Annotated in this window: 116 protein-coding genes and 1 pseudogene; 53 read left to right on the top strand and 64 right to left on the bottom strand. The window is 63.1% G+C overall.

The features are described 5' to 3' along the window. Positions 1–72 precede the first annotated feature (72 nt). Positions 73–699: pseudogene (locus ACWGS9_RS17580) on the top strand (ABC transporter ATP-binding protein); the annotation flags it as partial. Positions 700–839: 140 nt separating this feature from the next. On the opposite strand, the gene ACWGS9_RS17585 reads toward ACWGS9_RS17580, so the two are convergent. Further along, positions 840–1,280 carry a MarR family winged helix-turn-helix transcriptional regulator gene (locus tag ACWGS9_RS17585; protein WP_454506446.1) on the bottom strand — a complete coding sequence of 147 codons (441 nt, stop codon included), beginning with the start codon at positions 1,278–1,280 and terminating at the stop codon, positions 840–842. Between the two features lie 149 nt (positions 1,281–1,429). On the opposite strand from ACWGS9_RS17585, the gene ACWGS9_RS17590 reads away from it, so the two are divergent. Further along, entirely contained in the window at positions 1,430–2,287 is an 858-nt protein-coding gene (locus tag ACWGS9_RS17590; RefSeq protein ID WP_454506447.1) for an alpha/beta fold hydrolase, read from the top strand. An 81-nt stretch (positions 2,288–2,368) separates the two neighbouring features. Here ACWGS9_RS17590 and ACWGS9_RS17595 read toward each other — a convergent pair whose 3' ends face one another. Then, a complete protein-coding gene (locus ACWGS9_RS17595) occupies positions 2,369–3,283 on the bottom strand; it encodes an alpha/beta fold hydrolase (protein ID WP_454506601.1) in 915 nt (304 codons plus the stop codon). Between the two features lie 252 nt (positions 3,284–3,535). Beyond that, entirely contained in the window at positions 3,536–4,777 is a 1,242-nt protein-coding gene (locus ACWGS9_RS17600; RefSeq protein ID WP_454506448.1) for an MFS transporter, read from the bottom strand. Positions 4,778–4,888: 111 nt separating this feature from the next. Here ACWGS9_RS17600 and ACWGS9_RS17605 point away from each other — a divergent pair, with 111 nt between their 5' ends. After that, the gene (locus tag ACWGS9_RS17605) at positions 4,889–5,758 is read left to right on the top strand and encodes an AraC family transcriptional regulator (RefSeq protein ID WP_454506449.1); all 870 of its coding nucleotides are present in this window, start codon (positions 4,889–4,891) and stop codon (positions 5,756–5,758) included. A 122-nt stretch (positions 5,759–5,880) separates the two neighbouring features. Beyond that, positions 5,881–6,441, top strand: a complete 561-nt coding sequence (locus ACWGS9_RS17610; protein WP_454506450.1) for a dihydrofolate reductase family protein — start codon at positions 5,881–5,883, stop codon at positions 6,439–6,441. Here ACWGS9_RS17610 and ACWGS9_RS17615 read toward each other — a convergent pair. The 7 genes from ACWGS9_RS17615 to ACWGS9_RS17645 form a co-directional block, all read right to left on the bottom strand. After that, a complete protein-coding gene (locus tag ACWGS9_RS17615) occupies positions 6,438–7,373 on the bottom strand; it encodes a ribose-phosphate pyrophosphokinase (protein WP_112098911.1) in 936 nt (311 codons plus the stop codon). The two genes, ACWGS9_RS17610 and ACWGS9_RS17615, sit on opposite strands and share 4 nt — an antisense overlap. 188 nt (positions 7,374–7,561) lie before the next feature. Further along, entirely contained in the window at positions 7,562–8,188 is a 627-nt protein-coding gene (locus tag ACWGS9_RS17620) for a hypothetical protein (RefSeq protein ID WP_454506451.1), read from the bottom strand. A 53-nt stretch (positions 8,189–8,241) separates the two neighbouring features. After that, positions 8,242–9,393, bottom strand: coding sequence for a M24 family metallopeptidase (locus ACWGS9_RS17625; RefSeq protein WP_454506452.1), 1,152 nt, complete (start codon positions 9,391–9,393; stop codon positions 8,242–8,244). After that, the gene (pgeF, locus tag ACWGS9_RS17630; protein ID WP_454506453.1) at positions 9,393–10,181 is read right to left on the bottom strand and encodes a peptidoglycan editing factor PgeF; all 789 of its coding nucleotides are present in this window, start codon (positions 10,179–10,181) and stop codon (positions 9,393–9,395) included. The genes ACWGS9_RS17625 and pgeF overlap by 1 nt, the downstream gene beginning before the upstream one ends. Positions 10,182–10,270: 89 nt before the next feature. Next, positions 10,271–11,338, bottom strand: a complete 1,068-nt coding sequence (locus tag ACWGS9_RS17635; protein WP_454506454.1) for a class I SAM-dependent methyltransferase — start codon at positions 11,336–11,338, stop codon at positions 10,271–10,273. Further along, positions 11,335–12,189, bottom strand: a complete 855-nt coding sequence (gene lgt, locus ACWGS9_RS17640) for a prolipoprotein diacylglyceryl transferase (protein WP_454506455.1) — start codon at positions 12,187–12,189, stop codon at positions 11,335–11,337. Before lgt ends, ACWGS9_RS17635 begins: the two co-directional genes overlap by 4 nt. A gap of 105 nt (positions 12,190–12,294) precedes the next feature. After that, the gene (locus ACWGS9_RS17645; RefSeq protein WP_454506602.1) at positions 12,295–12,534 is read right to left on the bottom strand and encodes a BrnA antitoxin family protein; all 240 of its coding nucleotides are present in this window, start codon (positions 12,532–12,534) and stop codon (positions 12,295–12,297) included. 208 nt (positions 12,535–12,742) lie between these two features. Here ACWGS9_RS17645 and ACWGS9_RS17650 point away from each other — a divergent pair, with 208 nt between their 5' ends. The 3 genes from ACWGS9_RS17650 to ACWGS9_RS17660 all read left to right on the top strand — a co-directional run bounded on the left by ACWGS9_RS17650 (position 12,743) and on the right by ACWGS9_RS17660 (position 14,237). After that, on the top strand, positions 12,743–13,045 hold the full coding sequence (locus tag ACWGS9_RS17650) for an accessory factor UbiK family protein (RefSeq protein WP_454506456.1): 303 nt from the start codon (positions 12,743–12,745) through the stop codon (positions 13,043–13,045). Between the two features lie 313 nt (positions 13,046–13,358). Beyond that, positions 13,359–13,859 carry a type III secretion system chaperone family protein gene (locus tag ACWGS9_RS17655; RefSeq protein WP_040989643.1) on the top strand — a complete coding sequence of 167 codons (501 nt, stop codon included), beginning with the start codon at positions 13,359–13,361 and terminating at the stop codon, positions 13,857–13,859. Positions 13,860–13,877: 18 nt separating this feature from the next. Beyond that, positions 13,878–14,237 carry a tRNA-binding protein gene (locus ACWGS9_RS17660; RefSeq protein WP_454506457.1) on the top strand — a complete coding sequence of 120 codons (360 nt, stop codon included), beginning with the start codon at positions 13,878–13,880 and terminating at the stop codon, positions 14,235–14,237. Here ACWGS9_RS17660 and ACWGS9_RS17665 read toward each other — a convergent pair. From ACWGS9_RS17665 to ACWGS9_RS17680, 4 genes are all read right to left on the bottom strand, one after another. Beyond that, positions 14,229–15,293, bottom strand: coding sequence for a glycosyltransferase family 4 protein (locus tag ACWGS9_RS17665; RefSeq protein ID WP_454506603.1), 1,065 nt, complete (start codon positions 15,291–15,293; stop codon positions 14,229–14,231). The genes ACWGS9_RS17660 and ACWGS9_RS17665 overlap by 9 nt on opposite strands. A 224-nt stretch (positions 15,294–15,517) precedes the next feature. Beyond that, on the bottom strand, positions 15,518–16,930 hold the full coding sequence (locus tag ACWGS9_RS17670; RefSeq protein ID WP_454506458.1) for an ATP-binding protein: 1,413 nt from the start codon (positions 16,928–16,930) through the stop codon (positions 15,518–15,520). A 52-nt stretch (positions 16,931–16,982) separates the two neighbouring features. Next, complete coding sequence (locus ACWGS9_RS17675) at positions 16,983–17,702, bottom strand: response regulator (RefSeq protein ID WP_040989639.1); 720 nt, start codon at positions 17,700–17,702, stop codon at positions 16,983–16,985. Next, entirely contained in the window at positions 17,689–18,219 is a 531-nt protein-coding gene (locus tag ACWGS9_RS17680; protein WP_454506459.1) for a MarR family winged helix-turn-helix transcriptional regulator, read from the bottom strand. The genes ACWGS9_RS17675 and ACWGS9_RS17680 overlap by 14 nt, the downstream gene beginning before the upstream one ends. A gap of 258 nt (positions 18,220–18,477) precedes the next feature. Here ACWGS9_RS17680 and ACWGS9_RS17685 point away from each other — a divergent pair, with 258 nt between their 5' ends. From ACWGS9_RS17685 to ACWGS9_RS17695, 3 genes are all read left to right on the top strand, one after another. Further along, a complete protein-coding gene (locus tag ACWGS9_RS17685; RefSeq protein WP_454506460.1) occupies positions 18,478–19,371 on the top strand; it encodes a branched-chain amino acid aminotransferase in 894 nt (297 codons plus the stop codon). Between the two features lie 146 nt (positions 19,372–19,517). Beyond that, positions 19,518–19,820 (top strand): hypothetical protein, encoded by a 303-nt coding sequence (locus tag ACWGS9_RS17690; RefSeq protein ID WP_320293400.1) that lies wholly within the window; start codon positions 19,518–19,520, stop codon positions 19,818–19,820. A 132-nt stretch (positions 19,821–19,952) separates the two neighbouring features. Then, the gene (locus ACWGS9_RS17695; protein ID WP_454506461.1) at positions 19,953–20,591 is read left to right on the top strand and encodes an MBL fold metallo-hydrolase; all 639 of its coding nucleotides are present in this window, start codon (positions 19,953–19,955) and stop codon (positions 20,589–20,591) included. Between the two features lie 300 nt (positions 20,592–20,891). Here ACWGS9_RS17695 and ACWGS9_RS17700 read toward each other — a convergent pair whose 3' ends face one another. From ACWGS9_RS17700 to ACWGS9_RS17710, 3 genes are all read right to left on the bottom strand, one after another. Next, positions 20,892–21,305, bottom strand: coding sequence for a BA14K family protein (locus ACWGS9_RS17700; RefSeq protein ID WP_454506462.1), 414 nt, complete (start codon positions 21,303–21,305; stop codon positions 20,892–20,894). A 217-nt stretch (positions 21,306–21,522) separates the two neighbouring features. Further along, positions 21,523–21,735, bottom strand: coding sequence for a cold-shock protein (locus tag ACWGS9_RS17705; RefSeq protein WP_006202521.1), 213 nt, complete (start codon positions 21,733–21,735; stop codon positions 21,523–21,525). A gap of 238 nt (positions 21,736–21,973) precedes the next feature. Beyond that, entirely contained in the window at positions 21,974–22,186 is a 213-nt protein-coding gene (locus tag ACWGS9_RS17710) for a cold-shock protein (RefSeq protein WP_006202520.1), read from the bottom strand. A gap of 431 nt (positions 22,187–22,617) precedes the next feature. Between ACWGS9_RS17710 and ACWGS9_RS17715 the strand changes: the two genes are divergently transcribed. Further along, a complete protein-coding gene (locus ACWGS9_RS17715) occupies positions 22,618–23,007 on the top strand; it encodes a Kazal-type serine protease inhibitor domain-containing protein (RefSeq protein WP_454506463.1) in 390 nt (129 codons plus the stop codon). A gap of 197 nt (positions 23,008–23,204) precedes the next feature. Next, on the top strand, positions 23,205–24,839 hold the full coding sequence (locus ACWGS9_RS17720; RefSeq protein WP_454506464.1) for a tetratricopeptide repeat-containing sulfotransferase family protein: 1,635 nt from the start codon (positions 23,205–23,207) through the stop codon (positions 24,837–24,839). A gap of 145 nt (positions 24,840–24,984) precedes the next feature. Here ACWGS9_RS17720 and ACWGS9_RS17725 read toward each other — a convergent pair whose 3' ends face one another. The 7 genes from ACWGS9_RS17725 to ACWGS9_RS17755 form a co-directional block, all read right to left on the bottom strand. Beyond that, positions 24,985–25,338, bottom strand: a complete 354-nt coding sequence (locus ACWGS9_RS17725; protein ID WP_320212628.1) for a DUF1428 domain-containing protein — start codon at positions 25,336–25,338, stop codon at positions 24,985–24,987. A 185-nt stretch (positions 25,339–25,523) separates the two neighbouring features. Then, positions 25,524–25,943, bottom strand: coding sequence for a VOC family protein (locus ACWGS9_RS17730; RefSeq protein ID WP_320311421.1), 420 nt, complete (start codon positions 25,941–25,943; stop codon positions 25,524–25,526). Positions 25,944–26,101: 158 nt separating this feature from the next. After that, positions 26,102–26,284, bottom strand: coding sequence for a hypothetical protein (locus tag ACWGS9_RS17735; protein WP_454506465.1), 183 nt, complete (start codon positions 26,282–26,284; stop codon positions 26,102–26,104). A gap of 93 nt (positions 26,285–26,377) precedes the next feature. After that, positions 26,378–26,767: a nuclear transport factor 2 family protein gene (locus tag ACWGS9_RS17740; protein ID WP_454506466.1), complete on the bottom strand. Its 390-nt coding sequence runs from the start codon at positions 26,765–26,767 to the stop codon at positions 26,378–26,380. Between the two features lie 103 nt (positions 26,768–26,870). Then, positions 26,871–28,397: an ABC-F family ATP-binding cassette domain-containing protein gene (locus tag ACWGS9_RS17745; RefSeq protein ID WP_454506604.1), complete on the bottom strand. Its 1,527-nt coding sequence runs from the start codon at positions 28,395–28,397 to the stop codon at positions 26,871–26,873. Between the two features lie 451 nt (positions 28,398–28,848). Further along, positions 28,849–31,989, bottom strand: a complete 3,141-nt coding sequence (gene uvrB, locus ACWGS9_RS17750; RefSeq protein WP_454506467.1) for an excinuclease ABC subunit UvrB — start codon at positions 31,987–31,989, stop codon at positions 28,849–28,851. Between the two features lie 225 nt (positions 31,990–32,214). Continuing rightward, positions 32,215–33,468: a hypothetical protein gene (locus ACWGS9_RS17755; RefSeq protein WP_454506605.1), complete on the bottom strand. Its 1,254-nt coding sequence runs from the start codon at positions 33,466–33,468 to the stop codon at positions 32,215–32,217. A 137-nt stretch (positions 33,469–33,605) separates the two neighbouring features. On the opposite strand from ACWGS9_RS17755, the gene ACWGS9_RS17760 reads away from it, so the two are divergent. Further along, on the top strand, positions 33,606–34,655 hold the full coding sequence (locus ACWGS9_RS17760) for a CapA family protein (protein ID WP_454506468.1): 1,050 nt from the start codon (positions 33,606–33,608) through the stop codon (positions 34,653–34,655). A 298-nt stretch (positions 34,656–34,953) separates the two neighbouring features. Beyond that, the gene (locus ACWGS9_RS17765) at positions 34,954–35,808 is read left to right on the top strand and encodes a DUF3137 domain-containing protein (RefSeq protein WP_454506469.1); all 855 of its coding nucleotides are present in this window, start codon (positions 34,954–34,956) and stop codon (positions 35,806–35,808) included. 104 nt (positions 35,809–35,912) lie between these two features. On the opposite strand, the gene ACWGS9_RS17770 is transcribed toward ACWGS9_RS17765, so the two are convergent. Continuing rightward, on the bottom strand, positions 35,913–36,395 hold the full coding sequence (locus ACWGS9_RS17770; RefSeq protein ID WP_454506470.1) for a YegJ family protein: 483 nt from the start codon (positions 36,393–36,395) through the stop codon (positions 35,913–35,915). Positions 36,396–36,653: 258 nt separating this feature from the next. Between ACWGS9_RS17770 and ACWGS9_RS17775 the strand changes: the two genes are divergently transcribed. Continuing rightward, entirely contained in the window at positions 36,654–37,280 is a 627-nt protein-coding gene (locus ACWGS9_RS17775; RefSeq protein WP_454506471.1) for a hypothetical protein, read from the top strand. 206 nt (positions 37,281–37,486) lie between these two features. Here the strand turns inward: ACWGS9_RS17775 and ACWGS9_RS17780 are convergent, their stop codons facing one another. Then, positions 37,487–38,002 carry a hypothetical protein gene (locus tag ACWGS9_RS17780; protein ID WP_454506472.1) on the bottom strand — a complete coding sequence of 172 codons (516 nt, stop codon included), beginning with the start codon at positions 38,000–38,002 and terminating at the stop codon, positions 37,487–37,489. A 905-nt stretch (positions 38,003–38,907) separates the two neighbouring features. Here ACWGS9_RS17780 and ACWGS9_RS17785 point away from each other — a divergent pair. Continuing rightward, complete coding sequence (locus tag ACWGS9_RS17785; protein ID WP_454506473.1) at positions 38,908–39,846, top strand: diacylglycerol/lipid kinase family protein; 939 nt, start codon at positions 38,908–38,910, stop codon at positions 39,844–39,846. 71 nt (positions 39,847–39,917) lie between these two features. On the opposite strand, the gene ACWGS9_RS17790 is transcribed toward ACWGS9_RS17785, so the two are convergent. From ACWGS9_RS17790 to ACWGS9_RS17800, 3 genes are read right to left on the bottom strand one after another with little or no spacing between them, the layout of a single operon-like run. Next, entirely contained in the window at positions 39,918–40,835 is a 918-nt protein-coding gene (locus tag ACWGS9_RS17790; protein ID WP_454506474.1) for an NAD(P)-dependent oxidoreductase, read from the bottom strand. After that, complete coding sequence (locus ACWGS9_RS17795) at positions 40,832–42,043, bottom strand: mandelate racemase/muconate lactonizing enzyme family protein (protein WP_454506475.1); 1,212 nt, start codon at positions 42,041–42,043, stop codon at positions 40,832–40,834. Before ACWGS9_RS17795 ends, ACWGS9_RS17790 begins: the two co-directional genes overlap by 4 nt. Next, complete coding sequence (locus tag ACWGS9_RS17800) at positions 42,040–43,656, bottom strand: GMC family oxidoreductase (protein ID WP_454506476.1); 1,617 nt, start codon at positions 43,654–43,656, stop codon at positions 42,040–42,042. Before ACWGS9_RS17800 ends, ACWGS9_RS17795 begins: the two co-directional genes overlap by 4 nt. Before the next feature lie 191 nt (positions 43,657–43,847). Here ACWGS9_RS17800 and ACWGS9_RS17805 point away from each other — a divergent pair, with 191 nt between their 5' ends. Together ACWGS9_RS17805 and ACWGS9_RS17810 are read left to right on the top strand one after the other, a co-directional pair. Further along, entirely contained in the window at positions 43,848–44,243 is a 396-nt protein-coding gene (locus ACWGS9_RS17805) for an acyl-CoA thioesterase (RefSeq protein ID WP_454506477.1), read from the top strand. Positions 44,244–44,358: 115 nt separating this feature from the next. Then, on the top strand, positions 44,359–44,562 hold the full coding sequence (locus tag ACWGS9_RS17810; RefSeq protein ID WP_454506478.1) for a hypothetical protein: 204 nt from the start codon (positions 44,359–44,361) through the stop codon (positions 44,560–44,562). 170 nt (positions 44,563–44,732) lie between these two features. Here the strand turns inward: ACWGS9_RS17810 and ACWGS9_RS17815 are convergent, their stop codons facing one another. Then, a complete protein-coding gene (locus ACWGS9_RS17815; RefSeq protein ID WP_454506479.1) occupies positions 44,733–45,101 on the bottom strand; it encodes a winged helix-turn-helix transcriptional regulator in 369 nt (122 codons plus the stop codon). Between the two features lie 89 nt (positions 45,102–45,190). On the opposite strand from ACWGS9_RS17815, the gene ACWGS9_RS17820 reads away from it, so the two are divergent. Next, positions 45,191–45,796, top strand: coding sequence for an NADPH-dependent FMN reductase (locus ACWGS9_RS17820; protein WP_454506480.1), 606 nt, complete (start codon positions 45,191–45,193; stop codon positions 45,794–45,796). A gap of 369 nt (positions 45,797–46,165) precedes the next feature. Here ACWGS9_RS17820 and ACWGS9_RS17825 read toward each other — a convergent pair whose 3' ends face one another. Next, positions 46,166–47,059, bottom strand: a complete 894-nt coding sequence (locus tag ACWGS9_RS17825; RefSeq protein WP_454506481.1) for a LysR family transcriptional regulator — start codon at positions 47,057–47,059, stop codon at positions 46,166–46,168. Between the two features lie 112 nt (positions 47,060–47,171). On the opposite strand from ACWGS9_RS17825, the gene ACWGS9_RS17830 reads away from it, so the two are divergent. The 4 genes from ACWGS9_RS17830 (at position 47,172) to ACWGS9_RS17845 (ending at position 51,573) form a co-directional block, all read left to right on the top strand. Next, entirely contained in the window at positions 47,172–48,209 is a 1,038-nt protein-coding gene (locus ACWGS9_RS17830) for a DUF1254 domain-containing protein (RefSeq protein ID WP_454506482.1), read from the top strand. Between the two features lie 153 nt (positions 48,210–48,362). Further along, on the top strand, positions 48,363–48,911 hold the full coding sequence (locus ACWGS9_RS17835) for a winged helix-turn-helix transcriptional regulator (protein ID WP_454506483.1): 549 nt from the start codon (positions 48,363–48,365) through the stop codon (positions 48,909–48,911). Next, entirely contained in the window at positions 48,908–50,002 is a 1,095-nt protein-coding gene (locus ACWGS9_RS17840; RefSeq protein WP_454506484.1) for an HlyD family secretion protein, read from the top strand. Before ACWGS9_RS17835 ends, ACWGS9_RS17840 begins: the two co-directional genes overlap by 4 nt. Before the next feature lie 8 nt (positions 50,003–50,010). After that, complete coding sequence (locus ACWGS9_RS17845; protein ID WP_454506485.1) at positions 50,011–51,573, top strand: DHA2 family efflux MFS transporter permease subunit; 1,563 nt, start codon at positions 50,011–50,013, stop codon at positions 51,571–51,573. 26 nt (positions 51,574–51,599) lie between these two features. Here ACWGS9_RS17845 and ACWGS9_RS17850 read toward each other — a convergent pair whose 3' ends face one another. The 9 genes from ACWGS9_RS17850 to ACWGS9_RS17890 form a co-directional block, all read right to left on the bottom strand. Continuing rightward, complete coding sequence (locus tag ACWGS9_RS17850) at positions 51,600–51,770, bottom strand: hypothetical protein (RefSeq protein WP_454506486.1); 171 nt, start codon at positions 51,768–51,770, stop codon at positions 51,600–51,602. A gap of 71 nt (positions 51,771–51,841) precedes the next feature. Next, positions 51,842–52,036 carry a hypothetical protein gene (locus tag ACWGS9_RS17855; protein WP_320311443.1) on the bottom strand — a complete coding sequence of 65 codons (195 nt, stop codon included), beginning with the start codon at positions 52,034–52,036 and terminating at the stop codon, positions 51,842–51,844. Between the two features lie 113 nt (positions 52,037–52,149). Continuing rightward, positions 52,150–52,347 carry a hypothetical protein gene (locus tag ACWGS9_RS17860; protein ID WP_454506487.1) on the bottom strand — a complete coding sequence of 66 codons (198 nt, stop codon included), beginning with the start codon at positions 52,345–52,347 and terminating at the stop codon, positions 52,150–52,152. A 73-nt stretch (positions 52,348–52,420) separates the two neighbouring features. Continuing rightward, positions 52,421–53,731 carry a hemolysin family protein gene (locus tag ACWGS9_RS17865; protein WP_454506488.1) on the bottom strand — a complete coding sequence of 437 codons (1,311 nt, stop codon included), beginning with the start codon at positions 53,729–53,731 and terminating at the stop codon, positions 52,421–52,423. 124 nt (positions 53,732–53,855) lie between these two features. Beyond that, the gene (locus tag ACWGS9_RS17870) at positions 53,856–54,023 is read right to left on the bottom strand and encodes a hypothetical protein (RefSeq protein WP_454506489.1); all 168 of its coding nucleotides are present in this window, start codon (positions 54,021–54,023) and stop codon (positions 53,856–53,858) included. After that, on the bottom strand, positions 54,020–54,727 hold the full coding sequence (locus ACWGS9_RS17875; protein WP_454506490.1) for an LssY C-terminal domain-containing protein: 708 nt from the start codon (positions 54,725–54,727) through the stop codon (positions 54,020–54,022). The genes ACWGS9_RS17870 and ACWGS9_RS17875 overlap by 4 nt, the downstream gene beginning before the upstream one ends. 68 nt (positions 54,728–54,795) lie before the next feature. Beyond that, positions 54,796–55,617, bottom strand: a complete 822-nt coding sequence (locus ACWGS9_RS17880) for an extensin-like domain-containing protein (RefSeq protein WP_454506491.1) — start codon at positions 55,615–55,617, stop codon at positions 54,796–54,798. A gap of 135 nt (positions 55,618–55,752) precedes the next feature. After that, positions 55,753–56,760 (bottom strand): extensin-like domain-containing protein, encoded by a 1,008-nt coding sequence (locus ACWGS9_RS17885; RefSeq protein ID WP_454506606.1) that lies wholly within the window; start codon positions 56,758–56,760, stop codon positions 55,753–55,755. A gap of 114 nt (positions 56,761–56,874) precedes the next feature. Beyond that, on the bottom strand, positions 56,875–57,300 hold the full coding sequence (locus ACWGS9_RS17890) for a DUF3775 domain-containing protein (protein WP_454506492.1): 426 nt from the start codon (positions 57,298–57,300) through the stop codon (positions 56,875–56,877). A 178-nt stretch (positions 57,301–57,478) separates the two neighbouring features. Here ACWGS9_RS17890 and ACWGS9_RS17895 point away from each other — a divergent pair, with 178 nt between their 5' ends. Further along, a complete protein-coding gene (locus tag ACWGS9_RS17895) occupies positions 57,479–58,015 on the top strand; it encodes a tetratricopeptide repeat protein (protein WP_454506493.1) in 537 nt (178 codons plus the stop codon). Between the two features lie 272 nt (positions 58,016–58,287). Next, positions 58,288–58,761, top strand: a complete 474-nt coding sequence (gene greA / locus ACWGS9_RS17900) for a transcription elongation factor GreA (RefSeq protein ID WP_027168132.1) — start codon at positions 58,288–58,290, stop codon at positions 58,759–58,761. 248 nt (positions 58,762–59,009) lie between these two features. On the opposite strand, the gene waaC is transcribed toward greA, so the two are convergent. From waaC to rfaD, 3 genes are read right to left on the bottom strand one after another with little or no spacing between them, the layout of a single operon-like run. Then, positions 59,010–59,978, bottom strand: a complete 969-nt coding sequence (waaC, locus tag ACWGS9_RS17905; RefSeq protein WP_454506494.1) for a lipopolysaccharide heptosyltransferase I — start codon at positions 59,976–59,978, stop codon at positions 59,010–59,012. Continuing rightward, positions 59,975–60,982, bottom strand: a complete 1,008-nt coding sequence (gene waaF / locus ACWGS9_RS17910; RefSeq protein WP_454506495.1) for a lipopolysaccharide heptosyltransferase II — start codon at positions 60,980–60,982, stop codon at positions 59,975–59,977. Before waaF ends, waaC begins: the two co-directional genes overlap by 4 nt. After that, the gene (rfaD, locus tag ACWGS9_RS17915) at positions 60,955–61,905 is read right to left on the bottom strand and encodes an ADP-glyceromanno-heptose 6-epimerase (RefSeq protein WP_454506496.1); all 951 of its coding nucleotides are present in this window, start codon (positions 61,903–61,905) and stop codon (positions 60,955–60,957) included. The genes waaF and rfaD overlap by 28 nt, the downstream gene beginning before the upstream one ends. A 142-nt stretch (positions 61,906–62,047) precedes the next feature. On the opposite strand from rfaD, the gene ACWGS9_RS17920 reads away from it, so the two are divergent. The 5 genes from ACWGS9_RS17920 to ACWGS9_RS17940 all read left to right on the top strand — a co-directional run bounded on the left by ACWGS9_RS17920 (position 62,048) and on the right by ACWGS9_RS17940 (position 66,168). Next, positions 62,048–62,284, top strand: coding sequence for a type II toxin-antitoxin system Phd/YefM family antitoxin (locus ACWGS9_RS17920; protein WP_454506497.1), 237 nt, complete (start codon positions 62,048–62,050; stop codon positions 62,282–62,284). 436 nt (positions 62,285–62,720) lie between these two features. Beyond that, the gene (locus tag ACWGS9_RS17925; RefSeq protein WP_454506498.1) at positions 62,721–63,353 is read left to right on the top strand and encodes a LysE family translocator; all 633 of its coding nucleotides are present in this window, start codon (positions 62,721–62,723) and stop codon (positions 63,351–63,353) included. A 128-nt stretch (positions 63,354–63,481) separates the two neighbouring features. Next, a complete protein-coding gene (rfaE1, locus tag ACWGS9_RS17930; protein ID WP_454506499.1) occupies positions 63,482–64,966 on the top strand; it encodes a D-glycero-beta-D-manno-heptose-7-phosphate kinase in 1,485 nt (494 codons plus the stop codon). A gap of 7 nt (positions 64,967–64,973) precedes the next feature. Next, the gene (locus ACWGS9_RS17935; RefSeq protein WP_454506500.1) at positions 64,974–65,546 is read left to right on the top strand and encodes a D-sedoheptulose-7-phosphate isomerase; all 573 of its coding nucleotides are present in this window, start codon (positions 64,974–64,976) and stop codon (positions 65,544–65,546) included. Further along, complete coding sequence (locus ACWGS9_RS17940) at positions 65,539–66,168, top strand: D-glycero-alpha-D-manno-heptose-1,7-bisphosphate 7-phosphatase (RefSeq protein WP_454506501.1); 630 nt, start codon at positions 65,539–65,541, stop codon at positions 66,166–66,168. Before ACWGS9_RS17935 ends, ACWGS9_RS17940 begins: the two co-directional genes overlap by 8 nt. A gap of 68 nt (positions 66,169–66,236) precedes the next feature. Here the strand turns inward: ACWGS9_RS17940 and ACWGS9_RS17945 are convergent, their stop codons facing one another. Continuing rightward, positions 66,237–66,713 carry an Lrp/AsnC family transcriptional regulator gene (locus ACWGS9_RS17945; RefSeq protein WP_454506502.1) on the bottom strand — a complete coding sequence of 159 codons (477 nt, stop codon included), beginning with the start codon at positions 66,711–66,713 and terminating at the stop codon, positions 66,237–66,239. A gap of 234 nt (positions 66,714–66,947) precedes the next feature. Here ACWGS9_RS17945 and trxB point away from each other — a divergent pair, with 234 nt between their 5' ends. Next, positions 66,948–67,922 (top strand): thioredoxin-disulfide reductase, encoded by a 975-nt coding sequence (gene trxB, locus ACWGS9_RS17950; protein ID WP_454506503.1) that lies wholly within the window; start codon positions 66,948–66,950, stop codon positions 67,920–67,922. A gap of 72 nt (positions 67,923–67,994) precedes the next feature. Continuing rightward, entirely contained in the window at positions 67,995–68,891 is an 897-nt protein-coding gene (locus tag ACWGS9_RS17955; RefSeq protein ID WP_140754530.1) for a LysR family transcriptional regulator, read from the top strand. A gap of 12 nt (positions 68,892–68,903) precedes the next feature. Here the strand turns inward: ACWGS9_RS17955 and ACWGS9_RS17960 are convergent, their stop codons facing one another. The 3 genes from ACWGS9_RS17960 to ACWGS9_RS17970 form a co-directional block, all read right to left on the bottom strand. Then, positions 68,904–69,401: a methyltransferase family protein gene (locus ACWGS9_RS17960; protein ID WP_454506504.1), complete on the bottom strand. Its 498-nt coding sequence runs from the start codon at positions 69,399–69,401 to the stop codon at positions 68,904–68,906. A gap of 673 nt (positions 69,402–70,074) precedes the next feature. Further along, positions 70,075–72,123: an elongation factor G gene (locus ACWGS9_RS17965; protein WP_454506505.1), complete on the bottom strand. Its 2,049-nt coding sequence runs from the start codon at positions 72,121–72,123 to the stop codon at positions 70,075–70,077. A gap of 219 nt (positions 72,124–72,342) precedes the next feature. Beyond that, positions 72,343–73,872 carry a putative bifunctional diguanylate cyclase/phosphodiesterase gene (locus tag ACWGS9_RS17970; protein ID WP_454506506.1) on the bottom strand — a complete coding sequence of 510 codons (1,530 nt, stop codon included), beginning with the start codon at positions 73,870–73,872 and terminating at the stop codon, positions 72,343–72,345. Between the two features lie 308 nt (positions 73,873–74,180). On the opposite strand from ACWGS9_RS17970, the gene ACWGS9_RS17975 reads away from it, so the two are divergent. Beyond that, positions 74,181–74,576 (top strand): (R)-mandelonitrile lyase, encoded by a 396-nt coding sequence (locus ACWGS9_RS17975; RefSeq protein WP_454506507.1) that lies wholly within the window; start codon positions 74,181–74,183, stop codon positions 74,574–74,576. 111 nt (positions 74,577–74,687) lie between these two features. On the opposite strand, the gene ACWGS9_RS17980 is transcribed toward ACWGS9_RS17975, so the two are convergent. Continuing rightward, positions 74,688–75,890, bottom strand: coding sequence for a pyridoxal phosphate-dependent aminotransferase (locus ACWGS9_RS17980; protein WP_454506508.1), 1,203 nt, complete (start codon positions 75,888–75,890; stop codon positions 74,688–74,690). A gap of 202 nt (positions 75,891–76,092) precedes the next feature. Between ACWGS9_RS17980 and ACWGS9_RS17985 the strand changes: the two genes are divergently transcribed. From ACWGS9_RS17985 to ACWGS9_RS17995, 3 genes are all read left to right on the top strand, one after another. Beyond that, positions 76,093–76,995, top strand: coding sequence for an EAL domain-containing protein (locus tag ACWGS9_RS17985; RefSeq protein ID WP_454506509.1), 903 nt, complete (start codon positions 76,093–76,095; stop codon positions 76,993–76,995). Beyond that, positions 76,992–77,852 (top strand): EAL domain-containing protein, encoded by an 861-nt coding sequence (locus tag ACWGS9_RS17990; RefSeq protein ID WP_454506510.1) that lies wholly within the window; start codon positions 76,992–76,994, stop codon positions 77,850–77,852. The genes ACWGS9_RS17985 and ACWGS9_RS17990 overlap by 4 nt, the downstream gene beginning before the upstream one ends. 186 nt (positions 77,853–78,038) lie before the next feature. Further along, on the top strand, positions 78,039–78,647 hold the full coding sequence (locus ACWGS9_RS17995; RefSeq protein WP_454506511.1) for a glutathione S-transferase family protein: 609 nt from the start codon (positions 78,039–78,041) through the stop codon (positions 78,645–78,647). Between the two features lie 80 nt (positions 78,648–78,727). On the opposite strand, the gene ACWGS9_RS18000 is transcribed toward ACWGS9_RS17995, so the two are convergent. The 3 genes from ACWGS9_RS18000 to ACWGS9_RS18010 all read right to left on the bottom strand — a co-directional run bounded on the left by ACWGS9_RS18000 (position 78,728) and on the right by ACWGS9_RS18010 (position 79,718). Then, positions 78,728–78,982, bottom strand: coding sequence for a type II toxin-antitoxin system RelE family toxin (locus ACWGS9_RS18000; protein WP_454506512.1), 255 nt, complete (start codon positions 78,980–78,982; stop codon positions 78,728–78,730). Continuing rightward, positions 78,979–79,179, bottom strand: coding sequence for a hypothetical protein (locus tag ACWGS9_RS18005; RefSeq protein ID WP_127306009.1), 201 nt, complete (start codon positions 79,177–79,179; stop codon positions 78,979–78,981). Before ACWGS9_RS18005 ends, ACWGS9_RS18000 begins: the two co-directional genes overlap by 4 nt. A 326-nt stretch (positions 79,180–79,505) precedes the next feature. Next, positions 79,506–79,718 (bottom strand): cold-shock protein, encoded by a 213-nt coding sequence (locus ACWGS9_RS18010; protein WP_027168154.1) that lies wholly within the window; start codon positions 79,716–79,718, stop codon positions 79,506–79,508. Positions 79,719–80,002: 284 nt separating this feature from the next. On the opposite strand from ACWGS9_RS18010, the gene ACWGS9_RS18015 reads away from it, so the two are divergent. Beyond that, positions 80,003–80,329 carry a hypothetical protein gene (locus tag ACWGS9_RS18015; RefSeq protein WP_454506513.1) on the top strand — a complete coding sequence of 109 codons (327 nt, stop codon included), beginning with the start codon at positions 80,003–80,005 and terminating at the stop codon, positions 80,327–80,329. Between the two features lie 118 nt (positions 80,330–80,447). On the opposite strand, the gene ACWGS9_RS18020 is transcribed toward ACWGS9_RS18015, so the two are convergent. Beyond that, on the bottom strand, positions 80,448–81,017 hold the full coding sequence (locus ACWGS9_RS18020) for a methylated-DNA--[protein]-cysteine S-methyltransferase (RefSeq protein ID WP_454506514.1): 570 nt from the start codon (positions 81,015–81,017) through the stop codon (positions 80,448–80,450). Positions 81,018–81,183: 166 nt separating this feature from the next. On the opposite strand from ACWGS9_RS18020, the gene ACWGS9_RS18025 reads away from it, so the two are divergent. The 9 genes from ACWGS9_RS18025 (at position 81,184) to ACWGS9_RS18065 (ending at position 89,126) form a co-directional block, all read left to right on the top strand. Then, positions 81,184–82,179, top strand: a complete 996-nt coding sequence (locus tag ACWGS9_RS18025; RefSeq protein WP_454506515.1) for a transglycosylase SLT domain-containing protein — start codon at positions 81,184–81,186, stop codon at positions 82,177–82,179. 40 nt (positions 82,180–82,219) lie between these two features. After that, the gene (locus ACWGS9_RS18030; RefSeq protein ID WP_454506516.1) at positions 82,220–82,717 is read left to right on the top strand and encodes a GNAT family N-acetyltransferase; all 498 of its coding nucleotides are present in this window, start codon (positions 82,220–82,222) and stop codon (positions 82,715–82,717) included. Positions 82,718–83,106: 389 nt separating this feature from the next. Further along, positions 83,107–84,369 carry an ABC transporter substrate-binding protein gene (locus ACWGS9_RS18035; protein ID WP_454506517.1) on the top strand — a complete coding sequence of 421 codons (1,263 nt, stop codon included), beginning with the start codon at positions 83,107–83,109 and terminating at the stop codon, positions 84,367–84,369. Between the two features lie 23 nt (positions 84,370–84,392). Beyond that, positions 84,393–85,307: a carbohydrate ABC transporter permease gene (locus tag ACWGS9_RS18040; protein ID WP_454506607.1), complete on the top strand. Its 915-nt coding sequence runs from the start codon at positions 84,393–84,395 to the stop codon at positions 85,305–85,307. Position 85,308: 1 nt separating this feature from the next. Next, on the top strand, positions 85,309–86,133 hold the full coding sequence (locus ACWGS9_RS18045) for a carbohydrate ABC transporter permease (protein WP_454506518.1): 825 nt from the start codon (positions 85,309–85,311) through the stop codon (positions 86,131–86,133). Between the two features lie 106 nt (positions 86,134–86,239). Then, the gene (locus ACWGS9_RS18050; RefSeq protein WP_454506519.1) at positions 86,240–86,995 is read left to right on the top strand and encodes a DUF899 family protein; all 756 of its coding nucleotides are present in this window, start codon (positions 86,240–86,242) and stop codon (positions 86,993–86,995) included. Between the two features lie 99 nt (positions 86,996–87,094). Beyond that, entirely contained in the window at positions 87,095–87,658 is a 564-nt protein-coding gene (locus ACWGS9_RS18055) for a DUF4142 domain-containing protein (RefSeq protein ID WP_454506520.1), read from the top strand. Between the two features lie 368 nt (positions 87,659–88,026). Next, positions 88,027–88,491, top strand: coding sequence for a cupin domain-containing protein (locus tag ACWGS9_RS18060; protein WP_454506521.1), 465 nt, complete (start codon positions 88,027–88,029; stop codon positions 88,489–88,491). Positions 88,492–88,739: 248 nt separating this feature from the next. Next, entirely contained in the window at positions 88,740–89,126 is a 387-nt protein-coding gene (locus ACWGS9_RS18065; RefSeq protein ID WP_454506522.1) for a Rid family hydrolase, read from the top strand. A 62-nt stretch (positions 89,127–89,188) separates the two neighbouring features. Here the strand turns inward: ACWGS9_RS18065 and ACWGS9_RS18070 are convergent, their stop codons facing one another. The 4 genes from ACWGS9_RS18070 to ACWGS9_RS18085 form a co-directional block, all read right to left on the bottom strand. Next, a complete protein-coding gene (locus ACWGS9_RS18070) occupies positions 89,189–91,168 on the bottom strand; it encodes a hypothetical protein (protein ID WP_454506523.1) in 1,980 nt (659 codons plus the stop codon). A 239-nt stretch (positions 91,169–91,407) separates the two neighbouring features. Continuing rightward, positions 91,408–94,911: a carbamoyl-phosphate synthase large subunit gene (gene carB, locus ACWGS9_RS18075; RefSeq protein ID WP_454506524.1), complete on the bottom strand. Its 3,504-nt coding sequence runs from the start codon at positions 94,909–94,911 to the stop codon at positions 91,408–91,410. A gap of 237 nt (positions 94,912–95,148) precedes the next feature. Then, positions 95,149–95,982, bottom strand: coding sequence for an SH3 domain-containing protein (locus ACWGS9_RS18080; RefSeq protein ID WP_454506525.1), 834 nt, complete (start codon positions 95,980–95,982; stop codon positions 95,149–95,151). A gap of 142 nt (positions 95,983–96,124) precedes the next feature. After that, entirely contained in the window at positions 96,125–96,481 is a 357-nt protein-coding gene (locus ACWGS9_RS18085) for an ArsR/SmtB family transcription factor (protein ID WP_454506526.1), read from the bottom strand. 194 nt (positions 96,482–96,675) lie between these two features. On the opposite strand from ACWGS9_RS18085, the gene ACWGS9_RS18090 reads away from it, so the two are divergent. After that, complete coding sequence (locus ACWGS9_RS18090) at positions 96,676–97,854, top strand: MFS transporter (protein WP_454506527.1); 1,179 nt, start codon at positions 96,676–96,678, stop codon at positions 97,852–97,854. A gap of 32 nt (positions 97,855–97,886) precedes the next feature. Here ACWGS9_RS18090 and ACWGS9_RS18095 read toward each other — a convergent pair whose 3' ends face one another. Continuing rightward, positions 97,887–98,351 carry a MarR family winged helix-turn-helix transcriptional regulator gene (locus ACWGS9_RS18095; protein ID WP_454506528.1) on the bottom strand — a complete coding sequence of 155 codons (465 nt, stop codon included), beginning with the start codon at positions 98,349–98,351 and terminating at the stop codon, positions 97,887–97,889. 190 nt (positions 98,352–98,541) lie between these two features. Here ACWGS9_RS18095 and ACWGS9_RS18100 point away from each other — a divergent pair, with 190 nt between their 5' ends. Further along, entirely contained in the window at positions 98,542–99,336 is a 795-nt protein-coding gene (locus ACWGS9_RS18100) for an SDR family NAD(P)-dependent oxidoreductase (protein ID WP_454506529.1), read from the top strand. Positions 99,337–99,445: 109 nt separating this feature from the next. On the opposite strand, the gene ACWGS9_RS18105 is transcribed toward ACWGS9_RS18100, so the two are convergent. Next, complete coding sequence (locus ACWGS9_RS18105; RefSeq protein ID WP_454506530.1) at positions 99,446–100,045, bottom strand: LysE family translocator; 600 nt, start codon at positions 100,043–100,045, stop codon at positions 99,446–99,448. Between the two features lie 100 nt (positions 100,046–100,145). On the opposite strand from ACWGS9_RS18105, the gene ACWGS9_RS18110 reads away from it, so the two are divergent. Next, positions 100,146–101,012 (top strand): LysR family transcriptional regulator, encoded by an 867-nt coding sequence (locus ACWGS9_RS18110; RefSeq protein WP_454506608.1) that lies wholly within the window; start codon positions 100,146–100,148, stop codon positions 101,010–101,012. 121 nt (positions 101,013–101,133) lie between these two features. Here the strand turns inward: ACWGS9_RS18110 and ACWGS9_RS18115 are convergent, their stop codons facing one another. The 4 genes from ACWGS9_RS18115 to ACWGS9_RS18130 all read right to left on the bottom strand — a co-directional run bounded on the left by ACWGS9_RS18115 (position 101,134) and on the right by ACWGS9_RS18130 (position 104,924). Next, entirely contained in the window at positions 101,134–101,784 is a 651-nt protein-coding gene (locus tag ACWGS9_RS18115; protein WP_454506531.1) for a glutathione S-transferase family protein, read from the bottom strand. Positions 101,785–101,870: 86 nt separating this feature from the next. Continuing rightward, the gene (locus ACWGS9_RS18120) at positions 101,871–102,521 is read right to left on the bottom strand and encodes a dihydrofolate reductase family protein (RefSeq protein WP_454506532.1); all 651 of its coding nucleotides are present in this window, start codon (positions 102,519–102,521) and stop codon (positions 101,871–101,873) included. Positions 102,522–102,677: 156 nt separating this feature from the next. Continuing rightward, entirely contained in the window at positions 102,678–103,520 is an 843-nt protein-coding gene (locus ACWGS9_RS18125) for a protein-L-isoaspartate O-methyltransferase family protein (protein ID WP_454506533.1), read from the bottom strand. A gap of 45 nt (positions 103,521–103,565) precedes the next feature. Continuing rightward, positions 103,566–104,924 (bottom strand): Nramp family divalent metal transporter, encoded by a 1,359-nt coding sequence (locus tag ACWGS9_RS18130; protein WP_454506534.1) that lies wholly within the window; start codon positions 104,922–104,924, stop codon positions 103,566–103,568. Between the two features lie 297 nt (positions 104,925–105,221). Here ACWGS9_RS18130 and mntR point away from each other — a divergent pair, with 297 nt between their 5' ends. From mntR to ACWGS9_RS18150, 4 genes are all read left to right on the top strand, one after another. Next, positions 105,222–105,674 carry a manganese-binding transcriptional regulator MntR gene (mntR, locus tag ACWGS9_RS18135; protein WP_320311731.1) on the top strand — a complete coding sequence of 151 codons (453 nt, stop codon included), beginning with the start codon at positions 105,222–105,224 and terminating at the stop codon, positions 105,672–105,674. 76 nt (positions 105,675–105,750) lie between these two features. Further along, a complete protein-coding gene (locus ACWGS9_RS18140) occupies positions 105,751–105,939 on the top strand; it encodes a hypothetical protein (RefSeq protein WP_454506535.1) in 189 nt (62 codons plus the stop codon). A gap of 175 nt (positions 105,940–106,114) precedes the next feature. After that, the gene (gene ypfJ / locus ACWGS9_RS18145; RefSeq protein WP_454506536.1) at positions 106,115–107,038 is read left to right on the top strand and encodes a KPN_02809 family neutral zinc metallopeptidase; all 924 of its coding nucleotides are present in this window, start codon (positions 106,115–106,117) and stop codon (positions 107,036–107,038) included. A 165-nt stretch (positions 107,039–107,203) separates the two neighbouring features. Next, positions 107,204–108,472 (top strand): TCR/Tet family MFS transporter, encoded by a 1,269-nt coding sequence (locus ACWGS9_RS18150; protein WP_454506537.1) that lies wholly within the window; start codon positions 107,204–107,206, stop codon positions 108,470–108,472. A gap of 6 nt (positions 108,473–108,478) precedes the next feature. On the opposite strand, the gene ACWGS9_RS18155 is transcribed toward ACWGS9_RS18150, so the two are convergent. Beyond that, positions 108,479–108,862 carry a helix-turn-helix domain-containing protein gene (locus tag ACWGS9_RS18155; RefSeq protein ID WP_454506538.1) on the bottom strand — a complete coding sequence of 128 codons (384 nt, stop codon included), beginning with the start codon at positions 108,860–108,862 and terminating at the stop codon, positions 108,479–108,481. A gap of 148 nt (positions 108,863–109,010) precedes the next feature. Continuing rightward, the gene (gene carA, locus ACWGS9_RS18160) at positions 109,011–110,213 is read right to left on the bottom strand and encodes a glutamine-hydrolyzing carbamoyl-phosphate synthase small subunit (RefSeq protein WP_454506539.1); all 1,203 of its coding nucleotides are present in this window, start codon (positions 110,211–110,213) and stop codon (positions 109,011–109,013) included. Positions 110,214–110,460: the final 247 nt, after the last annotated feature.

Below are 110,460 nucleotides of genomic sequence, written 5' to 3' on the forward strand. Positions count from 1 at the left end.
CTCCCAGCATGAATGTTGAATCAGAACTGCGATGATTTGGGAATCCTACGACTCATATAAATCTCATCCCGCTCTAGCGGCTCAGGCAAGACAACGCTGCTGCGTATCCTTGCCGGGCTGGAGAGTGCCGACGGCGGCGCTGTCGTGATCGACGGCAGAGATGTCGAGGGCGTCGGCGAGGAGCGGGCGGTGATCTTCCAGGAGCCGCGGCTGCTGCCTTGGCTCACCGTGCTCGGCAATGTTGCCTTCGGTCTCGAAGTGCGCGGCGTGGCGAAGGCACAAGCCGAGAAGCGCGCGCGTTTCTATATCGCGCTGGTCGGCCTTGCCGAGTTCGCCGATGCCTATCCCAGGCAGCTCTCGGGCGGCATGGCGCAGCGCGTCGGCATGGCACGGGCGCTGACGGTGCAGCCTGGGATCCTGTTGCTCGACGAGCCGCTCTGCGCGCTCGACGCCATGACCAAGATTTCCATGCAGGAGGAGCTGGCGCGCATCTGGAGCGAGGAAAACGTCACCATGGTCATGGTCACCCATGACCTGGAGGAGGCGATCTATCTTGCCGACCGGGTGCTGATCCTGCCGAAAGAGAAAGGCGGCGCGGCAAGGCTGATCGACATCGACCTGCCGCGCCCGCGCGAGCGCAGCGAAAGCCGCTTCGTGCGCTATCGAGAGGAGTTGCTGCGCGAGTTCGGCCTGCACTAGGTGTGTTGATATTCAAGTCAGGCCGAGCCGAGAACGGTGAGTTCCGAGAACCTGAACGAAGCGTACTTTCGGGTACGTGAGTACCGGAAGCGCAGGAAATCGCCGTTCGCATGCCGGCCTCACCTGAATCTCAACACACCTCAGGCGTCGCCTGCCGGATTACCGCCCAGCGCATCGCGCAATTTTTGGATTTGCCGGTTCAAGGCATCGAGTTCAGCCAGTTTCATGCCTGAGCGCTCGATCAGGCTCTCGTTCAGGCAATTGCACTGGACGAGCAGGGCTCGTCCGGCGGAGGTCAGGTCGACCTGCACCTGGCGCTCGTCGGTCTGGCTGCGCTGTCGGGTGACCAGGCCAGCCTGTTCCATTCGCTTCACCAGGGGTGTGATGGTGCTCGATTCCAGGGCGAGCCGGTGCGCGATGCTGCCCACCGACATGCCGTCCGCCTCTCCCAGCGCATTGAGCACGAGATATTGCGGATAGGTGATCCCCATCTCGTCCAGCATTGGCTTGTAAGTGCGGTTGATCGCCATGCTGGTGGCATAGAGCGTGAAGCAGAGCTGATTGTCCAACGGGAGAGGCACGGCGCATTCCTTTTGCCGACTGAGCATCTATTGTGTACCACGAAAAATGATATCGCGATACATATTTTCGTGGACAAGGGCTTCCACCTCCGTTACGAAAGTTATTATCGCGACAGTGTTTATCGCGGTATCAACAAAAGGAGATTGAGATGACCTCGCAGACCAAGTCAGGCTCGGGCAGCGGCACGATCACCACCAAGGACGGAACGCAGATCTTCTACAAGGATTGGGGGACGGGCCAGCCGGTCGTCTTCCATCATGGCTGGCCGCTGAGCAGCGACGACTGGGACGCCCAGATGCTGTTCTTCCTGTCCAAGGGTTACCGCGTCATCGCGCATGACCGCCGCGGCCACGGCCGTTCGACCCAGACCGACACCGGCAACGAGATGGACACCTATGCCGCCGATGTGGCGGCGCTCGTCGCGCATCTCGACCTTAAGAACGCAATCCATGTCGGGCATTCGACCGGCGGCGGCGAGGTGGCGCGCTATGTCGCGCAGTACGGGTCGGGCGGTCGCGTCGCCAAGGCCGTGCTGATCGGCGCCGTGCCGCCGATCATGCTCAAGACCGATGCCAATCCCGGCGGCTTGCCGATCGAGGTGTTCGATGGCTTCCGTTCCGCCCAAGCAGCCAACCGCGCCCAGTTCTTCCGCGACGTTCCGGCCGGTCCGTTCTACGGCTTCAATCGTCCGGGCGCGGTGGTATCGCAGGGGGTCGTCGACAACTGGTGGCGCCAGGGCATGATGGGGGGCACCAAGGCGCATTACGACTGCATCAAGGCCTTCTCGGAAACCGACTTCACCGATGACCTGAAGAAGATCGACGTGCCGGTGCTGGTCATGCATGGCGACGACGATCAGATCGTGCCGATCGCTGACTCCGCGCTGCTGTCGATCAAGCTGCTCAAGAAGGGCGAACTGAAGATCTACAAAGGCTTCCCGCACGGCATGGCGACGACCCATGCGGATGTCATCAACGCCGACCTCCTGGCCTTCTTCAAGGCCTAGAATCGTCCAATTGGATAGAGAAGGCACCCGCCGTCAGGCGGGTGCTTTTGTAATTTCATCGACATGTCCGCGGGACAGTGCCTATCTGCCGAGAAAACCAGAGATCAGCTTGACGGTGGCGTCGGGGTTTTCCTCCATGATCCAATGACCGGAGTTGGGCACGATGCCGGCTGTGACATCGGTCGCAACAAGCCGCAAGATATCGGCCTGCGTGGTGCCGGCGGATTTTTCCCCGCCAACAGCCAGCACCGGCATGGTCAGTTTGCCGCCAGCGGCGAGCATCGCCTGGTTGTCGATCGCGTCCTGGTCAAAGGCCTTGAACTGCTCGAAAGCGTCATGCATCGCATGCGGGCGTGCATAGAGTTTGGCATAGTGCTTGCGCGTGGCCCCATCGATCTTCTTCGGGTCGGCCGACAGTTCGTTGTAGAAGCGGTCGAGATAGATGCGCTCGCGCCCTGCGACCAGCCGCTCCATATCCGGGCCACGGAAGTTGAAGTGCCAAAGCAGCGGGCTTTGCTTGATCTTTTCCCAGTCACCGATTCCGGGCAGCGGCGCGTCGATGATGACCCATTTGGTGATGCGCTTGGGATATTGCGCAGCAAGCGCATAGCCGACCATGTTGCCGATGTCGTGCGTGACCAGATCTGCCTTGTCGATCTTCAGGGCATCCAACACGCCGGCGATGTCGACGGCCTGGTTCTTCTTGGTGTAGCCCGCTTCAGGGTGAGCGGACAGACCCATGCCGCGAAGGTCCGGCACGATGACAGTATGGTCCTTTGCGAGCGCCGCCGCCGCTGCGCCCCACATGTCTCCGGTATCGGCAAAGCCGTGCAGCAGCACGACCGCGGGACCTTTGCCGCCGACGCGCACATAGAGGCTCGTGCCGTTGGTTTCGACGGACCGCGTCTTGAAACCCGGCGGAAAAGGAATGATGCGTGCCGTAGCCGGCAAGGTTACAAGAAGCACGCCCAACACGGCCAACACGATCTTGCGCATATCATTCTCCAGAGACATTGAGTTATCTGCGGCACCGTCGCCCGCGCACGCGTTTCGAACACTAGAGCGATTCCAGGAAAAGTATGAGCGGTTTTCCAGCCCGGATTTGCGTAAAAACAAAGAGTTAGAGCGGTTCGCCGTTTCCGTGAAACGGTGAACCGCTCTATCAGGCTTTTCATCCGGCGTATGGAGAGGAATCGATAAGGGCGCGGCAGCTGCCACGCCCTTATCGAGTCCTGACGATCGGCGGTTTTATCTGGCCGCCGCCTGCTTCCTTGCTTCCTTCATGTTGGGCAGGAACACCGTCAGCAGGCCGAGGAAGGGCAGGTAGGAGCAGATCTGGTAGACGAAGTCGATGCCCTTGATGTCGGCGACGACGCCGAGTACGGCAGCGGCGATGCCGCCCATGCCGAAGGCGAAGCCGAAGAAGATGCCGGCGATCATGCCGACGCGGCCCGGAACCAGTTCCTGCGCGAAGACGACGATGTTGGAGAAGGCCGACGACAGGATCAGGCCGATCAGCACGGTCAGCACCATCGTCCACCCCAGGTTGGCGTAGGGCAGCGCCAGCGTGAAGGGCAGCACGCCGACGATCGAGAACCAGATCATCGCCTTCTGGCCGTAGCGGTCGCCGAACGGGCCGCCGAGCAGGATGCCCAGCGCCGAGGCGCCAAGGAACAGGAACAGCATCACCTGGCTCATCTGCACCGAAACGCCGAACTTATGCATGGCGTAGAAGGTGTAGTAGCTGGAGAGCGAGGCGATATAGGCGTTCTTGGTCAGCACCAGCAGCGTCAGCACGGCCAGTGCCCACATGACCTTCTTGCGGGCGAAGGGCGACACATGGGCGACCTGCTTGCGGGTGGCCATCGAGGCGCGCAGCCGGCTGTACCAGCCGCCGACCTGCCACAGGACGATGATGCCGATCAGCGAGCCGACGGCGAACCAGGAAATGCTGGTCTGGCCGAACGGCACGACGATGAAGGCGGCGAGCAACGGCCCCATCGACTGGCCGAAATTGCCGCCCACCTGGAACAGCGACTGCGCCAGGCCAAAGCGACCGCCCGAGGCAAAGCGGGCGATGCGCGAGGATTCCGGATGGAAGATCGCCGAGCCTATGCCGATCAGCGAGGCGCCGATCAGGAGCAGCCAGTAGTGGCCGGCGTGAGCGAGCACCACCAGGCCGACCAGCGACGAGGCCATGCCCCAGGGCAAGGAGTAGGGCATCGGCCGCTTGTCGGTGATCATGCCGATCACCGGCTGCAGCAGCGAGGCCGTTACCTGGAAGGTGAAGGTCAGAAGGCCGATCTGCCAGAAATCGAGGCCGTAATTGTCCTTGAGCAGCGGATAGATCGCCGAGAGCAGCGACTGCATGATGTCGTTGACGCAGTGGCAGAAGCTCACCGCAAGAATGACGGTGAAGGCCGTCGCTTGCGCCGAGATATTGCTTGCCGGCGCCGGTGCGGCGACGGAGGTGGCGGTCGTATCAGTCAAGGCAATGCTCCGAAGTCTTCTCGCGGCGAACCGCAGGCGGCCTTATAGGCCTGTTGCCAAGCGATTTCTTTCGTGGTTTGGTCCAATAGTTTCGCAAGTGGGCCACATCCGATGCCAAATAACCTGGAAATCTTCAGGGGCGATCCCGCCGAGCTGGGCCGGCTGCATGAAAGCCGCTGGCAGTGGCTGGAACAGGCCGTCGGGCCGGCAGTGGCGCTGCCGACGGAATATCCGGACGGCTATCACGTGCCGCAGCACCGCCACAGCCGCAGCCAGCTTTTGCATGCCCTTGTGGGCGTGGTCCTGGTGACGACGAAGCACGGGCGCTGGATGGTGCCGCCCGACCATGCGATGTGGATACCGGCCGGCACCGAGCATTCCGTCGAGATGCTGGGCGACGTTTCGATGCGCTCGGTCTATGTCATGCCGGATGCCATTGCCGGCCTGCCGGAAGGTTTGCGCGTGGTCGGCATCACCGAGCTGATGCACAGCCTGATTGTTGAATCGGAGAAACTGCCGCAGGGCGGCGAGCTCGAAGGGCGCGCAGCACTCGTCATGGGACTTTTGCTGCACGAGATCCCGAACCTGCCGGAACGGCCGCTCGGCCTGCCTTTCCCGTCCGATCCGAAGCTCGCGGCGCTCTGCCGGCGTTTCGTGGCGGCCCCTTCACCGCATGCGACGATCGATGAATGGGCGGATGCCGCCGGCATGAGCCGGCGCTCCTTCACCCGCGCCTTCCATCGCCAGACGGGGCTGTCGCTCTCGACCTGGCGCCAGCAGGCATGCTTGTTCGCGGCGCTGCCAAGGCTCGCCGACGGCGAGCCGATCACAAGGGTGGCGCTCGATCTCGGCTATGACAGCGTGCCGGCCTTCATCACCATGTTCAAGCGCATGCTCGGGACCTCGCCGCGCGGCTATATGCGCGGCGCGCGCGATGTCGGTGAGAACCCGCGGCGCACAGGCGGTCCGATCGCCGCGTGAAACCGCGCCGGCGGCATTGAGCCGATGCGTCGACTCTCAGTCTGGCTCCAGTTTCCGAATACTGATTGCAAATTGCAATCAGTTGTGCTCTTTTTCGGAAAGATAAGATCGGAGGAACCCTGGTGGCGACGATCGTCTATGCCATGCTGACATCGCTGGATGGCTACATTGCCGGGCCGAGCGGAGACATTGACCTGCCGGTTCCGGAAGAAGAATTGCATCAGCATTTCAACGACGAGATGAGGCGGACATCGATCGCGCTCTGCGGGCGCAGGATGTATGAAACCATGCGCTTCTGGGACAGTCCCGAACGGGAGATTGCAGCCGAAGAAGTCGAGCGGGATTTTGCCCGCGCCTGGCGGGAAACGCCGAAGATCGTGTTTTCAACCACGCTTCGAGAGGTTGGGCCGAATGCCCGTCTGGTGAAAGGCGGCGCGGAGGCGGTGGCAAGGTCGCTCAAGGCGGAAACGGATGGCGAGATTTCGGTCTCCGGTGCCGATCTTGCCGGGCATCTTGCGCGCGCACGGCTGATCGACGAGTACCGGCTCTATATGCATCCGGTCGTGTTGGGCGGCGGCAAACCGTATTTCCAGTCCGGCCTGTCGCTGGCGTTGACGCCGCGTGGCACGGAGCGGCTTGCGCAAGGTGTCACGCTGCTGCGCTATGCCGGGACCGATAGTTAATCGAACAGGCTCGACACCGACTCTTCGGTCGCGGTGCGCGAGATCGCTTCACCCATCAGATCGGCGATCGAAATGACGCGAATGTTCGGCGCGTCGAGCACGGCCTGGCTTGGCTGGATGGAATCGGTGATCACCAGCTCCTGAAGCTTCGAGCCGGCGATGCGCGCCACCGCGCCGCCCGACAGCACGCCATGAGTGATATAGGCGGTGACGCTTGTGGCGCCGTTGGCGAGCAGCGCGTCGGCCGCGTTGCACAGCGTGCCGCCGGAATCGACGATGTCGTCGATCAAGAGGCAGTCCTTGCCGGCGACGGCGCCGATGATGTTCATGACTTCGGATTCGCCTGGGCGCTCGCGGCGCTTGTCGACAATGGCGAGTTGCGCGTCGAAGCGCTTGGCCAGCGCACGCGCCCGCACTACGCCGCCGATATCGGGCGACACGACGACGACATTGCCGAGCTGCTTGTACTTAGCCTTCACGTCGCGGGCCATCACCGGTACCGAGAACAGATTATCGGTCGGGATGTCGAAGAAACCCTGGATCTGGCCGGCATGGAGATCAAGCGTCAGCACGCGGTCGGCGCCGGCGCGGGTGATCATGTTGGCGACCAGCTTGGCCGAGATCGGCGTGCGGCCGGAGGCGCGGCGGTCCTGCCTTGCATAGCCGAAATAGGGGATGACCGCCGTGATGCGCCGGGCCGAGGAGCGCATGAAGGCGTCCATCATGATGAGCAGTTCCATCAGATGGTCGTTGGTCGGATAAGAGGTCGACTGCAGGATGAAGACATCCTCGCCGCGCACGTTTTCCTGGATCTCGACGAAGATTTCCTGATCGGCGAAGCGCCGGACGCTGGCCTTACCCAGCGGGATGTTGAGATAGCGAGCGACCGCTTCGGCCAGCACCCGGTTGGAATTGCCCGCGAAAAGCTTCATGCACCGTTCCTGGCGAAGGATGGAGAGGCCGGAGAGACTCTCATGAGCCTTTTATGCGGGCTTTTAGCGGCCCGCGCCGGTATTGCAAGCCTCGTTGTGGGGAATCCTTGCGGCGATCGCAACAAACGTTGAAAACATCGCAAGCCGGCAACAGTTCGGCCGGCAACAGTTCGGCGGCAATCGTTGGGTCAACCGGCGCCGCCGCTGCCGAGCCAGGCGGCGAACTGGTCGATCGTCTGGTCGGCAATGGCCTGCATGGTCGCGGGTCCCACCGTGGGCCAGCCCTCGCCGGAGCCGACCGCAGCCGCCTTCTGCTGGCCATTGATGCGGTGCAGGCGATTTCCGGAGGGGTCGTAAATATCCCAGACGTAAATGACAGTGGTGTCCTTGCCTTCGGACATTGTCGAAAAATAGCCTTTCAGCACATGCGTCGCCGTCTTGTCCGTGCTGCCGACAAGCGTCAGGCCGCGCTGCTTGGCACGGGCTTGCAGCTCCGCCGTCAAGGGCGCCGCTGCGTCCACGGATGCGCCAACGATCGGCGCCACCTGCAGCCGCGTCCTGGCCAGGACGGCGGTCTGGGTGGGCGTGGCGGGTGTCGCGGACGCCGCCGCCGTCGCAGGGGCGGTCGAAGGAGCCGGCGCGGTCGTGGTCGGAGATGCGGCAGCCGTCGATGTGCCCTGCGTGGCGGGCAAAGACTGGGCCGAACTTGCCGGCGGAGTAATGGCCGAAGGTTCCAGAACGTCCTTGGCGTTGGTGCAGGCGCCAAGCGCCAGCACCGCAAGCAATGACACGGTCGTCACCTGCGATCGTCTCATTGCCTGAAACTCCCTACTGGCGAACGCCCCCGCGTGAACCAACCATTATGGATTCACTGTACGATCAAGTCGAGATCATGGCGCGACAGCGGCCTCGGCGCCGATTCCGTGGTGAGGTAGGTGCGGCCAAGCGTCATTGCGGTCTCGGTCTCGGAATCCATGATGATCATATGCGCGAACAGGGTCATATTGGGTGCGATCGGTTCCGGGTTGGCCTGATAGAACATCGGCATGTCCATCCAGGACGGCGTGAAGCGGGCGCCGACCGAGTAGCCGCAGGCGTTCAGCCGGTGCTTGGTGAGATTGTGCGCCTCAAGCGTGCGGGCATGCGCGTCGAAGACGTCGCCGAAGGTGTTGCCCGGCGTCATCGCCTTTTCGACCGCGAGCAGGGCGGCGCGGGAAGCGTCGAACAGCTCCTGATGGCGTTTCGACACTTTGCCGGTCAAAACGGTGCGCATCATCGGGGCATGGTAGTGATGGAAAACGCCCGCCCATTCGAGCGTCAGCTGGTCGTTCTTGGTGAGCTTGCGCCGGCCGGCCTTGTAGCGGCAGAGCAGGGCATCGGCGCCGGAGCCGATGATATACTCGTTGGCGGGATAGTCGCCGCCGCCGGCAAAGACAGCACCCTGCATGGCGGCGAGGATGAGCCCTTCGTCACCGCCCTGCTTGATCAGCGGCAAAGCGGCATCCAGCGCGTCGTCGGAAAGATTGGCGGCCTTTTCCGCCTTGGCGACCTCGGCCGGGCTTTTGAACAGGCGCAGCCGGCCGACGATGCCGGAAGCATCGGCGATCTGGCCGAAGGTCTGCAACTGCTCATCCAGGCGGCGGCCGTTGTAGGCGGTGAGGCCATGGGTGTCATATTCGACGCCGATGCGGGCGCCGAGCAGATCGAGGTCGTTGAGCAGGTTGCGCAGGTCGATCGCGGGATTGGCGCCCTGACGATCGGTCCATAGCATGATGTTGTCGATGGTCGAGGTGTGACGCGCCTGCCTCAGATCGGCGGAACGGGTGAGCAGCACCATCGAGCCGTCGGCCTTCACCACAAGGCACTGGAAGAAGCAGAAGCCGAACGTGTCGTAGCCGGTCAGCCAGTACATGCTCTCCTGCGCGAACAGGAGCACGGCGTCGAGCTTCTTTTCGGCCATTTCGATCAGCAGCCGGTCGCGCCGCGCGTCGAATTCTGAACGTTCGAAATGCAGCGCCATTACTCTTTCTCCAGAACGATTGCTGAAACCTGGCGCCCGTAATCCGCTTCCTTGCGGTGTGTGGTGCGCCGGTAGGAATAGAAGAGATCTTCTTCCGCGTAGGTGCAGCGGCCAAGGCCCTCGGCGGTCACGCCGGCCTTGCGCAGCCGGTCGACCGTATATTGGTTGAGGTCGAACATCGAGTGGCCGGGGGTCTTCGATGGCCTGAAATAGCGGGCATTGCCGGCGTCGGCCTCGACGAAGCGGGCGACGAATTCCGGCCCGACCTCGTAATTGTCGGGGCCGATGGAGGGGCCGAGCACCGCGACGATGCGTTCGCGGCTGGCGCCGAGACCTTCCATCGCGGTGACGGTGTTTTCGAGCACGCCGGTGAAGGCGCCCTTCCAGCCGGCATGGGCGGCGCCGATGATGCGGGCCTCGGCATCGGCGAAGAGAACCGGTCCGCAATCGGCGGTCGAGGCGCCGATGGCGATGCCCGGACGGTCGGTGACGATGGCATCGGCCTTCGGGCGAGGGCCCGCGAAGGCTTGCCTTGCGACGACGACATCGGGCGAGTGGATCTGGTGCGCGGTCAGCAGACAATCCGGCGGCACGCCCATCCAGTCGGCAACGCGTCGCCGGTTCTCGGCGACCAGCATTTGATCGTCACTGGAGCCCGTGCCGATATTGAGTCCCCGATAGATACCGTCGGAGACGCCGCCGATGCGGGTGAAATAGCCGTGGCGTATGCCTTGCGCCTCTTCAAGGAGCGGCGAGCGTACTGGATCGGGTCTGGTCTGACTCAGCATGGTTGGGTTTGTCGTCCGTGCGGGGCGGTTTCGTCAAGGCGAAGTTCGGACGACGAAGGGGGCCAGGCGGCGGAACCCGCCCGCCAGGCTCATGCGGCTCTCGCCGCCGGCAGGACCTTCATCACCTTGAACAGCTCACCCATCGCGTCGGGACCGGCCAGGCGTTCGACCGCGTCCGAAATGGCTTGACGTGTCTTGGCATCGGCATCGGCGCCCAGCGTGCCGGCACGCTCGATCAGGCCCATGCCAAGCAGGAATTCGCCCTGCGTCGACAATTGCGCATCGAGCCCGTGAGCGCGCGCCATATCGGCAAGAGGAGCGAAATCGACATGGGCGGTGAGATCGGCTTCACCTGGATTGGCCAGCACGTCTTCATGCCGATGCCGGCGCAAGGCCTGCAAGGTGTCGCCGATGCCGGGCCGCAAATGGCCGTAGTCGATGAAGAGGCCCGCGCCGCCCTGGGCAGCGATGTGCCCTGCGATCACCGACATCAATGCCACACGGGCTGGTGCCACTTCGGCGATCGCGCCTTCGGGCGCGTCGGAGGCATCCTCGGGCAGCAGCGTGGGGTCGAGCGAACCCGCCCCGGCAAAGAAGCGCAGGTCGTCATTGTCGTCGAGGCCGACCATGCGCTCGCGCCAGCTTTCGCCGACATGCACGAACTGCCGGATCGGCACGGCGTCGAAGAGTTCGTTGCCGACGATGAACAGCGGTTGCCGCGGCAGCGTGTCGATGGTCTGATGCCAGTCCAACTTCGGGTCCCGGCCGGCAAGCGTCTCTCTCTGGATTTCGACCAGACGGCGGCTGGTTTCGATCATGGCAAAGGATGCGTCGGCGACGAGCGCGGGGTCGAGCCGCGACCATGTCCGCAGCATGTCCTTCATCAGCGTGCCGCGGCCCGGTCCGATCTCGGCAAAGGTTACGGGCAACGGCCGGCCGGCACCTTGCCATGCCTGGTAAAGCCAGACAGCGACGAGCTCGCCGAACATCTGGCTGATCTCCGGCGCGGTGATGAAGTCGCCGGCGGCGCCGAAGGGCTCGCGCGTTGTGTAATAGCCGGCGTCGGGATCGAACAGGCAAAGCGCCATATACTCGCTGACCGGGATCGGCCCCGTCGCGCCGATCAGGCCAACGATGCGCTCCTTGAACTGGGTCATGCCGACTGCGGCTGCGTCACCGGCTTTGCGGTGACCATGGCCCAGACGCCCGCCAGTACCATCGGCGTAGACAGGATCATGCCCATGGTCAGCCAGCCGGTGCCGAGCAGGTAGCCGAGCTGCTGGTCGGGTTCGCGGAAGAACTCGACGAAGATGCGCGACAGGCCGTAGCCGCAGATGAAAGCGCCGCCGACGAAGCGCGGCGTCTTCAGCTTGAGGCGCGAATGGGTGAGGAAGCGCAGCACCAGAAATAGCACGAGGCCTTCGAGCAGTGCCTCGTAGAGCTGGCTTGGGTGGCGGGTGAACGGGCCGCCATTGGGGAATTCGATCGCCCAGGGCACGTTCGAGGGCCGGCCCCACAGTTCCGAGTTGATGAAGTTGGCGACGCGCACCAGGCCGAGCCCGACGGGTACGCCGGCCGACACCACGTCGAACAGCGTCCAGGTAGGGATGCGGCGTTTGATCGAAAACAAGGTCATGGCGAGGATGACGCCGAGCAGGCCGCCGTGAAACGACATGCCGCCCTGCCAGACAGCAAAAATGTCGAGCGGATGCGCGATGTAACGCGGCAGGTCGTAAAACAGCACGTAGCCGGTGCGCCCGCCGAGGACGACGCCGATCGCTGCCCAGACGATGAAATCGTCGAGGTCCTCGGGCTTCATCGGCAGATTGCCGTTCGGCCAGAGATGCGGGTTCGTAACCAGGCGCTTGGCGTACCACCAGGCAAAGAGGATGCCGACGATATAGCCGACGCCATACCAATGCACCGCGAGCGGGCCGATATGGACGATGACCGGATCGATGTTGGGGAAGGGCAGGGAGGCCAGCGGCAGCAGGAAATATTCGCTCAAAACGGGGTCCCCGGTGACGGTCACGATTGGGCGCGGACCATGCGGCAGGGCTTTGGCGCGGTCAAGGCAAGGCGATTGTCGTTCTGATCGCCACGGCGAGCGGTCTCAAACCTGAGGCTTGCCGGCGACAATTCGCCTTAGAGCGTCGTTGATCCTGTCCTCCCAGCCGGGACCATCTTCCTGGAAATGGTCCAGCACAGCTCGATCGATCCTTATCGAAACAAGCTCTCTGGCGTTCGGCGCCGCCGCGACCTCGCGAATTGGGGCCGCTGGTTTTTTGACTGGCTTGAAGGCGGCTTCCGCGGCAGCCATCGGGTTTGTCGGTCGGCGCGGGGGCGTTGCCATCGGTTGATCCTGACTGAAGAGTACGGAAACAATACACACCACAGTAGGCGATTTGGCGTCCTGAAGTACAGGTCGGGGCGATGTGATAGCTTCGTTCAGGCACGGCGCCGCCATGCGCCATAGCAACGCAGACGAGGCATCGAACCTCAACGTTCTTGCATTCCGCGCCGCGCGCCACTACGTCAAATCAAGCAAGCGAGGATCTGCCATGTCGACCGGACCGAACCGCATTCTCGATGAATTCGCAAAGATCATGACCGATGCGGCGGGTGCCGCGCAGGGCGTGCGGCGCGAGGTGGAGACGGCGTTCCGGGCGCAGGCCGAGCGCATGCTGAATTCCATGGATGTGGTGCAGCGCGAAGAATTCGAGGCCGTGCGCGAGATGGCGATCAAGGCGCGGGAGGACAACATCCAGTTGGCGACGCGCATCGAGGCGCTCGAAGCCAGGCTCGCCGAACTGACCGGCCAGGCCGCACCTGCGGGTGCCGCGAAGCCCCGCGCAAAAAAATAATCATTAAACTTTTCCACATAGCGCGATCCGAAAAATCGCTTTGCCGTGAATCGCTTATCGGCATTGCATGAATCTTTGTGACAGCAGCTTTCCACATGCGGATGACGCAGTGCGAAAAATTGGGCTGTTCACGCGACTCCCGATCAATAGACTGAATTCGTTGCATGATTCGAAGCAGGGTCATGCGCCGGGCGGTGGGGTCCGGTTGGGGTCTTTGCGTTGGAAAGTCCTGACCGTCCGAGTTCTAGACAAGATTGTTCGTCGTGTGTGCCCCGCGGAGCGTGTGGCGCTCCCCTGAACACAGGAAGCATTCATGGAACTCCTCGAACTCGAATTCTCCCGCGAAATCCACCCGGTGGATGTCATCGAGCAGGTGGCCCACAACAACGACTGGTCCTTCGAGCGCGCCGGTGACGACGAGATTTCGATTTCGGTGGCCGGCAGCTGGACCGACTATCACGTCTCCTTTTCCTGGATGGAGGATTTCGAGGCGCTGCATCTGGCCTGTGCCTTCGACATCAAGGTGCCGGAGACGCGGGCGCTCGAAGTGATGCGGCTCTTGTCGCTGATCAACGAGCAGATGCTGTTCGGGCATTTCGATCTCTGGGAGCAGGAAGGCGCCATCATGTTCAGGCAATCGCTGCTGCTTGCCGGCGGGGTCGAGCCGTCGAGCCAGCAGGTCGAGGTGCTTTTGTCATCGGCGCTCGAAGCCTGCGAATGCTATTTCCAGGCCTTCCAGTTTGTCGTCTGGTCGGGTACATCGGCCAAGGACGCGCTATCCAGCGTGCTCTTTGAGACCCATGGAAACGCCTGAACCAAGCCGATATTGCCGATGAGTTCCAGCAGCGAGCGCAAGCCCGAGATCAGCTTTGCCGATTTCGACCGTGTCGACATCCGTGCCGGTACGATCGTCGAAGCCGAGCCGTTCCTCGAGGCGCGCAAGCCGGCAATCAAGCTGAAGATCGATTTCGGCCCGGCGATCGGGATCAAGAAGTCGTCGGCGCAGATCACCAAATACTACGCGCCGGAAACGCTGATCGGCCGCCAGGTCTTTGCGGTGGTCAATTTCCCGCCGCGCCAGATCGGCCCGTTCATGTCGGAAGTGCTGACGCTCGGCTTTCCGGATGAAGAGGGCGCGGTGGTGCTTGGCGCCATCGAGCGCAAGGTGCCGGATGGCGGGCGCTTATTCTAGGACCAGCCTCGGTCGGCCGGTAGCTGCCACATCCTGATCGGCGCGCTTGCGCGGCATTCCCAGCGCTTCCTCGACGACGTCGAGGAACATTTCTGCGCAGGCCTGCCAGCTGTAGCGCATCGCACGCTGGCGCGCTTCGGCGCGATCGACGTGAAGCGCCTTGAGCGCGGCTTCGCCCAGATTCTCCGACACGGCCCCGCCCACACCATCACCGACGATGTCGATCGGTCCGGTCACCGGATAGGCGGCGACGGGCGTTCCGCTGGCCAACGCCTCGATGATGACGTTGCCGAAAGTGTCGGTGCGGCTCGGAAACACGAAGACATCGGCCGATGCGTAGATCTCGGCCAGTTCGTCGTTCGGGCGATGGCCGAGGAAATACGCCTTCGGATAGCGCGCCTTGAGCTTCGCCAGTTCCGGCCCTTCGCCGACAAGGATCTTGCTGCCGGGCAGGTCGAGGTCGAGGAAGGCGGTCAGGTTCTTTTCGATCGCGATGCGGCCGACGCACAGGAAAACCGGGCGGGGAAATTCGGTTTCCTTGCGCTTGTCCGGCCGGAAATGATCTGTATCGACGCCGCGTGTCCAGGGCCTCAGCTTGTTGAAGCCACGCGCCGCGAGATCGTCCGCCAGCGATTGCGTCGCCACCAGCGTGCCCTGTCCGGAATTGTGGAAGTCGCGCAGCCAGTTATAGGCCCAGCTCTCCGGCACCGGCAGGCGGGCGCTGAGATATTCGGGAAAGCGCGTGTGGTAGCTGGTGGTGAAGGGGCGGCCTGCCCTGCGGCAATAGCGGCGCGCCATGATGCCGAGCGGACCCTCGGTGACGATGTGGATATGGTCGGCCTTGGCTGCCTCGATCAGGCGCGCGACATGGCCTGGCGTCGTCAGCGCGAGCCGGATGTCGGGATAGGTCGGCATCGGCAAGGTGCGAAAGAGGCTGGGCGTCAGGAAATCGAGCTCGACGGCGAAGGGTTTCAGCGCCTCGGTGAGGCGTTCCAGCGTATGCACCACGCCATTGACCTGCGGCCGCCACGCGTCGGTGACCATCAGGATGCGCATGGCGATCCCGATGCGCATGACAGCCCTTTGCCGCAATAGTTCCTGGGCGCGCCGGCGCGGTGCCGGAACGGCAACCAGGCAGCAGCTCGCGCCTCGCTCCAGCGCACCCGGGCAGGCGCGGGATCGAAGCGGGGCGGCAGGGCCGAATCAACAAAGGTCGCGCGCTTCATGCGCGCTCTTGACCATGATTTCATGACGGCCGGATGAAGCCTGCCTTGCTGGGCTTACGCCGGGACCTTGATCACGGCGCGCAAGCCGCCGAACGGGCTGTCCTCGAGGCTGATGTCGCCGCCGTGGCTGCGGGCGATGTCGCGGGCGATCGACAGGCCGAGCCCGGTGCCGCTGGCATCGAGGTTGCGCGCCTCGTCGAGCCGCAGGAAAGGCTTGAACACCTCTTCACGCTTGTCGGGGGCGATGCCCGGGCCGTTGTCGTCGATGGTGACGGTGAGCGAGCCGCGGTCGTGGCTGGCGTGGACCTCGACGGTCTTGGCATAGCGGAAAGCATTGCCGATGACATTCGAAAGCAAACGGGCAAAGGCGTTCGGCCGCACATGCACGGTCGGATCGCCGGTCAGCGTCGTCGTGAGCTTGCAGCGGCGCAATTGCGCTTCCTCGCCGAGCTTCTGGAAGTAGGTCTCGAGGTCGAAGCGGCCTGTGTCCTCCTCGGCCTCGCCACGGGCAAAAGAGAGATAGCCTTCCAGCATCGACTGCATGTCGTCGATGTCCTGGTTGAGCGCGGCCTTGGTCTCCGACTTGCCACCGGCCAGCGCGAGCTGCAGCTTGAAGCGGGTGAGGATGGTCCTGAGGTCGTGGCTGACGCCGGTCAGCATGGCGGTGCGCTGCTCGATCTGGCGCTCGATACGCTCACGCATCTGGATGAAGGCGAAGCCGGCGCGGCGGACTTCCTCGGCGCCGCGGGGGCGGAAATCGCGCGGCATCGGCCGCCCCTTGCCGAAGCTTTCGGCGGCTTCGGCGAGCGTCAGGATCGGCCTTATCTGGTTGCGCAGGAACGGGATGGCAATCATCAAAAGCACCAGCGAGGTGCCGACCATCCACATCAGGAAGATGTGGGTGTTGGAGGCATAGGCCTGGCTGCGCCGCACGAAGACGCGCAGCACCTTGCCTTCAAGCTGGACACGAACCTCGACGACGTTGGAGTTGCCGACCGTGTCGATCCAGAACGGGCGGTTGATCTGCTTCGTGATCTCCGACGACAAGGCCTCGTCGAGGATCGAGAAGAACGGTTTCGGGCCGGGCGGCGGCAGCGGATCGGGCGGCAGCAGATCCACCTTCAACTGCATGCGGTCCTGTGCGATGCGGATGATGTTGGCGTAATCGGCGTCGTGCGGATAAGTCTCCATCATGTCGATGACGGCCGCTATGTCTGCGATAGTCGCCTGCGACAGGCGCTGGGTGACCGTCTGCCAGTGGCGCTCCATGAAGACGAAGGCGACCACCGACTGCAGCAGGATCATCGGCGCGATCACAATGATCAGCGAGCGGGCGTAGAGCCGCTTCGGCATGTAGAGCGCGACCAGGCGCCAGAACCGGTTCCAGGCGCGCGGCATCGCCCTCAGCGTCCGCAGTGCGAAATCGCCGGGGTCGCCCTTGGGCTTTTCCAGTTGCGTGGTCGCCATTCGCCCTTCCGCTCGTCGATGGCCTGTTCAGCAAAGGGCCTTCGACGGTAACTTATTCGACGCTGAGCCGATACCCAATACCGCGCACCGTCTGCAGCCACACCGGATTGGACGGATCGCGTTCGATCTTGCGGCGCAGCCGGTTGATCTGCACGTCGATGGTGCGCTCGCCGACATCCGATTCATCGCCCACCAGTTCATGGCGCGGTATGGTCTCGCCCGCTCGCGCGGCGAAGATCGCGAGGATCTCCTGCTCGCGGTCGGTCAGCTTAAGCGCCTCGCCGCCGCGCTTCAATTCGCGCTTGGCGATCTGGAACGTGTAGGGCCCGAACACCAGCTGTTCGACCTTCGGTGTCGCCGCCGGGCCGCCACGGCGCAGGATGTTGTTGATGCGCAGGATCAGCTCGCGCGGATCGAACGGTTTCGGCAGGTAATCGTCGGCGCCGGCTTCCAGCCCGGTGATGCGGCTGTCGGTCTCGGACAGCGCCGTCAGCATCAGGATCGGCACGTTCTTCTCGGCCCGCAGCGCCTTGGTGAGGTCGACGCCGGTTTCGCCCGGCATCATGACATCGAGCACCAAAAGATCGAAGTCGAGGCCGGCGAGCTTGCGCCTGGCCTCACCGGAATTGCCGGCGACGGTGACGCGAAAGCCGTTCTCGGACAGATATTGCTTGAGCAGGTTGCGGATACGCGTGTCGTCATCGACAACCAGAAGATGCGGCGCGTCATCGTCGGGCGCGGCCGGATGATCAACCTTCTCAATGGTCTCCATGGTTCTTCCCCGATGTTTGCGCAGGCACAATGTCGATCTGCGCTCTTAGTTCCGGATTGACCATCGCTTCCAGGAATCGCTCGATCGTAACGCGTTCGGTGGCTCCGGAATCCTCCAATGCCGCACGGATGCGGCGCGACTGTGGCCGCGCCAGCGCCAAGGCCAGGGCGCGGCCCTTGGCGGTCGGGTAGAGTTCGCGCTGCCGGCGGTCGCGCGGACCCTGCACCTGGACGATATGGTCGGTATCGATCAGCTGCTTCAAAACCCGCGCAAGGCTCTGCTTGGTGATCTTCAGCACATCGAGCAGCTCGGCGACGGTAAGGCCCGGCCTGCGGTTGACGAAGTGCAGCACGCGATGATGGGCGCGGCCGAAGCCGTAATCGGCGAGAATCTGGTCCGGGTCGGAGGTGAAATCGCGATAGGCGAAGAAGAGCAGCTCGATGATCGCGAAGTCGATGCCGTCCTCGTCGGTGATGGCCGTCCTGATCGGTTTTCCGGCTGCGGGGCTCGTCATCATTTCTCCCATGCGAGGCGTAATTATGTCAGTACTATTGACGTAATTTCCGGGCAATGATAATTTTTGACAAGCTTTTCGGCGGATTGCGAACGAAAAGGCAAGAGGAAGCCGTTTTTCCGGAACTTCCTGAGTTTGCCACGGATTGAATATCCGCCTACGCTTTCAAGCACTGGCCAGCGTTTCGGATCCTGTGGCGGGACCGGCACGAAAGGCTATATGACACAACGATTTGCGGGCGTCCGCCCGCGGGAGGTTTCCATGGCATCCGTTCCATTCGATCAATTGGGCGGCTTCATCTGGATGAACGGCGAGTTCGTCAAATGGGCCGACGCCAAGGTCCATGTGCTGACCCATGGCCTGCACTATGCCAGCGCCGTCTTCGAGGGCGAGCGCGCCTATGGCGGCCAGATCTTCAAGCTGGCCGAGCATAATGAGCGCTTGCATGAATCGGCGCGTCTGCTCGGTTTCAAGATTCCCTATGCGGTCGCCGAGATCGACGAGGCCTGCCGCACGCTTTTGAAGAAACAGGGTTTTCAGGACGCCTATGTGCGTCCGATCGCCTGGCGCGGCAGCGAGCAGATGGGCGTCTCGGCGCAGAACAACCGCATCAATTGCGCCATCGCCATCTGGCAGTGGCCGAGCTATTTCGACCCGGCGCAGAAGCTCAAGGGTATCCGCCTCGATGTCGCCGAATGGCGCCGGCCCGATCCGCGCACCGCGCCGTCCAAGTCGAAGGCCGCCGGCCTCTACATGATCTGCACGCTGTCCAAGCATGCCGCCGAGGCCAAGGGCTATGCCGACGCCATGATGCTCGACTGGCGTGGCCAGGTGGCGGAAGCCACGGGCGCCAACATCTTCTTCGTCAAGGACGGCAAGATTCATACGCCGACGCCCGACTGCTTCCTCGACGGCATAACCCGCCGCACGGTGATCGGCCTGGCGAAGGATCGCGGTTTCGAAGTGATCGAGCGCGCCATCATGCCGGAGGAGCTTGAAGGTTTCGAGCAGTGTTTCCTCACCGGGACGGCCGCCGAAGTAACGCCGGTTTCGGAGATCGGGCCATACCGATTCGAGGTCGGCGAGATCGCCAAAACGTTGATGAACGACTATTCCGCTGCAGTGCAACCAAAGCACGCCATCGCCGCAGAATAGCGATAGTCACAGCTTTTTTGTGCAATAGGGGCGGTTTTGCAGCCGCCCTTTTTATTTAAGCTTTCACGCATTTGACTTTCGAACGGTTCGGCGTCTCATGATGGTGTCGGCCCGAGGAGGCTGGCGGCTATGGAGGGACCAATTACATGGATACGAACACGATTGTTCAGATCGTTGTACAGGTGATTGCGGGTGTTATCGGCGGACAGGCGGTAGGTGTGGCACTGAAGCAGGCGGCGATGGGCCAGCTCACCAAAATTCTCGGCGGCGCGATCGGTGGCGTCGGTGGTGCAGCCATCCTCGGCAGCCTGCTCGGCGGCGCCGATCCGGCGGCAGCCGCGGGAGCGGCGGGAAGCGCGATCGACCTGAAGAACATCCTTGGCGGCGCCGGCGGCGGTGCGATCCTGACCGGCATCATCGGCGCGGTCATGGGCGCGATGAAGAAGTAAGGCCTGTCACTTCGGGCTTCAAAATGGGCGGCTTCGGCCGCCCATTTCCTTTCGCGGACTATTCGTGTCAGCCGACGGTGGACGCGGCAGGCCATGGCCTCTACATCAGGGCGACATCTCGAAAGGAAAGCCATGGGTCAGCTCAATGCCGGCATCGTGCCGGTCACGCCCTTCCAGCAGAATTGCACCATTCTCTTCGACATGGACGACAAGAACGGCGTCGTCGTCGATCCCGGCGGCGATGTCGACAAGATATTGTCGGTGCTGAAGGACAATGCCATCAACGCCGGCGCGATCTGGATCACGCACGGCCATATCGACCATGCCGGCGGCGCGATGGAACTGAAGGAGGCTCTGGGCATCGACATTGTCGGCCCGCACGAGGCCGACAAGATGTTGCTCGACAATCTTGAGAACCAGGGCCGGCGCTATGGCATCGCCGGCGTGCGCAACTGCGTGCCGGACCGTTTCCTCAGCGAAGGCGAGACGGTGTCGTTCGGCAATCATGTGTTCGAGGTGCTGCATTGCCCGGGGCATGCGCCGGGCCACGTGATCTACTACAATCGCGCGGCCAAATTCGCGCATGTCGGCGATGTGCTGTTTCGCGGCTCGATCGGGCGCACCGATCTGCCCGGCGGCGACCACGCCGCGCTGATCGCCTCGATCAAGGATAAGCTTCTGCCACTTGGCGACGATATCGGTTTCATCTGTGGCCATGGCCCGGGCAGCCGTTTTGGCGACGAGCGGCGGACCAATCCGTTTTTGACCTGACCTAAAGCGCGTCGCGCTGAACCGGATTCAGGCGACGCGCTTTAGTCTTTGTTTTGATGCATGTCATTGTCCCAGAACCGCTGCACACTTCTGGGCGACATGCTTTAGTCTTTGTTTCGATGCATGTCGTTGTCCCAGAACCGCTGCACACTTCTGGGCGACATGCATCAGACTTTGCAAAAGAAAAGCGCCGCCGAGAGGCAGCGCTTTGCTTGGGCAGGGAACCCGGTCTTTGTTAGACGCAATTCCAGGCGGAAGGCTACGGCGGAGGCGCCGAGCCGTTTCCTGGAATTGCTTCGGTCAGTTGGCGACGCAGAAGTGCTGGTCGCCGTCATTGCCGGTGAAGGTGCCGGTCCGCGAATTGAAGCTGCGGTAGCGATCCGAGCAATACTCGTACCAGGCCCGGGTCCACGGCTCGGCATAGCGGTCGGCATAGACGACGCGCGGCTGCTGCACGTAGTAGCGACGCACCGGCTGGTCGGCATAGTAGCCGTCATCATAGGCTGGATCGTAATATCTCGGCCCGGGGTTGCTGAGCGCGCTGCCGATCAGCGCGCCGGCCGCGAGACCGACAACTCCGGCTGCAAGGGCGTCGCCACCATGATCACGATGATGGCGCCAGCGCCAGTCGTCGGCATTAGCCGCCGAGAAGGTGGCCAAGGTGGTCGCGGCAATGCCCGCGGTCAGGATGGCGGTCTTGAGAAAACGGTTCATTTTCGGTCTCCTTCGCACCGGCCCGCGCATTTTTTCAGGGGATGCGAACCGGCTTTAGCAAAGGTTAATAGAAGACCGTGGCTGAACGGAGGCTGAACGGAAATCGGCGCAATCGATCTTTTGGAGGCTGGCTATTTCTTCGAGGCTTGGGCACAACCCATTCCGGGCGGGAGCGGCCCCGCCTGAAAAGCCCCCGTCGGATCTGTCGTGAGCCGGCTTAGCCGATCGACAGATTGACGGCCTTCGGACCCTTGCCGCGCTTGTCCGGCTCGGTGTCGAATGTCACTTTCTGCCCATCCTCAAGACCGGGAAGGCCCGACGCCTGAACAGCCGAGATGTGGACGAAGACATCCTTCGCGCCATCATCGGGCGTGATGAAGCCGAAGCCCTTGGCATGGTTGAAGAATTTGACGGTGCCGGTCTGCGGCATGGGAAACTCCTTTGATCCCATCAAGTCAAGTCTCGGGCCGGCAAACTGCCCGAGAGGAAATTTGTCCTTTATTTTAGCGCTATCGGCAAGAGAAAGTTTTCGCCTGCCGACCCAAGCTTTTGGGTGCAAAAAAGGCGCGACGGTTCGGTCGCGCCCTTGCATTTTCGGGCCTGTCCTGAAGCCCGTTCACGAATCCTGCCGCATCATTGCATCCGCAAGGACCGGCCGGTTGCGACGGTCAGGCTGCGCGCAGGTTGACCGCCTTCGGGCCTTTGCCCATGCGGTCCGGCTCGACGTCGAAGGTGACCTTCTGACCGTCGACCAGCGTGCGCAGGCCAGATGCCTCGATCGCGGAAATGTGGACGAACACGTCCTTGGCGCCGCCATCCGGCGTGATGAAGCCGAAGCCTTTGGTGGCGTTGAAGAACTTTACGGTACCGGTCTGGGCCATTGGGGAAACTCCTTCACCCGTGTCAGTCTTGCTGGTCTGCCCGCTGCCTCGCGCCTAGGGCAAATCCTGGTGGTTGCTTCGGCGGTCATGCATTCGCGCATGGTCAAACCCCCCGCCGAAAAACGGGGCTGTCAGAGATTCACACTTATCGGGGAAAGGTCGTCCAAAACGTTCCGCTCTCCGGGTCGCAAATGCCCGAACCTGATTTTTATTACACGGAACCGTGATAGTTGCAAGATGACGGTCGCGGGCGACCTATGGCGCGTCCAACGCTTGGCCTCGATAGACCCCCGTGCCACCATGGGTCATCGGCCAGAGACGAGCCAAGCATGGGCCAGGGTGAGGCTTGCCACAAACGGTGGTTGCGTTTGCCGCGGGGAATGCGAGGATACCGCGAGCCGGCATCGTGGCGCCGTATGGAGGAGGGACACATGCGATTTCTTGCGATCTCCCGGCGGGGCCTGATCTTTTTCATCCTGTCCGCGCTGCTGGCGGCCTGTACCGTCGTCGTCGACGACGGGCCGCGCCCGCGCCCGCCCAGGCCGCACCCACAGCTCTGCACCATGCAGTATCAACCGGTTTGCGCCCGGCGCGACGGCGACCGCCAGACTTTCGCCAATGCCTGTCTGGCCGAAAGGGAAGGATACCGCATCGTGCGTGACGGTCCTTGCCGCGGCGGCGGTGGGGGAGGCGAGCTGACGTTCTGCACGCGTGAATACGCTCCGGTCTGCGCCAGGCGCCACGGGCAAGTACGCACCTTCCCGAATGCATGCGAGGCCCGCGCAGCGGATTATCGCATCGTCGGCGACGGGCCTTGCTGAGAAGATCGCGGTGCCCGTCTCCGGAGGCGCATATGGGCACAGCAACGCGCGTGGCGATGCTTGGCCTTGAATCTCTCGCCCGCATGGCTTAGGTCCGGCGGACCAACAAACACGGCAGGTTTCCCATTAACAGAGATCAAAGAAGAGCGGCAAACGCGGGTGGCAAACCAGGTTCGGCGAGCCCGCTCGATCCTCATGTGCAGCGGGCGCTGCAGCTGCACCAGGCCGGCCGCCGCCAGGAAGCCGAGGCGCTCTACCGGCAGGTGTTGGGGCAGCAGCCGAACCATGCCGCCGCATTGCACTTCCTCGGACTGCTGCTGCACCAGACCGGGCGCAGCGAGGAGGGGCTCGAGCTCATCGAGCAGTCAGTGACGCTGCAGCCCAGGAACGCCGACTTCCTCAACAATATGGGCACGGTGATGCGCGACCTCGGTCGCGTCGCTGCCGCGGTCGATTTCTTCCGCGGCGCGGTGGACATCCGGCCGGAGCAGCTGGCCGCGCGCGACAATCTCGGCTCGTCGCTGAAGCAGCTCGGCCAGTTCGACGCCGCCGAGGAGATCTATCGCGGCACGATCGGCCGCAACCCGTTCCATGTCCGGGCCCGCACCGGCCTTGCCGAAACGCTGCAGGAGGCTGCGCGCCTCGATGAGGCGATCACCCTGTTCCGCGAGTCCTTGTCAATCCGACCAAAGGACGCGGAACTGCTTTACGGCTTGGGCGTCGCCATGATGGAAAAGGGCAAGCTCGACGAAGCCGCCGACCTTGCCCGCCAGGCGGTGGCGGTCGCACCGGCCATGGCAAAAGCCTGGTTGCTGCTCACTCAGGTCAAGCGCCAGACCGAGCGCGACAAAGAGCTTTCCGGCATGGAGGCCGAGCATGCCAAGGCGCCGCAGGGCAGCCTTGCGCGCATGCAGCTTTCCTTCGGTCTCGGCAAGGCCAATGACGACCTCAAGGACTATGGCCGCGCCTTCGACTATTTCGCCGAGGGCAATGCCATCCGCCGCCAAGGCATCGACTACGACCCGGTCCGCACACGCGACGAATTCGAGGCAATGAAGGCGGTCTTCGACAAGGCTTTCTTCGAGAACCACAAGCCTAGCGACATTTCCGACGACACGCCGATCTTCGTCGTCGGCATGCCGCGCTCCGGTACGACGCTGGTCGAGCAGATCATTGCCAGCCACCCGCAGGTCTTTGGCGCGGGCGAGTTGAACGTCCTGAAGACGGCCGTCGGCAAGCAGTTTCCGATGAGCATGCCAGGCGGCTTCCCCGCCGGGATAGCCGACATGCCCGACAGCGCTTTTGCCGAGGCGGGACAGGCCTATCTCGACATGCTGCATACCCGCTATCCGGGCTTGCGCCATGTCACCGACAAGATGCCGGGCAACTTCCTTCTGGTCGGCTTCCTGCACATGATGCTGCCGAAGGCGAAGATCATCCATTGCGCGCGCGACGCGGCTGCCACGTGCCTGTCGATCTTCAAGGTGCATTTCCGCGGCGACAGCCACCGTTACGGCTACGACCTCGGCGAGCTCGCCGATTTCCATAACCTCTATGCCGACATCATGGCGCATTGGCACAAGGTGCTGCCTGGCGTCGTGCACGATGTGCGCTATGAGGATTTCGTCGCCGACCAGGAAGGACAGACACGGGCGCTGATGGCGTATCTCGGCCTGCCCTGGGACGACAAGGTGCTGTCGTTCCACGAGACAGATCGGCCGGTTCGCACGGCATCCGCCGCGCAGGTGCGCCGGCCGATGTATCAGGGCTCGGTCGACCTGTGGAAGCGCTATGGCGATAGGCTGAAGCCGCTGCTTGACAAGCTGGGCTGATCTTGAGGTGAGGCCGGCCTGCGAATAGCGGTTCCCTGCGCTTCCGGTGCTCACGTATGTTAAGTACGCTTCGCTCCGGTTCTCGGGAACCACCATTCTCGACTCGGCCTGACCTCAATCTCAACCCAGCTTGGGGCTGAGTTCCTCAAAGCTCGATGAACGGCTGGAAGCCGCCGAAGATCATGCGCTTGCCGTCGAACGGCATTGTCGACCAGTCCATCTTGAGACGTTCATCGGCCATCACCTTGGCCATGACCGCATCGCGGCTCTGTCTGGACTCATAGACGACCCAGGCGAAGATAACGGTCTCGTCATCCTTTGCCTGGACAGCGCGCGGGAACGACGTCAGCTCGCCATAGGGCACGTCGTCGGCGACGCATTCGACATAGGCGAGCGCGCCGTGCTCCTTCCAGACGGCGCCGGCGTTCCCGGCCATTTTCTTGTACGCATCCAGATTTGCCTTCGGCACGGCAAGCACGAAGCCATCGACATAGGACATGACAGTCTCCTTTGGGTTGGGTGCTCTCCCTTCTTCCCTTGTGGGAGAAGGTGGCCGAGCGAAGCTCGGTCGGATGAGGGGTGCTCCAGCCTGGCGCCAGGCCTACCCCTCACCCGGATTGCCAGCCGATTTGCGAAGGGCAAATCGGGGCAATCCGACCTCTCCCCCAGGGGGAGAGGTAGGCTTCAGCCCTTCACTGGAGCGTTCATCGCCCAGGCGACGCCGAAGGGATCTTTCACCTGGCCCCAGCGGTCGCCCCAGAACATCACCTGCAGCGGGGTGACGACTTCGCAGCCGGCATCGACCGCGCGCTGCCACCAGGCATCGATGTCGTCGCTGCCGAGATGAAGCTGCAGTGTATAGCCCTGCGCTGACTGATGCGGGTGGCCGTGTTCGGGATAGGCATCGCCCAGCATCAGCGTCGAACCGTTGACGTAGAGATGGATATGCATGGTGCGGCCCTTGTCGTCAGGCGGATAGGCGAACACTTCCTCCGCGCCGAAAGCCTTCTTGTAGAATTCGGCGGCCTTGATGGCGCCGTCGACCTGCAGATAGGGGGTCAATCCGCCAAGGACCTTGGCGCGGGGCGGGGTCTGGTCGTTCATTTCTCGTGTTCCTCTTCACGGGTTGATCTGCTTGCGACCCAAAGGACGGATGAAGCGGCGGCGATCCTACATGGCCTGCGAAAAATTTCTAAAGTGCTTGGCCCGGACAGCCCGGGCGACCGGCGAGGCTGGGAAACTATCGCACTGGAAGCACCACGTCATATGACCTTTGCCGAGAAGGTGGCGGCGCGGCGGCTTTCCCGTGTTTCGAAAATCGCCGGAAAGCCGATGTCCTTGCGCAGTTCGGCGGGCAGCGAAAGCAGAATGCGCTCGCTGCGATGACGGGCGCGCGCCGCGGCATACCGGTTGGCAAGGCGGCCGATCGATGACAGTACCGACATGATGGTTCTCCCTGGTTGATGCCGGCATCATCGTGTCGGCATCCCAAGGACGAGGCGGCAATTGGCGATCCGACAGACCGCCCCAATCTTTTTTCAGAACACCGACGCCGCCAGCGCGGTGTCGTAATATTCCACAATCTCGATGATCTCGCCGTCGCGGACCGTCCAGAAATTGGCGGTGCGCATGACGAATTCCTCGCCGGTGGCGCGGCGCGTCATGTGGATTTCGACCTGCGCCGCGACCTTGTCGCCACCGTCGATGATCTCGACCGGGACAAAGTGCCGGTATTCGAAGTCATCGTCGAGCGCCAGGAGCCTGGAGAGAAATTCCTGCTTGCCGTGCGCGGTGCCGGCATGACGCGATTGCCGGGGATCGGCAATCCAGCGGAAAACAACATCCTCGGAACAATGCGCCAGGGCGCCCTCGATGTCGCGGTCCGCGTAGGCTTTGTAGAGATTGCTGACGATTTCCACTGCACGCATGGCCGTTCCCTCCATGGCTAAACAACTCAACATGCTCCTTTTTTAGCGGGTGGAAAAGTATTGCCGAGCCGGCAGTACTTCGAATGCCGGCCTGCACCGTCTTTCAGTTCGGTGTTTCGGCGACCGAGCGGAAGAACTCTTCGGGGTCGTCGACCTCGGTCAGCCGCCGCCTCTCGATCAGCCAGAAGCGGTTGCCGACGGCGCGGATGAAGGAGCGGTCGTGCGAGGCGAGCAGGCAGCTTGCCTGGTGCTTCAGCAACTCGTCCTCCAGCGCTTCCTGGCCGTCGATGTCGAGATGGTTGGTCGGCTCGTCGAGCAGGTAGAAGTTGGGGTTGGCGAGGCGCAGAACCAGCATCATCAGCCGCGCCTTCTGACCGCCCGACAGAACGCCGATCTTCCTTTCCTGCATCTCGATGACGACGCCGGCGCCGGCAAGCAGCGAGCGGGCACGCTGCTCGCCGACCTCGAACCGGCGCGAGACCATCGCCAGCGGCGTGTCGTCGCCGCTGATGCCCGACAGCGCCTGGTCGCTGTAGCCGAGCACGGTCGACGGCGTCACCTTGACGTTCGCAACCGTCCCGGGGTCTGCAATGGCGTTGCGGATCATCGCAATGAAGCGCGTCTTGCCTACGCCGTTGCGGCCGAGCAGTACGATGCGATCGTCCTGGCAGATGTGTCGCTTGCCGGTCCTGAACAGCAGCGTGCCGTCAGGCGTTTCGACCGCTGCGTCCTCCAGCGTGATCAGCACCTTGGCGTGGGTGCCGCGGTTGGCCAGCCTGATCGCGCCAGCCGAACGTTCGCGATGCGCCTGCACGGCGGCATCCTCCAGCCTTTCCGCCCGCTCCTTGAGCTGCCTGGTCTTCACCGTCAAAAGGTCGCTGCCGGAATTGATGCCGATGTTGTTCAGCTTTGCGGCTTGCTTGCGCAATTGCTGGGCGACTTTCATGTCGCGCTCGAACTTGCGCGCCGTCGAGGCGTCAGCCTCATCGAGGGCCTGTCTCGCCCGTGAATACGGCATTGCGAACACCGGCGATTCTTCCGGGCGCAGGAACAGCGTTCGGTTGGTGGTGGCGTCGAGGAAGGCGCGGTCGTGACTGGCGATGATCACCGGCACGTCGCGCGGCAGCGCGTTGAGCCATGTTTCCAGCTGGTTGATCCTGGCGAGGTCGAGATGGTTGGTCGGCTCGTCGAGCAGGAGCACGTCCGGATCGGTGACCCAGACGCGGGCGATCAGCGCCAGCCGCTGCCGGCCGCCGCTCAAGGCTCGCATTTTGCGTTCGCGCATGTCTTCCGGCACGTCGAGCGAATCCAGCACGACGTCGACGCGCCACAGATCGCCGTCGCGCTGCTCGGCCGGCAAGGCATCGGCGACCACCTGATGGAAGCTGCTATCCAGCAATGCATCGGCGATGGATTGCTCGACATGGCCGACGCGCAGGCCGCGTGTCCTGGTGATGTCGCCGGTGGTTGGTTCGAATTCACCGGCCAGGCATCTGAGCAAGGTGGACTTGCCACGGCCATTGGCGGCGACGATGCCGAGCCGGTCGCCGGCGCCGATAGCGAGGTCTAGATTGGAGAACAGTGGCGCACTCATGGTGACGCCAAGGGATTTGAGGCTGATCAGGGCCATTTCGATTTCTCTGGTCTTGCCGGCGGCAAAGTCCGGCTGATGCACTTTGACGGTGCGCGTGCCGGGCTTCATGCTCGGACCAGCGCACCCCGAAGGGCAGACCAAAAAATCGAAACGGGAAAACCCGGACCGTCCTGGTCAGCCCTGCAAGCAAGCTCGCAGGGCACAAATCGGGCCACGCTGACGATGATGATCGATAAACACGCAGCCCTCCTTTCCAGATGTTCGAGGCGAGAGATTGGGTACACCAAAGGCGAGGCGGAGGGCAAGTGAGGCGGCGACAGTGGAGCGCTTCGCTTCTCCCCTTGTGGGAGAAGGTGGCCGAGCGAAGCTCGGTCGGATGAGGGTGCTCCAGGGAACGCCGGCGTCTCGCTCCGCTGGACCACCCCTCATCCGTCTCGGCGCTTCGCGCCGATCCACCTTCTCCCACAGGGGGAGAAGGGAAAAGGCGCTACCTCCCCGGCCGCCCGGTCTTGCCGGGACGGCGTTTCTGGCGTCGAGCGTCGCCCGGGTCCTCGTAGGAGCCGATGCCGGCGCGTTGGCGAACGATAGGCTTGCCGGAATCGTCGTGTTCCTTCGCGCCCCCCTCTGTCCTGCCGGACATCTCCCCCACAAGGGGGGAGATTGGCTGCGGCTTTGTCGGCTTCGTTCCTTCGACCGGCTTTTCGGTGCGGCGCACCGTCATTTCGTCGAGCGAGTTCTTCTTGAACAGCGGCTTGGTGGGCTCTCCGGGAATGCCGAAATCGGAGCCATGCGCTTCCTGCGCGCTCTGCTTCTTGAACAGCGAGCGCGATACCGCACCGGCCGGGGTCGCCATGTCGGTACCCGGCCCCATGTCGTCGATCGACGGTTTGGCGAAAAGCGGCTTCTTCACCGGCACGGCGCCGTCGGCGCCCATCTCGTCGAGATGCGGCTTGCGGAACAGGTTGGGGCGGGCAGCCTTGGCCGCCTCTTCGGCGGCACGTGCCTCGTCGAGCCTGCGGAACCGCTCCTGTTCCTCGACTGTCCGATGTTTGGCGACACCCTTGTTGTGCTTGCCCTTTTCGCGGCCCGAGGCGGGACTTTGGCCTTCCACCTCGCGCGCCAGCGGATCGTCTGAGATGGCAAGCTCCATCTCGCGCAGCCGCTTGATCTCGTCGCGGATACGGGCGGCCTTCTCGAAGTCGAGATTGGCGGCGGCGTCGCGCATCTGCTTGTCCAGTGCCTCGAGATGGGTTTTCAGGTTGTTGCCGATCATCGCCCCGGCATCGTCGGTGAACTGCGAGATGTCGGCGCGCACGTGATCCTTCTCGTAGACGGAGTCGAGAATGTCGGCGATGCGCGACTTGACCGATTCCGGCGTGATGCCGTTGGCGGTGTTCCACTCCATCTGCTTCTCGCGGCGGCGGTTGGTCTCCGCCATCGCGCGCTCCATCGAGCCGGTGATCTGGTCGGCGTAGAGGATCACCTTGCCGTCGACATTACGCGCGGCGCGGCCGATGGTCTGGATCAGCGAGGTTTCAGAACGCAGGAACCCTTCCTTGTCGGCGTCGAGGATGGCGACGAAGCCGCATTCGGGGATGTCGAGGCCTTCGCGCAACAGGTTGATGCCGACCAGCACGTCGAAGGCGCCGAGACGCAAATCGCGCAGGATCTCGATGCGCTCCAGCGTGTCGATGTCGGAGTGCATGTAGCGGACGCGGATGCCGTTCTCATGCAGATATTCGGTCAGGTCCTCGGCCATGCGCTTGGTGAGCACTGTGACCAGGGTCCGATAGCCGGCCCTGGTGGTGTCGCGGATCTCGCCGACGACATCGTCGACCTGGCTCTTGGCCGGACGCACTTCGACGGGCGGATCGATCAGCCCGGTCGGGCGGATGACCTGCTCGGCGAAGACGCCGCCGGACTGCTCCATCTCCCAGCCGCCCGGCGTCGCCGAAACGGCGACCGACAGCGGGCGCATGGCGTCCCATTCCTCGAAGCGCAGCGGCCGGTTGTCCATGCAGGAAGGCAGGCGGAAGCCGTATTCCGCCAGCGTCGCCTTGCGGCGGAAGTCGCCGCGATACATGCCGCCGATCTGCGGCACGGTGACGTGGCTTTCATCGACGAAGACCAGCGCGTTGTCGGGAATGTATTCGAACAACGTCGGCGGCGGATCGCCCGGCTGGCGTCCCGTCAGATAGCGCGAATAGTTCTCGATGCCGGCGCAGGAGCCGGTGGCTTCCAGCATCTCCAGGTCGAAGCGGGTACGCTGCTCAAGTCGCTGCGCCTCCAGCAGGCGGCCAGCCTTTTCAAGCTCTTGCAGGCGTTGCTTGAGCTCTTCCTTGATCGACTTGATGGCTTGATTCAAGGTCGGACGCGGCGTCACATAGTGCGAGTTGGCGTAGATCTTGACGCTTTTCAGCTCGCCGGTCTTCTGGCCGGTCAGCGGATCGAATTCGGTGATCTGTTCGATCTCGTCGCCGAACATGGAGATGCGCCAGGCGCGGTCTTCCAGGTGGGCGGGGAAGATCTCGATCGTGTCGCCCCGCACGCGGAAGGAGCCGCGCACGAAGTTGATGTCCTGGCGCTTGTATTGCTGGGCGACGAGGTCGGCGAGCAGGGAGCGCTGGTCAAGCTGGTCGCCGACCTGCATCTGGAAGGTCATCGCCGTATAGGTCTCGACCGAGCCGATACCGTAGATGCAGGAGACCGAGGCAACGATGATGACGTCGTCGCGCTCCAGAAGCGAGCGCGTCGCCGAATGGCGCATGCGGTCGATCTGCTCGTTGATCGAGGATTCCTTCTCGATGAAAGTGTCGGTGCGCGGGACGTAGGCTTCCGGCTGGTAATAGTCGTAGTAGGAGACGAAATACTCTACCGCATTGTCGGGGAAGAATTTCTTGAACTCGGCATAGAGCTGCGCGGCCAGCGTCTTGTTGGGCGCCAGGATCAAGGCAGGGCGCTGGGTCTCCTCGATCACCTTGGCCATGGTGAAGGTCTTGCCCGAGCCGGTGACGCCGAGCAGCACCTGGGTGCGGTCATTGTTGTCGACGCCCTCGACGAGATCCTTGATGGCGGTCGGCTGGTCGCCGGCGGGCTCGAAATCCGATACCATCTTGATAGCGATCCCGCCTTCGGATTTGTCGGGGCGGGCAGGGCGGTGGGGCGTCCACAGCACGCCGTCCTTGTGCAACGGATTGCCGGATTCGATCAGCGCCGACAGCGCCGCGACCGTAGCGGTGACGCCGCTGGAGGTCATGGTCTCGGCGTCTTCGAGCGAGATGTCGAGACCCGCGACCGGGTTGAGGCCCGCTGCCGTGCGTTCGCGGGCGGTGGCGGCGCCACCCATCGACGTGCCGCGCGCCGTGCGCCCGGGCGCGGACGAGCGCTCGGGGATCTTCTTCGCCGCTTTCATCTTCGGCTGCTTTTCCGCCTCACGCTCGATCTGACCCGCCCAATCGGAGATCGAGCCGGTCAACGGTGCGCCGGAAAAGTCAGCTTGAGGCGCCTCGGAAAAACCACCCGGCTCCAACGGCTCGACGGCGTCGAGGAATTCGGTCAACGGACTGCGCCGCTTCGGCGCGCCATCTTGCGCCGGCGAAGGCGTCTTCTTGTCAGGATGTTTGGCCATGGCCCGAATATGGGAGGACTCGGCCAAAATGGAAAGAGCGGAGTGAAAAGCCGCCCGCCGCTCGAGGATGCTGCTGACAGAAGGCTGTCAGGAGATGCGTCATGACCCGATGAGGGGAACTGGTGCCAACCTCGAATTCATCCAGGCCGAGCCATCCCCCTCTCCGGCTCGCCGAGCCACCTCTCCCCTATTTCATGAGGGCGAGGAGCCCAAGACTTGCGATCCTCAATTGAACCACAGCGCGAAAGTCAAAAAGCCGGCCCCGCCGAACTGGCGCTGGATCTGGTCGAAATCATCGCTGCTGAGGATCTTGCCGCTTTCGAGATAAGGCGCGATGCCGGGGCCGGTGATCGACAGCACGAGATCAAAAGGTTTCGGCTCTTCGAAGAAGCGCTTCATGTTGATGCCTTTGCCGGTGATGCGGAAATGCGGCAGCAGCACGCGGCCTTCGAGAAGATCCTCGGCCACGGTCAGTGTGGCGAGCCAGGCCTGCACCTGTTCTTCGCCGACCTCGAGGCCGGTCAGCGGGTTGACGCCCCTCTGCTGCGGTCCCGGCAGCCATTCGCGGTCGTTGTCGGTCTCGGCCAGGATCGCTTTCCAGTCCTCGCGCGACAGCCGGATCATCTCCAGCAGGTGGCGGCGCGCGGCCTGCCGGCGCTCCGGCTCGACCACCGGCCAGTTGACGAGATGCACCAGCGAGATGAAGTCGGCGAAGCGCCATTCCGAGGCGAACATGTTGCCGCTCATGCCGCCATCCAGCGGCACCAGCTTATCCTGGAGCGGCAGTTTGGCGCGAGGGAACAGCATGTGAAACGAGCCGTCGAAGGCATTGCGGAAATCATGCGCCAGCCAGAAATCGGCCTGCGCCATCAGGAATTCGGCGTAGCCCTGCAGCCAAAAGCCGTCGGCGCGGTCGAAGCGGAAGGTGAGCGACGGCGCGGCATTGCTCGTGTCGATGCTGCCGCGTGAGAGCGAGGCGATGATCGCGGCGATGCTTTCGTCGGGCGCGAGCTTGCCATCCTCGTTGAGATCGATGCCGACGCGGGTGAGGTCGACCACCATGCCGATATCGGCACCGGCCGGCACGGAGCCCAGCGTTGCGGCAGATTTTTCCAGCCGGTCGCGGAAGGCGACGAGGATGGCGCGGAAATCTTCGTAAGTCAGCGGTTCCGGGTCGGGATTGTCCGGCACGGGCAATTGCATCAGCGGCAGCATGAAGGATTTCGGGCTTTCGAAACCGTGGCGATGCAGGCCGCTGGCGAGGAGCTCCAGTGCGGTGAAGAATTCGCCGGCGCCGGCCGCATAGGCCGATGCCGGGTCCTTGGCCGCTGCCGCTTCCAGCGTCGACAGCGCCGTGTTCCGGTCGGTCACGCTTGTCGCTTCGAACATGGATTTGGCCGCGTCCGGCATCTCCGCCCAGGCGAAGGACGCCGGCAGGAACACCGATAGGGCAATTGCAAACACTGCTTTGAGCAACATCATCATCGTCCTCCACTGCATGGCATGGCGAGCATACACGTATTTGGTCAGCCCGAGATGTCCGCCGCGGGATCATTCGGCGGCCGGCTTCAACCGATCCGTCAGACAGTCTACACAGGGCAAAAATGGACGTGCCCGTGTCGAATTATCCGCTTTCCTACAAACTGTCGTGGTTGCCGCGTTTCCTGAAGCCGTCACTTGCCGGCGACAGAGCCGGCTTTGCGGCATCGGCGGCGGCAATGATGGATCCGCTGCCGACACGGTCGGTGCGGCTAGCCTTCATCGGCGACATTTCGGCCGTCGCCAATCGCGATGTGCCGGAATGCGATCCGGTGCTCGCCGCACTGCTTTCATCCGCCGACCTCGTGGTCGGCAATTGCGAAAGCCCGATCGTCGAACGCCCAGGCGCGATCATGGCCACGTGGCTCGGCACGCACCACGCGATGAGCGAGCGTTTCCTGGCCGATGCGCTTGCAACTGCCGGGATCGCGCGCGACAGGCTGGTGTTGTCTTTAGCCAACAACCATATGCTCGACCAGGGCATTGCCGGGTTCGAGCAAACATTCGCGGCGCTGAACCGGCTCGGGATTCGCACCATAGGCACGGTGGCGGGCGGACCGATCCAGCGTCACGCAGCCGGATCGCTGGCGATCGGCTTTGCTGCGTTCACGCTCTGGCGCAACACGGACGCCGCGCCGTTCGAGGAACGCATCTTGATGCGCAGCGATCCCGCCGAATGGTCGCGCGGCGATGTTTCCGGCATCGATCTGCTCTGCGCGGTGCCGCATTGGGACTGGGAGTTCCGGCACTTTCCAAGGCCGGCAACCCGGGCGCTGGCGAGGCGGCTGGCAGATCACGGTGTCGGACTGATCGTAGGGCATCACGCCCATGTCGTGCAGCCAATTGAGCGGCCCGGCGACAGCCTGGTCGCCTACGGCCTTGGCGATTTCCTCGGCACTGCCTTTACCCGTCAGCCATGGCCCGGCCGCATAGGTTCGATCCTCATCGTCGATATCAGCACCGATACCGCCACGCGCGGCATGATCGCCGCTTACCGGCAGCATTTCTTCATGCGTTTAGCCAACAACGGCCATGAGCGGCTGGCGCCGTTGGAGGCTCTGGACAGCGCGCTCGGGCAGCAGGTGGCGACCCGGCTGGCGACGATTTTTCCGACCTCGGGGAACTAGCCGCCGATCGCCGCTGGTGCAGGCGACTTTCGCGCAAAAGCCGCTATCATCAGCCGTATCTTAGAGCGGTTCAGCGTTTCGCAGAATCACCGAACCGCTCCAAATCTTTGTTTTGCGCAATTCCGGACGGAAAACCGCTACGCACTTTCCTGGAATTGCTCTAGCGGCGGCCGGGGGGTGCCATGGAAGCAGCGGATTTCCTGCCGAGCGAAGCGGTCATCGCAGGCATCAGGCGTGACATCGAGGACTATGAGGCAAACGGGCGTCAGCCCGGAAGCAGGTCTGCTGGCGGGTGCCTGTGTTTGTCGGACTGGTCGTCGTCTTCGTCGCGCTTATCGCCTGGCTGTTCAACGCAGCCGCCGATCCTCACGAACAATGGTTCTCGACGCCGCATGTCTTTCTCTACCTTGGCGGCCTCGTCGCGGCGGTGCTGCTTTATTTCCAGGCGCTGAGGCCGGCGACCCGGCTGCGGCAATCCTTCCGCGACATGCTGCTGCCGATGATCTTCGGCTTCGTGCGCGACGTGCGTTACCAGCGCGGCGTGCGGCCGAATTCCTTCGACAGGATGCCGCGCGAAACGGTCGGCCCTTTCAACCGGCAGAGCTTCGACGACATCATTTCGGGACGCTACGAGGATTTTCCGTTCGAGCTTTACGAGGCGAAGCTCTGGGAAGGCTCGGGCAAGAGCGAGACGACCGCCTTCAAGGGCGTCATCGTCGCCTTCGAGACCATCGAGCCTTTTCCGGGGACGCTGGTCGCGGCGCGCAGGGCCGGCAAGGTGGCGCATTTCTTCCGCGGCATGTTCGCCAGCAAGATGCAGGAGCTGGCAAGCGGCGTTGCCGATCTCGATGCCACCTATGAGTTCCGCACCGACAATGTCGAGGCGGCGCGGCCGCTGGTAACCGGGCGGCTGGCGCAGGCGCTGACCTGGCTCGGCGAGACATGGCCCTACGACCAGGCGCGGGTGGCGCTCAGCGGCAGCGATGGTTTTCTGTTGATGCCGCGTTCGAAGAACTTCTTCGAGCTTCCGGATATCTCGGAGCCGATCGACTACAACACACATGTCGCGCCGATGATCACCGATCTCGGCGCCATGCTGGCGACGGTGGCGCTGGTGCGCAAGATCGGCGCGAAGGACGGAGCGGCCGGATAAAGCAATTCCAGGAAAAGTGTGAGCGGTTTTCCGTCCGGAATTGCGTGAAAGCAAAGAGATAGAGCGGTTCGCCGGTTCCGTGAAACGGCGAACCGCTCTATCGTTCAGCAATCGAAGCCGTATGTGGCGCGCATGTAATCCGCCTCTTCCTTCGACATCTTCCTGAACATCACACAGACGGTGAAGCTGCCGACCTGGCGGCCGATTTTGGTATAGCCCCAGTCGGAGATATCGTCCCTGGTGAATTCGATGTTCTGGCCGAGAACGACGTTGTGAACGAATACCGGCTCGTTCGCCAATATGCCGACGAAGCCGGTGCCGGTCCGCCTGAACGGGATGACCCAGAAGTGCTCCGTCGTGTTTCCGTCTACGACCATCACCTTCAGCTTGAACCTGTCGGTTCCCGGCGGCGGAGCGTCAGACAAAGCCAGGAATCCATCCAGGCTGGATCGCGCCTTTGCTATCGCCGCCGCCATATCGGCGTCGTCGGAGGCGATCATCATCGCCTTGTCGTCGCTTTGCGCCCGAGCGTGCAAGGGGATGAACGCCAGCAGCAGGCATAGCGCGATACGAACGGCAAAGGTCATGACGCCCCTCAACTCCAGTCAGGCCACTATCTTCCTGTACTATGTCGGCATTATCAATCGAACCGCGGCTCGCCGTCATCACTGCCAAGCTGCCAAGATCAAGTCATCAGCGGACGTCTGCCGTTGCGACAATCATCCGTGGTTTTCGAAGTGGCCCACGCCAATCGTCATCGGGGAATGATAAGCGGGAAGCGATTCCCGGCTGCCGACGAACAGGCAGTCGAATATGTTGAATGGAACTGCGCGGAGAGAACAGATATGCGACTGAGATTTGCGGCTGCGGCGTTCGCGGCGATCATGCTTTGCGCCGGGCTTGCCCGTGCCGAGGATCCGAAGGCTTTCAAGCTGACGATCGATGGCGTGACGGTCGACATCGATCCGGGCGAGGACGTCGACGTGACGCTCCCCGGCGGCAAGACCAGCAAGGTGCGGATCGACCATAATGATTTCGCCACCTTCTCCGGTGGCACATTTTCCTTCGTCCATCCAAGCAGCAATTCGGTCACCAAGTCCGATCTCGGCGACGGTATCGCCCAGTATCTTATGGCTTCGGCGCTCGGCACCCTCGTCGTGGTGCAGAAATACGACAAGATGAACCCTGTCTCCCTCAACCAGCTGATGCTGCAGGAGATGACCAAGGAAACGGTCCAGGCGGGCGGGCAGCTGACGCAGCAGCCGACGAGCCGCAAGCTAGCCGACGGCAAGGAGCTGACGGGGCTCAAGGCCACCGTCAAGACGCGCACAGACAGCGCGGATTTCGAGATCGTCGGCTTTGGCACCGCCGATCGGGGGTTGCTCTTCATCACGCGCATCGGCGACCAGGACAATGCCACCGAACAGCCGCTGATCGATAAGTTCTGGGAGACGCTGAAGATCAAACTGTAAGGCGCGTCGATATTCAGGTGAGGCCGGCCTGCGGATGCCGGCTTCCTCCGCTTCACGTACTTAAGTACCCTCCGCTCCGGCCTTCGCCGGCCGAAGCCCTCATAAGTGTCTCCGCCCTATGAAGGCTACGGCCGGCGCAGGCCGGTTCTCGGAAGCCGACATTCTCAGGCCGGCCTGACCTGAATCTCAACACGGCTTGGGCGCGCTCACAGACCGGTCAGACCAGCCAGCCAGCCAGCCGACCGCTTTGCCGCGTCCACAGTCGCGATGGCGGCGCGACCAATATCGGTCTTGACCACGGCATAGCCTGTCCTGGTGCGGTAAAGCACGGCGCGGCCGCCATCGACCGACCCATCGAAGGCGACCGGTTTGGCCGCTTCCGTTTCGCTGGCGGTCACCGTTGCGCCGACCGGGACGCTCGGGCGATGGTCGAGTTCGGGCGGCAGCGGGGCGATGGTTTCGACGACGCGGTTCCTGGGCTTCAGATCCGGCCTGGAGGCTTTCGCGGCGAGCTCGGAGGAAGAGGCCGAGCCCTTGACGCGGCAGATGCCGGAAACCAGCGGATAGTTGAAATTGCGCTGATGCAGCATCTGGCTCTTCATCGCCGCTTCGCAGTCGGCAATCGTTGTCCATTTGGCCGGCGTCTCACCGATGTATTCGCACAGCTTGGCGTCGCAGTCGCAGCCGACAATGGTCATGGCGACAAGGGCGGTCTTGATCACGGTCCTGTCCCTTCGAATTCGTTCCCGAGCTGACCAATCGCTGGGGAACAAGGCGGGATTTGGCCGCCATTGTGAATTGTGCATGACCGCGCGTTGTCGAAGGTTGCTTGGCTTCCGTATGTGGCCGGAAAGCATCAGTGGTGCCGGGGAGGTGTGGGCGCGGCGAAAAGCCGGCGAGGCGGACAGCCCAAAAAAGACAGTCGGCGCTGGGATTTCTCCCAGCGCCTCCCTGTCAGATCAGGAGCCGGTTAAGGCAGCAACTTCCGTAAAGTCGTCGCGCCAGGCCAGCCTTGATTTTGACGGTCCTGCCAGTCGCCACCCGAGGGCAGCGCCCGTTCCAGACCACGCCGATCTCCACCCTTGCGGGCTTCGTCCAGCGTGCCATCGAAGGTTTTTACCGGCCTTCATGGCAGCATCGGTCCGCCGTCGGCGTTGGCACGCTTTCCGCGGCACCCGTAGGTCTCGGCATCCGTCCCTCCAACAGGCGAACCTGCTCTCGTTTCGGGCCGTACGGGCCTCAGGAAATCCGCCTTGCGCTTTTGCCTTTCGGCTGGGCGTTCGGTAGCCGCCTGAGATGGGTTGACTGTACGCCGGGTAACGGGTCTGGGGAATGCCGGTGTGCCTGTGGATTGCGGGATTATCGGGGACCAATGGCAAAAGCCCCGGAACTTGCCAGCCCAACCCCTTAGACAGCCTGCCCCGCTTTTCTGCGACCCTTGGATGCTGGAGCCTTGCCCCGCCGCCCGGTCCGCGTTTCAATGCCAGCAAAAGATTTTCGGCCAGCAAAAGACTTTCGGCCAGCAAAAGACTTTGGGCCAGCAAAAGACTTTGGGCCGGCAAAAGATTTTGGGCGCCAGCGCGGAATCCACCGCGCACTTTGGGCGACCTGCCTCGGGGAGATCAGTTTGAAGGTCGGGGTGGTTCTCAATCCGATTGCCGGAGGCGGCAAGCTCAAGCGGCATTGGACGGAGGCCGCGGCGTCGCTCAATCGGAATTTCGGCGATTTCGACTTGCGGGAGACTCAGGCCAGCGGCGACGCCGAACGGCTGGCGATCGACCTCGCCGCCGGCGGATGCGACCTGGTGATCGCGGCAGGCGGCGACGGCACCGCCAGCGAGGTGGCCGACGGGTTGCTGCAGGTACAGCACGAGACCGGCCGCGAAAGCGCGCTGGGGCTTCTGCCTTGCGGCACCGGCATCGACTTCGCGCGCGGGCTCGACTTGCCGCGCGGCATCGACGCCACGCTGAAGAGGATCGCCGATGCCAAGGGCCGGAAGATCGACGCCGGACGTGTCTGTTACATCGACGACCACGGCGCGCTGGCCAGCCGCCATTTCATCAACATCGCCAGCCTCGGCCTGTCCGGCGCGACGGATCGCGCCGTCAATGCCGATAAGCGCAAGGGCAGTGTCTCGGCCAAGGCGCTGTTCTTCTGGCGCGCGGTGCTGGAGTTCATCCGCTACCGGTTCCAGGACGTCCGGATCACCATCGACGACGGCGAACCGATCGAGGCGCACATGGCGCTGGTGGCGGTGGCCAACGGCAGGTTCTTCGGTGGCGGCATGATGATCGCGCCGGACGCCGAGCTCGCCGATGGCCAGTTCGACATCGTCATCCTGCGCGCGGCCGGCAAGCTCGGCCTAATAAGGGACATCCGCCTCATCTATGGCGGCCGGCATCGCAACCATCCGGCAATCACCATCCTGCGGGGACGCAAGGTGCTGGTCGAGCCGTTGGGCGATATCGAGAAGAACGGCGCGCTGGTCGACATAGACGGCGAGTCGCCAGGCCGGATTCCGGCGACGTTCGAAATCCTGCCCGGCGCGCTGACGCTGAGAGGTTGAATCAACTGGCTGAAGGCTTGATTCAGCCGATACAGTCAGGCGATTGAAATAGCTGGCTAAATTTTGTCGGATTATAGTTCGAGCTTGGCCGGGAAGCCCGGCGCGCGAAGCTCCGTCCCGACCGCATCCTCCAGCAGCTTGACGATCCGGGTCGACCAGGCGTCGCCGCCATAGGCGCGCTTGCCCTCTTCGAAGATCGCGTTGACGCGCGACGCCAGATCGAGCGGCGCGCCGAAATCCCTGCCCATGGCCAGCGCGAAGCCGAGGTCCTTCAGCGCCAAGTCGATGGTGAAGCCGATATCGTAGGAGCCGTTCAAGACGAGCTGGCTTTCGGTTTCGTGGACGAAGCTGTTGCCGGAAGAGGCGACGATGGCGTGGTAGGCCTGGGCAAGGTCGAGCCCGCCTTGTTTGGCGAGCATCAGCGCCTCGCCGGCGGCGACCAGATGGATGAAGGCCAGCATGTTGGTGATGACCTTGATCACCGCCGCCGAGCCGAGCGGTCCCATCAGGAACGATTTCGCGCACATCGCCTCGATCGCCGGACGGTGTCGCTCATAGAGCGCGGCGCCACCACCGACGAGCGCGGTGATCCTGCCCGCGGCCGCCAGATGCACGCCGCCGGTCACCGGGCATTCGAGCGTTTCGATGCGCTTTGCCGAAGCAAGGGCGGCGAGCCGCAGTATCTCGTCGCGGCCATTGGTCGACATCTCGATCCAGGTGCCGCCCGCGGGCAGGCCCCGAAGCAATCCGTCCGGACCGGCGAGCACCGCTTCGCTGACCTTCGGCGAGGGCAGGCAGGTTAGCGCATTGCCGGCGCGGGCGGCGGCATCGGCCGGGCTGGTCGCCGGCGTGGCGCCGAGCGCAACCAAGCGCTTGATCGCTTCAGGGTCGCGGTCGAAGACGGTGACGGCAAAGCCGTTGCGCAGCAGGCTGGCGGCAAGGTTGCCGCCGAGATGGCCGAGGCCGATGAAGGCGTAAGCGAGGGTCACGGCATCAGCGGCGTCTGCATCATCTGCAGATGCAGGTCCTTGCCGCTATAGGGATGCGCGTCGCAGACGTCTTCGTCGAGCTCCACGCCGAGGCCGGGCTCCTTCGAGGGGATGACGTTGCCGTCCTGCCATTCGATCTTCTTCTTGAGCAGTTTTTGGTGGAAGCCGTCCCACTGCCTGAGTGATTCCAGGATGAGGAAATTGGGCAGCGTCACGGCAAGCTGGATGTTGGCGGCGCCTACGATCGGGCCGCAATAGCAGTGCGGCGCCACCTGGATGTGGTAGGCCTCGGCCATGGCTGCGATCTTCTTGGTCTCCAGAATGCCGCCGGAGCGGCCGAGATCAGGCTGCAGGATCGTGGCGGCACGGTTTTCGATGACGCGGGCGAATTCGAATTTCGTCGTCAGACGCTCGCCCGTGGCGATCGGGATGGATGTGCCGCGGGCGACCAGCGCCATCACCTCGGGCATATCCGGCGGCACCGGTTCCTCGAACCAGAGCGGATCGTAGGGCTCGATGGCACGCGCCATGCGCAGGGCGCCGGAAGCGGTGAACTGGCCATGCGTGCCGAACAGGATGTCGGCGCGCGTGCCGACCGCCTCGCGGATAGCCTTGATCATGCGCGCCGAAAGGTCGATGTCGATCAAGCGCGGCTGATGGCCATCATAGGCGGTGTAGGGGCCAGCCGGATCGAGCTTCACGGCGTTGAACCCCTGCTCGACATATTCAAGCGCGCAGGCGGCGGCCATGTCCGGATCGTTGTAGACATTGCGGCCGCGCGCATCTTCCGAATGGACGCTGCCGGTGTGCGGATAGAGATAGGTGTAGGAGCGCAGCGTCTCATGCACCTGGCCGCCGAGCAGCTTATAGACCGGCTTGTCGGCTTCCTTGCCGATGATGTCCCAGCAGGCCATTTCCAGCGCCGAGAAGCAGCCCATGCCGGAGACGTCGGGACGCTGGGTGAAGCCGGAGGAATAGGCGCGGCGGAAGAAATTCTCGATGTCGTGCGGATCGCTGCCGACGAGATAGCGCTCGGCCATGTCTTCGATCATCTTAGCGGTGACATGCGCGGAGAAGGTCGCGTTGTAGGCCTCGCCATAGCCGACCACGCCGCCATCGGTGGTGAGCTTGACGAAGATGAAATACTTGCCGCCGATGCCGGGCGGCGGGTTGCCGACAACCCAGGTCTTGACGTCGGTGATTTTCATTTGTGATCCTCCAGAACCAGCTCGGCGCCTTTCCATCCGGTCAGGATCGCGGCGGCGTTGGTGTTGCCCGTGATGTTGTCGGGGAATATTGAAGCGTCGATAACACGCAGCGCATCCAGCCCATGAACCCTCAGCCGCGGATCGACCACGGCGCGCGCGGCATCCGGTCCCATGCGGCAGGTCGAGACCGGATGATAGACGGTGCCCGAGCGTTTCCTGAAATCCTGGATCAGGTCGGCGTCCGACTTTATCGACGGGCCGGGCAGAACCTCTTCCTCGATGATCTCTGCCATGGCCGGCATCGAGGCGATCCTGCGCACGAACTTCACCGCCGCGAGCATTTCGTCGACATCGGCATTGGTCGAATAGGCGTTGGGCGTGATCCTCGGATAGTCGCGCGGGTCCTTCGAGCGGATCATGATCTCGCCGCGGCTCGACGGGCGGCAGTTGGACAAGCCGATCGAGAAGCCCGGCCAGGGGTCGGGCGTCAGGATCGGGCGTTCGCCGCTCTTTGGAATGACGGTCGAAAAGGCCTGGAAATAGAGCTGCATGTTCGGCCGCGTCATCGACGGGTCGGTGCGGAAGAAGCCGCCGGCATTGTTCATCGACAGCGACAGCGGGCCCGAGCGCAGCAGGATGTATTGTATGCCGACCAGGAGCTTGCCCCACCAGGGCCGCAGGATCTGGTTCAGCGTCGGCAGCTTGCTCCTGAAGGTGTAATTGATGCCGACATGGTCCTGCAAATTGGCGCCGACATTGTCGTTGGCGTGGACGACCGGGATAGCGAGATCGCCGAGCAATGTGGACGGGCCTACGCCGGAAAGCTGAAGCAGTTGCGGGGAATTGACCGAGCCGCCCGAAAGGATCACCTCGCGGCCCGCGCGGACAGTTTTCTTCTCACCGTTCTGCTCATATTCGACGCCGACGGCGCGCTTGCCCTCAAACAGGATTTTCGTCGCCAGCGCGTTGGTCTCGACATGGACGTTGCCGCGTTTCATCGCCGGCCGCAGGAAGGCGCGGGCGGCGGACATGCGGCGGCCGTTCTTTGTCGTGATCTGGTAGACGCCGACGCCTTCCTGGGAGGCGCCGTTGAAGTCGCGATTGAACGGCAGCCCGGCCTGCTGGGCGGCGGCAAGATAGCGTTTGGTCAGCGGGTGCACCGCGTTCGTGCAGTCGGTGATGTGCAGCGGGCCGCCGACGCCGCGCCACCGGTCGGCGCCGGCCGCATTGTCCTCCATCGCCTTGAAAGATGGCAGGAGGTCGTCATAGGCCCAGCCTGGATTGCCCGCGGCCGCCCAGGCATCGAAGTCCTCCTGCGCGCCCCTGATGAAGACCATGGCGTTGATCGAGCTCGAGCCGCCGAGCAGCTTGCCGCGCGGCCAATGATCGGCGTTGCCGGCGAGACCGGGATCCGGCTCGGTCTTGTAGCTCCAGTTGACGACCGGGTCGAAGAAGGTCTTGCCGTAGCCGAGCGGCATCTGGACGTAGAAGCGCCGGTCGGTTCCGCCTGCCTCCAGCACCAGCACCGAAAAACGCCCCGACGCCGACAGCTTGTCGGCAACCACCGAACCGGCCGAGCCGGAGCCGACGACGATGAAATCATAAGTCTGCATGATGGAAGAGCGGGCTCCGCAATTTGCGGCTTACCCTAGACATAGCCGGCTCGCGGCGTCGCCGTGGCTTCCGGCATGGCTTGTGAAAAAAGCGACCGCTTCGGCGACGCAGGTTTCGCTTTCAGCAGAGCTTGCGACATCGCAACTGCGTTGGTACGGGTTCAGGAAAGCAGCGGTTGAAGGACCTCCCCATGGTACATTACGCGGACGGAAAACCGCTTGGCGATCTCACGCTGCGAACGCTCGCCATGCCCTCCGACGCCAATGCCGCCGGCGATATCTTCGGCGGCTGGGTGATGGCGCAGATGGACCTTGCCTGCGGCATCCGCGCCGCCGAGCGCGCCAAGGGCCGCGTGGTCACCGCCGCGGTCAAGGAAATGTCCTTCGCCAAAGCGATGAAGATCGGCGACACGCTCTGCATCTACACGCATGTCGAGCGCGTCGGCCGCACTTCGATGGTGCTCAAGGTCGAGGCCTGGGCGCAGCGCTACCTTTCCGACCTGATGGAGAAGGTCACCCATGCCGATTTCGTCATGGTGGCGCTCGACGGCGAGGGCAAGCCGAAGCCGGTTCCGGCCGAGAACTGACGGGATCCTGATCCTCCCAGCTTGCGGATTTGTATCAACGCCCGCACGGCAGATGCGCTCCGCGACATCCAATGGTTGCCTTCACGCCTCACTTTGCGGCTGCGGGGGAAAGACAATGCGTCAACACATGCTGAACGGCTGGCTCGTTGCAGCCCTGGTCGCCCTGATCTGCCTGCTCGGCATAACGGCCTATATGGAGGTCAGGAAAGACCTTCCACGCGTTGCGTGCATGCGGGATTTGAAGGCGGTCGACAAGTGGGCGGCGCAGTCGGAGAACTGCTCGACGGCGTGCTGCAACGGTACCTCCCCAAGCGCCTGACAAGTGGCTGTCTGAAGGGGCTCCTCGTTGGCACGGCGACTATGCGCGGACGAGTGCAAGGCTAGTCCGGGACCGCTGCGGATCTGATCGAAAATCGGATGGCGCGACGCAGCCGGCGCTGAGCCGCACGGCTCATCTATCGGTTCAAAATCCCTTGAACTATAAGGGTTTCAGGCCTCCTGGCCGTCGAACCTGGCGCGTGCTTCGCGGACCCGATTGGTGTTCTTGCGCGCCCATTCGCCGAGCGCGCCGACCGGCACCAGCAGCTCGTGGCCGAGCTCTGTCAGCTCGTAATCGACACGCGGCGGAATGGTCGGAAACACTTTTCGCGTGACGAAGCCATCGCGCTCCAGACCGCGCAAGGTGGTGGTCAGCATCTTCTGCGAAATGCCGCCGACGGCCGCGCGCAATTCGTTGAAGCGCATCGCCCCGCCGCCCAGCTTGCCGACGACGAGCACGGTCCATTTGTCGCCGACCCGTTGCAGGATTTCCGACACGGCCCGGCAGTCCTCGGTGTTGTGCGGGTGCCTCAGTAACAAAAACGTGCCTCCTTGCGCGCCGGTTTGTCAGTATCACATATAGCGCCGGTATCCAAACGATACCAGAAATCCCGCAAGGAGAGCCCCTTATGTCCAAGCCCAAAATTGCTATTGTCGTCGGTTCGACGCGCGCCGCCCGCTTCGCCGACGTACCGGCGCAGTGGATCGCCAAGATCGCCAAGTCCCACGCCGATATCGACGTCGAGATCGTCGATCTGCGCGACTGGCCGCTGCCCTTCTTCGACGAGGTCGCTTCCTCCGCCTGGGCGCCGTCGCAAAATGAAGTGGCGCAGCGGTGGCAGAAGAAGGTCGCCGGGTTCGACGGCTTCATCTTCACCGCCGCCGAATACAATCACGGCCCGACCGCCGTCTTGAAGAATGCCATCGACTACGCCGCCAATGAGTGGAACAAGAAGCCGGCCGGCTTTGTCGGCTATGGCTCGGTCGGCGGCTCGCGAGCGGTCGAACACCTTCGCCTGGCCGCTGTCGAGTTGCAGATGGCGCCGGTCAAGTCGGCCGTGCATATCGCCTGGGGCGATTTCCTTGCCGTCCGCCAGGGCGAGAAGAAGCTCGAGGACATCGAGCATCTGAACCAGTCGGCCGCCGCGCTGGTCAATGACGTCGCCTGGTGGGCGAAATTGCTGAAGGCCGCGCGTGCCGCCGACGCGATCGCCAGCGAAGCCCAGGCCGCTTAAAGAAGATCATCTTCCCAAGATCATCCTCTCGAGGGCGGCGCTTGCGCCGCCCTTTTCAACTTGTAGAATTGTAGAAACGACCTCGCCGATCTGTCTTGGCCTGATGATACAGCTGGCAAGGCGTTCCCGATTGTTCAGTTCGTCAGCGTGGTTCTGGCCCCCCCTCACACAGCGTCAGCAGGATCGGCTCGAGACTGAGGCAGGAGAGCGCATTCCGCTGGACCAGGCTGGCGCATCAACTGGTTGAGCAGCCGTTCGAGGGGCAAGGTCGTGCTGATACCGCAGCTCTTCTGCCTGATGCCCCACTATGTTGACTGGCGAAGGTGAGGCTCAACGCTCCAGCCTCGCATTACAGATGCTCCTTCACCCTCAGGCACCGACATCGCAAGCGTGGACGATTTTTGGAAGATAGTCGTGGCAGAAGTCCAGATAAGTCCTGACGATGGTGGATGGGTGGCGATGAGGCGGATAGACCAGGTTGATCGACCACTCCGGCAAAGGGTATTGCGCCAGCAATGGCACCAGGCGCTTCTTCCGGATGGGCGCGGCCGCCAGGAACGGCGGCAGTTCCGTCACCACGTCGCCACCGAGCGCGCGGCTGCACAGATGGTGATAATCGTTGGTGGACAGGACCGCCTGGGGCTCGACCACATGGCTGCCCAATTCCCAGCGCACCGCAGTATCGACGCGCGACGCCCATACCGCGCACGGGAAGCGATGAAGTGCGTCGGGCTCGGCCGGCATGCCAAAGCGCTCCACCAATTTCGGGCTGGCGACAAGAATGTTGCGATACGACAGCACGTGCCGCGCCACCATGGTCTCGTGAACGATCGCACCCACACGAAGGGCGACGTCGATGCCGTCCTCAACCAGGTCCATGCGACGCTCGGTTGAGTAGACGTAAACCTGAACACCCGGGTAGCTGCGCTGGAACGCGGCGATCAGATCCCACCATGGCTGAAACGTCTGCGGCAAGGACAGGCGCAGGCGCCCTTTCAGCCGTGCCTGATCGCTCACCACGGCCTGCTCGGCTTCCAGCAATGCCTCGATCCCGCGGTTGGCCTGCTCGTACAGCCTTGCCCCGGCATCGGTCAATTTCGTGCCGCGCGCCGAGCGCTCCAGCAATTGCACCTTGAGTTGGCGCTCCAGGTCACGGATTCGGCGGCTCAGCGTTGGAAGCGGCATTCCGAGACGGCTTGCCGCCGTAGAGAGGCTGCCGGCTTTGACAACCGCGACAAACATCCGGGTGGCATTCAAGTCCATGGCATAGCTTACCAGATTCGATAGGCTTGCTGTCAATCTTGGTCGTTAATTTCCATATTTGATCGATCTACTATGCCGTGCAGCGGGAAGGGCTCATTGTACGGAAAGCATCATGACACAGACCAGCATGAGGATATTGGCGGCCATGTCACTGGCGATGGTAAGTTCAGTCGCATCGGCACAAACGACCGCCTCACCAGCCAACCCCGTCACCGTCGACAACTACAATCGCGCTCAGACCGACGTTAATTTTGCCGGGGTGGTCAAGAATGGCGGCTTCGGAAAATTCCGGCATGGGCGCGAGCTTGCTCCTCCTGTGCAGCAAGGCATTGTTCGTCCCAATCGCGACACCTTGTATTCATTTGCGATCGTCGACCTCGACGCCGGGCCAGTGACGATCGCGCTGCCGGACGCCGGCAAGCGCTTCGAGGGGATGCAGGTCGTCAACCAGGATCAATACACTTCGGCCACGTATTACGGCGCGGGTACCCATACCCTGACCAAGGAGATGATCGGCACGCGCTACGCCATTGTCGTCGTCCGTTTCCTTGTCGACTTCTCGCACAAGGACGATGTCGATGAGGTCCACACTTTGCAGGATGCGATCAAGTTCAGCCAGGAACGTCCCGGCACGTTCGAAATTCCCGATTGGGATGAGGCAAGCTTGAAAAAAATACAAGCGGCGCTCGTCCAGCTTGGAACCACGGTTTCCGATACTCGGCGTATGTTTGGCGCCAACGAGAATGAGGTCGACCCGGTCAGGCACCTGATCGGAAGCGCTATGCTTTGGGGGGGCTACCCGGAGAAGGACGCGCTCTATCTGCCGATCACGCCGGCCCGAAACGACGGCAGCACGGTCCACAAGCTCAGCGTCGGCGATGTGCCTGTGGACGGGTTCTGGTCGCTCACCGTTTACAACAGCAAGGGTTACCTCCAGCCGAACCAATACAATGCCTATTCGGTGAACTCCGTCACGGCAAAAAAGAGCGCGGACGGCTCGGTCACCATTGAGTTTGGCGGGTGCGACGGCAAGATCCAGAACTGTCTGCCGATCTCGCCGGGCTGGAATTACACGGTGCGCCTCTTTCGCCCGCGCGCAGAAATCCTCAACGACACGTGGGCATTTCCGCTGGCACAACCCGTAAGTTGAAGCGCTGCTTCCGGCCGGCGGTTCCGCACCTGCCGTGGCAAAGTCCTCCCTCAAACCAATCTACACCCGTGCCAGCCGCCGCGAGTCGATGTGACTTGCATAATGCAATTAACTAGGCTATTAGTCACTTTCATTTTGAAAGGGACCTTGGCCATGGTTGCAAAGACGAGCTTCGAAACGCGCCCATGCCCGATCGCGCGCAGCCTCGACGAGGTCGGCGAGTGGTGGAGCATCCTGTTGTTGCGCGACGCGTTTCAGGGCCTCACGCGCTTCGACCAGTTCCAGAAGAGCCTGGATATCGCTCCGAACATCCTGACGCGACGGCTGAACAGCCTGGTCGAGCGCGGGCTGTTTGAAAAACGCGTCTACTGCGAACGGCCGCTTCGTCATGAATATGTGCTGACCGCCAAGGCCCGCGATTTCCGGCCGGTGCTCCTTACCCTGCTTGCCTGGGGCAACCGGCATCTGGCGCCCGAAGGCCCGAGCCTCGTCGTGGTGGACACAGCGGACGGGCGCTGGGCCGACCCCGTTCTGGTCGACCGCGAGACCGGAAGGGAACTGGACAGCGGCGGCTTCACCATGGCGACGGGACCCAAGGCCAGCGATCGCATGCGCCAACGCTATCACTTCAGCAGCCAGGGCTCGGGCCTGCCGCTGGTCGAGAACACTTATGGCGTCCAGGATGAGGCGCAAAGCAGATGAACAAGGCTCTTTCCCAGACCGAGTTGCAGGCTTCCGTCGTTGACATCCCGAAACCGGCCAGGAAACGGCGTAAGCCGCTGCTGCTCGGGGCAGCGCTGATCGCGATTGCAGCCGCCGGATGGTATGGCGCCGAGTGGTGGCAGGCCAATCGCTTCCTGGTGACGACCGACGATGCCTATGTCGGCGGCAATGTCACGCCGCTCGCGCCGCGCGTCGCGGGACATATCGACCAGGTTCTCGTCGAGGACAACCAGCATGTCGCAGCGGGCCAGCCTGTCATCCGCATCGACGACAGGCCGTTCAAGGCCGCGCTGGAACGCGCGCAGGCATCGGTGCAGCAGAAGCAGTCGGCGCTCGACAATCTGCGCGCCCAGGTCTCGCTGCAGAACTTGCTGATCGAGCAGGCCAAGGCTGATCTTGAGGCGAAGAACGCCGCCGCGGTGTTCACCGCGCAGGATGCCAAGCGCTATCAGGTGCTGGCCAGCGCCAGGACCGGTTCGCAGCAGGATGCCCAGAAGAGCGCCGCAGCCGACGGCCAGGCGCAGGCATCCGTCACTGCCGCCCGGGCAGCGCTTGCGGCGTCCAGGCAGCAACTCGACGTCCTCAACACGCAGATTTCGGAAGCGACTGCGGAGGTCGCTGCCGCCAAGGCGGATCTCGATACGGCGGAACTCGACCTCGGCTTCACGGAAATCCGCTCGCCGATCGAGGGCGTTGTCGGCAACAGGCTGGCGCAGGTGGGCACCTTTGTTTCGCCGGGCAGCTACCTGCTGACCATCGTTCCCGTCTCGGGCCTTTGGGTCGATGCCAATTTCAAGGAAGACCAGCTGCGCGCGATGGCCGGCGGACAGGCCGCGAACGTCTATGCCGATGTAGCCCCCGACCAACCGCTCAAGGGTCACATCACCAGCCTGGGGCCGGCCACGGGGGCGATCTTCAGCGTCATCCCGCCGCAGAATGCGACCGGCAATTTCACCAAGATCGTCCAGCGGGTCCCGGTCAGGATCGCCATCGACGGCGACCAGGCGGGCAAAGTCGCGCTGCGGCCAGGCCTGTCGACGGTCGTCACCGTCGATACCGGGTCGCACTGAGGGGCTCCATGTCAGCGCCGGCCGCCCCGCAATCCTTCTTCGCGAGCATCCTGCCGTTCATGGTGATGTGCGTGGGGATGTTCATCGCGCTGCTCGACATCCAGATCGTCGCCTCCTCGCTGCAGGATATCGGCGGCGGCCTGTCGGCCGCGCAGGACCAGATCGGCTGGGTCCAGACCTCCTATCTGGTGGCGGAAATCATCGTCATCCCGCTGTCGGGCTGGCTGACCCGCGTCTTTTCCACCAGATGGCTTTTCACCATCTCGGCGGCTGGCTTCACGCTGGCCAGCATGCTTTGCGGCTTTGCCTGGAACATCGAAAGCATGATCGTGTTCCGGGCGCTGCAGGGGCTGCTCGGCGCTTCGATGATCCCGACGGTGTTCACCTCGTCCTTCCATTATTTCCAAGGCCCGAGGCGCGTCTATGCCGCCGCCGTCGTCGGCAGCATAGCGTCGATCGCGCCGACGCTCGGCCCCGTCATCGGCGGCTGGATCACCGACACCTTGAACTGGCACTGGCTGTTCTATGTGAATGTCGTCCCCGGGGTGGTCATTACCATCCTTGTTGCGCTTCTGGTCAAGATCGACAAAGCCGACCCGTCATTGCTGAAGGGCGCAGACTATATCGGTATGGCCCTGATGGCAGTCAGTCTCGGCACGGCGGAATACGTCCTGGAGGAGGGTTCACGCTGGAACTGGTTCGACGACGCGACGATCCGCGACGGCGCTATCGTCGCCGCAATTACCCTCGTTCTATTCGTCATCCGAAGCCTGACCTATGCGCAGCCCGTGGTCGACTTCCGCGCCTTCGGCAACCGCAATTTCGCCATCGGCTGCTTCCTGTCCTTCGTCACCGGCATCGGCATCTTCGCCACGATCTATCTTACGCCGCTGTTCCTGGGTTACGTACGCGGCTACAACGCCTTGCAGACAGGGTTGGCGGTGTTTTCCACCGGCGTCGCCTCGATGATCGGCGTTCCCGTCTATATCTTCCTCGCCAAGCGCTTCGATACGCGTTGGCTGATGATGTTCGGTCTGGCGTCCTTCGGCGCATCGATGTGGAGTTTCAGCGCCATCACCAGCCAATGGGGCTCCGCCGAGCTCCTCATCCCGCAAATCTTTCGCGGATTCCCGCAGGTCTTCGCCGTGGCGCCGAGTGTCAATCTCGGGCTTGGCAGCCTGCCACCGGACCGGCTGAAATATGCCAGCGGCCTGTTCAACACCATGCGCAATCTCGGCGGCGCGGTCGGCATCGCCATTTGCGGCGCGATCCTCAACAACCGCACCAATTTCCATTTCTTGACGATCGCCTCGCATCTGACGCCGCAGAACGAGGCGGCCATGCGTCTGCTGGACAAAGTGGCGCAGCGCTATGGACAGTTGCCCGGCGCCATCGATGACGGCCACGCCGCCTCGCTGAAGCAGCTCTGGCAGCTGGCCTATCGCGAGGCTTCCACGATGGCCTATGCCGATGCGTTCCTGGTCATCATGGTGGCTTTCGTCATCGCCACGGCGCTGGTTCCGTTTCTGCGCAACGTGACGCCGAAGGCGCCGCCTCCGGACGCGCATTGAGCGGAACGGAAGCAGCAACTCGGAGCCTACCACTTGACGCTGAAGCCGACCGAGCCGCCAAAGGAATGGCCCTCGCCGAAATCCTCGATGCTCGAGCGGGCGAGCAGTTCGCCATGAACAGCGTAGCGGTCGGCGGCCCAGCTCAGCGAGCCGCACTGCCGCCCTAAGTGGCGCCGTCGGATTGTGCGCCCCTCCATGATAGTCCGCAGACATTCGTGCGGGGGCTCGGGCGCTACCCTGGGAGAGTCGAAAATCAGCCGGAGGCCGATCAGGCGCAAGCCCGTTCAAGCTCCGCCGACAGTTGGATTGGGTCGGAAACGCCCCGTCCGAAAAGCGCCATGACCCTGAGCGCGATCCGTTCGCGCTCATCATCGTCCGCAACGTGATGCTTTGCGCAATAGTCGGTCAAGGCTTTTGTGAGAATGCCGAGCTGGGCGGAATCCGCCACGCCGTAAGCTGACACGCTTGCCTCCCTGGACAGGGGCGAAAGCATGATAACCGCTTCCAAGCGTCCGCTTGCCTCTACTCGGTGCGGACGACCAAAGCAGCGTATGCTTGAAATGTGACCGTTACGAGTCAGCTCGCGGGGACTGAAGTCTGCAACTTCTTCAGCAGCCGCGCCTCGCGAAGAAGCGAGTTCGCATCGATGCCGATCAACTCGACAAGGCCGCGGGCCTGGGCCTCGGTGATGCCGGTTTCCTTCATAAGGAACTGGATACGGAATTCCGTCTCCGCCTGTAGGCGTTCGTCGCGCTCTTGCTTGCTCTCGGCCACGGAATTTTCCCCATGTCCTAGAAACGCTAGTTATCGCCTAAATTTCCGCTCTTAAAACCGCGGCACGGATCTATCAGCGCACCACCGGGCGGTGGCCGTCGGGCAGGCGGGTGGCGATCAGCTTGTCGATGCGGCGACCGTCGAGGTCGACCACCTCGAAGCGCCAGCCTTGCGCGTCGACGCACTCGCCGGTCGCGGGCAGGTGGTGCAAATGCGACAGCACATAGCCGGCGACGGTTTCGTAGTCGCGGTTCTCGGGCAGGTCGATGCCCAGCACCTCGGCCATCTCGTCGGCCTGCATGTAGCCGGCGAGCAGCCAGGAGCCGTCCTCGCGCTTCACGGCGTTTTCCTCCTCGCCGGCCTCGAGATCGGAGCGGAAGACGCCGGTGATGGCTTCGAGGATGTCGGCCGGCGTGACGATGCCTTCGAAATGGCCGTATTCGTCATGGACCAGCGCCATCGGCACGTCCGATTCTTTGAGTTTCTGCAGCACGTCGAGCGCGTCGGCCTGGTCGTGGACGATTGGAGCGGCGCGCACATGCTGGCGCGGATCCAGCACCCTGCCGGCAAGAAGGGCCGCCAGCACGTCGCGCGTCTGGATGACGCCGACCATGGCGTCGACATTGCCGTCGCCGACAGGCAATCGCGAGTGCTGGGTGTCCATCAAAAGTTTTCGAACCGTAGCCTCGTCGGATTGCAGGTTCAGCCAGTCGACCTCGGTGCGCGGCGACATCACGGCGCGCACGGCGCGGTCGCCGAGGCGCATGACGCCGGCAATCATGCGGCGCTCGTCGGATTCGATAGTGCCGTGATGCTCGGCCTCGGCGACCAGCATCTTGATTTCCTCGTCGGTGACCTTCTCTTCCGCCTCGCCGCTCTGGCCGAGCAGCCACAGAATGGCGCGGCCGGAAAGGTCGAGCAGGACGACGACCGGCGCCGACACTCTGGCAAGGATGGTCATCGCGGGCGCGGCCCTGACGGCGACGCGCTCCGGGTCCTTCAGCGCGATCTGTTTCGGCACGAGCTCGCCGACGATCAGCGAGGCGTAGGTGATCAAAGCAACGACGATGCCGACGCCGACCGGGTCGGCGATGTTTTCGCGGATGCCGGTCGACGCCAGATATTGCGCCAGCCGTTCGCCGAGGGTCGCGCCCGAGAAGGCGCCCGAGAGAACGCCGACCAGGGTGATGCCGATCTGCACCGACGACAGGAACTTGCCGGGGTTCGAGCCGAGCGCCAGCGCGCGGCCGGCGCCGTTGACGTTGCGGTCGATCATCGCCTTGAGGCGGGCCGGCCGCGACGAGACGATGGCAAGCTCAGACATCGACAAAAGGCCGTTCACCAAGATGAGGACGGCAACGACGGCAATTTCAACATAAAGCATGGGCGGTCAATAGCATTGCTGCAGTGCATTCGAAAATAGCCTGCCGGCATTTTTGGAAGATGACAGGTGCACTGTTCACGCGGCATCCCAAAATCGGTGCCGACAAATGCCCGACTAGAGCGTTTCACCGTTTCACGGAAACGGCGAACCGCTCTATCTCTTTGTTTTGATGCAATTCCGGACGGAAGGCCACGGCGAGGTCGCCGAGCCCAACCGCTACGCACTTTTGCTGGAATTGCTCCATAGCGTCGATGACCGCGCGCACCTTTGGCGTCAGCGCGCGTGACGTCACTGCGGAGTCTTCAACACGCCGATCACCGCCATGCCGTCGGTGAAAAAGGGATCGCCGCCGCCGTTGCGTCCGGCTTGGGTGGCGCCGATCCCTGGTATCTGGCTGGTCGATGCCAGCAAACCGGCGGCCTGCAGGTCGCCGATCACGAAACTGCGCTCCTCGTCGATGTCGGGGCCGATATGGTGGGTGACGGCGCCCGTGTCGTGGCTGAGGCCGACGCCGCGATCGAAGCTCGCGGCACCCAGCCAGAGCGGGCGGCCGTCATCACCGACGGTGTCCGTCTGCCAGAAGCGGACGTGGTGGCGCCGGTCGGCGCTGCCGCCGACCGGCATCTCGAAGGCAAGATCCTGCGCTCGGCCCTCGAACAGCAGGCGGCTCATCGGCGCATCGGGATAGGGGCGGGAAAACAACACGCTTTCGCCGATGTCGATCGCGGTCCGCAGCGTCACGGCGTCGGCCGTATCCCAGCCGGCGACGGCGAAGGCGTGGACGACTTCCTTTTCGGTGCCGACCAGGCCGATATTGATCGGGTCGCCGGGAATGCCCTGTGGCGTATGCGTCACCATCTCGAAGGGCCGGGTGCGGAAGCCGCGCTCCCGCCAGGTCCAGAATCCCGGCGCGGCGACATAGGCGAGCGCCAGGTAGAAGGCGCAAACCGCCGCCAGCCAGATCGTCGCGCGCCGCCTCAGGCTTCGCTCACCCACGACAAACCGCTCCCAAATCCATGGGCGACCATTTTATGCGGTGTTGGCCGTTTTTGGGCAGAATTGCCTCAGCGGCAGGCCCGGTAGCCGCTTTTGCGGTTCTTGATGTCGAAATGGAAGTGGTTGCGGTGGTCGTAATTGTAGCCCGGGCCGAGCACGGTGGTGAAATACTGGCAGCCATCGGCGCGCACATTGTTGAGGAAGCCGCGGGTGCGGAAGGCGAACAGGCCGGGCTTACGGACGTCGATGTCGTCGCCATTGTTGAGCTCGATGCTCATGACGTCGAGCGCGTTGCCCTTGCCATGCTCGGACAGGACGCCTTCGCCGGCGATGTTGCGGCAGGAATAGCTGGACCCTTGGTGGATCGCCTTGACGCCGGAGAAATAACGCCAGCGGGCGGCCGGCTGCAGCTCGTTTTTTGTCCAGGCGGCAAAAGTGGCGGCCATGTTGCAGGTCAGCGTTGCCGCCGGCTGCATGGCGACGCTGCCGATCGCCGAGACCTTCACCGGATAATCGATGCCGCACTGGCCTTCATGGATCGGCTGGATGTCCTGATAGACGACGCCCATCCGCTTCAACTCGTTGCGGCAGTCGATTTCGCTGGCCGGCATCTGCTCGACCGGCGACATCGGCTCATCCATGCGCGGATAGGCGGCCTGGGTCATGTAGGGATTGGACGGAACAAGCCGCTGCATGCCGACATATTGCGGCGCTTCGGGCACGGCGGCGGTCTGGCTGCCGACATCGACGGCCGGCTGCAGCGCAAAGACGTCGCCGGTCGTGCAGGCCGATATTGTCGCGGTGGCAACGCCTGCGACCAGCCCGACGGCGAAGCGGGCAAAATTATTCCGCCGCGCCGCGGCAAGCATGGCGCCAAGTGTTTTGGCCATCGAAAGGCATCCTGTCCCCGGATGGCACAATTTTAGTCGGCAAGAGTAAAGGAAAGATCAGCGCCGGCATTCACGCATGGGGCGGAATTGCGGCGCTGTTCTTGGGCGGAAGCGCCGAAGACTTCCGGGATTTACCTATTGGCAGAAAGTGCCGCCGTGGCGGCGGGGCTCCAGATCGAGGTGGAAATGCAGCGCGTGATCAGCGTCGGCGCCTGGCCCGAGCACCGTCTTGAACGGCCCGCACGCAGCCTTGCGCACCGCGTTGAGGAACTTCGCGTCCTTCTCCGGCGGCGTCGGCCCGACCTCGATCTTCCTCCCGTCCGACAAGGTGAAGCTGGCGATATCGAGCGCGTTGCCGAAGGCGTGTTCCGACAGTTTGCGCGTGCCGTTGCGCGGGCGGCAGACAAAGGCGGAGGCCTGGTTGATCGACTTCAGGTCGGCGCCGAATTCGGCCTTCGCCGCCGGCTGGACGGTGTCTGCTACGAAGCGCGCCGTCGCCTCGGCCATATGGCAGTTGAGTTCGGTGCCGGCGCTGATGCCGGTGGATTTGCCGAGTGTTTGCAGAATGACCGGGTAAGGAATCGAGCAGCCGATTTCGGCATCGTGTTCGGCCTTGTGCTCCTCGAATTGGACGCCAAGCGCCTTCAACCGCTCGCGGCAGGCGGTTTCTTCTGCCGGCATCTTGTCGGCCGGCAGATCAGCCGAGCGCGGATCGGGAAGCATCTTTTCCTCGCCGGCATCCGCCGGCTTTTCCGGTGGTTGCGGCGCGGTCTCCGGCGGCTCCGGCTCGAGTTCGGCCGGTTTCTCCGGCGGTGTGGGGACAATTTCCGGCGTCTGCGGCTCGGGTTCCGTCTGCGTCCCGGATTCAGCACCCTTCGAACGCGGCGGATGGGCATCCCATTTCGGGTGCGACTTCTCCTGGTTGATGAAGTCGTCATTGCTGTCCGCGCGACCTTTGCTTTGCGCAGACTTCTCAGCGCCGTTCTCCATATCCGGGGGACGCGATCCGGGGACTGGTGTCGCCACCGGCGTTCCCGGTGGCGGGGCGGCGCTCTGGCTGACCGGCGGCAGGTGTCGTTTATGCCGATGATGATGCTTGGCCATGGCCGGCGTAACCACCAGGGCCGCAGCCGCCAAAGGCAGCGCCAGTCTGCAAAGTCGTGAAAAGCTCAGCGTTGCCATCGCCCCGAAACGGCGTCCGCGTTGCGAAGTTGCTTGCTTCACCTGCCTTGCCGATCACAATCGGTTACCTGCGCGTTACGCGCCGATGGCTTCAAGGCCTTCCTCCAGCCAGTCGGCGAGCATCGGCAGGCCGAGCAGATATTTGGCCGTGCGCTTTCTGGGGCGGTCCCTGGCGGTGGCCACCGCATCCGCCCATTCGGTTGCGTCATAGTCGCCGCGCCCGACCCAGGCGAGCGCGATCAATTCGGCCGCTTCGTCGATGTTGAGATCGTTGATCAGCTCGCGGAACTCTTCCTCGGTCAGGTCTTCCGAGGCTTCCTCGACAAGGCCGTCATGGTGATGGCTGGCATGCGTGTCGCCGTCGAACTCGACCTCGTGCTCGGCGCCGTCATCGTAATCCTCGTTGACGGCCGCGCTCAACGCCTTCGCCTTGAGGATGAACAGGCGAACGGTGTCCGGGTCGATCGAAAGATCCCATTCCTTATCGAGGCGCTGCTGCACGGCCCTTCTCCACGTGATGCGCTTGGCCCCGATGATAGCGGATTTGCAGCGCGCGTCACGTCCGGAGGTAACGGCTTCTTTCCAGCCGTTCAAAATAGTTCGGCATCTGCCTGGATTTCGGGATGAAACCGCACTGAGACGGCGTTAATCTGCCATTGTCACGCTCAAGGAGGCTTCGATGCGCAGACGTTTGCTTGTTCAGGTCATCGCTATCGCGGCGCTGCCGCTGTTCGCCGCGCCGGCTTATACTGCCGGTGAAAGTGGCGGCGGGAGCGGTCAAACCACTTCCCAATGCAAGAAGGGCGAGGTCTGGGACAAGAAGAAGCAGAAATGCGTCGTGCCGCAATATGGCATGCTGGATGACGACAGCATCTACGAGGCCGGCCACGATCTTGCGATGGCCGGGCGCTATGACGAAGCCATTTCCGTGCTGACGCTCGCCGCCAACAAGCAGGATCCGCGCATCCTCAACTATCTCGGCTATTCGCATCGCCATTCGGGCCGCGTCACCGTTGGCCTCGGCTATTACGAGGAAGCGCTGAGGATCGACCCGAACTATACGCTGGTGCGCGAATATCTCGGCGAGGCGCATCTGCAGATCGGCGATCTCGCCGGCGCCCAGCAGCAGCTCCAGGAAATCGAAAAGCGGACCGGCAAGGGCTCGCGCGAATACGGCATGCTGTCGGAGCAGATCGATCATTTCCTGAGGAGCTGAACTGCCCTCAACACTGTTTGAGGCCGGCTGCGGGCATCCGCAGCCGGCTTTTTGTTGCCTGTCGTCGTTCGCCGTCAGCTAGGCCCGCGAAAGCGGTGATCATTTTGCCGAACTTCAATTTTTGGGCGTGAAAATCGCGCGAAGATCGCTATATTCGGGGAAATTGTGGTGAAACGGTTCCGTTAGCCCGAGGCTGCCGGACCGTTTTCTTTTTGTACCCATTGACAAGGCCGCTCCCGAAAACGGGGGTGGCGGCAGGAAAGGTCAGGCATATGATCAAGGTCCCGATGACAGGCGAGGGGTTCGCGTCATTGAAGGAAGAACTTCGCTGGCGTCAGCAGGAGGAACGTCCTCGCATCATCGAGGCGATCTCCGAAGCGCGCTCGCATGGCGACCTGTCCGAAAATGCCGAATATCACGCGGCGAAAGAGTCGCAGAGCCACAATGAAGGCCGTATCAACGAGCTCGAGGATCTGATCGCGCGCGCCGAGGTCATCGACGTCTCCAAGCTCAGCGGCGACAAGGTGAAGTTCGGCGCGACCGTCGTGCTGGTCGACGAGGACACCGAGGAAAAGAAGACCTATCAGATCGTCGGCGACCAGGAAGCGGACGTGAAGTCCGGCCGCATCTCGATCTCGTCGCCGATCGCGCGTGCGCTGATCGGCAAGGAAGTCGGCGACGCCATCGAAGTCAATGCCCCGGGCGGCGCACGCGGGTATGAGATCGTCCAGGTGCAGTTTATCTAGGAATTGAACGCTGGGCTTCCAGCCTTTGTTTCAATGTCCAAGCGCCAAGCTGCCCCTCATCTGGCTGCCGCCATCTTCTCCCCGTAAACGGGGAGAAGGGGCCTGTGAGCGATGATTTCGCCAATTTTCAGCGTTTGCAGATGGGCGCCGGCATCGCGGCCAGCCGCTTTCTCCCCGTTCACGGGGAGAAATGCCCGGCAGGGCAATGAGGGGCAGTGCTGACGCCCGCTTGAATTGAATAATCAGCGTCAGCCGAGTGCCTGCCGCGGCATCAGCCGCTCGGCCTCCGCTATCACTTCAGCCGGCGTTACCTTGCCGCCGGCGGGCGCCAGCAAGGTTGACGAGAACGGCCCGCGCGGGCCGGTCAGGCCTGGTTCCGTCGCCAGGAAGATGGCGACGGTCGGCAGGCCGAAGGCGCTGGCGAGGTGGGTGAGGCCGGTGTCGGCACCGATGACGAGCGCCGAGCGACCGAGGACCGCGGCGACATCCGCGAGCGGCGATTTCGCAACCAGCACCGTCCTTGGCACGGCTGCGGCAATGGCTTCCGCGACAGATTTTTCCGCCTCATTCGACCAGGTGACCACCGGCGTGAACTGCCGGTCGGCCAGTTGGCGCGCGGTTTCGATCCAGTCGTCAACCGGCCATTTCTTGTCCTCGCGGCTGGTGCCGTGCAGCAGGAAGGCGGCTTTGCCTTCAACGCCGCGAAGACCGCCTGCCGGCGGCGCGATACCGGAGCGTAGCGCCGACAGATCAGGCTGGTAGCCAAGCGCCAGCCCGAACAGCCGCCTGGTGCGCTCGATGGCGTGCAGGTCGCGCGGCACGGCGTATTTGCGTTGATAAAACAACGTTGCCGAAGGCTCGCGGGCGCTGGCGCGGTCGAGGCCGGCAATCGGCGCGCCGGCCTTAATGGCGACCAGGGCCGACTTCAACAAGCCTTGCGCGTCGATGACGAGATCGTAACGGGAGCCGCGCAGCGCTCGGCGCAGCCCGGCCATCTCGCGCCATGTGCCGCCATCGAACAGCGTCTTGCGCCAGCGCCGGATCGCCACCTTGTGGATGGTTCCAATCGCCGGATGCAGCCCTACGATCCCCGCAAACGGCTCCTCCACGCACCAGTCGAAGTCTATGTCGGGGCGATTGCGTACCGCGTCCTCGACGGCGGGAAACGTGTGAATGACATCGCCCATCGACGATGTCTTGACGATCAGCACTTTCATGCGGCTGCCGGAACCTTGAGCAAACGCTCGGCCGCGGCGGTGACGCGGGCAACATCGAGCGTCTTGAGGCAGTTGAGATGCCCGAGCGGGCAGACCTTCTTGTGGCAGGGCGAACAGGACAGATGAAGCCAGATCAGCTCGGAGCGCTCGCTGAGCGGCGGGGTGTTTTCCGGCGACGTCGAACCGTAGACGGCTACGATCGGCGTGCCGACAGCGGCGGCGACATGCATCAGCCCGCTGTCGTTCGACACCGCAAGCTTCGCCGCCGCGATCAGGTCGATGGCGTCCTCGAGGCGTGTCTTGCCGGCAAGGTCGACGGCGCCCGGCGCCAGGGTGGCGATCTCGCCGGTCACGTCGGCGTCGTTCTTGGAGCCGAGCAGAGCGACGCCCAGACCCTTGGCCATCATGTCCCGGGCAAGCCCGGCATAGTGATCGCTTGGCCAGCGTTTTGCCGGGCCGAACTCGGCGCCGGGCATGAGCACCACGAATTTCCGGCCGGTCAGCCCGAAGCGCGCCAGCAAATCGGCCTGATTGGCCTTGTCGACTGTAAGGCTCGGCGCGCGAAAGGTGCCGCCGCGCGCGAGGCCGAAATAGGCGCGCGCCGTGCGCCGTTTCAGAGCTTCGGGCAGCGGCACGATGTCGGTCAGCAGGCCGTAGCGCATTTCGCGCAAATTGCCGACACGATGCGGGATGCGGGCAAAGAACGGAATCAGCGCCGATTTCCAGCTTCCCGGCAGCACATAGGCCATGTCGTAGCGGCCGCGCAGCAGGCGGCCGAAGCGCCTGCGGCTGCGGAATTCGAGCGCTCCCGGCATCAACGGAAAGTCGATCTGGCTGCGTATCTCGGGCATGCGCTTGACCAGGGGGGCCGCCCAGGCCGGCGCCAGCACATCGATGGCCGCGTGCGGATGCTTTTCCTTCAGCGCCGCAAACAGGCACTGCGCCATAACCATGTCGCCCACCCAGCGTGGGCCGATCACGAGGATCGTTGGGCTTTCAGCCATTCGACATAGTCCCTGACGCCGGTTTCGACTGTGCGGAATTGGCCATTGTAGCCGGCCGCGCGCAAGCGGGACATATCAGCCTGCGTAAAACTCTGGTAGCTGCCCTTGAGGTGGTCGGGGAAGGGGATGAATTCGATCTGCCCTCGGCCAAGTGTGTCGATCACCGTTTCAGCGATGGCGCGGAACGGCTGGGCGCGGCCGGTGCCACAGTTGAAGATGCCGCTCAAACCACGTTTCCACAGCCACAGATTGACCTCCGCAACATCGCCGACATGGATGAAGTCGCGGCTCTGCTCACCAGGGCCGAAGTCGCCATAAGCGCCGAACAATTTTGGATTCTCGCCGCGCTCGACCTGGTTGAACAGGTGGAAGGCGACCGAGGCCATGGCGCCCTTATGCGCCTCGCGCGGCCCGTAGACGTTGAAGTAGCGCAGGCCCACTACCTGGGAATGATCGGTGTCGAAGACGTTGCGACGGACATAGTCATCGAAAAGTTTTTTCGAATAGGCATAGACGTTGAGCGGGTGCTCGAAGTCGGGCTCCTCGCGAAACTCGATGCCGCCGCCATAGACCGAAGCCGACGAGGCATAGAGGAAGGGCACACGCAGCGCCAGGCAAGCGTGCAGCAATCGCTTCGAATAGGCGTAGTTCACCTCCATCATGAACTTGCCGTTCCATTCGGTGGTGGTCGAGCAGGCGCCTTGATGGAAGACGGCCTCGATGCGGCCGAGCGCGCCATCCTCGAGCCGTGCGCAGAAATCGTCCATGTCGAGATAGTCGGCGATACGAAGGTCGGCGAGGTTGGCGATCTTGTGGCCGTCGGTGAGATCGTCGACGACGACGATGTCTTCACGCCCCTCGGCGTTGAGAGCGGCGACGATGTTGGAGCCGATCATGCCGGCGCCGCCCGTGACGATGATCATAAAAGCCTCTGTCTGCTTGCGATTCCGGTCCTTATAAGGGAGGCTGGCCGGGCTGTCGACAAAGCAGGCGTCGTCCTGCGTCTCCGTTCGATGCTTGTCTATTTTGTCCATTTTGTCTATTATGTGCAAAATGGAGCATCTCATGAAACAGTATCCGTCGACCGATCTGAAACAGAATCTCGGTGACGTGCTTGCGGCTGCGAGCCAGCATCCCGTCTCTATCACTCGCCACAACAAGCCGAGGTACGTCCTGATGAGCATCGAGACTTACGAGGCTCGCTTCGTCGACAACAGCCGCCGCGCTTACGCCGCGAAGGATGCCCCATCAGAACATGTCGAGATGCTTGAGGAATACTCTGCAGAGTTGGATCGTGATTAAACCTGTTGCCGCCGACGTCTGGCGATATCCATATCTGTGGTACCGCCAACATGGCGGCGGCGAGACCGAAGGCCGCAAGAACCGACCCATCGCCTTCGTGGCCGTCCTTCCCGGGAAAGCCGGCGGCACGAACCTCTTCATCCTCGCAATCACCTCCACACAGCCGGGTCGCGATCGTGTCGCCGTTGCGATTCCAGAAATTGAACGCCGCCGCGCCGGCCTTGACCCTATCCTCTTTGGGTCATAGTCGATGAGTACAACCACGATATCCTGGAATCGTCAGCCTATTTCGAACCGGGCGCGCGCATCGGCGCATTCAGTCGGTCATTCCACAAGAAAGTCATGGCTGCTTTCATTGCGGTTGTCCGTAAAGGCCATTCCAAAGCCATCCCGCGTGCGGACTGAACGGGCTGCAACCGGATCATGAGGGAACAAGATGCCGTCGACAGAGCTGCTCATCGCGTTTTTCGCCACGACCGCGATCTTCGCCTACATTCCCGGCCCCGCCATGCTTTATGCCGCCGCCCAGACCATGGCACGCGGGCGCTGGTCTGGGCTGACGGCGGCGCTCGGCATCCATCTCGGCGGCTATGTGCATGTCTTCGCGGCGGCCGCCGGCCTGTCCGTCCTGTTTCACGCGGTGCCGCCGCTCTATTTGGCGGTCAAGCTCGTCGGCGCGCTTTATCTGGTCTGGCTCGGCGTTTCCATGTTCCGCAAGCGCACGGATGGCGTTATGGCTCTGCCGGCCATCGAGCGGAAATCGGCCCGTCGCGCCTTTTTCGAAAGCATCACCGTCGAGGTGCTCAATCCGAAGACGGCGATCTTCTTCATGGCGTTCCTGCCGCAATTCGTCGATGCCTCGGCGGCGTTCCCGGTCTGGCTGCAGTTCGTCGTGCTTGGAACCATCGTCAATTTGATGTTCTCCTCGGCCGACATCGCCTGCGTGTTCCTGGCCGGCGCGATGATCGCGCGGCTGCGGCGCTCAGGGCGCGCGCAGCGCCTGATGCAGCGCGCGGGCGGCGCGGTGCTCGTCGGGCTGGGCGTCCATGTCGCCTTGCAGAAGAGCTGAACCAGGCGGGCCGGCGTTGCGCTGGCCCGAATTGCGGTATATCCGCTTCGCTTTGAACGGCCCGCGCCATAATTTTGGCGCTGCACCCTAATTAAGTCTGGCCTTTTTTCGGGCCTGCCTCGAGTAAGATGATCAAGCAATATCTCCCTTCTCCGGAACCGTTGCATCGCACCATCGCCCGCTTCGGCGACGTCACCGTGCTGGTAGTGGGCGATTTCATTCTCGACCGCTTCGTCAGCGGCGTGATCGAGCGCATCTCGCCGGAAGCCCCAATCCCCGTGCTGCATGGAAGGGGCGAGACGGCGAACATGGGTGGCGCCGGCAATGTCGTCTCCAACATCGTTTCGCTGGGTGCAGCCGCTATACCCGTTTCGGTGATCGGGGCCGACCAGGCGGGCAACAATCTGATGCGCATGCTCGGCGAGATCGGCGTCGACACGGACGGGCTTCTGCGACGGCCGGACCGCATGACGTCGTCAAAAAGCCGCTTCAGCGCGCTCAACCAGCAGGTGCTGCGTTTCGACGAGGAAGAGATCAAGCCGCTCACGTCCGCTGAGCGGGCGAAGCTCATCGATCATTTCCAGGCAGTGCTTGGCCGCGCCGACATCGTCATCCTCTCCGACTACGGCAAGGGCATCCTGCTCGACGGCGTCGCCGGCGAGCTGATCGCGATCTGCCGCGATGCCGGCAAGCCGGTGCTGGTCGATCCGAAGGGGCGCGACTATGCGCGCTATGCCGGCGCGACGGCGGTGACGCCGAACCGCAAGGAGCTTGGCGAGGCAGTCGGGCGCAAGGTGTTCGGCGACGACGAGATCGTGGCCGCTGCGCGCGACCTGATCGCCACGCATGATTTCGAGTTCATCGTCGCCACGCGCAGCGAAAAGGGTATGAGCGTGATCTCCGCCGAGGATGCCCGCCACATCTCCACCCAGGCGCGCGAAGTGTTCGACGTTTCCGGCGCCGGCGACACGGTCATCGCGAGTTTCGCGCTTTCGCTCGCCGCCGGCGCCGACCGGGTGCATGCAGCCGTCATCGCCAATGCTGCCGGCGGCGTCGTGGTCGGCAAGCGCGGCACCGCGCGCCTGAACGTCGAGGAGCTGTCCGGTGCGCTGTTTCGCTCACACGGGCCGACCGGGCATCAGGACGCCATCCTCGATTTCAATGCCGCGGCCAGGATGGTGGCCGCCTGGAAGGACGAGGGGTTGACCGTCGGCTTCACCAATGGCTGTTTCGATATCCTGCATGCCGGCCATGTGAGCCTGCTGCATGCCGCGCGCAGCCAGTGCGACCGGCTGGTGCTTGGCCTCAACAGCGACGCCTCTGTGCACCGGCTGAAAGGGCCGGGGCGCCCGGTCAACAACCAGCATGACCGGGCCTGCGTGCTGGCAGCTCTTGCCTCGGTCGACGCCGTCGTCGTCTTCGAGGAGGACACGCCGCTCAAGCTGATCGAGGCGCTTTTGCCGGACATTCTGGTCAAGGGCGCGGATTACACGATCGAGACCGTGGTCGGCGCCGATGTGGTGCAAAAGGCGGGCGGGCGCGTGGTGCTGGTCGATCTCGTCGCCGGCAAGAGCACCACGAACACGATCGGCAAGCTGCGTGCCGCAAACTGAGGGTCTGATGTCCGATTTGAACGATTATCTGGTCCGCTCCGCGGCGGCGATCTCGGCGATGGTCGAGCGCGACCTGACCGGCGAGATGGAACGCGCGGTAAGCACGGTGGTGACCGCGCTTTCGCAAGGCAAGGCGCTGCTGATCTGCGGCAATGGCGGCTCGGCCAGCGATGCCATCCATATCGCCGGCGAGCTGGTCGGCCGCTTCCTGAAGGAACGCAAGGCCTACAACGTCATCGCGCTGCCGGCCAACGCCGCGGTCCTGACCGCCTGGGGCAACGACTATGGCTTCGACACCGTCTTCTCGCGCCAGGTCGAGGCGCATGGGTCGGAAGGCGCGGTGCTGCTGGCGATCTCGACCAGCGGCAATTCGCCGAGCATCCTCGCCGCCGCCGAGCAGGCGCGGGCGATGGCTATGACGGTGATCAGCCTGACCGGCGAGACCGGCGGCAAGCTGAAGCCGCTGACCGACATCCTGCTCAACGTGCCGTCAACCTCGACGCCGATCATCCAGCAGGGGCATCTGTGCCTCTACCATCATCTGTGCGAGGCGGTCGAAGCGCGTCTCAGCAATGGCTGAGAGCGCAGGCTTTCCGCTTGCCGAGCCCGGCCTTTGGGTCGAGCGGACCAGCACCACGAACTTTCCAGCGGGCCGGGCGGCGTTGTTCCTCGACCGTGACGGCACGATCAATGTCGATACCGGCTATCCCGACGATCCGGCGGCCATGGCACTGCGCGACGGCATCGCGCCGGTCATCGAGGCCGCGAACCAGCGCGGCATTCCCGTCGTGGTCGTCACCAACCAGTCCGGCATCGCGCGCGACTATTTCGGCTGGGACGCGTTCGCCCGGGTCAACGGGCGCGTGCTCGATCTGCTGGGCGAAAGGAATGCCTTCGTGGATATGGTGCTTGCCTGCGCCTACCACGAAGCGGGCAGGGGCGCGCTGGCCGTTGCCGATCATCCGATGCGCAAACCCAATCCGGGCATGCTGCTGGAGGCTGGACGTCGGCTTGGCCTCGACCTGAAGCGATCGCTGATCGTCGGCGACAAGCCGGCCGACATGCAAGCCGGCCAGCGCGCCGGCCTTGAGCGTGGCTGGCTCGTCGGAGGCGAAATCTCGACGATGGGCGGGCTCTCGGTTTCGCCCTTGCGCGACGCGACGGACCTCAAGAGCCTAGTCACCGGAGTGCGATCGCTCTGATCGCATACTGATTCAGAATTGATCGCCAAGTCACTGTTTTTGCGCCAGTTCCATCATAAGCCGGCACATCAAGTCTGAAACGCCACCAGCCCTTCATCCTTGACCCGGCGAATGGTCAAGGCGGTGCGCACGGTGTCCACGTTCGGGGCCGAAGCCAGTTGCTCGATGACGAAGGTCTGGAAGGTGCCGAGGTCGCTCGCCACGCAATGCAGCAGGAAATCGGATTCGCCCGAGACCATCCAGGCGTCGCGCACGATCGGCCAGCTGCGCGTGCGCTCGGCGAAGGTTTTCAGCTCGGCATCGGCTTGATGATGCAGGCCGACAAGGCAGAAAGCGACGACATCCATGCCAAGCGCCGGCGCATTGAGGAGGGCCCGATAGCCTCGAATGATGCCGGCCTCTTCCAGCCGCCTTACGCGGCGCAGGCAAGGCGGCGCCGAGATGCCGACACGGCTCGACAGTTCGACATTGGTCATGCGCCCGTCTCCCTGCAGTTCGCGCAGGATCTTCCAGTCGATGGCGTCGAGGTCGGCTTTCAAGGGCATGGCGGTCTCGGCTCTTGCGCAAGAATCTTTCGCAATTTTGTAATTAAACGACTTTTGTGTCCGCGCCACCCCTCATCGGCGTAATTTTTCAGGCGTAACAAAAGTCGCGATTTAGCGAATATCCTGTTGATCGCAGCTTTCCGGGGACGACGGTCCGTTCGTCTTGCTGCCATGGTTGGCAACCCTTACATTAACCGCGATAAACCACGGCCTTGCGCCGCAGGGGACTTTTTCATGAACACCAAGCATGCACCCGTTCTCATCATCGGCTCCGGTCCGGCCGGCTATACGGCAGCGGTCTATGCCGCCCGCGCCATGCTGAAGCCGATGCTGGTCGCCGGCCTGCAGCAGGGCGGCCAGCTGATGATCACCACCGACGTCGAAAACTATCCGGGCTTCGCCGATCCGATCCAGGGTCCCTGGCTGATGGAACAAATGCTGAAGCAGGCCGAGCATGTCGGTACCGACATCGTCAACGACATCATCACCGAGGTCGATCTCAATGTGCGGCCGTTCCGCGCCACTGGCGATTCCGGCACGGTCTACACGGCGGATGCGCTGATCATCGCCACCGGCGCGCAGGCCAAGTGGCTGGGCATCCCGTCGGAGCAGACTTTCATGGGGTTCGGCGTTTCGGCCTGCGCCACCTGCGACGGGTTCTTCTATCGCGGCAAGGACGTCGCGGTGGTCGGCGGCGGCAATTCCGCGGTCGAGGAAGCGCTCTATCTGTCGAACCTCGCCAAGAGCGTCACCGTCATCCACCGCCGCAGCGATTTCCGCGCCGAGCGCATCCTGCGCGAGCGGCTGCTCAAGAAGGACAATGTCCGCGTCATCTGGGACACGGTCGTCGACGAGATCACCGGACGGCCGGGCAAGGCGCCGCTGCCGCCTTCGGTGGAAGGCCTGACGCTGCGCAATGTGGTGACCGGCCAGGAATCGAAGCTGCCGGTCGACGGCGTGTTCGTTGCGATCGGTCATGCGCCGGCAGTGGAGCTCTTTGCCGGCAAGCTGAAGCACAAGCCGAACGGCTATCTGTGGACGGCGCCGGATTCGACCCGCACCGACGTGCCCGGCGTGTTCGCCGCCGGCGACGTCACCGACGACGTCTACCGCCAGGCGGTGACGGCGGCGGGGCTTGGCTGCATGGCGGCGCTCGAGGCGGAAAAATACCTGGCCGGGATCGAGGTTCACCGCGAAGCAGCGGAATAACAAATCGGCTGAGAAAAGCCGTTTAAAAGCCTGATTTTTCATTCAGACGCCAAAGGCAACGCGAGGGGAATCATGGCGCTGGACTGGGACAAATTACGCGTATTTCACGCAGCGGCGGAGGCTGGGTCGTTCACTCATGCCGCCGAGACGCTGCATCTGTCGCAATCGGCCATTTCGCGGCAGGTCAGCGCGCTGGAGCATGATGTCGGCGTAGCGCTGTTCCATCGCCATGCGCGCGGCCTGGTGCTGACCGAGCAGGGCGAGATGCTGTTCCGCACTGCACATGACGTGCTGATGAAGCTGGAAACCATCAAGACGCGGCTGACCGAGACCAAGGACCGGCCGTCGGGCGTGCTGCGGGTGACGACGACAGTGGGCCTGGGCGCCGGCTGGCTGACCGAGCGCGTGCAGGAATTCATCGAGCTCTATCCAGAAATCAGCCTGCAGCTGATCCTCGCCAATGAGGAACTCGACCTCACCATGCGCCAGGCCGATTGCGCCATCCGACTGCGCCAGCCGCAGCAGCCGGACCTTATCCAGCGCCGGCTGTTCACGGTGCATTTTCATCTCTATGCGGCGCCGTCCTATATCGCGAAGTTCGGCAAGCCGGCCTCGATCGCCGAACTCAGGAACCATCGCATCGTCACCTTCGGCGTGCCGGTGCCGTCGCATCTGTCGGAGCTGAACTGGTTGGAGACCGTCGGCGATTTCGAGGGCGCGCAGCGCGTGCCGACGTTGCAGATCAACGACATCCTGTCGATCAAGCGGGCGGTGCAGGGCGGCGCCGGCATCGCCATGCTGCCCGACTATGTCATCAGCAAGGACACGAACCTGATCCAGCTGTTGCCGGAGACCGAGGTGCCGTCTTTCGACACCTATTTCGCCTATCCCGACGCGATGAAGAACCAGGCGAAGCTGCACGTTTTTCGCGACTTCATCATCGCGAAGGCGCGGAGCTGGTCTTATTAAATTGGGGATCGTTCACCCGCGCCAGGGCGTCAGCCGCGGCAGCCAGCCGGGCACGGCGCGGCGGTAGATCTCGTATTCTTCGCCGTAGCGGCTGGCGAGCGTCGGCTCTTCGTAGAACTTGACGAAAGAGACCATCGCCGTCGCGGCGATGAGGCCGTAGATCAGAACCGCCCAGCTCGAAAAGATCAGCGCCTGGCCAAGGATAATCGCCAGCACGGCCACGTACATAGGGTTGCGCACATGGCGGTAGATGCCGCCGACGACCAGCTTCTCGGTCGGCGCCACGGGAGCGGGCGTGCCAAGGCCCTCAAGGGCAAAGCGGGCGAAGGCATGAAGCAGAATGGCAGCCGCCCCGACCACAAGGATCGCGCCCGCAGGCACGAAGCCCAGCAGAGCCGATAGAGGCTTGCGATAGTGGTCGGTCAGCAGCCATGGCGCCAGGCCGGCGACAATGCCGGGTGCCGCGACTAGGAACAGCGCGCTGCCGGCGATTGCCGAAAAAGTTCGCATCAAACGTCTCCTGCCGTAAAAATGAACTCGGCTTGCCGAAATCGACATCATTTTGCCGGCTCGCAATATTTCCGAGCAAATCGGCTCGATTTCGCATTTAAGCAGTCGCTTTAGGGCCGGAAACGCGCCGGAATTGGCGATTTTTCTGGTCCTATGGGTTTCGGGAACAGGTTGGACCACAGCCTGCGCCTTTTTGCATGCGTGTGTTGCAAAATAGATGCTTGTTTCTTGGGCATGATGAGCACATATATATTCACATCTCCAGGGCGCGTTCTCCTCCCATTAGCGCCCTCGAGTGTTCCCCTCTGGAGGTTAGCCTTAATCGGCACTTCCAATCAAACTCAGCCGGATCTTTATTGATCCGGCTTTTTTGTTGCCCGTATTGCCTTCGAGCCGGGAAGAAAACGACTGAATCCGCCGCGTAACAGTGACATGTAACATCGGGTAACATGTCGCAGACGCAATCCATCGATTAAGTAGATCATAGGACGCGGTTGGTCGGTTCGGGAGATGGGGGCATCACTCGAAATGACCGGGCTCAGGCAGCTACCGCGTCCGAACCATTTTCCCGGATACGGCGAACCTGCCGTTGCCTCCCAGGAAGTCGGTCCGCAATAAAAACGGCGTCCGGTTCAACCGGACGCCGTTTTCACAATCGTCAGCAGAAGCTCGGTCAGGCAGCCTTGCCATTGGCGTTCATCGCCTCGTCGGCGAGGCGGCCAGTGAGCTCGGCCATGTGGTCGAACGCTGCCTTGTAACTGGCGACGCCGGCCGTCGCGGAGCGCAGCTCGATGATCAGGTCACCGATTTCGGCCTGCGGCATGGTCGCCTCGACCACATCCCAGCCCGGCCAGTCAGGGCGTGCGTCGTAACCGAGGATCTGACCGCGTCGCTGCGGGATCAACGCGATGATCTTCGAGGTCGCGTCGGAGGGCGTGACGATCTCCACCTTCATCACCGGTTCCAGCAGGACCGGCGAACAGGCAGCCATGCCTTCCCTCATCGCGAGCTTGGCGGCCATCTGGAAGGCCATGTCGGAGGAGTCGACCGCGTGGTAGGACCCGTCCGACAGGTTGACGGCGACGTCGACGACCGGGAAGCCGAGCGGACCCGTCTTCAGATAGTCGCGAATGCCCGTCTCGACCGACTGGATGTAGGTCTTCGGCACCACGCCGCCAGTGATGGTGTCGGAGAACTGGAAACCCGAGCCGCGCGGCAGCGGCTTGATCTCGATCACCACGTCGCCGAACTGGCCGTGGCCGCCGGATTGCTTCTTGTGGCGGCCGCGCTGCTGCGCCGATTTGCGGATGGTTTCGCGGTAGGGCACCGCCGGTGCATGACCCTCGATTGGAATCTGGTTCTTGCCCTCGAGGCGCTCGCGCACCACGCGCAGGTGCATTTCGCCGTGGCCCGACAGGACGGTTTCGGCGGAGTCCTGGTTGTGGCGCAGGCTGAGCGACGGATCCTCCTCGGCAAGCCGCTGGATGGCCGCCGACATCTTGACCTCGTCCTTGCGCTCCTTGGGGCGAAGCGCGAAGGCAAAGACGGGCTGCGGCGGCTCCAGCGCGATCAATGGCCGGATGCCGCCCTTGGCCGAACTCAGCGTCTGGCCGGTCTTGACGTTGTCGAGCTTGCCGAGAGCAACCGTGTCGCCCGCCTTGGCCGATGTCAGCTTCGACTGGTCCTTGCCGAGCATCCTGTAGATGCCGGAAACCTTCGCCGTGTCACCATTGGAGAGGAAAAGCTCGGCCGCGTCTGCCAATTGGCCGGAGAGCACACGCGACACCGAAAGCTTGCCGCCATGCGCGGTGTGGATGGTCTTCATCACCTGCACCACCGTCTGGCCGTCCGGCGCGCCAAGGCGCTTCCTCGTTGCCTCGATATCCGGCGCATCGTGGCGAATGGCCTTCAACAGGCGCAGCACGCCATTGCCCTTCTCGGCTGTGCCGATCAGCACCGGCGTCACCGCGCCGGCGCGCAGGTCGGCTGTGAGATCGTCGAAGATCGCATCCTTGGGCGGCTCGATCTCCTCCAGCAACTGCTCCATCAGATGATCGTCGTGGTCGGCGAGCGTCTCCAGCATGGAGAAACGCGCTTCCAGTTCGCGCGCCTTGTCGTCGCCCGGAATGTCGGCGACTTCGCTCTCGGCGTATTCCCGGTAGATATAGGCGCGCTCCAGCGCCAGATCGATCGAGCCAATAACGACGCCGTCCTTGCGCACCGGAATCTGGCGCAGCAGCAGCGGTACCGAACTTGCCGGCTGCAGCATCTTCAGCGTCTCGCGCACGCCTGCAATGGCCTTGTCGACCTTGTTGAGGAACAGGATGCGGGGAATGGCGAGATCGTCGAGCTTGCGCATGATGAGCTGGAGCGCAGGGATCTTCTTTTCGTCGGCCTCGGCGACGACGACCGCGAGGTCGCAAGCGGCAAGCACCGGTTCGGCCTCGAAGGCGAATTCGATGGAGCCGGGGCAATCGACGAAAGTGAGCTGCTCGCCCATGAAATCGGTGGTGGCGAAGGTCGCCTCGACGCTCATGGCGTGGGCGCGGGCCTCGGGCGAATGATCGGAAACGGTGTTGCCCATTGAAACGGGTGACTGGCGGGGAATGGCGCCCGTGCGGGCGAGTATTGCTTCGAGAAGTGTCGTCTTACCGCTTGCAAAGGGACCGACTATGGCGATGCATTTCGGTCCCGTGCGTCGTCCTCCGGCGCGAGTACCCATGGCTGACCTCCACTCAGGCGTTTCCCAAGAGAGCGATCAGCAAAAGTGAAAACCGGTTTTGCGTCCGATCGCACCCTATGCAGAGCGGCGGCCGGCCTGTTCGGCCGTCGCGGGCGGAGTTTATTCACCCCTGCCCAAGACCATCGTCACACGGGTTTGCCGGGAGGGCAAGAAAAATAGGATATTCGCCGGCTTGGTTCATCAGGCCGCCATTTTCCGTCAGGCTGTGAGGGCGAGGGGGTCGCGAGCGGCGACGCACAACGCGCTTGCCTTGTCGCGGGGCGCCGGTTTGCCGAAGAAATATCCCTGGAAGCGGTTGCAGCCGGCGGCCCTGGCAAGCGTGAATTCCTCCGCGGTTTCGACACCTTCCGCGACGATTGAGATCTCCTGGATGCGCGCGATCTGGGCAAGTGCCGAAACGAAGATCTGCGCCACCTGATCATGCGCGAGGCTGCGGATATAGGAACGGTCGATCTTGACGCTGTCGATAGGCAGCGACTTCAGATAGTTGAAGCCGCAATGGCCGGTGCCGAAGTCGTCGAGCGCCATGTGGAAGCCGAGGCCGCGCAGCGCCTCAAGGCGCCTGAGGACTTCGGGCGTCGCGGCCGTCGCCACCGTCTCGGTGATTTCGATGATGAACTGCGACGCGGAGCGGCCGGTCTCGCGCAGGATTCGGTCGCACATCGTGACGATCTCGTCGCGCTTCAACTGTTCGCCGGAGACGTTGATCGAGATGCGCCGTCCGGGAAAATGGCCGATGTCGGCACAGGCGCGCTTAAAAACCCATTCGCCGATCATGTCGATCAGCGTCGAGCGCTCGGCGATCGGGATGAACTCCGCCGGCGAGATCAAGCCGCGCACGGGATGACGCCAGCGGATCAACCCTTCCAGCGCGTCGACCGAGCCGTCGGGATCGACGATCGGCTGGTAGTGCAGTTCCAACTCGCCGAGGTAGATTGCGGCGCGCAACTCGCGTTCCACCAGCCGGCGGTAGCGTTTGTCGGACAGCATCTCCTCGTCGAAAACGGTGACGCGGCCGCGGCCGCCCGCCTTGCTTTCGTAGAGCGCGAGGTCGGCCAGCAGCATCAATTCGGTGCCGTTCGAAGCATGCAGCGGCGCGAGCGCGACGCCCACCGAGATCGACAGCGGAATGATCTTGCCTTCATGTCTTTTGCCGGCCCGCATCGCATCCAGCAGCCTGCGCACGTCCTTGCTGATGACGGCGACGTCGCCATGCGGAACCATGACGCCGAACTCGTCGCCGCCGAGCCGTCCGATGACGCCGTCTTCGAAGATGCGCTGGGCTTCCGTGACCAGATGCGCCAGCGCCAGATCGCCGAACTGATGGCCGAACGTGTCGTTGAGCTGCTTGAAATGATCGAGGTCGATCAAAAGCAGGCTCGCCTGGCGACGGTTGCGCAAACCGCCCAGCCGGTCGCGCAGCGCTTCGATGAAATAGCGCCGGGTCATGGCGCCGGTCATGGCATCGACAGTGAGAAAGCGGTGCTTCTCGGCTTCCGCGTCCGCCGCCGATCGCAGGCTCTGGACGACGCTCGAGCGCATATACATCAACACCAGAAGCGCCAGACAGGTCGACGCCACCGACATGGCCAGCGCGCCGGCGCGGGAGGCGTTCTCCGTCAGCACGAAAGCCGCGAGCCCGGTGGCGGCGATGCTCATCGCGAGCAAGGCCTGGATGCCGCGATAAATCCGGCCGCTGTGATCCTTGATTGTTGCCAAGATACTCATGTCCGCGCCCCCACAGCACGCGCCATGACTAGGACCGCAGCCGTTAATAAACATTGAGCGCGGCTCCTTCTTCCGCCTATTCTTTCACGAATGGATGCACGCAGCGTTTTTATGGTTAAAAAGCAACGATTTATGACAGTATTTATACATCCTAATATGGCATTTCACCTGGTGCTTGAGCTCGAAGCCGAGGCTGCCGCCCGGCAACAGCCTAAAGCTGGTTGCAATGGCCCCCCTACAGGATGAAACTGCTGCCCGAGACGCCGCGTGCGGCCCGTGTTCGACCAGCGAGTTCGAGGATTTGAACGATGAAGTTTATTGCGTGCGGCAGCGTGCCGACGATCGTCGCGCCCGAGGCGTATTTCACCGGGCGAGTGCTGCAGACGCCGATCATCGAGAAGGAAGCGCCGGCACGACTCAGAGCGACACTCGTCAGCTTCGAGCCCGGCGCACGCACCCATTGGCACACGCATCCGCTCGGGCAGACGCTCTATGTCACCGCTGGCGCCGGACTTGCCCAGACTTGGGGCGAGCCGATCCAAACGATCAGGGCAGGGGACGTCATTTCCTTCGCGTCGGGCGAAAAACATTGGCACGGCGCCGGATGGAAAACCGCCATGACCCATATCGCGATGCAGGAGGCGCTGGACGGTGTCCACGCCGATTGGATGGAGCAAGTTTCCGACGAGCAATATGGTGGCTGATTAGCGCTCAACAAAAACCCGGCTTCCTGAACGGATCCCCGAAAGTTGGACACAACCCTCGGGGGCCAGCCCACGAAGCCGGGCTTTTCGCGGTGGCTGCCGCGTTGTCGATCAGGTCAGCGACGCGGTAAAGCGCTGGATGCGCGTGCAGGCTTCCTCCAGCAACGCATCCGACGTGGCGTAGGAGATGCGGAAGTTCGGTCCGAGGCCAAAGGCCGAGCCGAACACCACCGCGACACCTTCGGCCTCCAGCAATTCCGAGCAGAAGGCCTCGTCATTGTCGATCACCTTGCCCGTCTTGGTCTTCTTGCCGATCAACTGGGCGCAGGACGGATAGACGTAGAAGGCGCCTTCCGGCGACGGGCAGGTGATGCCGCGCGCCTGGTTGAGCATCGAGACGACGAGGTCGCGCCGGCCCTGGAAGATCGCCTTGTTCCTGGCAATGAAATCCTGCGGACCGTTGAGCGCCTCGACGGAAGCCCATTGCGCGATGGTGCAGGCGCCGGAAGTCTGCTGGCCCTGGATCATGTCCATCGCCTTGATGAGCGGCACCGGGCCGGCGGCGTAGCCGATGCGCCAGCCGGTCATGGCATAGGCTTTCGACACACCGTTCATGGTCAGCGTGCGCTCGTAGAGGCTGGGCTCGACCTCGGCGATGGTCTTGAAGACAAAGTCGCCATAGGTCAGGTGCTCATACATGTCGTCGGTCAGCGTCCAGACATGCGGATGCTTGAGGAGCACATCGGCCAAGGCCCGCAGTTCGGCCTGCGTGTAGGCGGCGCCCGAGGGGTTGGACGGCGAGTTCATCAACAGCCACTTGGTCTTCGGCGTGATCGCCTTTTCCAGCACTTGCGGTGTCAGCTTGAAGCCGTTCTCGATCGAGGTGTCGGCGAAGACCGACGTGCCGCCGCAGATCGCCACCATTTCGGGATAGCTCACCCAGTAGGGGCGCGGGATGATGACTTCGTCGCCAGGGTTCAGCGTCGCCATGAAGGCGTTGAACAGGATCTGCTTGCCGCCGGTGCCGACGATGGTCTGCTCCGGCCGGTAATCGAGATTGTTCTCGCGCTTGAACTTCTTGGCAATCGCCTCGCGCAGCGGCACGATGCCGGAAACCGGCGGATATTTGGTCTCGCCACGGCGGATCGCGTCGATCGCCGCGTTCTTGATGTTGTCGGGCGTATCGAAGTCCGGCTCGCCGGCGCCGAGGCCGATCACGTCACGGCCGGCATTTTTCAGCTCACGCGCTTTCTGCGTCACCGCGATGGTCGCGGAAGGCTTAACGCGGGAAAGGGCGTCGGCAAGAAAGGCCATGACAAAATGTCTCCTAGGGAAAGCGGCCAGGAGCGGCCGCGGCGCCTCTCATGTCGCATCATCTCGCGAAGCGCAAGCATTGTGCAATGAGCCAGAGGTCAAGGAGGCGTGAGCGGCAACGCTAAATTCATCAACGACCGGTAAACCCTTGGCTGGCAGGATGGCTGATTGAATTCCGCTTGTTTTGCGGAGCGAGGGACCTTTGTCGCGCAGCATCGGGCTTGCCCACATCATCCGTCATGATGACGGCACCTCGACCGGTGTCTGGGGCATCTATACGCTGCAGAGCGCGTTCCAGCCGATCTTCGCCTTCAAGGAAGGCAAGCTTTCGGTTGCGGCTTTCGAGGGGCTGATCCGGCCGTTTCGCGACGGCGAGCCGCAATCGCCGGGGGCATTTTTCGGCACCTGCCCGGCTGGCGACCGGCTGCATATCGAGGCGCTGACGCGCACGCTGCACCTTCTGAACGCCGGCGCCTGCCTGCCGCAAGAGGCATCCGTCTTCGTCAATTTCGACCCGTCGGTCTTCACCGATCGCGGCATCGTCGACAAGGCGCTGCGCGACATGCGGCTGGTGCTGCACGAAGCCGGCATCGATCCTCGCCGCATCGTCTGCGAGGTCACCGAGCAGAAGTCGGCTTCGCAGGAAGCGCTCTACGATTTTGTCGGGGCACTGAGGGCCAATGGCTTCCGTATCGCGGTCGACGACTATGGCGCCGATGAATCCGACATCAATCGGATCAAGGAGCTCAAGCCCGACATCGTCAAATTCGATGCCCATTGGATTACCCATCTGATGGAGTCCGGCGCCGGCTTCGCGTTGCTGACGACGATGGTGCGGAGCTTCGAAAACCAGGGCGTCCGCACCGTCTTCGAAGGTATCGAGGAAGGCTGGCAATTGGAGCTTGCCGAGAAATCCGGGGCCTCCATGGTGCAAGGCTATGTGCTTGCCCGGCCCGAACTTGCCCCCACCAGCTTTCGCGTTTTTGGCAAGGGCGCGCAGCCGCCTTCAGCCGAAGGGAGCAAGACGCCAGTCGCTGCAAGTCCGGCGGTGGCGGCGCCGCACGCGCGGCCGGCAAGAGTGTTCGGGCGCAAGGTCGCGCCATGAGCGAAAGGCGTGAGCGGCGGCGCAATGTCGCCAAGGCGATCTTCGCCGACGAGATCGGCCTCCAATTCGGCATCTATGGCGAGTTCAGGCTGTGGAGCGTCTACCAGCCGATTTTCGCGCCGGAGGGCGAGGCGCTTAGGGCGGTCGCCGTCGAGGGTCTGATCGAGCCGCGCCGCATCGCCGAGCCGGTGGCCCCGTCGATGTTCTTCGACGGCATTCCCGCGTCCGACCGGCTGTTTGTCGAAACGATGTGCCGGATGCTGCATCTCGGCAATTACCGCAACATCGGCGTTGAGGGACTTACGCTGTTCTTCAATTACAACCCGAAGGTCAACGACCATCTCGGGCGGGCGCTTGCCGAAATCCGGCTTATGACCAGGCATCTCGGCGATTTCGAGCTGACGCCGGACCTGCTGGTCTGCGAGATCACTGAACAAGCGGCCGACGACCGGGTTCTTACCAGCCTGGTGCGCGAAATGCGGCGCGATGGCATCCGTATCGCCATCGACGATTTCGGCACGGGACATTCGACCGAGGCGCGCATCAATCTGCTTGCGCCCGACATCGTCAAGATCGACGGCGCCTGGTTTGGAGAGCTCTGCCGGCATGCCGCGGCCGAGCGCTTCTTTCGGCCATTGGTGGCGACGCTGCACGAGCGCGGCGCCAAAGTGCTGGTCGAAGGCATAGAACACGCCCAGCATTTGCGCGTCGCGCTCGAGGGCGGCGTCGACCTTCTGCAGGGTTTCCATCTCGCCCGCCCGGCGCCCGCCGGCACGATCTTCAAGGAAGAACCGCTTTCCGTCGACGCTCTGCTCGACGCCGACAACAAGGTCGTGCCCCTGCATCAGCGTCGTTGATGCTTGACTCAACAAGAGGATCGTCGTCGCTGATGCTTGACCCAAACAGAAGCATCAGCGCCGCTGATGTATGATCTACAAATGAGGCATCAGCGTCATTGATGGTTCTTCTCAAAAACAAATCACTGGATGAAACCCGCCAAGGCGCGTTAGAGGCTTTCTGATCAGACGCGCGAGGTATGTGGCATGATCCTCTACGACATGGCCGACAGCGGCAATTGCTACAAGCCGCGGCTGTTGATGGCCAAGCTCGGCATTCCCTTCACCCGGGTCGAGGTGAGCTCGCACACCGGCGAGACGCGCAGGCCCGATTACGTCGCCAAGAATCCGAATGCGATGGTGCCGATGCTCGAGCTCGACGACGGCAGGCGCATCGCCGAATCCAACGCGATCCTGCTTTACCTCGCCGAAGGCACGCGCTTCCTGCCGGGCGACAAGTATGAACGCGCGCTGGCTTACCAATGGCTGTTCTTCGAACAATACAGCCATGAGCCCTATATCGCGGTGCGCAAGGCGCTTTTGACCTTCCCGGAACGGGCGAAGGACGCTACGCCGGAACGGCTCGCCGTGACGCTGGAGCGCGGCAACAAGGCGCTGGGCGTCATGAACAGGCATCTGGAGCAGAACGAATTCTTCGCCGGCAACGCCTATAGCGTCGCCGACATCGCTTTATACGCCTACACCCACACCGCCGAGATGGGCGGCTTCCAGCTCGACGCCTATCCGGCAGTCGCTGCATGGCTGAAGCGCGTCGAGGCGGACAAGGGGCACGTGCCGATCGAGTGGATGGGGTAATTCCTCACGCGATAGCCGCTTTGCGCCTGACCTGTGGGGCGCGCCAACGAGCCGCTCGGTATGCCTACGGCCGGAAGCAGCTATTTCAAAAGGCGTTCATATTCGGAGTGGGTGCCGATCCAAAACCAGATCATGTCGTCCTGGTCCCGGACTGCAACAGCGCGGTAATTCAGGTCAACACGAGCTGACCAGTAACGTCCAACCCGCTTGAAATGAAGCGAAGGATGAACCGGATCTGCACGCAGCTTTGCGAAGCTGCTGTCGGCCTTCACTCTGATTGCTTTAGGTAGTTTATCGTAGGCGTCCCAAAACGAAGGGGCGGCAAAGTGATTCACAGAGGCCGGGTCCGGCCTGCGCGGTGGTCGGCCAGAGCTTGCTCTGCAAGCTTGTCCAGCCGGCCCGCCTTCGCATCGGCTTCGATTTGCTTATCCCACAAATCAGCCTGCAGAGCCTCGAACCAAGCGGCAAAGGCCTTCAACTCCTCGGGGCTGAGTTCGGCGACGGATTTTTCGATCTGTTCAAGCTTGGTCATGTGCCAATGGTACCACTATTGGGCTAAAATGGTACTACTGGTGGTACCATTGAGCCCAGACGGCAAGTCGCCGGAAATCAGGCAACAAAAAAGGCGGGCAATGCCCGCCTTCCTCTGCCGGTAGCCTGATCGGGAGCGTCTGGTCCGGGCTGGCAGCTATCTGCTGTTCCAGCTTGTCGGGTCTTTTCGCTCCGGCGCGCTTCTCGCGCGACCGTCAGTACATCCGTGACTTGCCGCGCGCCCCGAACCTTCGTCCGGCGCGCGCCTTTACTTAGTCGCATTTTGCGACGCCAAGCGATGCTTGACTGCAAAATGCTTAAGCCAAATCAGGCTGCCTTGCTCAGAGACCCAGCAGCGGACTTGCCGGTGCGGCGGTCCTGCTCGATCTCGAAGTTGATCTTCTGGCCTTCAGCCAAGCTGGTCATGCCAGCGCGCTCAACAGCGGAGATGTGGACGAAAACGTCCGCGCCGCCATTGTCAGGCTGGATGAAGCCGTAGCCCTTGGTGGCGTTAAACCACTTGACCGTACCAGTTGCCATATAGAATGCCCTTCACATTTGCTTTTGTTTGACCGGACCAACGTCCAGCCGGCGGTATCGAAACTTTGGAGATAGACGTCAGCAAACGCGAAGATCGCGGCCCGATCGATCGGCCAAATTCAATGCCGGGGATATAGGATAGTTTGAGCAAGAAAACAAGACGGGTCGCTTGGGCGCTGCCGGCATGCCGTCCGCATCGAAGGGAATGGGAGCGGGGCATGGAAGTTTTGACAGCGGCCGCGCGTTGTGGAGGGATGAGACTTGCCGTTGCAGGGAGAGGAACCATGAAGACCATTGTGCTTGCTGCCTGCTTCCTGCTGGTGGCCGCCGAGGCGGAGGCGGTCTCGCGCTACGATCCGACGCGCATGAGCTGCAACCGGGTGCAGGCGACGATCGGCAGACAGGGCGCCGTCATCCTGCGCTATCAGTCGACGCGCGTCCCGGGGCTGCCGCTCTACGATCGCTACGTGCGCGACGAGCGCTTCTGCAACGCGGGCGAACTGAGGGCGCGCGCTTACGTGCCGAGCGCCGATACCAGATCCTGCATGGTCTATGTCTGCAAGCGTCCGGATTTCGAACGGCGCTTCCGCCGCCGGTTCCTGCAAGACTGATACGGCCTGGATAGAGCGAAGTGCTCTAACTCATTGTTCGACGCAATTCCGAGCCGAAGGCCACGGCGGCATCGCCAGGCCCATGCGCAGCGCATTTCCTGGAATTGCTCTTGTGTCCTCAGAACCCGAATGAGGCCTGCGCGGCCGGCGGCGGGCCGACGCGAACGCCTTCCATGGCCAGCATCTTTTCCTTGGTGGCCGAGCCGCCCGGCGCGGAGAAGCCGCCGATCTTGCCGCCCGCTGCAAGGATGCGATGACACGGAATGACCAGCGGCACCGGGTTGGCGCCAAGCGCCGCACCCGTTTCGCGCGGAAGGCCGGCATGACCGGCGCGCTTAGCGAGTTCGCCATAGGTGGTGATCTCGCCGAAGCCGAGCTTGCGCGCGGCGTCATAGATGGCCAGTCGGAAATCGTCGACGCCGTCGAGATCGACCGGCACGCCGGAGAAGTCGACATCCTCGCCGGCCGCATAGGCTTTGATCGAGGCGATCAGGCCGACCACCCAGGACGGCTGGCCTGTCGAGGCTGAGACGCCGGGGTGGCGAAGCAGCCGGCGCTCGACCGCTTCGCGGCTGCGCTCCGGCAGGCAAAGCCGGATCAGGCCTTTCTCGCTCCAGGCAATGCCCATGAAGCCGATCACTGTTTCTAACACTGCGTGGCCGGCCGTGATCTGGGATGTGGATTTCATGACGTATCCCTTCCGCAAAACAGCGAAAAACGAGTACATATCCAGAACAATATGGCACTTTCGCCCTGTTGTAGCCACCCGAAAACCGCCGGGTGGCCCCGATTGCCGGGTGTGAATCGCTGGTGTAAGGACTCCTTAACACACCGACAAACCGGACCCGCACGGCTTGCCAGCTAAAATCATCATCACCGCGATCGGCGTGCTCGTTGCAGCGGCCGGTCTCAGCGGTTGCACCACGACCTCGCAAATGAAGGCCGCGCCCGCGCTTGCGGAAGCCTCGACGCCAGTCGTCGCGGACGACACGCCGACTCTCGCGCTGCCCGAAACGGTGGCCGTGTTGCCGGAGCCTTCCGGCCTTGCGCAGGTGCAGACCGCGGCGCTGGCTGGCGACGCCGTCGCCATGGCAACCACGCCAGGTGCGCCCGCGACGCAAGGCGCGCTTTTGCCGCCACCTGTCCAGCCTGGCGCACCGCAGTCCGGCGTGACGTTGGCGCAACCCGCGGCCTTCGCCGGAGCGACGCCGGCCGCCGGTCGGTTTCCGCCGCCGCCGGTGCTGACGGCCGGTGGCTCACCGACCGGCCCAGGATCCATCAGCCGAGCGGCGTCCATCAGCCGAGCGGCGGTCTATACGACCGCGGGCGTCGCCATGCCGCTCACCGGCCAGTCGGCGAAAATTGCTCCGATGCCCGGCGTCCAGCAGGTTGCCTATGTGGTGCCGGAAAACCCGGCGCTGCTGGCTGCACCCGGCCAGGCCGAACAGCACGCCAGCGGCCCGCGCGGCGAGATCGAGCGGCTGATCGAGAAATATTCGGCGATCTATGAAGTGCCGGTCGAGCTGGTACGCCATGTCGTCAACCGCGAGAGCACCTTCAACCCGAAAGCCTTCAATCACGGCCATTGGGGGCTGATGCAGATCAAGCATGCGACGGCGCGCGGCATGGGCTATGACGGGCCGGCGACCGGCCTGTTCGACGCCGAGACCAATCTCAAATATGCGGTGAAATATCTGCGCGGCGCCTGGCTGGTTTCAGGCGGCAACGCCAAGCGTGCCGACATGCTCTACCAGACCGGCTATTACTACGACGCCAAGCGCAAGGGCCTGCTCGAGGCGACGGGACTTGGCGTCGACCGCAAGCGGCACCGCTTGCCGCCGGACGCCTGAGCCGACGGCGCAGTCCCACGCGGCGTTTCGAGACAGCGCCATGCATGAAAACACGACGCCCCGACCGTCGGCTCCCAGCGACATCCGCATGCGCAAGGTCCTCGACGATACGTTGGCCGCGCCGCATTGGCCGGAGGGCTTCATCATGCGCGCGTTCGAACACCGTGATGCGCAGGCTCTGCACGCGCTTTTGGAAGAGGTGTTCGACGACGGCGCCGACGGGCCGTTCGACGATTGGTGGCCGCGCATTGCCGGCGATGCCGAGTTCGATCCCGCTCTCTGTTTCCTGGCGATCGACGGCAAGGGCCTGCTGGCGGGCGCAGCGCTTTGCTGGACGTCCGGTTTCGTCAAGGACCTCGCCGTCCATCCGGAGGCCAGAAGGCAGGGCCTCGGCGAGGCGCTGATGCGGCGCGTGTTCCTGACTTTCCGCGAGCGCGGGGCGGACCGTGTCGATCTCAAGACCAACACAGTGAAGAACACCGCGGCCTTCAGGCTCTACGAGCGGCTCGGCATGACCCCGGTCGACTGGGAAGGCTGAGGCCTGCGGGGTGCCGCAAACACCTGCCCGCCGGCATTGTGAACTCCTTCACATAGGCTGACGTTAGGACATGCTAATGCGTCGTCGTGCCGGGCGGCCGATCGGCGGATCGACGCTGGCAAGGCGTCGGAGGAGGCTGTGCCGGCATGCGTCAGCCACTCCCAGGCGGGCTCCGGGGCGGGGGTTTCGGAGCCCGTCCGCTTTCGCGCGAAGTGAGGTGGACGGAACGGGCCAGCGACGCGGTCGGGCCGACCGAGATCGGCTTTAACGAGCGCCGGCCTGGTCGGCGCGCCCAAGCGGGGGAACTCTAAGCGGCGTCGCGCATTCAACGCGGGGGCCTTGATGAGCCGCGACCTACGTCGCGGGTCGCGCAGGAGGTCCGCAACCCCGTGAAACTTGCTTCTGCATTCCTGGCCGCCGGCATCGCGCTGGGCGTTGTTCAAGCGCGAGCCGTGGAACTGTCGATCGTGTCGGGCGATACGGGCAACGGCATCAAGGTGCTGCGCGAGATACTCGATCGTTACGAGAAGAAGAGCGGCAACAAGGTCGACATCGTCGTCATCCCGCCTTCGACCACCGACCAGTTCGGGCAATACCGGCTTTGGCTTGCCGCCGGCAGCAGCGATATCGACGTCTATCAGACCGACGTCATCTGGGCGCCGCAACTTGCCAGCCAACTCGTCGACCTGACGGCGGCGACCAGGGATGTCGTGGCCGAGCATTTTCCGTCGATCATCCAATCGCAGACGGTCAACGGCAGGCTGGTCGCCCTGCCGATCTTCACCGACGCGCCGGCGCTCTACTACCGCAAAGACCTGCTCGACAAATACGGCGCCAAGGTGCCGACCACCTGGAAGAAGCTGCAGGACACCGCCAGGCTGGTGGTGGACAAGGAGCGGGCGGCCGGCAACAAGGACATCTGGGGCTTCGTCTTCCAGGGCAATGCCTATGAGGGGCTGACCTGCAACGCGCTCGAATGGGTGATGTCGAATGGCGGCGGCGGGATCATCGAGCCGGACGGCGCGATCTCCATCAATAACCCACAAGCGGCGGCCGCGCTCGACATGGTCAAGGGCTGGATCGGCACGATAGCGCCGCCGGGCGTGCTCGCCTATCAGGAGGAAGAAGCGCGGGGCGTCTGGCAGACCGGCAATGCGGTCTTCATGCGCAATTGGCCCTATGCCTATGCGCTCGGCAACAGCGAGAATTCACCGATCAAGGGCAAGTTCGACGTGGCGCCGCTGCCGGCAGGCACCGGCGACGGCGGGCGGCCGGTCGCGACGCTCGGCGGCTGGAACCTAGCCGTCTCCAAATATTCCAAACACCCGGACGCGGCGATCGAGCTGGTCAAGTTCATCGCGTCGCGCGAGATGCAGAAATACCGGACACTGAAAACCTCCAACCTGCCGACCATCGCGGCACTTTATGACGACCCCGACATCGCCAGGCAGCAGCCGATCGTGCCGCGCTGGAAGCAGATATTTCTCAACGCGCAGCCGCGACCCTCGGCAACCGCCAGGATCAAATACAACGAGGCGTCCAGCCAGTTCTGGACGGCCGTGCACAACACGATCTCCGGCCAAGGCGCTGCCGCCGACAATCTGGCCGATCTCGAGGCGAGGCTCACCAAGCTCAAGGGCAAGGGCTGGTGACCGCGGCAAGGCGGTCGCCGCTGATGCGCCGGCGCGTGCGCACGGCGTGGCTGTTTCTGGCGCCGATGCTCTTCGTGCTCGCCGCCGTCGCCGGCTGGCCGTTCCTGCGCACGGTCTATTACAGCTTCACCGACGCTTCGCTGGCCGATCTCGACGCAAGGCAATGGGTGGGCTTCGACAACTACTTCTCGGTGCTGCGCCTGCCGAGCGGCCGGGTTCTCTATGACGGGTTGCTCGTCGATCCGGTCTGGTGGCGCGCGGTGTGGAACACGGTGCGTTTCGCGGTGGTGTCGGTGGCCTGCGAGACGGTGCTGGGCATGGTCGTAGCCCTGGCGCTCAACGCCGAATTCAAGGGACGCGGCATCGTGCGGGCGGCGATCCTCATCCCCTGGGCGATCCCGACCATCGTCTCGGCCAAGATGTGGCAGTGGATGCTCAACGACCAGTTCGGCATCATCAATGCCGTGCTTCTCGATTTCGGCCTGATCCACGCCAAGATCGCCTGGACGGCCAGCGCCGACACCGCGATGATCGCCGTGCTGATCGTCGATATCTGGAAGACGACGCCGTTCATGGCGCTGCTGATCCTGGCGGCACTGCAGATGCTGCCGCGCGAGGTCATCGAAGTGGCGAGGCTCGACGGTGCGAGTCCGTGGCAAATATTCTGGCGGGTGACGCTGCCGCTGATCCGGCCGGCGGTGATGGTGGCGGTGATCTTTCGGGCGCTCGACGCGCTGCGCATCTTCGACCTGATCTACGTGCTGACGCCCAACAACGTCCAGACCAAGTCGATGTCCATCTTCTCGCGCGAGAACCTGTTCGAGTTCGACAAGTTCGCCTATGGCTCGGCCGCCTCGACGCTGCTTTTCCTGATCATCGGGCTGCTCACCATCGCCTATATCCGGATCGGCCGGCTGAGCCTGGACGGAGGCCGCTGACATGAGGATGCTGAAGCGCGCCGCCTTCTATCTCCTGCTTCTGGCGATCGTCTTCGTCGCGGTCTTTCCGTTCTACTACGCTGTCGTCACCAGCCTGAAATCGGGAACCGAGCTGTTCCAGGCCGGCCTCTGGCCGCGATCGTTCAGCCTTGCCAATTACCGCAACGTGCTGAGCGAAGGCCCCTTCCTGCGCAATCTCATAAACTCGCTCATCGTCTCCGGCGCGGTCGTTGCGGTCTCGCTGCTGCTCGGCGTCACCGCGGCCTATGCGCTGGCGCGCATCCGTTTCCGCGGGCGCTCGGCGCTGATGCTCGCCGTCCTGTCGGTCTCGATGTTTCCGCAGGTCGCAGCACTTGCCGGGCTGTTCGAGATCATCCGGGCGCTGCATCTCTACAATTCGCTGTTGGCGCTCATCCTGTCCTACATGATCTTCACGCTGCCGTTCACCGTCTGGGTGCTCACCACTTTCGTGCGCGACCTGCCGGTCGAGATCGAGGAGGCGGCGATCCTCGACGGCGCCGGGCCATGGACGATCCTCACGCGCATCTTCCTGCCGCTGATGTGGCCGGCGCTGGCCACCACGGGGCTGCTCGCCTTCATCAGTGCCTGGAACGAGTTCCTGTTTGCGCTCACCTTCACCTCCACCAACACCCAGCGCACCGTGCCGGTGGCGATCGCGCTGCTCTCCGGCAACTCGCAGTTCGAGATCCCCTGGGGCAACATCATGGCCGCATCGGTGATCGTCACCGTGCCGCTGGTGGTGCTGGTGCTGGTCTTCCAGCGCCGCATCGTCTCCGGCCTGACCGCCGGCGGGGTGAAGGGCTAGTCGCCTCAGGAACAAACCTCGCGCTTCATGTCGGACCCAATGCAGGCGGCACGTCCTTGGATCGTAGAGCAACCCGCGCCGGGACGCCGGCGCGAAGGAGAAGATCATGATCACCTTTCCCAATGAATCCGCCAGATATCGCACCGCGCGCGAAAAACTGCTGCGCAAGGAAGTCGAGCTGCGCCGCGCCATGGAGGCGGTGGCTGAAGCGAGACGTGCCTTGCCGCCGGGCGGGCTGGTGCCGCAGGACTATGTGTTCGACGCCCTCGACGGCGAGGGCAGGCCGTCGAAGTTGAAACTGTCGGAACTGTTCGCGCCGGGCAAGGACTCGCTGATCCTCTACCAGATGATGTTCCCGCGCCATCCGCAGGAGACGCGCGATGTGGCGGCGAGCGGCGAGACGGCGAGGCTTGCCCGGCAGGACCAGCCCTGTCCTTCCTGCACCGCGCTGCTCGACCAGTTCGACGGCGCGGTCGGCCATCTCGAAGCCGCGGGCTTCAACTTCGCCGTGGTGGCGAAGACCGCGCTCGGCAATCTGACGGCGCTTGGCCGTGACCGCGGCTGGAAAAACATGCGGCTCGTCTCGTCGGCCGGCAACGCTTTCAAGCGCGACTATAATTCCGAAACGGCCGAGGGCGCGCAGATACCGCTGCTTTCGGTGTTTCATCGCGATTCCGATGGCATCCGGCATTTCTGGTCGTCGGAGCTTGACTTTGCGCCCGCCGAGCCGGGGCAGGATCCGCGTGCGATCGGCACCTGCGAGATCCTGTGGAACCTGATGGATTTCACGCCGGAGGGTCGGCCGGACTGGGACGAGCAGCTGCAATATGCCGGGCAGGCGGCCGCCGCGCACTGCCATTGACGGCGATGCGGGCGTTCAGCCCCGCGCCTTTTTGAGGCAACCCCGACGCCAATGCCGCGTTGGGGATGGCAGAGGGGCTGTTTCGGATCGGAGATTGAGATGAAAACGCTGCTGCCCCTGGTCGCCGTCGCGCTCTTTGCCGTCGCGCCGGCCGCGCTCGCCCAATCGGACGACACCAATACAGACGCGGTTGGGCCGATGGTGACCGCGAATAAGGTCGACACGCAGACCTTCGTCACGGCGGTGCCCAACGCCAATGGATTCGAGATCCAGTCGAGCAAGCTGGCTGAGCAGAAGTCGGCGTCGGCCGACGTCAAGGCTTTTGCGGCTGAGATGATCAAGGATCACACCAAGGTTGCTGAGGATTTCAAGGCGGCGCTCAGCCAGGGCCAGACCACCGCGTCGATCAAGCCCGCCGGGCCCGCTCTGCAGCCCAAGGAGCAGCAGATGCTGGACGAATTGAAGGCTGCCACCGGCAAGGAATTCGACGCCAAATACATCAAGATGCAGACCGACGCGCACAGGCAAGCCGTCGCGCTATTCAGCACCTATGCCAATTCGGGCGACGATCCGGCGATGAAGGAATTCGCCAAGAAGACGCTGCCGGTGCTGAAGATGCACGAGAAGCATGTGAAGGAACTGGCGGTGGCGCATCAGGGGTGAGGGCTTCAGTCCCCATCAAATATGGCGCTTCGTCACAAGCGCCCAGCCAGCCGTCCGGGTGCCCCGACCAGCCTCACTTTGCCGATCGGCGGCGCTGCCCCTCATTGCCCTCCCTGCCGGGCAATTCTCCCCGTATAGTGACGTATAGTGACGGGGAGAAAGGGGCTCGCGCCCACGTCGTCGCCAAGTCACCAGCGTTACAGCAAGAGCGCCGGCGTGGGGCGGTCAGCCCCTTCTCTCCGTTCAACGGGGAGAAGGTGCCCGAAGGGCGGATGAGGGGCAGCGCTGACCTCTGCCAGACTGGCCGAAACAGTTGCGAAGTTCTTCCGCAAGCCAGACTATCCGCCCAAACCGAAGGAGGCCGCCCCATGCCCAAAATCGACCTGCCATCCGTCCCCATCCGCCAAGGCTCCGGCTACCCTTCCCCCTTCGACATTCCTTGCGCCGATCGCACCCGCCGCCGCCTCGGCGATGCCGGCGGCCTGAAGGATTTCGGCGTCAACCTGATGATGCTGCCGCCCGGCGGCTGGTCGAGCCAGCGGCACTGGCACAGCGATGAGGACGAGCTCGTCTATGTGCTGGAGGGCGAACTGACGCTGGTCGAGGACGGCGGCGAGACGCTGCTCAGGGCGGGCGACGTAGCCACCTTCGCCAAGAACAGCGGCAACGGCCATCACATGATCAACCGCTCGTCGGTGACGGCGCGCTACCTGGAAGTCGGCTCGCGCAACCCGCACGATGTCATCACCTGCTCCGACATCGACATGATGAGCCCAAGTTCGGACGGGCGGTTCCTACACAAGGATGGGACGCCGTATCCGGGGCAGGGGTGAGACAAGCTCCCCCTTCTCCCCCTGTGGGAGAAGGTGGCCGAGCAAAGCTCGGTCGGATGAGGGGTGCTCCAGCGGAGTGAGACGCTTGTGCTCCAGCGGAGTGAGACGTTGGCGTTCCCTGGAACACCCCTCATCCGTCTCGGCGCTGCGCGCCGATCCACCTTCTCCCACAAGGGGAGAAGGGGAAGTCGCCGCTGGCGTTCCATCGCCGCCACGATAAGCTCCCCCGCAAATCAGGAAGGACCACCATGGAAGTCGTCGAAGTACCCGTGATGTCGGCGAAGGTGCGCGCGCTCGGGCTGCCGTGCTCGACGGCGGTGCGGGCCAACGGCTTCGTGTTCATCTCGGCGACGCCGCCGGTGGACATGGTGACCGGCGAGATGGTGCGCGGCGACATCGAGACCCAGACCGAGGCGTCGCTGAAGGCACTGAAACACTGCCTGGAAGCGGCTGGCAGCTCGCTGGACAAGGTGGTGATGGTGCGCATCTATGCCGTCAACTCCGGCTTCTACAACGTCATCAACCGGGTCTATGCCAAGTATTTTGCGATCAACCCACCGGCGCGCAGTTTCGTGCCGGTGGCGTCATGGCCGATGGAGTTCGATACTGAGATTGAGTGCGTGGCGGTGGCGTGAGGTGGGCGCACAAAGGCTATGCTCTATAACGCCATCCAGCGAACCGCTCAGGGTACTTCCTGTCACTCGCCGAGCAAAACGCTAAAGAACGCTTGATTTCTTTTCTTGGCGTTCTCTATGAGGGTTTCGTAGCCTATTGCCTGTATAAAAATTTCCTCATGATCTCTAAATCGAAAGAACACCTTTGGATTCCAGTCATTCTTGAAGTCGTGCTTGCGGAGCAAGCTGACCATAGTTGGGGTATGATCGGCTACGATGAACGCAAAACGCCGAACTACACCCGTAAAGGCTATGTGGCCACCATCTGTCTTGGTGATGCCTCCCCTCTCGGTTGCTTGATCCAGCGTATTAATTACCTGTAGAACGGGATCAAGCTTCTCATTGCCGAATCGATAGTCGTCTCGGCTCGGTTTCTTGAACTCCACAATATTTATCGTGGTCCCGTCATTGTCACCCAGAATGATGCTATCGTCAAAGAACACCAAATCTGCGACCTTGTCGCCTGATCTCCTGCCGCGGCCGTGTAAGGTCCGGTCGCTTGATACATACGGCAAAAATGCTAGCGCATCGTCTATGAGCCACAAATTGTGAGAGAAATATTCGTTATTAACACTGTCAGAAAACCTTCTAAAGACGAGTTCATGTATAACGTCCTCGGGTTCTCTTTTGCCGTCTTCTCTAAACTTCCGTGCTGCCTCCAATAGCTCAATGATATTTTTTCTGTGTATTACGTACTCTGCTAAAGCCTCTTTTTTGGCCGCGTCAATCTTTTTGACTATATCCGACAGTTTTTCGCTATAATTCTCTGGGTCACCGGCAGCTATGGTGATGGCCTTCGAAAGATCGCCAGAGGCGCGAAAGCGCTCGATAGCCAGATCTGAGACAAATTCCTCGGCTGACCAATTGTTCGGTTTTGCGGCAACATATTCGCTGACCGTCTTGCCCCGCAGCCCGAGCCGGAGGATGGGGTTCTCCCGAAGCGCATCACCCAAATCGCTAGATTGCTCGTCTTTGATTTTTTCGATTTGACCGACTTCTACTTTTTCAATTACCTCACTCACAGCGGAAACGATATTCTCGATCGACTTGGGTGGAATATTGATTCCAGTTCTAGCGTCATTGAGCCGCGTTTCAAATGCCGGGCCTCTAACAACAGCAATTACAATATATTTCTCCCCTTTTTCGTCGACAAAGAATGGCTGACCGAGCTTGTTCGTTAGATCGCGTGGTTTTCCGACAATTCGATCTGCGGCGGAAAGTAACAGGCAATGGCTGCTGAACGTGCGTGTCTTAGGAATTCGGGTTACCGAATAATCTAATTTCTCGATTGCGCCATCGATTTCACACTCTATCTGGCCAGAATCTGACTGCACAAAGACATTTTGGAAATGCTCCCTTATGTCCTGCGGGGGCTTGTCGTCAAACTGTATGGTAATTTTCGGAAGCCACTTATACAGGAAGTACGGGAGAAAGTGGCTTCCGATTTCGTCGGCGACGTGATCGGGCCGTAATCCTCGTATCAAATCGTGCCAATTGGTGAGAGGCTGGCGGTACTCTACTTGCAATCCTGAACCAGAAAACTCCGGTTCAGCCTCGTAGAATATGATTTCTTCGTCGTTTGAGAGATCAAACTTGAACGATCTTTTCTTTTCGACGGCAAAGAACTTATATCGACTTTTATAAGAAACATATGAATATATTTTAAAAGCTATAAATCGTCCGAACCCCCTACCATTTTCCTTAAGTTTGTAACCAGAGAACGGGGTTCTAAACGACTTATAGTTTTCGTCCGTTAGTCCTATTCCGTTGTCTGATATTGTCACTCGAAATCTATATGGGTCTGCCGAGTGTGAAAAGTTGACCTGGACCAGGCCCTGCTCAGCGGCTCGGCCTTTGAATTTTGCTTCAATGCCGTGCATCCCATTCGAGATGGCTTCCAAAACTGGGAGCAGAAAGCTGTGTAGATCGTAGCCGAGGTAAGTTCTCGATAAAACCGCCTGCATATCAGGCTTGAGAAGCTCGTCCGAAACGTTCTCAACCATCGCAAACTTCTCCCCCGGTAGTGAAACAATCCCAGCAGGAAGATGTTGCATTACCTTAAGCAGTATTACAAGATCGACGCGGACCGTTCTTTCGGAGCATTCCGGTGAGTTAGCGCGATTGTTGTCCCTTCAACTTCCAATTGCTCGCTTGGCGAGACTGGGACTACGCCGGTGAGACAGCGCGCGCCCCTTGGCCTGCAGACCATCTCCCTCACCAAGGAGGAAGATCAGCCAATCGCCTACCCAAAATACTCCTGCAGCGGCCGCACTTCCAAATTCCCCGCCCTCAACGCCGCAATCGCCTCGGCCACTGCCGCCGCACCCGACAGCGTCGTATAATACGGCACCTTCTGCATCAGCGTTGCGCGGCGCAGCGACTTCGAGTCCGACACCGCCTTCTGGCCGTCGGTGGTGTTGAAGACGATCTGGACCTGGCGGTTGCGGATGGCGTCTTCGATGTGGGGGCGGCCTTCGAGCACTTTGTTGATCTTTTCGGCCACCACGCCGTTCTCGGCGAGGAAGCGGGCGGTGCCGGAGGTGGCCAGCACCTTGAAGCCCTGGCCGGCGAGGCGTTTTACCGCCGGCAGGATGCCTTTCTTGTCCTCGTCGCGGACCGAGACGAACAGCGTGCCGGAGCGGGGGAGATCGACACCCGCGCCCAGCTGGCTCTTGGCGAAGGCGAGGGCAAAATCGCGGTCGAGGCCCATGACCTCGCCGGTCGAGCGCATTTCCGGCCCGAGCAGGATGTCGACGCCGGGGAAGCGGGCGAAGGGGAAGACGGCTTCCTTGACGGCGATGTGGCCGGGCCGCCTAGGATCGGGCATCGCGCCGTAATGGGCGAAGGCGTTTTCCAGCGTCTCGCCGGCCATGATGCGGGCGGCGATCTTGGCGATCGGGCGGCCGATGGTCTTGGCGACGAAGGGCACGGTGCGCGAGGCGCGGGGGTTGACCTCCAGCACATAGACCGTGCCGTCCTGGATCGCGTATTGCACGTTCATCAGGCCGCCGACATTGAGCGCGCGGGCAAGCGCCGCGGTCTGGCGCTCCAGCTCGTCGACGAGGTCCGACGGCAGCGAGTGCACCGGCAGCGAGCAGGCACTATCGCCCGAGTGGATGCCGGCCTCCTCGATATGCTCCAGGATGCCGGAAACGAATGTATCCTTGCCATCGCAGAGGCAGTCGACATCGACCTCGATGGCGCCGGAGAGATAGGTGTCGAACAGCAGCGGGTTCTTGCCGAGCAGCGTGTTGATCTGGCCGGTCTTGTCGTTGGGGTATTTCTGCTTGATGTCCTCCGGCACCAGGCCGGGCACGGTGTCGAGCAGGTAGGTCTGCAGCATGCCCTCGTCATGGATGATCTGCATGGCGCGGCCGCCGAGCACATAGGACGGGCGCACGACCAGCGGGAAGCCGAGCTCGCCGGCGACGAGGCGTGCCTGCTCGACCGAATAGGCGATGCCGTTCTTCGGCTGGCTGAGGTTGAGCTTGTGCAGAAGCTTCTGGAAGCGGTCGCGGTCCTCGGCGAGGTCGATCATGTCGGGCGAGGTGCCGAGGATCGGGATGCCGGCCTTCTCCAGCGCGTCGGCCAGCTTCAGCGGCGTCTGGCCGCCGAACTGGACGATGACGCCGACGAGCTCGCCCGAAGCCTGCTCGGCGCGCAGGATCTCCAGCACGTCCTCCGCCGTCAGCGGATCGAAATAGAGGCGGTCGGAGGTGTCGTAGTCGGTCGACACCGTCTCCGGGTTGCAGTTGATCATGATCGCTTCATAGCCGGCGTCGCGCAGCGCAAACGCCGCATGGCAGCAGCAATAGTCGAACTCGATGCCCTGGCCGATGCGGTTCGGACCACCGCCGAGGATGACGACCTTTTTCCGCGCCGACACGCGCGCCTCGTTGGCGAGCTGGCCGACGAAGGGAACCTCATAGGTCGAGTACATGTAGGCGGTCGGCGAAGCGAATTCGGCCGCGCAGGTGTCGATGCGCTTGTAGACCGGACGAACGTCGAGCTTTTCGCGGACCTTCTGGACCACTTCCGCGTCGGTCTTCGTCAACGACCCGAGGCGGGCGTCGGAAAAACCCATCGCCTTCAGCATGCGCAGATTGACGGCATCTTGCGGCAGGCCGTGCTCGCGGATGCGTTCCTCCATGGCGATGATGCCGGCAATCTGCTCGAGGAACCACGGGTCGATCTTGCACATGGCGTGCACGTCTTCGAGCGAAGTGCCCATGCGGATCGCCTGCGCCACCATGCGCAGCCGGTCCGGCGTCGGCGTGCCGAGCGCGGCTCGGATGGCGTTGCGGTCGTCGGCGTGGCTGGCGGGCGCGCTCCCGTGGCCAAGGCCGGGGATCTCGATCTCGTCCAATCCGGTCAGGCCGGTTTCCAGTCCGCGCAGCGCCTTCTGCAGCGATTCCTGGAAGGTGCGGCCGATGGCCATCACTTCGCCAACCGACTTCATGGCGGTGGTCAGCACCGGCTCGGCGCCGGGGAATTTCTCGAAGGCAAAGCGCGGGATCTTGGTGACGACGTAGTCGATGGTCGGCTCGAACGAGGCGGGCGTCGCGCCGCCGGTGATGTCGTTCTCCAGTTCGTCCAGCCTGTAGCCGACGGCAAGCTTGGCCGCGACCTTGGCGATCGGGAAGCCGGTGGCCTTGGAGGCAAGTGCTGACGAGCGCGACACGCGCGGGTTCATCTCGATGACCACCAGGCGGCCGTCGGCCGGGTTGACGGCAAACTGCACGTTGGAGCCGCCTGTCTCGACGCCGATCTCGCGCAGCACCGCGATCGAGGCGTTGCGCATCATCTGGTATTCCTTGTCGGTCAAGGTCAGCGCCGGCGCGACGGTGATCGAGTCGCCGGTGTGCACGCCCATCGGATCGAGGTTCTCGATCGAGCAGATGATGATGCAATTGTCCGCCTTGTCGCGGACGACCTCCATCTCATACTCCTTCCAGCCGAGCACGCTTTCCTCGATCAGCACCTCGGTGGTGGGCGAGGCGTCGAGGCCGGACTGGACGATGTCGTAGAATTCGGCGCGGTTGTAGGCGATGCCGCCGCCGGTGCCGCCCATGGTGAAGGAGGGGCGGATGATGGCCGGCAGGCCGACATGGTCGAGCGCCTGCGCGGCGATCGCCATGCCATGGCTGATATAGCGCTGCTTGCGGTCGCCTTCGCCGAGGTTCCAGCGCGTTTCCAGCGCATCGAGCGCGGCGTCGAGGTTTTCCGGGTTCTCGGCCTTCAGCGCGGCGCGCTCGGCCTCATGCGTCTTGCGGTCGGCGTTCTTGACGTCGGTGGCGTTGGCCAGCATCGAGCGCGGCGTTTCGAGCCCGATCTTGCTCATCGCCTCGCGGAACAGCGCGCGGTCCTCGGCCTTGTCGATGGCATGCGCGTCGGCGCCGATCATCTCGACATTGTAACGCTCGAGCACGCCCATGCGGCGCAGCGAGAGAGCGGTGTTGAGCGCCGTCTGGCCACCCATGGTCGGCAGCAGCGCGTCCGGGCGCTCCTTGGCGATGATCTTGGCCACCACTTCCGGCGTGATCGGCTCGATATAGGTGGCGTCGGCCAGCTCCGGATCGGTCATGATGGTGGCCGGGTTGGAGTTGACCAGGATAACGCGGAAACCCTCTTCCTTCAGCGCCTTGCAGGCCTGGGTGCCGGAATAGTCGAACTCGCAAGCCTGACCGATGACGATGGGGCCGGCCCCGATGATCAGGATCGACTTGATGTCGGTGCGTCTTGGCATGTTCGAAAAATCCGTTCGACGAGCGGCTTGCACGAAAAACCGGGACGGGAGGACCCGGCCGGTTGTGCTTGCGATTCTGGTATCAGGCTAGGAGGGCCTTATAGGGAAGAGTTTTGGCGGATGTAACCCCGAAAATGCGGGAGTAGGGGAGTAGGGGAGTAGGGGAGTAGGGGAGTAGGGGAGTAGGGGAGTAGGGGAGTAGGGGAGTAGGGGAGCGTCCCAGCCCCACATACTGCCTTACTGGCCTACTGCCTTATTCCCTTGGTCCCCCAGCGCCAGCTGATCCGTGATCTCGAAGCGTTCGGAAACGCCGACGCGGATCATGTTGAGGCTGCCTTCGCGCGTGAAGCGGAATTCGTCCGGCGAGTCCGAGCCGCTCGGCTTGCCGTCGTGAAAGGTGATGACGCGGCTGCCGCCATCCGGCCAGGTCACCGTCACGGTGCTGTCGCCACTCTCATGGGCGACGCTGGTCTCGCACCGGGTCATAGGCTGGCCGACGTGACGGGCGCAGGGAATGCCGGAGCCGCCGTCCGCGGCAGGCGCGCCGGGCTCGGCGCTTGCCGAGGCCGCGAAGGCGAGGCCATAGGCATCTTGCATGGCGGTCCTGCCGATCTCGGCCGCGGAAGGCGGCTCGGCCGGCTCGCCGCCGCCCAGGCGCGCCGCTATGTCAGGCTGCGGCTCTTCGGGAGGTGGTTGAGGCGCAACGGCTTCGGCGGCCGGCGCGACGGCGTCCTCAGGCGCAGGCGCGGGATTGTTGGGGCTGAGATAGCGGCCCGGCGCCCATCCGACGATGTGCGCGTCCTGCGTATCCTCGACCTTGCACCAGGGATAGCCGTTGATGACGTTGCAGCCGAAATTCCTGACCGCCGCGCCGCTGGGCAGCCGCGCCGCGATCTTTCCACTTGGTGAAGCGGTGGCGCGGATGTTGAGGAGATCGTTCGGCGCGAGGCCGCCGATGATCGAAATGATCGTTCCCGGCGCATCCTGGGCTAGAACTGGCGGGGCCGCAAGCAGCAAGGGAACGGCGAAGAGTGCCTTCAGCGTCAATCGGAGCGTGACTTTGCGCTTCATCTTTTGGCTGCAATTCCCGAGGCGCGACCGGGTCCAGGGCGCGCCGACCACAAGCCGAGGCGTTTATAGGCGGCGACGCGGCGAGATGTCATCCTGAATTTAGCGGCGATTTTGAGACCCGGAACACGCGCAAATATATCGCTCAGGCCGAAACCTCGATTTCGGAAGTGCCGACCGCGGGCAGCCCGGGATCGCCCTCAGCCGCGGCAATCACGCTGTCGAGCAGGCCGGGAAAGCGCCTGTCGAGGTCGTCGCGGCGCAGCGTGATCAGCCGGCTGGTGCCGACCGCTTCGCTGCGGGTGACGCCCGCCTCGCGCAGCTTGGCGAGGTGGTAGCTGAGATTGGTCTTTGAGGCGAGATCGAGGAACTTGCTGCAGTTCAGCGGCACGCCTTCCTTGCTTGCCAGATAGCGCACGATGGCAAGCCTAGTCGGATCGCCGAGCACGGCCAGCACGATCGGCAGGCTGATCTGGTCGGTGGTCGGATGGGGCAAGCTCATGACCCAGAATTAAGCACAAATGGCACGGACTTCAACGCGGCTCCTCTCTCTGCGATGGACGCTGGTTCTTCTTTTTCAGACCGGTCCTGACACAGGGCTGTCAGCAGGGTTCAGCTATTTTGTCCCGGCTCGGTTGACATCATGCCCTGTTATGTCCAATTGTTCAATAACTTTTGAACTAAGGACAATTCCCGATGGACAAGCGGATCTTCTGGCTGGCGCTCGGATCGTTTGCGATCTCGACCGAAGGCTTCGTCATCTCGAGCCTTCTTCCCGATATCGCCGCTGACGCCGGCATCTCCGTGCCGCTCGCCGGCTCGCTGATCACCGCCTTCGCGCTCGCCTATGCGATCGGTGCGCCTGTGCTTGCGACGCTGACCGGCGAATGGGACCGGCGGCGCGTCATCCTGTGGACGATTGCGTTCTTCGTCATCGGCAATCTGGTGGCGGCGGTGAGCTCGTCCTTCGAGCTGCTCTTGATCGCCCGCATCGTCATGGCGCTGTCGTCAGGCTTGTTCGCGGCGACCGCGCAAGGCACTGCGGTGGCGCTGGTCGACGACCATCATCGGGCGCGCGCCATCGCCGTCGTCGTCGGCGGCACCACGGTGGCGGTGGCGGTCGGCGCGCCACTCGGCGCGCTGGTTGCGGCGATTGCCGGCTGGCGTGGCACCTTCTTCGCCATCGCCGGGCTCGGCGCGCTCGCAGGCGCGATCCTCTGGTGGCGGCTGCCGCGCGGCATCATCGGCACGAAGCTGCCGCTGAAGCGCAGGCTGGCAGCGGCGGTGCGCCCCGGCGTGATGCCGATCCTGTTGACCACGGCTCTTGCGCTGGTCGGCGCGTTCACGGTCTTCAGCTTCATCGCGCCTTTGGCCATCGAAGGCGGTGGGCTCTCCCCGATCGCGCTGCCGGGCATGCTGCTCGCCTTCGGCGTTGGCGCCGTCATCGGCAACATCGCCGGCGGTCAGGCCGCCGACCGCTTCGGCGCGACCCGCACCGTCGCCTGGTCGCTGGCGCTGTCGGCCGCGATGCTCGTCACCTTCTCGCTGATCCCGACCTTCCTGCCGCATCATCTCGCCGGGCCGGCGCTGATGGCCATGATGGTGCCGTGGGGCATCGTCGGCTGGGCCTTCCCGCCGGCGCAGGCGAGCCGCATCATCAAGATCGCGCCGGACGCCGCGCCCATCGTGTTGTCGCTCAACGCCTCGGCGCTCTATTTCGGCGTCGCGCTGGGCGCGGTGGTCGGCGCCGCCGTGCTGCGCTTCGGTGCGCCGGCCGACCTCGGCCTGATCGCCGCGGTGTTCCCGATCGTGGGCCTGGGCGTGGTGTTAGCTGGTCGTGTGTTCGCGCGCCCGGTCGCGATGCCAGCCGAGTAGCTGTTTTCAAATCCCGGCCAGCGGCCGCTTCTTCAGTTCGAAGGAGCGGCCGCCGGCATTTCCAGATCGAGATCGGCCACGGCGTCCAGCGCCGCGCGCAGCTTCGCCGCCTGCTCCGCGCCGACCTTGTCCTCGAATTGCCGCTGCGCGACGCTCCAGAGCTTGAGCGCCTCGTCGAGCTTGGCCTGGCCTCGTGGCGTCAGCCGCACGCGCTTGACGCGGCGGTCGTCCTTGTCGGGAAAGGTCTCGACATAACCGTCGCGGATCAGCGGCTTCAGCGTGTGGCCGAGCGCGGAAAGGTCCATGATCAGCGCCTCGGCGATGGCGCCCATCGCCGGCTCATAGCTGATGTGGATCTGAAAGAGCAGGCCGAACTGAGTGCTCTTCAGACCTGTGGGCGCCAGCGCGTCATCGTAGAAGCGGCCGAGGCTGCGCGCGGCGCGCCGCAGCGTGGCGTTGTTGCAGTCGCTGAATCCGGGCTTGTGAGCTTCGGTCATGATCACTCCTTGCCGCCGCAAAGACGCGCCAGCCTGCCGCAGAAATAGTTTTCGCCGCAGCCGTTGACAAGATAGTGGCATATACCTATTTCGCGAAAGTGGCATATGCCACTAATTGAAATCAGAAGCGCGGCGGATGATGCGATTCATCAGTGCCGGACAAAGCGAAGCGAACAAAAGGAACACGACAATGAGCACGAAGAACAACAAGGGTACGGCCGTCATCACCGGCGCCTCATCGGGCATAGGCGCGGTCTACGCGGACCGGCTGGCAGGGCAGGGCTACGATCTGGTGCTGGTGGCGCGGCGCGCCGACCGGCTGCAGGAACTGGCGGACAAGCTGACCTATGCCTATGGCCGCAAGGTCAAGGTGATTGCCGCCGATCTCTCCGATGACGGTGACGTGCGCCGCGTCGAGCAGGCGATCGCCGCCGACGAGAGCGTCACCTTGCTGGTCAACAATGCCGGCCTCGGTGGCCAGCAGGTGGTGGCAACGGCCGACGCCGACGCAGCCGAACGCATGATCAAGGTCAATGTCATCGCCTTGACCCGCCTGACCCGCGCTGTGCTGCCGGGTCTCCTGGCGCGCAACCGCGGCGCCATTGTCAATATCGCATCGGTGCTCGCTTACGAGACGTCGTTCGGCGGCATCTACAGCGGCACCAAGGCCTACGTCGTCAACTTCACCGAGGGCCTGCACCGCGAGGTCGCGGGCACCAATGTGACGGTGCAGGTGGTGCTGCCGGGCGCGACCCGGACCGACTTTTGGGAGCTCGCCGGCAGCGACATCGACCAACTGCCGAAGGAGATCATTATGACCGCCGACGATCTGGTCGATGCGGCGCTTGTCGGCCTGGCCAGGGGCGAAGCCGTCACCGCGCCGGCGCTTGCCGATGAGGCCAAGGTGGCAACGTTCCTTGGCGCCCGGCAAGCCTTCTATGGCAGCCTGCATGCCGACAAGCCGGCGGCCCGCTACGCGGCCTGAAGCCATTTCGTGAGGCATAGAAAGGCAAGTTCCCGACCTCCCCCTTGTGGGGAGGTCGGACCCAAGGTCCGGGTAGGCCGCTGGTTCTGGTTTAGCGGATTTGGAGACTCTAAGCCGGCCGCCACATCTGCAGGATCGAGGCGGCCAGCAACAAGCCGAGCGCGATGTTGAGCGCGCGCCACTGGCGCTCCGTCTTGAGCAGCCGGGCAAGCAGGGTTCCCGCCACGCACCACAGCGACAGTGAGAAGGCAGCCGCCAGGCCGAACACGGCGCCGAGCAGCAGCGCGAGTTGCAAGGGGCCGTCGGCAAGCGCCGCAAAGGATGCCGCGGCGCCCAGCCCCATCGCCCAGCCCTTCGGGTTCATCCACTGGATGCCGGCGCCGCCGAAAAAGCTGTTCGGCCTGGCCATGCTGATGTCAAGCTTGGGCGGACCGCTGCGGCCGATCTTGATCGCCAGTAGGACCAGATAGAGCGAGCCGGCGATCTTCATCGCGAGTTGTAGCGAAGGGACGGCGGCAAGCAGGCCGGCGAGGCCGGCCGCGCCCGCCGCAGCGACGGTAGCCAGTCCCGCTGCGCTGCCGGCCATCAACGGCACCGAACGGCGAAAGCCGAACTGCGCGCCGGAAGCGGTCGACAATGTCGTGGCGATGCCGGGCGTAGAGGTGGAGATCAGCGCGAACAAGACCAGCGGGATAATGGTTTCGGACATGCGGGCTTCCCAGTCGAAGGAGCCGGCATGCTTAGGCCCTTCGCTGCATCAGTAAATGCAATGTTTGATATGGGTTGCATTATCGATTATAATGCCAGCGATGATCCGCGACCTCGACACGACCCTCGTCCGCACATTTGTCACGACGGCCGACAAGGCCAGCATGACGGCGGCCGCCAATGCGCTTCATTTGACGCAAGGCGCTGTAAGCCAGCAGATCAAACGGCTTGAGGAGGTGCTCGGCCAAAGCGTGTTCGAGCGCGATCGCCGCGGCCTGAGGCTGACACGATCCGGCGAACGGCTGCTCGACAAGGCGAGGCGCCTGCTGCAGCTCAACGACGAGATCCTGGCCGAGATCAGGGGCAGGGCAGTTGCCGGCCAGGTGCGGATCGGCGTGCCCTACGATCTCGTCGGCACGTTGCTCGCTCCGGTGCTGAAAGCCTACGCCGAAGCCTATCCGCAGGTGGAGATCTCGCTGGTCTGCGCATCCTCGCCGGAACTCACGGCGGCCTTGGCGGCGGGCACGATCGACCTGGCGATTATCGAGGAACGCGTCGGTCCCACCGCCGGCGAATGCCTGCTTGTCGACCGGCTGGTCTGGGTCGGCGCCAAAGGCGGCTCGGCGCGCCTGAAGCGGCCGCTGCCGGTTTCGATCGTCGCCGACACCTGCGCCTTTCGTCCGGCGGTGCTGGCAGCGCTAAGCGAGCACGGGCTCGACTGGCGCACCGTGTTCGAGAACGGCAACATCGACGCAACGACCGCGACGGTGCGTTCGGACCTTGCCGTCACCACCTGGCTTGCCTCGACGGTTCCGGCCGATCTCGACATCCTGTCCGATGCCGGCCTTCCGGCGCTGCCGAATTTCTCCGTCAACCTGCATTTGCCCAAACAAGCCGCCGCGCCGGGCGCACAGGCTTTTGCCAGCCATATCCGCGAGGGTCTTTTACGCTATCGCCAGGCGGCGTGAACGGTCGGACTTGGAGCAGTTCAGCATTTGATAGAATCGCTGAATTGCTCCAGCTCTTTGTTTTTACGCAATTCTCGACGGAAAACCGCTGCGCACTTTTCCTAGCTAGAATTGCTCTGGGTCAGCCATTCGTTGCCGCCATGGCAACCGCCAATTGCGCATCGAATGCGCGCTTGAAGGCCGGCCGCGCCTCGCCGCGGGCGACGTAGGCGGCGAGGTTCGGGAATTCGCTCAGCAGACCTGATCTGTTCAACCGGCGCAGCACGCCCACCATGACGAGGTCGCCGGCGCTGAATGCGCCATCGAGCCATTCGCTATCGCCCAGGCGGCGGGAGAGTTCGGCCAATCGCTTGCGGATCCGGTCGTCGACCAAGGGCAGGCGCTCGTCGTGCCACGGCGCATCGCGCTCCAGGATCACGGCTATCGTGCGCTCGAGGATTGGCGGTTCCACCGTGCTGAACGCTGCGAACATCCAAGCGATTGCGCGCGACCGGGCGCTCGCATCGTCGGGCAACAGGCCAGCATGACGCTCCGCGATGTGAAAGACGATGGCCCCCGACTCGAACAGAGCGAGATTGCCTTCTTCATAGGTCGGGATATTGCCGAACGGGCTAATCGCAACGTGCGCGGGTTGCTTCATCCCGCCGAACGAAACAAGACGAACCTCATAAGGTTGGCCTACTTCCTCGAGTGCCCAGCGGACTTGCATGTCACGTGCCAGCCCCCTGCCGCCGTCGGGCGACCGTTCGAAGGCGGTAATGGTGGGAATCATCGGCAGCCCCTGGTGGTTCAGGTCGTAGGTCGCAGGTTGCGAGCGAGTGCGTGGCGGGCTTGGCCCGCCACGCGACAGATCTTGTGCTACCTCCAGTTCTTGCGCCGCTCGAGTTCGGCCGCGGAAGGCTTCTCCTGCGCGAACGAGCCGACTTTGATTTCGCCTGAGCGCTCATAAGTTGCCATGATCACGCCTGTGCTCGATGCCTGCGACTTAACAAGCCTGAAGGCGGCCGGCAGCGTGCCGTCGCCGAAGAGCCGCTTGCCCTTGCCCAGCAACAGCGGGAAGATCATCAGCCGGATCTCGTCGATCAGCCCGTTGGCGAGCAGGGTCTGGATCAGATTGCCCGATCCCTGGATGAGCAGGTCGGGTCCATCCTCCTGCTTGAGACGGCGCAACGTCGCGACGATATCCGGCCCAAGCGATTGCGTGTTCTGCCAGGTCAGGCTATCCGGCCGATGCGTCGCCACGTATTTGGTCGCAGGGTTGAAGACATCCGCGATCGGATCTTTCTGATACGGCCAGTACGCGGCGAAGATGTCGTAGGTTCTGCGGCCGAGCAGCAGGTCGAACGGTTTGGAGAATAATTCATTCATTGCCGCGCCCGCCACCTCGTCAAAGTAATGGAAGGTCCAGCCGCCGAACTTGAAGCCGCCGACCGGATCCTCTTCCGGTCCGCCTGGCGCCTGCATGACGCCGTCGAGGCTGACGAATGTGGCGGCGATGATCTTGCGCATCTTTATTCTCCTGTTCGCTGATCCGCGCCGTCACGGCCGGATTTCTGCCCTAGAGTGGTTTGACGCAATTCCTGACGGAAAACCGCTTCGCACTTTTCCTGGAATTGCTTCTAGGACGAACGGCAAGGCACGTTTTCGACAAGGGCCTGTAAATTTCTATCGCGTGCTATATCGGCGAACGGCGCGAGATGAGAACCAGACATCGCCAAACACGGCGGTTGCCGTCCGGTCTGGTGTCTTGGCCGCTGTCTGCCAGATCGAGCGGGTGCGCGCGGCGCGCTCGCGACTCGGTATTCTCGCCTCGGGTTCGGCAACGGAGGCGCCGATACAGGGGATGAACCAGGAACCCATGAAAGGCAGGCAAGCGAAGCCGTTTTCCAGGCGGGTCACGAGGACCGCCAGGCCGACCGTTTCGGACGGGCGCCATGGGAAGATCATGCGGCCGCCGGGCTTCAACGCCTTCAGCCATGCGGCGGGCGGAGCGACGACGCCGGCATTGACATAGATGACGTCGGACGGCGGCAACGGATTGGCGACGGCGTCGCCATGGACCACCTCGATGTTGCCATGTCGGGCAAGGTTCGCCCTGGCGCGCGCGGCCAGATCGGCCTCCAGCTCGAAGGCGATGACGTTGCCGCCCGGCTCGACCAGTTTGGCCAGCAGCGCCGTATAATATCCGGTGCCAGCGCCGATATGGGTGACGGCCTCGCCTGGCTTCGGCGCGACCTTGCCGAGCCACATGGCATGCAGAAGCGGCTCGCCATTGTTGATGCCCTTGTCGGCATCGAGCACGACAAGCACGTTCTGGTAGACATAGCTTGGATCGGCCGTTGGCGTTTCGATCCTGCCGTCACCGGCAAAGACCGTCCATGGCCCCGGGCCGAGAAAGGCCTCACGCGGCACTGACGCAAACACCTGCTCAATGCGCGGGTCGGCCGAGCGCGCATGCGCGGCCATCAGCCTGGCGTAGAATTTGCGGGCTTCGTCCGATCCGACCATGCATGAAGAAGATAGCGCGGCCGGCTGGAATGTCGCGGCCCGATTTCAGCCGGCGACGGTGTCGTAGAGCAGCTTGCAGTTGAGCACCAGGATGACGGCGGCCACCACCCACGCCAGAGCGGCAATGCCGCGCGGTATGGCGAAATTACCCATCTTGTTCTTGTCCGACACGAACTGCACCAGCGGGATGACCGCGAACGGCAGCTGCATCGACAGCACCACCTGGCTGAAGACCAGCAGCTGGGCTGTGCCCTTTTCGCCGTAGAGCGCGGTGACGGCCACAACGGGGACGATGGCGAAGCCGCGCGTCAGCAGGCGGCGCGCCCATTGCGGAATGCGCAGCCGCAGGAAGCCCTCCATCACGATCTGACCGGCGAGCGTCGCGGTGACCGTCGAATTGAGGCCGGAGGCGAGCAGCGCGACTGCGAACAGGACCGAGGCGATGCTCAGGCCCAGCAGCGGGGACAAGAGCTCGAAGGCCTGGCCGATTTCGGCGACGTCCTGATGCCCGGTGTTGTGGAAGGCGACCGCCGCGACGATCAGGATCGAAGCGTTGACGAACAGCGCCAGGATCAGCGCGATGGTCGAATCGGTGGTCGCCCACTTGATGGCGTCGCGCTTGCCGGCATCGGTGCGCTCATAGGCGCGGGTCTGCACGATCGAGGAGTGCAAATAGAGATTGTGCGGCATCACGGTGGCGCCGATGATGCCAATGGCGATGTAGAGCATCGCCGGATTGGTTACGATCTCCGACGACGGCACGAACATCGAATGCAGGATGGTGCCGGCCGGCGGCGCAGCGACGAAGATCTGGATGGCAAAGCAGCCGAAGATGATGATCAGCAGCGCTACGACGAAGGCTTCGAGGTAACGGAAGCCTTTGTTCATCAAGAGAAGCACAAGGAAGGCGTCGAGCGCGGTGAGGATGGCGCCGCCGATCAGCGGAATGCCGAACAGAAGCTGCAGCGCGATCGCCGTGCCGATCACCTCGGCGAGGTCGCACGCGATGATCGCCAGTTCGCAGGCGATCCAGAGCATCAAATTGACCGGGCGCGGATAGTAGGCGCGGCAGGCCTGCGCGAGGTCGCGCCCTGTGGCTATGCCGAGACGCGCCGCCAGCGCCTGCAACAGGATCGCCATCAGGTTCGACAGCATGATGATGAAAAGCAGCGTGTAGCCGAACTGGGCGCCGCCGGCGAGGTCGGTCGCCCAGTTGCCCGGATCCATATAGCCGACCGAGATCATGTAGCCCGGTCCCATGAAGGCGAACAAGCGACGGAACCAGACGCCGCCCTGCGGCACCGCGATCGAGGCGTTCACCTCGCGAAGGCTGGGCTGCTCGTCGTCGGGCCTGTCGAATCGCCACGCGGGTCGGGCTGCGGCTGTTGCATCGGCGTCGGACATGGGGGATTTCCGCTGGAACGTATCGAAAGTGCCTTTATCTATGCCACGGCTCAACATTATGCAATATGCTATATTTTATTGATCGTGCTTTCGTGATGCGCCGGAGCAAGGCTGGCGGCGGGCTGCTGCAAACGCCGGTTGCGCCTGCGCGGGAATGCAAATAAACGGCCGGACGGTCAGGGGTTCGTGCTATGGATGCGATCCCGATACAATCGAAGAGATTGAGCATGTTGTCGTCCGAAAACCGCTTCACACTTTTCGGCATCATGCTCTAGGACAGCCAAGGAGGAGCGCGTATTGGCGCTGAGGAACAAACCGGTTCGACGCGAAGAGCCGCTACCGGACGCGGAAATTCATTCGGAGGGGTTCCGGCAGCAGCGCGAAGCGCGCCGCAGCGCGCTGGTCGAGGACTATGTCGAGCTGATCGCCGATCTGATCGAGGACGGCAACGAAGCGCGGCAGGTGGATATCGCGGCAAGGCTCGGCGTCGCGCAGCCGACGGTGGCAAAGATGCTGACCAGGCTGTGCGCCGACGGGCTGGTCTCGCGAAAGCCCTATCGCGGCGTGTTCCTGACCGAGGCCGGCCGCAAGGTCGCCGAGGAAAGCCGTATCCGCCACCAGACGGTGGAGGCCTTCCTGCGCTCGCTGGGCGTCAGCGCCGAGACGGCGCGCATCGACGCCGAGGGCATCGAGCACCATGTCAGCGCCGAAACGCTGGAAGCTTTCCGCCGCGCGATGACGCATCGCTGAAACGCGGTGGGCGGAACCGCCGCATCTCAAGCACGTTTGTCCCGACAGCGCGGTCGTCGCGCGTAAGGAGGAAGCAATGGGCGTCGAACAGGCACCGACCGCTAAAGGAAAGCGGGCAGCCAGGGGATTGCGGCAGGCGGCCGCCAAGGACGAGCGCAAGACCGAGGCCGAGACCGGCCACCCGCTGAAGAAGGGCGCGGCGCGTTTCGAGGAACGTTCGAAAAGTTCGGACGGCAAGAGCGCCGGCGCCAAGCAGAAAAGTTGAGGCTTTAGCCGGTTTATGGTCAGTCGAACTCTGTCCGCTTGACCGGAATTGCCTGCGTGTCGGCATTTGCCAAGCGCGAAAAATTCTGTGACTTGGGCCGGCCGTTGCGATAATTGTCTGCAGGGGGCGGTCGCGGGCTGGTCCCTCCAGGACATTTGCGTTGCGAGGAGTTGCCATGCTTTGGAGAGGCCGTCGTCAGAGCGACAACGTAGAGGATGACCGCAGCGACAGCGGCGGCGGGCTCGGCGGCGGACTGGGCGGCAGCCCCGGTCAGTTCCGCGTTCCGATCGGCGGCCGCGCCGGCGGCGGCGGCAGCATCATCCTGGTCATCCTGGTTGTGCTCGCAGGATGGTATTTCGGCTTCGATCCATCGCAGATACTGGGCGACGGCAGCGGCGGGGGTGGCGGCGGCCAGATCACCGACAACAGCGGCTCGCGGGATAATGGCGGCGCGCCCGCCAATGACGAGATGAAGCAGTTCGTCGCAACCGTGCTTGCCGACACCGAGGATACCTGGACCGGCATATTCAAATCTCAAGGGTTGACCTATGAGGATCCCAAGCTGGTGCTGTTCAGCGGGCAGGTTCGTTCGGCCTGCGGTTTCGCTTCAGCGGCGGCTGGTCCATTCTACTGCCCGGGCGACCACAAGGTCTATCTCGACATGACCTTCTTCCAGCAACTCGACCAGCAGTTCGGCGCTTCCGGCGAGTTCGCCCGCGCCTATGTGGTCGCGCATGAGGTGGGTCATCACGTGCAGAACCTCACCGGCATCATGGGCAAGTTCAACCAGATGCGGCAAGGCATGAGCGAGGCCGACGCCAATCAGCTGTCGGTGCGCATCGAGCTACAGGCCGATTGCTTCGCCGGCGTGTGGGCGCATTTCACCCAGCAAAAGGGTATTTTGGAGCAGGGCGACATCGAAAGCGCGCTCAATGCCGCCAAGCAGATCGGCGACGACACGCTGCAGAAGAAGATGCAGGGTTATGTCGTGCCGGAAAGCTTCAACCATGGCACCTCGCAGCAGCGGCAGACCTGGCTGGCGCGCGGCTTCAAGAGCGGCAAGCTGTCCGACTGCAACACGATGAGCGGTCCGATCTGAGGCTGCGCATGCGGCTAATTTCCAACGGCGATCCGCGATCGGTGGCAGCTGGCAAGTGATGCCAGCATAAGACGTTTGCCTTCGTTCGCGGATTGTTCCCGCCGCGAACCTCGCCTATAAGGTGCCTCCCGCCTTTGGCCCGGGCGGCGTGAGGAGCTTATCACCATGATCGACCCTAAGACCGCCAGGCGGGGCCTTGCGCTTGTTTTCACCACGCTGCTGCTCGACATCATCGGCTTCGGCATCATCATGCCGGTGCTGCCGGCCTATCTGGAGGAATTGAGCGGCGTCAGCATCAGCCAGGCCGCGATCGAGGGCGGCTGGCTGTTCTTCGTCTATGCGGCGATGCAGTTCTTCTTCGCACCGATCATGGGCGGCTTGAGCGACCGCTTCGGGCGGCGGCCGATCCTGCTTGCCTCGGTGCTGACCTTCTCGATCGACAATCTGATCTGCGCCGTCGCCTGGTCCTATCCGATCCTGTTCATCGGCCGGGTGCTGGCCGGCATTTCCGGCGCCAGCTATTCGACGACATCGGCCTTCATCGCCGATATCTCGAACGACGAGAACCGGGCGAAGAATTTCGGCCTGCTCGGCATCGCCTTCGGCGTCGGCTTCGTCATCGGCCCGGTGCTGGGCGGCCTGCTCGGCACCTTCGGGCCGCGCGTGCCGTTCTATTTCGCCGCGGCGCTTGCCTTGGTGAATTTCCTGATCGCGATGTTCCTGCTGCCGGAGACGCTGGACGAAAAGCATCGTCGCCGCTTTGAATGGAAGCGCGCCAATCCGGTCGGCACGCTCATGCAGATGCGCAATTATCCGGGGATCGGCTGGATCGGACTGGTCTTCTTCCTGATGACGCTCGGCCACATGATGTATCCGGCGGTCTGGTCGTTCGTTTCCAGCTACCGCTACGGCTGGAACCAGCAGCAGATCGGCTTCTCGCTCGGCGCCTTCGGCCTCTGCGGCGCGATCATTATGGCGACAGTGCTGCCGCGCGTCATTCCCAAGCTTGGCGAGTGGAAGACCGCGGCGATCGGGCTGACCTTCACCGCGCTCAGCGCCTTCGGTTATGCGTTTTCGACGCAAGGCTGGATGATCTATGCGGTGATCGTGGCCGGCTGCCTGGAAGCGCTGGCCGACCCGCCGCTCAGAAGCCTCGCCGCAGCCAAGGTGCCGCCTTCGGCGCAGGGCGAATTGCAGGGCGCGATGACCTCGATCTTCTCGATCACCTCGATCATCACGCCGCTGCTCTATACGGCGATCTTTTCCTGGTTCACGAGCCCGACCGCGCCGGTCGTGTTCGGCGGCGCGCCCTATGTGCTCGGCGCTATTTTCCTCACTTTGGCGGTTATCGTCTTCGTGACGAAAGTGGCCAGGCCGACGCCGAAGGAAGTCGAGCGCATGCATACGCAGGAAGCGGTGACCGACGCGGCTTGAGGACGACTAAGGCTCGATCCATTCCCTGGGGATATCGAGCGCCTTCGCCAGCATTGCGCTGGTCTGCTCGGACGGCTTACGGCGATTGGCTTCGAGATCCGACAGGAAACCCTGGCTGACATCGATCGTTGCCGCCAGTTCGGCTTGGGTAAGCTTTCGCCAGTTGCGCAGCGCCTTTAGCCGGCTCGAGCCACGCAATACATCCATTGTAACGTCCGCCGGCAGGGTCTTATCGGTTTTGAGGTCGGCTTTACGCTCGTCGTAGATTGCGATGTCCGCAGCATCTTCGAGAGCCTCCTCGGCAGCGCGCAGCAACGCCTCGTAATCCGCTTTAGGGATGACGACCAACTCCTCGCCGGTCGGAGTTTTGATGATTTGCGGGGCATTCATGACGTGTTGTCCTGTTATGGCCTGCTGTATGTCGTGGTTTCGCGTTTTCCTATGTAGATCGCGAAGATAGTGGTTCGATCTTCGTCGAATATGACCCGGTAGCGACCAATGCGCAGCCAGCAAGGCGTTTGACTTCTCCTCGAGCGTGTCAACGTTCGGCCAGTGCTTCCTCGCCGCGTCGCTCGCGGATCAGGTTGACGAAGCGCCGGAACAGGTAATGCGAATCCTGCGGGCCGGGCGAGGCCTCGGGGTGATGCTGGACCGAGAAGACCGGCCGGCCGGTCAGCGCGATGCCGCAGTTCGAGCCGTCGAAGAGCGAGACATGGGTTTCCTCGACGCCTTCGGGCAGTGAGTCGGCGTCGACGGCGAAACCGTGGTTCATCGAGACGATCTCGACCTTGCCGGTGGTGTGGTCCTTGACCGGATGATTGGCGCCGTGATGGCCCTGGTGCATCTTCTCGGTCCTGCCGCCGAGCGCCAGCGCCAGCATCTGATGGCCGAGGCAGATGCCGAACACCGGTATGTCGGTCTTGAGGATGTCCTGGATGACCGGCACGGCATATTCGCCGGTCGCTTCCGGGTCGCCCGGGCCGTTCGACAGGAAGATGCCGTCCGGCTGCATGGCCAGGATTTCCTCGGCACCTGTTTTGGCCGGCACGACGGTGACTTTGGCGCCGAGGCCTGCCAGCAGGCGCAGGATGTTGCGCTTGACGCCATAGTCGATCGCGACGACATGCAGCGACGGTGCGTCCTGCTCGCCATAGCCCTCGTTCCAGATCCAGGGCGTCTCGCGCCAGACCGAAGACTGGCCCGACGTGACCTCCTTGGCGAGATCGAGGCCGATCAGGCCCGACCAGGCCGCGGCCTGCCGCTTCAGGTCCTCGATGTCGAAGACGCCATCGGGCGCATGCGCGATGACGGCATTGGGCATGCCTTTCTCGCGGATCAGCACGGTCAGCGCGCGGGTGTCGATGCCGGAAAGCGCGACGATGCCGCGCCGCTTCAGCCACTGATCGAGATGACCGGCGGCGCGATAGTTGGACGGGTCGGTGACATTGGCCTTGAAGATGGCGCCGACAGCGCCCGCGCGGGCCGCCGGGTTGAGGTCTTCGATGTCCTCGTCATTGGTGCCGACATTGCCGATATGCGGAAAGGTGAAGGTGACGATCTGGCCGGCGTAAGACGGATCGGTGAGGATTTCCTCGTAACCGGTCAGCGCGGTGTTGAAGCACACTTCCGCAACGGCCGATCCGGCGGCGCCGAGGCCGCGGCCCTCGATCACCGTGCCGTCGGCGAGCACCAGAAGGGCGGTCGGCTTTTCGGTGGCCCAGGGGGCGGTGATGGTGGCCATGGCGGCACTCCTGTCAGACGCTTCAAACCGGCCGGCTGGGCCGTTCGCGCAGCAAGGCGCGCGAAGCAGGCTTTCCCGCCCTCACACGCCGGTTCTTTCCAGTCATGCCGTTTTCCCAAAACCGCTACGCACTTTTGGGCGACATGATTTCATTGTCTCATGCAGGACCGAGTACATAGGGGAAGGCGCCGGAGCGGTCAATGCGGCGCCCTCGAACCACAGCGGATTTGCTTTCGTCCAGCAATAT

This window comes from Mesorhizobium sp. Arg314 (genome assembly GCF_053714275.1).

Coding starts and splice junctions, on each gene's coding strand:
- ACWGS9_RS17920 (WP_454506497.1), top strand. CDS start 62,048: ATGAAACAGTATCCGTCGACCGATCTGAAACAGAATCTCGGTGACGTG.
- ACWGS9_RS17685 (WP_454506460.1), top strand. CDS start 18,478: ATGGCATCCGTTCCATTCGATCAATTGGGCGGCTTCATCTGGATGAAC.
- ACWGS9_RS17710 (WP_006202520.1), bottom strand. CDS start 22,186: ATGGCCCAGACCGGTACCGTAAAGTTCTTCAACGCCACCAAAGGCTTC.
- ACWGS9_RS17980 (WP_454506508.1), bottom strand. CDS start 75,890: ATGGCCTTTCTTGCCGACGCCCTTTCCCGCGTTAAGCCTTCCGCGACC.
- ACWGS9_RS17775 (WP_454506471.1), top strand. CDS start 36,654: ATGCGACTGAGATTTGCGGCTGCGGCGTTCGCGGCGATCATGCTTTGC.
- ACWGS9_RS17690 (WP_320293400.1), top strand. CDS start 19,518: ATGGATACGAACACGATTGTTCAGATCGTTGTACAGGTGATTGCGGGT.
- ACWGS9_RS18150 (WP_454506537.1), top strand. CDS start 107,204: ATGATCGACCCTAAGACCGCCAGGCGGGGCCTTGCGCTTGTTTTCACC.
- ypfJ (WP_454506536.1), top strand. CDS start 106,115: ATGCTTTGGAGAGGCCGTCGTCAGAGCGACAACGTAGAGGATGACCGC.
- ACWGS9_RS17735 (WP_454506465.1), bottom strand. CDS start 26,284: ATGTCGGTACTGTCATCGATCGGCCGCCTTGCCAACCGGTATGCCGCG.
- ACWGS9_RS18130 (WP_454506534.1), bottom strand. CDS start 104,924: ATGTCCGACGCCGATGCAACAGCCGCAGCCCGACCCGCGTGGCGATTC.
- ACWGS9_RS18040 (WP_454506607.1), top strand. CDS start 84,393: ATGCGCCGGCGCGTGCGCACGGCGTGGCTGTTTCTGGCGCCGATGCTC.
- ACWGS9_RS17605 (WP_454506449.1), top strand. CDS start 4,889: ATGCCAAATAACCTGGAAATCTTCAGGGGCGATCCCGCCGAGCTGGGC.
- ACWGS9_RS17655 (WP_040989643.1), top strand. CDS start 13,359: ATGGAACTCCTCGAACTCGAATTCTCCCGCGAAATCCACCCGGTGGAT.
- ACWGS9_RS18140 (WP_454506535.1), top strand. CDS start 105,751: ATGGGCGTCGAACAGGCACCGACCGCTAAAGGAAAGCGGGCAGCCAGG.
- ACWGS9_RS18105 (WP_454506530.1), bottom strand. CDS start 100,045: ATGTCCGAAACCATTATCCCGCTGGTCTTGTTCGCGCTGATCTCCACC.
- ACWGS9_RS17820 (WP_454506480.1), top strand. CDS start 45,191: ATGTCCAAGCCCAAAATTGCTATTGTCGTCGGTTCGACGCGCGCCGCC.
- ACWGS9_RS18095 (WP_454506528.1), bottom strand. CDS start 98,351: ATGACCGAAGCTCACAAGCCCGGATTCAGCGACTGCAACAACGCCACG.
- ACWGS9_RS17840 (WP_454506484.1), top strand. CDS start 48,908: ATGAACAAGGCTCTTTCCCAGACCGAGTTGCAGGCTTCCGTCGTTGAC.
- ACWGS9_RS18060 (WP_454506521.1), top strand. CDS start 88,027: ATGCCCAAAATCGACCTGCCATCCGTCCCCATCCGCCAAGGCTCCGGC.
- ACWGS9_RS17645 (WP_454506602.1), bottom strand. CDS start 12,534: ATGGCAACGCCCCCGCGCCGACCGACAAACCCGATGGCTGCCGCGGAA.
- ACWGS9_RS17695 (WP_454506461.1), top strand. CDS start 19,953: ATGGGTCAGCTCAATGCCGGCATCGTGCCGGTCACGCCCTTCCAGCAG.
- uvrB (WP_454506467.1), bottom strand. CDS start 31,989: ATGGCCAAACATCCTGACAAGAAGACGCCTTCGCCGGCGCAAGATGGC.
- ACWGS9_RS17925 (WP_454506498.1), top strand. CDS start 62,721: ATGCCGTCGACAGAGCTGCTCATCGCGTTTTTCGCCACGACCGCGATC.
- ACWGS9_RS17755 (WP_454506605.1), bottom strand. CDS start 33,468: ATGTTGCTCAAAGCAGTGTTTGCAATTGCCCTATCGGTGTTCCTGCCG.
- ACWGS9_RS17670 (WP_454506458.1), bottom strand. CDS start 16,930: ATGGCGACCACGCAACTGGAAAAGCCCAAGGGCGACCCCGGCGATTTC.
- ACWGS9_RS18125 (WP_454506533.1), bottom strand. CDS start 103,520: ATGGTCGGATCGGACGAAGCCCGCAAATTCTACGCCAGGCTGATGGCC.
- ACWGS9_RS17940 (WP_454506501.1), top strand. CDS start 65,539: ATGGCTGAGAGCGCAGGCTTTCCGCTTGCCGAGCCCGGCCTTTGGGTC.
- ACWGS9_RS17970 (WP_454506506.1), bottom strand. CDS start 73,872: ATGAGTATCTTGGCAACAATCAAGGATCACAGCGGCCGGATTTATCGC.
- ACWGS9_RS18045 (WP_454506518.1), top strand. CDS start 85,309: ATGAGGATGCTGAAGCGCGCCGCCTTCTATCTCCTGCTTCTGGCGATC.
- ACWGS9_RS17650 (WP_454506456.1), top strand. CDS start 12,743: ATGTCGACCGGACCGAACCGCATTCTCGATGAATTCGCAAAGATCATG.
- ACWGS9_RS17725 (WP_320212628.1), bottom strand. CDS start 25,338: ATGTCCTATGTCGATGGCTTCGTGCTTGCCGTGCCGAAGGCAAATCTG.
- ACWGS9_RS18065 (WP_454506522.1), top strand. CDS start 88,740: ATGGAAGTCGTCGAAGTACCCGTGATGTCGGCGAAGGTGCGCGCGCTC.
- carB (WP_454506524.1), bottom strand. CDS start 94,911: ATGCCAAGACGCACCGACATCAAGTCGATCCTGATCATCGGGGCCGGC.
- ACWGS9_RS17965 (WP_454506505.1), bottom strand. CDS start 72,123: ATGGGTACTCGCGCCGGAGGACGACGCACGGGACCGAAATGCATCGCC.
- ACWGS9_RS18015 (WP_454506513.1), top strand. CDS start 80,003: ATGAAGACCATTGTGCTTGCTGCCTGCTTCCTGCTGGTGGCCGCCGAG.
- ACWGS9_RS18115 (WP_454506531.1), bottom strand. CDS start 101,784: ATGATTCCCACCATTACCGCCTTCGAACGGTCGCCCGACGGCGGCAGG.
- ACWGS9_RS17590 (WP_454506447.1), top strand. CDS start 1,430: ATGACCTCGCAGACCAAGTCAGGCTCGGGCAGCGGCACGATCACCACC.
- ACWGS9_RS18090 (WP_454506527.1), top strand. CDS start 96,676: ATGGACAAGCGGATCTTCTGGCTGGCGCTCGGATCGTTTGCGATCTCG.
- ACWGS9_RS17810 (WP_454506478.1), top strand. CDS start 44,359: ATGCGTCAACACATGCTGAACGGCTGGCTCGTTGCAGCCCTGGTCGCC.
- ACWGS9_RS17700 (WP_454506462.1), bottom strand. CDS start 21,305: ATGAACCGTTTTCTCAAGACCGCCATCCTGACCGCGGGCATTGCCGCG.
- ACWGS9_RS17990 (WP_454506510.1), top strand. CDS start 76,992: ATGAGCGAAAGGCGTGAGCGGCGGCGCAATGTCGCCAAGGCGATCTTC.
- greA (WP_027168132.1), top strand. CDS start 58,288: ATGATCAAGGTCCCGATGACAGGCGAGGGGTTCGCGTCATTGAAGGAA.
- pgeF (WP_454506453.1), bottom strand. CDS start 10,181: ATGCTGAGTCAGACCAGACCCGATCCAGTACGCTCGCCGCTCCTTGAA.
- ACWGS9_RS17595 (WP_454506601.1), bottom strand. CDS start 3,283: ATGCGCAAGATCGTGTTGGCCGTGTTGGGCGTGCTTCTTGTAACCTTG.
- ACWGS9_RS17675 (WP_040989639.1), bottom strand. CDS start 17,702: ATGGAGACCATTGAGAAGGTTGATCATCCGGCCGCGCCCGACGATGAC.
- waaC (WP_454506494.1), bottom strand. CDS start 59,978: ATGAAAGTGCTGATCGTCAAGACATCGTCGATGGGCGATGTCATTCAC.
- carA (WP_454506539.1), bottom strand. CDS start 110,213: ATGGCCACCATCACCGCCCCCTGGGCCACCGAAAAGCCGACCGCCCTT.
- ACWGS9_RS18110 (WP_454506608.1), top strand. CDS start 100,146: ATGATCCGCGACCTCGACACGACCCTCGTCCGCACATTTGTCACGACG.
- ACWGS9_RS17625 (WP_454506452.1), bottom strand. CDS start 9,393: ATGGCGCTGCATTTCGAACGTTCAGAATTCGACGCGCGGCGCGACCGG.
- waaF (WP_454506495.1), bottom strand. CDS start 60,982: ATGGCTGAAAGCCCAACGATCCTCGTGATCGGCCCACGCTGGGTGGGC.
- ACWGS9_RS18085 (WP_454506526.1), bottom strand. CDS start 96,481: ATGAGCTTGCCCCATCCGACCACCGACCAGATCAGCCTGCCGATCGTG.
- ACWGS9_RS17995 (WP_454506511.1), top strand. CDS start 78,039: ATGATCCTCTACGACATGGCCGACAGCGGCAATTGCTACAAGCCGCGG.
- ACWGS9_RS17960 (WP_454506504.1), bottom strand. CDS start 69,401: ATGCGAACTTTTTCGGCAATCGCCGGCAGCGCGCTGTTCCTAGTCGCG.
- ACWGS9_RS17740 (WP_454506466.1), bottom strand. CDS start 26,767: ATGCGTGCAGTGGAAATCGTCAGCAATCTCTACAAAGCCTACGCGGAC.
- ACWGS9_RS17730 (WP_320311421.1), bottom strand. CDS start 25,943: ATGAACGACCAGACCCCGCCCCGCGCCAAGGTCCTTGGCGGATTGACC.
- ACWGS9_RS18005 (WP_127306009.1), bottom strand. CDS start 79,179: ATGACCAAGCTTGAACAGATCGAAAAATCCGTCGCCGAACTCAGCCCC.
- ACWGS9_RS17680 (WP_454506459.1), bottom strand. CDS start 18,219: ATGATGACGAGCCCCGCAGCCGGAAAACCGATCAGGACGGCCATCACC.
- ACWGS9_RS17660 (WP_454506457.1), top strand. CDS start 13,878: ATGAGTTCCAGCAGCGAGCGCAAGCCCGAGATCAGCTTTGCCGATTTC.
- ACWGS9_RS17745 (WP_454506604.1), bottom strand. CDS start 28,397: ATGGCCCTGATCAGCCTCAAATCCCTTGGCGTCACCATGAGTGCGCCA.
- ACWGS9_RS17975 (WP_454506507.1), top strand. CDS start 74,181: ATGAAGTTTATTGCGTGCGGCAGCGTGCCGACGATCGTCGCGCCCGAG.
- ACWGS9_RS18020 (WP_454506514.1), bottom strand. CDS start 81,017: ATGAAATCCACATCCCAGATCACGGCCGGCCACGCAGTGTTAGAAACA.
- ACWGS9_RS18080 (WP_454506525.1), bottom strand. CDS start 95,982: ATGAAGCGCAAAGTCACGCTCCGATTGACGCTGAAGGCACTCTTCGCC.
- ACWGS9_RS17935 (WP_454506500.1), top strand. CDS start 64,974: ATGTCCGATTTGAACGATTATCTGGTCCGCTCCGCGGCGGCGATCTCG.
- ACWGS9_RS17895 (WP_454506493.1), top strand. CDS start 57,479: ATGCGCAGACGTTTGCTTGTTCAGGTCATCGCTATCGCGGCGCTGCCG.
- ACWGS9_RS17615 (WP_112098911.1), bottom strand. CDS start 7,373: ATGAAGCTTTTCGCGGGCAATTCCAACCGGGTGCTGGCCGAAGCGGTC.
- rfaE1 (WP_454506499.1), top strand. CDS start 63,482: ATGATCAAGCAATATCTCCCTTCTCCGGAACCGTTGCATCGCACCATC.
- ACWGS9_RS17945 (WP_454506502.1), bottom strand. CDS start 66,713: ATGCCCTTGAAAGCCGACCTCGACGCCATCGACTGGAAGATCCTGCGC.
- trxB (WP_454506503.1), top strand. CDS start 66,948: ATGAACACCAAGCATGCACCCGTTCTCATCATCGGCTCCGGTCCGGCC.
- ACWGS9_RS17835 (WP_454506483.1), top strand. CDS start 48,363: ATGGTTGCAAAGACGAGCTTCGAAACGCGCCCATGCCCGATCGCGCGC.
- ACWGS9_RS18055 (WP_454506520.1), top strand. CDS start 87,095: ATGAAAACGCTGCTGCCCCTGGTCGCCGTCGCGCTCTTTGCCGTCGCG.
- ACWGS9_RS17665 (WP_454506603.1), bottom strand. CDS start 15,293: ATGCGCATCCTGATGGTCACCGACGCGTGGCGGCCGCAGGTCAATGGC.
- ACWGS9_RS18050 (WP_454506519.1), top strand. CDS start 86,240: ATGATCACCTTTCCCAATGAATCCGCCAGATATCGCACCGCGCGCGAA.
- ACWGS9_RS17770 (WP_454506470.1), bottom strand. CDS start 36,395: ATGACCTTTGCCGTTCGTATCGCGCTATGCCTGCTGCTGGCGTTCATC.
- ACWGS9_RS17845 (WP_454506485.1), top strand. CDS start 50,011: ATGTCAGCGCCGGCCGCCCCGCAATCCTTCTTCGCGAGCATCCTGCCG.
- ACWGS9_RS17795 (WP_454506475.1), bottom strand. CDS start 42,043: ATGAAAATCACCGACGTCAAGACCTGGGTTGTCGGCAACCCGCCGCCC.
- ACWGS9_RS17620 (WP_454506451.1), bottom strand. CDS start 8,188: ATGAGACGATCGCAGGTGACGACCGTGTCATTGCTTGCGGTGCTGGCG.
- ACWGS9_RS18120 (WP_454506532.1), bottom strand. CDS start 102,521: ATGCGCAAGATCATCGCCGCCACATTCGTCAGCCTCGACGGCGTCATG.
- ACWGS9_RS17800 (WP_454506476.1), bottom strand. CDS start 43,656: ATGCAGACTTATGATTTCATCGTCGTCGGCTCCGGCTCGGCCGGTTCG.
- ACWGS9_RS17865 (WP_454506488.1), bottom strand. CDS start 53,731: ATGCTTTATGTTGAAATTGCCGTCGTTGCCGTCCTCATCTTGGTGAAC.
- ACWGS9_RS18030 (WP_454506516.1), top strand. CDS start 82,220: ATGCATGAAAACACGACGCCCCGACCGTCGGCTCCCAGCGACATCCGC.
- ACWGS9_RS18070 (WP_454506523.1), bottom strand. CDS start 91,168: ATGGTTGAGAACGTTTCGGACGAGCTTCTCAAGCCTGATATGCAGGCG.
- rfaD (WP_454506496.1), bottom strand. CDS start 61,905: ATGATCATCGTCACGGGCGGCGCCGGCATGATCGGCTCCAACATCGTC.
- ACWGS9_RS17705 (WP_006202521.1), bottom strand. CDS start 21,735: ATGCCGCAGACCGGCACCGTCAAATTCTTCAACCATGCCAAGGGCTTC.
- ACWGS9_RS17635 (WP_454506454.1), bottom strand. CDS start 11,338: ATGACCCAGTTCAAGGAGCGCATCGTTGGCCTGATCGGCGCGACGGGG.
- ACWGS9_RS17825 (WP_454506481.1), bottom strand. CDS start 47,059: ATGGACTTGAATGCCACCCGGATGTTTGTCGCGGTTGTCAAAGCCGGC.
- ACWGS9_RS17850 (WP_454506486.1), bottom strand. CDS start 51,770: ATGGAGGGGCGCACAATCCGACGGCGCCACTTAGGGCGGCAGTGCGGC.
- ACWGS9_RS18155 (WP_454506538.1), bottom strand. CDS start 108,862: ATGAATGCCCCGCAAATCATCAAAACTCCGACCGGCGAGGAGTTGGTC.
- ACWGS9_RS17830 (WP_454506482.1), top strand. CDS start 47,172: ATGACACAGACCAGCATGAGGATATTGGCGGCCATGTCACTGGCGATG.
- ACWGS9_RS17955 (WP_140754530.1), top strand. CDS start 67,995: ATGGCGCTGGACTGGGACAAATTACGCGTATTTCACGCAGCGGCGGAG.
- ACWGS9_RS17880 (WP_454506491.1), bottom strand. CDS start 55,617: ATGGCCAAAACACTTGGCGCCATGCTTGCCGCGGCGCGGCGGAATAAT.
- ACWGS9_RS18010 (WP_027168154.1), bottom strand. CDS start 79,718: ATGGCAACTGGTACGGTCAAGTGGTTTAACGCCACCAAGGGCTACGGC.
- ACWGS9_RS18100 (WP_454506529.1), top strand. CDS start 98,542: ATGAGCACGAAGAACAACAAGGGTACGGCCGTCATCACCGGCGCCTCA.
- ACWGS9_RS17805 (WP_454506477.1), top strand. CDS start 43,848: ATGGTACATTACGCGGACGGAAAACCGCTTGGCGATCTCACGCTGCGA.
- ACWGS9_RS17715 (WP_454506463.1), top strand. CDS start 22,618: ATGCGATTTCTTGCGATCTCCCGGCGGGGCCTGATCTTTTTCATCCTG.